The sequence below is a fragment of the Planctomycetia bacterium genome, assembly GCA_021413845.1.
Classification (GTDB): Bacteria; Planctomycetota; Planctomycetia; order Pirellulales; family PNKZ01; genus PNKZ01.
On sequence record JAIOPP010000084.1, the window covers coordinates 115,343 to 207,385 of the forward strand.

Here is a 92,043-nt window from a genome sequence, read left to right on the forward strand (position 1 = left end):
AAAAGCGAAGCCGAGGCCCGAGCGCGGGACTTGTTGCAGCGCGTGGGCCTCGGAGAGCGATGCGATCATTACCCTTCGCAACTGTCGGGCGGGCAGAAGCAGCGCGTGGCGATCGCCCGCGCCTTGGCGATGGAGCCGAAGGTCCTGCTCTGCGATGAAATCACGAGCGCGCTCGATCCGGAATTGAAACATGAAGTGCTCGACGTGCTTGAGGACCTCCGCCGCGACGGCCTAACGCTCATCATGGTGACGCACGAAATCGGGTTCGCACGCCGCGCGGCCGATCGCGTGGCGGTCTTGGCGGGGGGCAAAGTCGTCGAAGAGGGGCCGCCGTCGCAAGTGATCGACAACCCGACGACGGAACGAACCCAGCAGTTCTTCACGAACGTGCTCGGCTAGCTCGCGAGCAGCTTTCGGAGCCCGTTATACGGCGCTCGGTTCAATGTCGAACATCCGGCGAACGAGCGCCTCATCGGGCGGGGGCGTCAGTAGACTCACCGTGATGCCCGCGACCGCGGAAACGGCGATTCCCCACACGACCGGTTCGAGCCCTAATAGGAAGTATGGGCGGAAAGCCGTCGCCTGGGCGATGCCGGGATCGCTCCAGCCGCCGAGTCCGTAACCGATCCAACCGGTCGCGTAGAGCGCGAGCAACGTGAGCGCACCGGAGGCCATCGCCGCGATGACCCCTTGTTTGGTCGCGCGCCGCCAGTAGCAAGCCATTACGAGCGGAACGAGGAAGCCGCCCGTTTGTCCCGAGGTGCAAAACACGACTAGCGATTGTAAGAACCGCGGAGGATAAATGTTCGCCACGAGCGCTACGGCGCCGATGAAGATCATGGCGCCATGCGTCATGAAGCGAATCTGCTTTTCGGAGGCGTGTGGATTGAAGACTCGCTGATAAATGTCGTGCACGATTCCCGACGCGATCACGACGAGATAGCAACTCACGGTTGCCATCACCGCTCCGAACGGGGCGGCAAGAATCAGGCCGGAGATGAACGAGCCGCCGGTGAATTGCTTGGTCAACATGATCGACATTCGCGGAATGACTTCATCCGGCTGATCGAGATGGGGAATCAACGATCGAGCGCAAATGCAGACGACGATCAGCGGCAAATAGATGAACAGATTATAAACGGCCAACACGACGATCGAGCGCCGCAAAGTCGCCGTGCTCTTGGCGGCCATCACGCGCACGACGCTTGCCGGCGAAGAGATGCCGCCCCAAATCCAAACGAAGAAATAGGAACAGGCCAACCCTAAGGGGAGAAAATCGCGGCCATAGCCCGGGCCCGTTACGAAGCCGACGTCGGTATTTGCGACGGCGTCGTGCGTTGCTTTTTCCAATCCTCCGGCGGCATTGAGCGAGAGGCAAAGCAGAATGGTCACGCCGATCGCCATCAGCACGCTTTGAAACATGTCGGTCCAAACGCTTGCCAGAAAGCCGCCGAAGAGCGTATAGCCGACGACGACGATCGTGAAGATCGTGAGGCCGATATAGTATTGCCTGTCGAGGTCGATCGTATCTTCAGCGAGAACCATCACGGCGTTCTCGGGCCAAGCGAGCTTCATCACGATCGCGCCGGCTTTGAATTGCGCCATGAGCATAAAGCTCAAGAAGAAGAGCAGCACGATGCTCGACGTTAGCCCCAGCGCAGGGCTATCGAACCGGCCGCGAAAAAGGTCGGGCACCGTCACGGCGTTGGTCCGTCGCGACAGATGCGAAAGCCGTTTGCCGACCACCGCGAAACCGGTGAGCGGCACGAGCATGTAGCTGCCGATCCAAAGCGCGACGATGAATCCGAAAGTGTAGATGAGCGACGGAACGCCCATAAAAGTGCCGCCGCTTTGCACCGTGGCCGTGAGTGCCATCGCCCACACGCCGAGCCCTCGATTGCCGAGGAAGAATCCTTTCAAGAACGAACCGCGGCTGACGGCCCTTTGCGCGACGACGCCGATCCAGCCGCTGATGCCGATGATCGTGACGAGTGCGAACAACACGCCGTATTGCGAAAGATTTTCGAGCAAGGAGCCCATTAGTTAAGCTCCTCTTCGGCGTCGACATCGAGATCGTCGGCCAGTTTGCCGTCGCGCATGAAGACGAACGCAAATAGCGCCGACACGACGACGCACGTCAGCCACGGCACGACGATTCCCCAAAAAACCCAATCGGGCCACCCGAAGTAAAACTTCATTCCGGCGAGCGACTTATCCAGCGGGCGATTGTAGCCGTAGCGATAGCAATAGCTCACGCTGTAGACGAGTGCCGTACACCAAATGAGCAACGTCCAGATCGCCTCGCGGCGTGAACTGGTCACTACGGGATCTTCGTTCGGGTGCTTCATCGTGGCGAGGGCCGGTGGTTCTGGTGCTCAAGGGCAACGCGGCCGTGCCGCTTCGAAGGAAGCGAGCAACGGCGAGCCCCGCCACGATAAACCTGCGGCTCGGCCGATGCAAGCGCGAGTCGAGAGATAAGTTCGGCACGAGGCATGTTAGGAATAATCGTTCGAGTCTACGCGATAAGATCGTGCTGCATGTCGGGCGAAGGCAAACTCGGCGAATCGTTTCCGAGGTCGTAGAAACCGACGGTGCTCCGCGGCTATTCTAAAGAGACGACGAGTGTCATCAAAAACGGCGCATATTGCGTTATCGATCAAAAGGCCCGATATGTCTGCTCCGCAAGGAACCGTAGCCGATCGACTGACGAAAACGAAGCAAGGCTTGCTCGATCTGACTTTACGCAATCGTCTGCTCAATACGCCGCGGAAAGCGAAAGGGCGCAATATCGAGATCGTCGGCGAACGGGCCGAAGATCTGTTCCGACTGCTCGTTACCGAGAAGAAGAGCTTTGCTTTCGCTTCTCGTCTCGGCGCGAAAGACGACGAGGAGCCGAAGAAGGGAAAGAAATCTTTTCGCGATGCGCCGCAAGTCGATTTCGAATCGAAGAACGCCGCCGGCGAAGCGTCGACGGCCGCGGAAGCCGAGGCGGCAGCGTCCGACGACGATGCCGAGCTGCGGCTCTACCAACCGGACGAAACGGAAGCCGAAGCGACGAAGCGCCACACCGACAATCGACTTCAAACGGGTCTCTCGTCCGAAGCGTTGCAGAAGCGCTTGCTCGGTCTGTTCTACGATGCCCGCACGTACGAAGAGGAGCAGGGAGTCAACATTCTGTATTTGGCGCTGGGCTTCTTGAAATGGTACGAGCCTGAGAAGGCCGATCAAGCACGTTACGCGCCGCTGTTGTTGATCCCGGTCGAACTGAGTCGCTCGGATGTCGGCTCGAATTTTCGCTTAAGCTGGCGCGAGGAAGAAACGGCTACGAATCTTTCGTTGCAAGCGAAGCTCTTCGCCGACTTCGGCTTGAAGTTCCCCGAGGTGATCGAGTCCGACGAATTCTCGCCGACGGCCTACTTCGATGAAGTGCGCCGCGCGATCGAGGGGAAGGCCGGTTGGGAAGTTTTGCCCGACGACATGCTTGTCTGGTTCTTTTCGTTCACGAAGTTTCTGATGTACCGCGACCTCGATCCGGCAACTTGGCCCGAGGCTGCGTCGATCGAGAAGCATGCGCTGATCTCTTCGTTGCTCGGCAACGGTTTCCGGCCGCAGCCGCCGTTCTGTTCCGAGACCGATCGATTGGATACTCTGCTGACGCCGCTCGATCAGACGCACGTCGTCGATGCCGACAGCTCGCAAGCGATGGCGACGGAAGAAACGAGGCGCGGGCAGAACCTTGTCATCCAAGGCCCTCCCGGCACGGGAAAGTCGCAGACGATCGCGAACATCATCGCGACGGCCGTAAAAGCAGGCAAAAAGGTCTTGTTCGTCGCCGAGAAGATGGCGGCTTTGAGTGTCGTCAAACGGCGGTTCGATAACATCGGCCTCGGCGACATCTGCTTGGAACTCCATAGCGCCAAGGCCAATAAGCGGCTCGTTCTTCAAGAGCTCGAACGCACGCTCGCACTCGGAGCCCCTAAGCAAGAGTACACCGAACAACAAGCGACCTCGCTGGCGAAGCTGAAAGATCGGCTGAACGCCCACGTCGCCGATTTGCATGCGCCGCTCATGCCCGCGGGCCTGTCTCCGTTTAAGATCCTCGGCGACGTTTGTCGGTTGCAAGCCTCCGGTATTCAAACGACCGACTTCGCACTGGTCGAGCCATTGAAATGGACGCCGGATGCCGTTGCTGAAAAAGTGAATTTGCTCCGCAATACCGCGACGCATATTACCGACATCGGTGTTCCTGCGCAGCACCCCTGGCGCGGCGTGATGCTCGAGGCTTGGCTGCCGATGAACGCACCGCGATTGCAGCAGCGCTTGCCGCCGCTGGTCGAACGACTCGGCGCTTTGATCGCTACGAGCGATACGCTAGCCGTTGAACTGCATCAACCGCAGGGCGCGCGCTCGATGTCCGAAACCGCAGGGCTGGTTCGAATGGTCGATGCGTTGGCGAAAGCGCCGGCGATGGATCGTGCGGCGATTGCCGACGCGGTGTGGGACAAGAATCGTGAGTTGATCACGGCTTTAGTGGAAGCTGGCTTTACGCTCGGTGATACCCGCGCGAAGCTCGAGCAAGTGTTAAGGCCCGAGGCGTGGACGCGCGACATGACCGAGGTGCGCGATGTGATCGTCAAGTACGGTCGCATTTGGTATCGCTGGTTTTTCGGCGTTTATCGGGCCGCGATCGCGTCGTTTCAAGCCATTCTGATCGGCCCGCTGCCGAAACACTTCGACGACCGCGTCGCCATTCTCGATGCCTTGGCACGTCGACAAGCGGCGCAAAAAAAACTCGGCACCGAACAGCAAACGGCCGAAGTCGGGCGCTCGGCTTTCGGGAGTTTGTGGACCGGTGAGAAATCCGATTGGGGAGCGTTGCGAGCCATCGAGCAATGGGAAGCGGAGTGCCGTACGGCAGGAATCTCCGCTCCGCTACGGGCCGCGATGTCGGGCCTGCAACCCACGCCGAAGGGGCGGGAGGCCGCAAACGTCGTCGCCGCCGATGCGCAGAAGTTGCTCGCCGATGTACGCGATGTCTTTCAGGAGTTGAAGCTCGATGTGCCCAGCGGCTTCGAGCGCGCAACGCTTGAGGAAGTGCCCCTCACCGCATTGCGAGATCGGCTCAGGGCGTGGCAAGGAGAGTTCGAGTCGCTGACGAAATGGATCGCTTACCGGCATGGTCGCGCCGCTCTAGAAAAAGAAGGGCTCGGCAACTTACCGAGCATGTTGGAGGGGGGCACGATCGCACCGGCGGCGGCAGTCGATCAGTTTACGATGGGTTATTTCGAGAGTCTGATTCGCGCCTCATTCGCGGCTCGGCCAAGCCTTGCGCAGTTCGATGGGAAGTCGTATGCTCAAGTTCGCGAGCTTTTCCAAGCCGCCGACCGGCAGCGGATCGATCTTACCCGGCTCGAAGTCGCCGCGGCCCATCATCGTTCAATTCCGACCGGAACTTCGGAGCTCGGCGAACTTGGAATCGTGCAGCATGAAATCAAGAAGCGCAAGAATCATAAGCCGATACGCCGGTTGATCAAAGAAGCCGGCCGCGCGATCCAAGCGATCAAGCCGGTGTTCATGATGAGCCCGATGTCGGTCGCGCAATATCTCGATCCGACCAGCACGACTTTCGATCTGCTTGTGTTCGATGAGGCGAGCCAGGTTCGGCCGGAAGATGCGCTCGGAGCGATTGCGCGTGCCGGGCAAGTCGTCGTGGTCGGCGATGATAAACAATTGCCGCCGACTCGATTTTTCGACGTGTTGGAAGGGAGCGATACCGAAAGCGAAGAAGGTGTCGATGATTTCAACGTCGGAGATCTCGATAGCGTGTTGGCGCTTTGCAAATCGCAACAGATGGCCGAACGGATGTTGCGCTGGCATTATCGAAGCCGTCATCAATCGCTGATCGCCGTCTCGAACCATGAATTCTACGACGACAAGCTGTTCATTTTTCCTAGCCCCCTACGCGCCGCCGGCGAAGGGTTGAAGTTCAATCTCGTTAAGGAGGGCCGCTTCGATCGTGGCGCTACGGCGACGAATCGAATCGAAGCGCATGTCGTGGCGGAAGCGGTGATGAAACACGCCCGCACGCAGCCGCAAGTCTCGCTTGGGGTCGGGGCGTTTTCCGTCAGCCAACGCGATGCCATTCTCGACGAGCTCGAAGTTCTCCGTCGCGACTCGAAGGACACGGAAGAATTCTTTGCGACCGGTGGGCCGGAGCCGTTCTTCGTGAAGAATTTGGAGAACATTCAAGGAGACGAACGAGAAACGATTTTCATTTCCGTCGGCTATGCGCGCGATAAGTCCGGCTCGCTGGCGATGAACTTCGGCCCGCTCTCGAACAAGGGAGGGGAACGACGCTTAAACGTGCTGATCAGCCGTGCCCGAGCCAGTTGCGAAGTGTTCTCCTCGATCACGGCCGACGATATCGATCTCGGGCGAGCTACGGCGGTTGGCGCGAAAGCGTTTAAGACGTTTCTCCAATACGCGCAAACCGGTTTACTCGACGCCGGCGCGACGACCGCCTCGCGTTTCGCAACCGAGTTCGAGCGGCAAGTGGCCGAGGCATTGCACAAGGCCGGCTATCAAGTCGAAGCACAGGTCGGAGTGGCGGGCTTCTTCGTCGATCTGGCAGTCGTCGATCCGGAACTGCCCGACGGTTACGTGCTCGGTATCGAGTGCGATGGTCTGCAATACGATGCGGCGCGCTCCTCACGCGATCGAGATCGACTGCGACAGCAGGTGCTGGAAGATCGTGGTTGGAAGATTCATCGGATCTGGAGCATCGATTGGTTTAACCGCCCGAAAGAGCAACTCGCCAAGCTCACGACGGCGATCGATGCTGCGAAGGCCGCGGCGCTACTCGCGGCGAAGTCGAAAGCCGAGGCTTTGAAAGCGGAAGCGGAAAAAGCGAGGCTCGTAAAACCGCAACCGGCGACGGTGGCGAACGTCGCACCGGCGGAGAATAAGCCGGTTGCCCCGACGAAAACCGTGGTGCCCGTCATTGCGCGTGAAGAGCGACAAGAGGCCGCAGAGCCGAGCGTTCCTTATGAAGAAGCGATCTTCAAAATCAGCGGCAAGCAATCGATTCCCGACATGCCGCTATCGACATTGATGGAGTTCGCGGTGCGTGTCGTGCGCGTCGAAGGGCCGATTCACGAAGAGGAAATCGAGCGCCGGTTGGTGTCGCTCAGCGGTGCGTCGCGCACCGGAACGCGTATCGCTCAGGCCGTGGCGGCGGCTTTGGCCGAGGCTGTGAAAGCGAGGGCGGTCGTTGTCGATGGTGGTTTCTATCGGCCGGCCGAGCAGACGATCGTGCCGATTCGCAATCGCGAGGATGTGACATCGAGCGGCTTGAAGAAGCCCGAGATGTTGCCGCCGGCCGAGATCGAGCGGGCCGTAAAAGTATTGATCGCGGGTCATCTCGGCGTCGTGGACGACGAGTGCATCGTCGCGGTTGCCCGAATGCTTGGTTTCAAGACGACGACACCCGCCCTGAAAGAGGTCATCGCCGGCAGCTTAGAACGATTGGTTACATCCGGTAACGTCGTCCGGAAGAACGACACACTTCATCTCGCACCGTGAGCCTGGGAAACTATCGATATGATGGACGCTTGGAAATTAAAAACGAAATCGATCGTCGGCCCTCTCGATGGGCCGCATCTGCTGATTACCGGCGGCGTGCATGGAGATGAGTTCGAGCCGATGGCGGCGATACGCCGACTGCTCGAAACGATCGATCCGGCACAGGTTCGCGGACGAATTACGTTGGTGCCGGTCGTCAATGAGCCGGCTTTCTTACGTGGCGAACGAACGGCCGAAGACGAACTCGATCTCGCGCGCACCTGTCCCGGTCGCGATGATGGCTCGACGACCGAGCGTATCGCGGCAGCGCTGAGTCGCTTGATTCGCGAAGCCGATTTCTATATCGACCTGCATACCGCCGGCACCGTGTTTCAAATGCTTCCGTTGGCCGGCTACGTTTTGCATGAAGATCCGAACATCCTCGCTCAGCAGCGTGTGATGGCTCGGGCTTTCGGCCTGCCCGTGGTTTGGGGAACGAACGGTCGACTGCAAGGTCGTTCGCTTTCGATCGCGCGCGATGCCGGGGTGCCTGCGATTTATGTCGAAAACGGCGGAGGCGGGATGTGCGATGCGCGTCGTGTCTCCGAGATGGTTGAAGGTTGTCGCAACGTCGCTCGGGCCTTCGGCATCTTAGACGATGGTTCGCTCCAAGAGTCGACGCCGGCGGCACCGGAGCCGTGTCGATATTTCATCGAAGACGATCGGGACCAGAGCGGGCATTTGCAAGTGCAGAGCCAAGCACCGGTCGCAGGATATTTCGCGCCGCGCGTCGCACTTGGCGACGTAATCGAACGAGGTCAAATCATCGGCACGATTACCGATCCGCTCGGCGAACAGGCCGTCGATATCGCAGCATACGACTCCGGCACGGTTCTCTTGTTGCGGACGTTTCCTACGGTGCGCGCAGGGGATCCGCTGATGGTCGTGTTGCCGATCTCGGAACCGGGCACGGCGACGTTCGCGCGCGAGGCTTAGAGCCCGAAGCAGAGCAAAGCTTCGCGCGTTCGGACGAAGAGTCGGCCGTCGGCGATGGCCGGCGTGGCGACGATCGAGCCGTCGACCGTGTTCTTTGCCAGCACTTCCAGTTCGGGCGTGTCGTTGAGCACGACGATGGTGCCGTTTTCCCCGGCGACGTATATCTTTCCGTCGCCGTAAACCGGCGATGCGAAGTAGTCGCCGCCGTTCTCGATGCGCTTCGGCCCCCACAGGAGCTTGCCTGCGTCCGTTTCGAAGCAAGTGGCGATGCCGCCGCATTTCACTAAGAGCATCCTCCCGGCGACGACCATCGGCGACACGATGTGGTCGGTGTGCTTCGTCGAATGACGCCATAAGACGTGCGTTTTGGTTACGTCTCCTTCGCCTCCGCCGCGCACCGCCAGCACGTATTCATCGGCCGGATTCGCGGAGTCGAAGCTTGCGCCGGCGGAGTTGCCCGGCGGCAGAAACGCTTTGTCGAGCTCTTCTCCTTCCAGTGCGCCGTCGCCGTTGAGGTCGCCGCGGGCAAACGTTTTCTTGAAAAACGCTTCAGGCACTTTCTTCTTGCCGACGAAGGCCTGCAACTCTTCTCGCGTCACTTTGCCGTCGCGATTGTTCGTCTGCCATTGATCGATCGACGCGATCCATTGCCTGGCGACACCGCTGCTTTGGAGGGAGATGTAGACGATCCCATCGCGACTCACCGGCGTGGTCTTGATATTCCGCAACAGCGAACGGGCGAACCACTTGCGGCGGCCGGTGGCGAGATCGTAACCGAGCAGCATGCCGGTCCCTGCTACGACGAGCTCATCACCTTGCGGCGTGGTGTTGATGATCGGGTGCGAATAGCCGGCGCACATATCATCGCGATCGTCTTTCCAGCGGAGCTTTCCGGTCGCTTTGTCGAAAGCATAAATAGCCGGCGAAAGATCGTCGTCTTGGCAGAAGATCAGGAGATCGTCATGCAAGATGGGAGACATGCCCGGCCCCCACTTGAAGACATAGTACGGTTCGGGCAACTCGGCTTTCCAACGATCGGCGCCGGTCGCGGCATCGACGCATTGCATACCGAGCGTCGCGAAGTAGAAGTAGACGCGCTCGGCATCGGCAGCCGGAGTGGTCGACGCTTGGCTGTTCGTCATGTGGACGTCGGGCAACTCACCGGTCGGCCAAGTCCGTTGCCAGAGCTTCGCGCCTGATTTGCCGTCGAATGCCGTCAGGGCGACTTCGTTCGGCCCGGTCATCGAAGAGATGAACACGCGCCCCGCTGCGATCGTCGGAGAGCCGACGCCATCGCCGAGCGGCGCAGTCCATTTGAGGTTCTCCGTCGCCGAGAATGTCGCCGGCAAGGGAAGTTTCGACGTCGAAATTCCCGAGCAGTTCGGGCCGCGGAATTGCGGCCAATCTTCCGCCACGGCCGGCATTGTCGAAAGCTTAGGCGCAAATAATACAAGAGCGACGATAACAATGCGTCTAAGCCTGTCCGCGATAGTGCGAACCATATTTCATTTTCCTTCGTAAATCGGAACGCTATCGGAAGATGCAGCAATAAGCTTGCCTTGTTGGAGAGCTCCAGTCAAACATTCTCACCAAGCGTCCGTTTTCTATTTTCTATTTGTTTAACCAATTCGTATTGGATATCGCTGTGCGTTAGGATGACGCGCATAAACGACATATCGCGAATCTTTAATGGAGATGAGCATGATGGGCATGCGGAGGGATGGCAATCCAAGCACCGGGCTCTTGAAGGCAATGTTGCGCATCATTCATCAACGCGGACCGTCAAGACCTTTCCGATCCAACGAAATTACTAAAATTCTCTTAGATCAGGAGTTCTGGAGAGACACCACAGCGTCAACTCCAGCACGTACCGTAAATAGTTACTGCTCGACAAACTCAGACTATTTCGACAATATCGGCAGGGACGTATATCGACTACGAGAGTCCCTTTGGAAGAAGACGTTAGCAGAGTTAACAATTTGTAGGCCTAGCAACGCAATAGATTCCTCCTTTATTCGTTAGTGAATCCGAATGCGATAGGTTGGAGATGGCCCCTTAGAAAACGCCGACCATGCGCAGCCCGGCAACGGCGGCGAAGGTGAGCAGCAAGCTATCGAACAAGCGCTGCGGGATGTAATGCACGAGCTTTCGGCCGACAAGCAGGCCCGCCACGACGGCCGGCGCAAGAGTCAGATTCAGCGATAGAGTGTCGGGGCGAATGAGCCCGAGCCCGGTGCTGAAGGGAATTTTCAGCACGTTGATGATGAGAAAGAACCAAGCGCTGGTGCCGACGAACTCGTACTTGGGCAAGCTCACGGCGACCAGGTAGATCGCCACGATCGGGCCCGCCGCGTTCGCCAACATCGTCGTCATGCCGGCCGTGAAGCCGAGCGTCCAGGCGAAAGCACGGGCATGCGGGATCTCGGAAAACCAAGCGGGCTTCCACATCCGGGCTGCTTGCAGCACGGCCAAGAGCAAGATGATCGCGCCGATGAGGGGCTTGAACGTGGTGTCGTCGAGCCGGCCCATCATCCACCAGCCGACGACGACGCCGACCACGGCCGGCGGCAGGATTCGGCGTATGTAGTCCCAGCGCGCATGCCGACGAAACACCGACACGGCGGTGACATCGCCGACGATCAGAAGCGGGAGCAGGATCCCGGTTGATTCTCGCGCTCCGAACAAACCGGAAAAGATCACGATGTGGAACAGGCCGAAGCCCGCGAAGCCGCTCTTCGAGATACCGATTCCGGAAGCGGCGACGAAGGCCAACGTCCATTGCCACGCGGTCAGGTCAGGCATTGCGTTCGGCCGATCACGAAGTTTGGAAAATGAAGTTGCGACCGGTGAGCCGCCGACGCGGTAGTCTACCGGATGTCGATACTCGGCGTGGCCGTGACGTTCAAGTGCCGTACGAATGCGGCGACATTCGCCAACCGCCGACCGGCACGACCGGGAAGCTCTGTCGGAAGCGGGACGACTCCTTCGGCGGCGAGTTGTTCTTCGAGCGTGACGAACCGGCGCTGCGGATCCAGATCGACCGATTTTAGGACCAGCGTGCGGCAGAAGTCGGCATCGGTCTGGGTTAGCAAACGAGCGGTGCCGGGGTTGTAGACGGCGAGGATTTCGTCGTCGTCGATGAACGAACGCCAAGCTTCGCGAAATTCGGAAATCGTCAAGGCTTCGGCGAAGTCGGTCTCGCTGAGTTCGAGATGTTCGAGAAACGTGTTTGAGAAGGGAGCGGCCGGTCGGAGCGTGGCTTGAAAGCGTTCGCCGGTGCTCAACCGCTCGGCGACCCAATAGACCGGTGCTCTCGCACGGCTTTCGCTTCCACGACCTCCGATCGAGGATTCTCCGTAGGCGACGACGACGTTCCGCAAGTCGCCGAGTAGCGCCGAGGGAATATTCTTCGGAGTGATCCGATGACGTCGGATGTGTCGCCGGCCGTACTCCGCTTTGGGATGCGCCAATTGGCGCTCGACCATCGCATCGAATGCTCCGATGAGCCGATCGAGGTCCGGCGTGTCGGGCTCCAACGCCAATAGTGCGGCGACGGTCGCTTCGACCGTGGAAAGGGAAATCGCGTCCGGTTCGCGGCGAATTCTGTAGCGCCCAGGCATCGTCGGCGCAAGCCGAAAGCGAGGCAACGTGCCGAGGATCGGAATGTCGCGCATCATCGTTTTCGCATGATGCCAGGTACCGTCGAGAATGAGGAGTTGCTGCGGGCGTCGGTCGACCGGCAAATCGTCGAGGAGCGCGGCATCGCGACCGGGATAAAGAATTGCGGAGTTTGGCTGGAGAGCAAGCCGCGCTGCGATGCGATCGGTTTGATCTACGAGGAGCGTGGAATTCCGTAAGGCTCGGCTGACGATGCGGGCCGTATTAAACGGATGAAATCGCTCGCGCACATGCTGCAAGATCACGATCTCAGTCCGGTTTGCGATGCTGGGAATCGCGGCGCAAAAGCAATCGCCTCGGGGACGAAAACAGCCGTAGCAACGGTCGCGCGAGATAGTCATGGTGCGACAAGAATACCCGATGCACGGGATTCGTCGCAGCCTCAAGTCGCAGGAACGCGCCTGTCGGGCTTACGCCGACTTCCGCTTGCCGAGCGGCTTCGGCTTCGATTTCGGCTTTGCCTGCGGAGCGACCAAATGAAGTTGCTTCGGATCGACGATCCAGCCGAGGCACTTCTCCGTGCCGCAACGGCAGGGGACGGCGTCTTTCGCTGCCCAGCCATAGGAGATCGTCAATTCTTCGCCCAGCTTGATGCGTCGCAACGCACCGACGAACATCCGGAGATGCTTGCCGCGCTTCCGCTCGTCGGTGAAGAACTCGGCATTGGGGCGGCAAGAATGGTTTAAGAACCGAAATGGCGCGGCGGGATCGAGCGTAAAGGTGTCGTCCAAACCGATCGCGTATTCGTCTCCCTCGCCAGCCAATACCTGACCGCGGACTTCGCCGATGATGTCGCCTCGTTTGAATTCGTGTTCGGCAAAAACGCCTGATCCGACAAACGAAGCGGCGACGGAAACCTTAGCTTTCATCATGAATCCGAATGGTTGCTTCTTGCAAAATACTTCGAGTTAGCGGGTAGCCGAAGGCTTCGTCGCTAAGTCTGCGAGGGGAGAATCTTATGTGTTCTCGCCTTAGTTTCAAGATGTTCGGCAGACTTACTGAAAATTGGAGCAGGCTGCGATCCCTTCAACGTCCGTGCGAAGCCGATGAATCGAACGGATCGGAAATTATCGTGATCTCTCAGTTGATTCCTTCGGAAAATAGGGTGCGAGAGCGAGGTCGGCCGACTAGATTATATGGAATTCTCTCGCCCAGCCGCGACGTATTCACGGCTGGCCGAGCCCCGCTAGACGTTTGCTTCCCGCCTTCTTCGCTCCGTTCGTTCTACTGTTTGTCCCTCCTGCACTCGTTGAGTTTGCTCGTCGAGTTTCCCCTTCGGGGCTTTTCCGGTACTCGTCATGTTTTCGACGGAGTTGAACCCGAACTACTTTGCCGCGCCGCTCGCAGCGGTCGTGTTGCTAATGGCGGTTTGGGCCGAGCGAATCCATAGTCAGCGTTCTCGGGCCGTCGGCTGGCTGGCATTCGGGCCCAGTGGCGCACCGCGGCGTTGGACGCGAGCCGTACCGCTATTGCGCGTCGTTGCGGCGACTGCCTTGGCTTGGGGATTCACCGTGCTCGCTATCTCTCCGACCGAAGGACTCGACACGACCGGCAATACGACCGAAGAAATCAAGCCCGAAGACTTACAGCGGGTTATCCTCTTGCTCGACGTATCGCCCAGCATGGCGATCAGCGACTCCGGCCCGAACCGCGATCTGCAACGACGCGCGCGGGTGCTGCAAGTGATCGAAGGAATCTTCCCCCGCATCTCACTCGGGCGAACGCGGTTCAGCATCATCGCGTTCTTCTCTTCGGCCCGACCGGTGGTCGTCGATGCCTTCGATACGTCCGTGATTCGGAACGTGCTCGACAATTTGCCGCTCGTTTGGGCCTTCGAGCCCGGCAAGACGGACGTCATCGCAGGGATTCAAGCCGCGGCCGATATGGCTCGCGATTGGACTCCCAAAAGTACGACTCTGATTCTTTGCACGGACGGTGACACAGTCGATTTTAGTCAGATTCCGAGGCTGCCTCGATCGGTTCATCAAGTGCAGATCTACGCCGTCGGCGATCCGATTATCGGCACGATCATCGACGGCCACGACTCGCGGCAGCAAGTAGGTATTCTTCGCCGATTAGCGTCGGAAATGGGTGGCGCTTACTACGATGTGAACAATCGCCATGTGCCGACATCGGCGCTCGCGCAACTGGCGATCACGCCGCCGCAGCCCGCACGGCGCGGATTGACTTGGAAAGATTTGGCTTTGGTGGCGGTTGCCGTTGGAGCGGCGTTGTTCACACTCATTCCGCTCTTATTGGAATACTTCGGTAGTAGTTGGAACGCCGAACGCGAGCTCCCGGTTTCGCGACGCCGCGAGGACGACGACGATGAGCCGGTAGTGCCGACGATACCGATGCGTGAGCCGGAGGTGGTCGCATGAAATACGCTAAGCAAATCAAGAAGTGGTTGGTGTTGTTGTGGTTGCTCGTTCCGGTCGCGTTGTTGAGTTATCACTTCGGCCCCGGCCGACAGGCTCTTGCCTGGCAAGATGCGGCGAAGCTTCGCGCTAAGGCCGGCGCCGCGGAAACCGCAGGGCATTGGGAACAAGCGGTCGCGGCGTATGGCGAAGCGCTCAGTGCGGTGCCGTCGTCGAACGACGATGCCTCGGCCGTGGCGATGTCGCGCGATCAACTACGGCTTTCCCAAATTCGGGCCGCCTTTCAACTCGGCAAACTCGCCGACACGATCGCCGACTTGGAGCAGTTCGTGAAGCAGACGGAAGCGACGCATGGGCCGGCGTCGCCGGTTACGCTCGACGCTCGCGACCTGCTCGGTCGGGTTCACTATCAAGCGATGGCCGCGCTTCGGCTCGAATCGGCCGAGAAGCAAGTTTGGATGAAACACTGGGAACTATCGCGGCAGAACTTTCGTTTCCTCGCGGAGCATAGCCCGGCGAGTCGCAACGGCTTGGATCGGAAGAATCTCGAGGTGGTGATCAAGTCGGCGAACTTGCCGCAACCGCCGACTCCGAGCGGCGGCGGAGGAGGGGGAGGCGCCGCACTCGCTTTCGTTCGGCCGACTCCGCCGACCACCGGCAGTGGTGTGGCACCGCCAGACAATCGTCCCCGCGCTCCGACGCTCAACTCCAGCGAGTTGACGCCCCCTGAGTTCGAATTAGGTAATTAAAGTTCGTCACGCATTCGTTCGAGATCATGAGATGTTGATTTCCATGTTGAGACTTCGCTTACGCACGATCGCCTGCTTCGGCTTGGTTCTAGCTGCAACGAACGCGCTGCCGGTTGTGGCCCACGCTGCCGACAAAACGGCCGAAGAAAAACAAGCTGAAGCGAAGCAGCTTGAAGCGAAACAGGCCGAACTTAAGCAATTGGAACTCAAGCAAGCGGAAGCGAAGAAAGCCGAAGAGAAGGCTGCCGCTGACGCCAAGAAAGCGGCGGACGCACAAAAGGCCGCCGAGGCTGCAAAAGCGATCGAGGCCGCGAAGCGAAAAGCCGAGGAAGCCAAGCTTGCCGAAGAACGCAAGAAGGCCGAAGAGGCTCGCCTGGCACGCGAAGCGCAACTTAAAGCGGAAGCCGATGCTCGCGCCGTGCGCGAAGCGGCGATGAAAGCCGAGGCCGATGCCAGAGCCGCCGCGCGGCTCGTTATCGACCGCGCCGAAGCGCTTCTTCGAGTCAAAATCTCGCGCACTCCCGATGATGTCTTCCGCGCCGTCACCCGTTGGAACGCCGGTGCCGAGAAGAACGCAAACGAAGAGGAGCGGTTTCTGCTTTATATCCAGGCCGGCGAGTGGGAAAAGTTGCGGGCCTTGATCGCTCCGTTTCCTCCGGAGATGGCCAGCCGGATCTACGTGAAATTGCTCAACGATCTAGTCTGGGGCAATCCGAAGCCGCTGATTCTGCCGACCGATGCACTAGGTGTAGCCGATGCGGCTCCCGCACCGTTGGACGACAAAGAAACGGTGCAAATCGGCCGGTTGTTGAGTTATTCGATCGGTAAGACCGAGACGAAAACGGAACTCATGGCCGCGCTCAGAAAAGGGACGGTTCGGCTCGGCGGAAACGATCCGAAGCTGCGCAGCGCGACGGCACGCGCCTTAGCGGCTGCCGAATTCTGGACCGAAGCGAAGGAGTTCGGCCTCAAGGGGAGCGACATTCCCAGCGTGGTCGCCGACGTCAAGGCAGACACTCCCGCCAAGGTGGCCGATGAAGCGTGGGACCGGCTCGTCGTCGTGTTGCACGATCCGGCAAGAACCGCCGACGAACGAGATGAAGCGCTTACCGGCTTGCACCAAGCGATGGTTCAACTGACGCCGCAAGCCGTCGACGCGAAGCTCGGGGCTCTCTTGCGCGACGGTGCGCATCCGGAGCTCGTCTGGGAAGTCGTCGGACTCATCGGGCGAACGACGGCTCGCGGGCAAGACAATTTCGATTTCGACGTCCGCAGTACCAATCTCGAATTGCAAGAAGCCGCGCTGCGATTGATCGCCGGGAGCAAGCCGCTCGCTGCACCCCCTGCTCGCACCTTCGCCAATCTTTTCGCGCGCAACTGGCTCGCCGAAGCGCAAGCCACGCTCGTGACCTACCCCAACTGGAAGAACGCGCCGCCCGACTACCGCAGTAAGCACCAGCATGTGTCGATCGAGGACGTCTTGCACTCGGCTCCTAACGCGGCTTGGCTCGCTGTGTTGGAGCCACAGTTGTCGAGCGCGGCGAAGTTGACCGTCGCGCGTCTGACGTTGATGTCGGACAACATCGATCGTCTGCTGCCGCAATTGACCGAGTTTGCCGGGCGCGACAAGACGGCTGCCGTTGAGTTGGCAAACGCCTATCTAACGCGTTGGGCTCAGTTGCACGATCCCAACTTCACGCCCGAGGCGCTGCGACAATACCGGCTCGAAGGGCAAGCGATCGTGCTAAGCCGGGCCGAGCAAGAGCAGAGCTTACGGCAATTGGGCGCGATGTTGACCAAGCTCGATGCCGGAACGCGCGCGCAGCTCGACGAAGCGCTCTTGGTCACGGCGTTCGACGTCTGCCATAGCAAGGCCGAGCCTTACACGCGCGACCAAATCATCGAAGTGTTCGGGCCGTTGGAGCAGATACCGCCGACGTTGTTGTCGTCGCTGCTCGACAAAATGCGACAAAAGCTGGCCTTGAACTGGCGCGACCTTTCGGTGCAGCGCGATGCCGCGACCAAACGAGATAGCGGCGACGTTTTTCAACTAGTAAACGACGGCTACGGCGAAGCCGAAAAGATCACGAGCGCTTGGCTCAAGACCCACGCCGACGATTGGCAAGTGAATTGCGTCGCCGGATCGTTTCTTTCCGATTGGGCCGAGTTCGCCTACTTCCAAGCGGTCGCATCCGGCGACGATGCCGATCGCTTCGCCGTCTATTTGAAGCGGAGCGGCGAAGCGCTCGACCGATTCCGCGTCGGCGCGAAATCGTATGCCGCGGCGGTGTCGAAGTTGCCACGCGATGAGTTTTCATTGGTCCCGTATAAGGCGTGGTTCTATGGCCTGCTCGGCATCTCGCACGACGCTGGGATCAATCTGCGCAAGGGTGTGACGCGCGAGGGATTGCAAGAGATCGCGAAGGCGATGCAAAGCTTGCCCAACGGTGCGGGAGCCGTTCACCTCGGCCTCTTTTCGACGATGGTCGCCGACAACGTGAAAGCGAACGTGATCGCCCCGGAAATGAAGTTTCGCTACCTATCGAGCGCGGTCGAAATTACAGGCCGCAAAGGGACCGTTTATCCGGCTCAAGAGAAAGTGCAGTATTACGAATCGTTGTTGAAGGAAATTCGTTTGCGCTCCCGGCTCGACGGCTCGGACAAGATTCATCGTGCCGGCGAGTTCGGCGTCTTCGTGACGTTGGTGCATTCAGCGGACTTGGCGCGCGAAAGCGGCGGCTTCGGTAAATACCTCCAGAACGAAACACGACGCGTCGTCTCGGGCCGAACGATTACCGAGCAACCTTTTTATCGCGACCGGTTCGAGGAGGCGTTGCGCAACGCGCTCGGTGGTTTCTTTGAGATCAAGAAAATCGTGTTCGCCGATCCGAACGCCGGCGCTCGACCCGCGGTAGCCGACGAAGCAGGCGTTGCCGCCGCGCCCGACAAGGCCGTCGCGACGACATCGAAATGGCAAGAAACACCGCTGGCCTATTTGCATTTGGTCGCCAAGGATGCGACGGTCGATCGCGTACCGCCGCTTGAAATCGAACTCGACTTCTTCGACCGCGACGGGAAGGTCGTCATCCCGGTGCCGTCGAATCCGTTGTTGATCGAAGTCTCCGACGCCGCCCCGGCTCGTCGCGCGGCCGCGAAGGTTGCCATCAGCGAGACCGTCGACGCACGGGAACTCGTCGAGCATAAGCGGCTGAAGATGGATGTCGTCGCCTCGGCTCACGGCTTAGTGCCGGATCTGGAAGACTTGATCGATCTCCCAGGCCTCGGCCTGAAGGTATTGAACGTCGACACGCGCGAAGGCTTGAATGTCAGCGAGTTCCATAGCGGCGACGATGGTTTGTACGCAACTTCAGAACGAAACTGGACCATCGAGCTAGACCCAACGCCGCTCTTGCGCGGAGCCGGTAAGCCCGTCTCGTTCGAGTTTCCTAAAGCCAAGAGCAATGAGTTCGCCGTCGTCTATCGGACCTATAAAGACATGGATCCGGTCGACGCGGCCGCTCAACTCACGCTCGTCGAAGGGGAAGAAGCCAAGGCGATCGCCAGGTCGAACTACCTGGCGTGGACGATCGGCGGCATCGTAGCTCTCCTGATCGCCGGCTTGGTTGCGCTGAAGATGTTGCGAAAGAAGCCGGTCGGCGTCGTCGCCGGGCCGCCGGCGTTTGTCATGCCGCGTGAAGCGACGCCGTTTGCCGTTGTCACGCTGCTGCACCGAATTCAAACGAGCCCGGAAGCGCGACTGACCGAGCCGCAACGCTCCGACTTGCGGCGCGAGATCAAGGCGCTGGAGAAGTCCTCCTTCGCGACGGATGCCGGTTCGCGTTCGGCGCCCGATTTGAAATCGCTCGCCGATCGCTGGATTCGCACGGCCTCGCCTACGTAACGCTAAGAAAGTCGGCCGACCGCGGCTTCTTGAAAATATCGAACGGACGCTAAGAACAACGAACGCTAAGAACTCTGCAAGACAACGAGAAAGTGTCCATGAGCATCGCTGAATCGAACCCCCTCGCCTCTTCTCCCAGCGCGTCGTCGCATGCCGCTTCGGCACAGATTCTAGAGATCCGCAAGCGAGTAGCCGACGTCGTCGTCGGGCAAGACGTCGTCGTCGAACGGATTCTCATCGCGCTGCTCACCGGAGGGCATTTGCTGCTCGAAGGAGTGCCGGGGCTCGCCAAGACGTTGCTGGTCAACACCGTCTCGCGAACGATCGGCATGGGCTTCGGTCGTGTGCAATTTACGATCGACATGCTCCCGTCCGACGTCATCGGTTCGGAAATCCTCGATCAATCGACGCACCAGTTCCGCATCCACAAGGGTCCGGTCTTTACGAACCTGTTGCTCGCCGACGAAATCAATCGCGCGGCTCCCAAAGTGCAAGGCTGCTTGCTCGAAGCGATGCAGGAGCGGAAGGTGACGCTCGGCAACAACACGTTCGCACTCCCTGCCCCGTTCCTCGTCATCGCCACGCAGAACCCGATCGAACAATCCGGCACGTTCGAGTTGCCCGAGGCTCAGCTCGATAGGTTTATGCTCTGTCATCGGTTGAAATATCCCACGGCTGAGCAAGAGAAAGACGTCTATCGTCGTCAGCTAAACATGGGCCTGAAGCGACAAGAAGGGGGCGGGGCCGTACCGAAGTCGGCGTTCGATATGATCGAAGATCGGCCGGTTTGCGGAATCTCCGAGCTCGTCGACATGATGGAGCATGTCCAGACGATCCACGTCAGCGATACGTTCACCGAGCATGTCGTGCGCACCGTGCGCCGCACGCGCGAGCACTCGGCGCTCGCGGTCGGTTGCAGCCCGCGAGCCGGGCTCGCCTTAGTTCAAGCGGCGCGAGCCCGGGCCTTTCTACACGATCGCGATTACGTCGTTCCGGAAGATATGTTTGCGCTGGCCGAAGACGTGATCCTGCACCGCATTCGATTGACCTATGAAAGCGTTGCTCGCGGCATCCACGCTCGCGACGTGCTCGAAGAGATCATGCGCGAGTTGTAAGCCCGCAACCATCGTTAACTCCATGCCCTACCAACTTCCCGTCGCGACGAATCCGCGGCGACAATTCGAATTCGAGATCAAGCTGCTCGCCGACAGCTTGAATTTCGGCGGCGATCCGTCGCGGTTTCTCGGCTCCGGGCTGGAGTATGCGCAGTCGCGGCCGTACGAACCCGGCGATCCGGTAAAGCTCATCGATTGGCGCGTCACCGCGCGAACCGGCAAGCCGTTCGTCAAGGAATACGAAGCCACGCGGCAAGTGCCGATCCATCTCGTCGTCGATACTTCGTCGTCGATGTGCGTCGGCTCGCTCGAACGCAACAAATACTATTGGGCCGTGCGGCTGGCGGCGGGCATCGGTTTGGCGGGGCTGGAAAGAATGAGTCCCGTCGGCGTGATGGCCGGCGGCGAGCGCGCCTTGCGAGTCACGCCGACGTTGTCGTCGCAAACCATTATGCAATGGGCCGAAGGGCTCCGACTCTACGACTTCCGCGAACGAACCTTGTTGTCGTCGAAGCTTCGTACTCTGGCGGCTTCGTTGAAGCAGCGTTCGATCGTCTTCGTCTTGAGCGACTTACATGACCCCGATGCTTTGAACGCGCTGGAGTTGTTGGCGACGAAGCATGAGTTGATCGTGCTTTGGCTGCAAGACCCGGCCGAAGCCAAGCTGCCGCGCGGCGGCATCTTTCGGGCACGCGAAGCGGAGACGGGAGAAAAAGCGGTGCTGCACGGCCGGTCGCCGTTGAAGACGGCCGATCGAATTCGCGAGTCGCTCGTGCAGAGTGCGATCGAGTTTCTGCATCTTCCGATCGACGAGCCGATCTTGCCGCGCGTCCGGTACTTTTTGAAGCATCGCAAGTCGCTAGGGCACGATTGATCGGACTTACGATGACGAACCCTCTGCCTCCAACAACGAGCAACCGAACGATCGCGATCGCCGCTGCGCTCGCGCCGCTCGTGATCGCCGCGCTGGTCGCGTTCTTCGTCTTCCGAAGTCGTGCGCACGACGTCACGGTCGGCGTCGAAGGTCGGCGGGTCGTCGAGATCGCCGGGCCACGTCTCGCCGCGCTGCCGTTTACGCCGGGCGATGCGTTGGCCGTGCGAATCGCCGATGCGGAGCCGACCGCCGGAGGCTTTCGCTACGACCTGCGATACATGGCGTTCGGCCCCGGGCAGCACGATCTCGCACCCTCGTTGAAGCGCCCCGACAGCACTTCGCCGGAGCCGCGCAGCGAGTTCGCAATCTCCGTCGCGGCGTTGATTCCGGAAGATTATTCGGGCGAGCTCTATGCGACTCCGACATCTCCGATCGATCTGCATTCGCGTTACAAGCTTTACATGGGCTTGGCGTGGGGCGCATGGGCCTTGCTGCTTCTTCCGCTGGCTTGGTTCGGTCATAAGAAACGTCGTCGCGCGGTGCGCGTGCGTCCGCCGCCGAGCATCGTCGATCGCTTGCGGCTTTTGCTCGCTCAGGCAACTCGCGAGAACCTCACCGTCGAGCAAAAGGCGGATCTCGAAGCATTGTTGCTGGCGTTTTGGTCGAATCGCTTGAAGCTTTCGGAAGAATCGGTGAGCGCGACGGTCGAACGACTTCGGCTTCATCCTCAGGCCGGGGCGCAATGGAACCGCGTCGAACGCTGGATCCATAGTCCCGCGGCTAGGGCGAACGGATCCGCTGCGACGACGCAGGGAAACATCGCGAAGCAACTATTAAGCGATTTCGAAAAGTTGAACTGAGCCCATGATTTTCGCACGCCCCGGATTATTGCCGCTGCTTTGCCTGCCGATCCTGTTCGGCTTTTGGCAATGGTGGCGGCGCGGCCGGCCGGTAGTGCTGCCGTTCGATTTCGGCGAGTTGCGCCGCGGCCGTTGGTTGGATCTTCTCGTTCGCACCTTAGGTCTGGTTCCGGCGGGGATCTTGGCCGTGGCCCTGTTCTTGCTGGCCGAGCCGCTCATCGAAGGGCCGCCGACGTATCCAGCGCAGGTGGCGAATATTCAGATCGCGCTCGACACGTCGGGCAGCATGCGCGACCCGCTCGGCGACAAAGCGAAGAAAGACGGCATGCGGTACACGAAATACGACGCCGCGATGGAAGCGATCACCGAGTTTACGACGTTTCGCAAGGGAGACGCCTTCGGGTTCACGATCTTCACCTCGGGCGTGATGCATTGGGTGCCGCTGACGACGGACCTTTCGGCGATCCGGCTCGCGACGCCGTTCGTCGGTCCGGGCACGTTTCCGCTCAAGTGGTGGGACGGGACGAAAGTCGGCAACGCGTTGAAGGAATGCACGAAGGTGCTCGAAGAGCGGCACGACGGCGACCGGATGCTGATCGTGCTCACCGACGGCGAAAGCCCCGACTTGCAGAACGGCCAAGCGGCGGTGATCGCCCGTGAGTTGAAGGCGAAGAACATCGTGGTCTACATCATTTCGATTCGCAACGGCGTCCCGCCGGAAGAACTGCGTACCGTGGCGCAAATCACCGGCGGCGAAATCTTCGAGTCGGGCGACATGCCCGCGCTGCGCGGAGTGTTTCAGCGGATCGATAGCCTGCAACGGGCGAAGCTCGTCACCGCTCAGACGACTTGGCTCGAGTTCTTTTCGCCGTTCGCTTGGGTCGGCCTGGCGTTGTTGGGGTTGAATCAAATCGCGGCGTTCGGCCTCCGCTTCACTCCTTGGTAGACCGCGGAGCGAGCGAGATTACCGCTTGCGAAATAGATCCGACGACACCAAGAGCTCGATCAGCGTACGCAGTCGGTAGCCGTCTTTCTTGCCGGCTTGGGCAATGGCCTTGATCTGCGCGGCGTCGTCGATCGTCATCACCCGACGCAAGGCGAACGTCGCGAGTTGCTCGACGAACGACTCGGCGAAACGGTCGAGATCTTCGATCAATAGTTGTTTGAATTCGTCCGGACCCTGGAAGGCTCGTCCATCGGGCAGCGTGCCGCTTGCGTTTACGACGGGATTGTCTCCCTGGCCGGTCGTCGCGGTTTCTTCGGTGCGCCAGCGTCCGAGGGCATCGAAGTTGTCGAAGGCGAAACCGAGCGGATCGATCTTACGGTGGCACGAGGCGCAGACCGCGTGCGTGGCATGCGCTTCGAGTTGCATTCGGATCGTCGCTTTCGGATGATCGCTCGGAGTCGGCGCCAGGGGCTCGACGTTCGGCGGCGGCGGAGGGGGCGTCTTGCCGAAGATCGCTTCCGAGACCCACACGCCCCGATGCACCGGCCGGTGCCGCGTGCCGTCGGACGTGAGCATCAGCACCGAGGCCTGCGTGAGCAAGCCGCCTAGATGATCTTCCGGCCGCAGCATTATTCGTTGCAATCCGGTTTCCGCCGGCGGAGGCAAGCGATAATGCAACGCCAAGCGTGGGTTCATCATCGTCCAGTCGGACGCGAGAAACTCGCGCAGCGGAAGATTTTTTGCGAAGACTTCGCCGAAGAAGCCGGTGGTTTCGAGCACCATGCTCCGCTCAAGCCATTTGTCGTAGTCGGGATACATTTCGGCGTCGGGAGGAAACATGCCGACTCGATGCAATTGCAGCCATTGTCTGGGAAACGATTCGGTGAACCGGCTGATTTTCGGATCGGCCAGCATTCGCTTCGTCTGAGCGCGCAAAACGTCGGGAGCGTGCAACGTGCCGGCGCGCGCCGCGGAGAAAAGTTCTTCGTCCGGCATCGAGCTCCAGAGAAAATACGATAACCGTGACGCAAGCTCCCAATCGTTTACCTCGTTGCGATTTCCGGTCGGCGAGCCTTCTTCGAGATAATAGAAGTTTTTCGAAGTCAACACGCCGACCAGCGCCGCGAGATATGCCGAACGGAGGTTTTCGCCGGCGGAGACTTCCCCTTGAAAGATCTTCATGTAACGCTCGAGATCGGCCTCGCTTACCGGACGTCGCCAGGCCCGCTCGGCAAAGCGCTTCAAGCTCGAGCGGGTTTCGACGAGGTTTTTTTCATCGACGGGATACGCTCCCTCCCGTTTTGCTTGGTCGGCGGCGCTTGTGATCGGGCCCTCGAACTCGATCCAATCGACGATCAACATCGGGAAGATCGGCCGGCCTTCCTCGTCGAATAGTTTGTAGCCGGTCGGCTTGGCGACGCGGGGTTCCTTCGTGCCGACGAATGTCGCCGGAGTGTTGCTGAGCGTGTGGCCGTCGGACAGCATCCCGGGCGATTCGTTCATCAAGTTGAAATTCCCCTCAGGCAGGAAGGCTTCGATCTCGACGACGGTCGGCTTGTCTTCCGGAGCCGAGACGTCACGGCCGACGATCGAGCGTTTCAGCCCTTGATGCCAGAGCGCCAGATGCGGAAGTCGGCCCTTGAACGACGGCAGCGCGCTGAGTTGAACTCGGATCCGATACAAACCGGGAGCCGAAGCGGTGACTGCTTGCCGGCCATGCCCCGGCCAGAAAAGCCAGCGCTTGCCGGCCTCGGCTTCCTGTCGTCCCTTTTTCGCCGCCGCCGGCTGCGCGGGGAAGGCCCGTTGCACGATGATTTCCGCGGCCCGAAAGTATCGATCGACGTGCGAGGGCGAAAGGGACAGCATCGAGCCGATCCGCTCGAACCCATGCCAGCGGGGCTCTTCAATAAATGCTCCCGGCAATGTGACATCGAAGTAAACGCCGAGTAGATCGTAGATCGTGTTGCCGTATTCTTCGCGGCTCAGTCGATAATGCGCAACCGGCCCGCGCCGCGCCATGCGCGCGGCTTCTCCGGCTTTGATCGCCGACGAGATCCAATCGACCGCCTGCCCTAGCTCCGAAGGCTTCGGTTGCTGTTCTTTCTTCGGGGGCATCTCGCCGGTGTTCATGCGAAACACGACTTCGTCCCAGCGCTGGGCAACCGCTTGATCGGCGAAGTCGCGCGCGAGCGTATCGAGCCGGAAGTTGCCCTCCTGCTTTTTCGCGTCGTGACAGCGTAGGCAATACGTCGCCAAAAACGGTTGCACGGACTTCTCGAACGACTGCTGCTCGGGTGGCGCAAGGGTCTCGGCAGCCCGCGCGCTCGAGCCGACGAACACGATCAGCAGCGTCGTAACTAGTCGAAGCATGGTGTGTCTCACTTCACGCCGCCGGCTTTTGCGCCCGGCAGCGTCATGCGGACGCTGTAGAGCGAGGTGCGGGCCGTGATGAAGAGCGTGCGGAAATCATCGCCGCCGAAGCAGACATTGGCCGGCACTTCCGGAACGTCGATCTCTTCGAGTTGCTTGCCGTCGGCATCGAAGATATGCACCTTGCCGGCGTGCGTGGTGTAGAGATTCCCTTTCACGTCGAGGGTCATCCCGTCGCTTCCTCCGTCGATGTGGAATAGCTTTTTTCCGAGCTTGCCGTCTTTGCTCACTTCGTAGCAATAGACGCGGCCCGGAAGTTTTCGGATCTCGGGATCGGGGTGTCGCGCGTGGCCGCCGGTGTCGGCGACGTAGAGGCGACTTTCATCCGGCGAGAAGTTGATGCCGTTGGGCATGGCGAGATCTTTGATCACGGCTTCGATCGCGCCTGTCGTCGGATCGAGCTTAAACACCCAGTGGCCGGGAAGCTCGGCCGGTCCGGTCAGCCCCCACGGCGGATCGGTGAACCAGAGCGTGCCGTCGGAACGGACCGCGACATCGTTGGGTGAGTTCAATCGCTTGCCGTCGAACTTATCGACCAAGACTTTAATGCTGCCGTCGGTCTCCGTCCGTACGAGGTTGCGGGCCGCATGCTGACACGAAATGAGTCGACCTTGCAGATCGAGGATGTTGCCGTTCGATTGTTCGCTCTGCCTGAAAACGGAGAGCCCATCGGCTTCGCTCCATTGCATCAGCTTGCTGTTGGGAATGTCGGAGAAGATCAGCTTCTTCTCTGCCGGAATCCAGACGGGACCTTCCGTGAACTTCATGCCGTCGGCGAGCTTTTTCACTTTCTCCCCGGGCGCGACCAACGTCGTGGTCTTGTCTTCGGCAACCACGGTGGTCGCAAGGCACGTTAGCGCAATTACAGTCAAAACATATTTCGGCATCGTCGTTCCTTTGTTTTCAGATCTCTTGCCGGTTGTCTTTCGATTGGCGGATTACGGGCGCACCAGAGTCGATGAGCGTTGCTGATCTTCCAGCGACTTCATTCGTTCTTCCGGAGGGACCGTGACGAAAATCCATTTGTCGCTCTTCACGCGAACGCATCGCCCCGGCCGATAGCCGTCGAGCAGTTCCGTGAACTTTAGGCGAACCTGAATGCCGCTGCTACCCAGCGGCGGGTTCTCGGTCTCTTTCCACTCCAGCACTTGGCCGATCTTCTTGTCGGCACGATGAAACCAAGTGCGCAGCGTCTTCTCGGCCGTGGCGACGCCGAACCCTTTGTTTTGCGTCGTCTTGAGGTCTTCGTACGGCGGCGCTGTTGCAGTTCCGTAGCGAATCGTGCGCTTTCGTCGTCGAGCCAAATATCGGCGACGGTAAATTCCTTATCGCGCGAGCCGGGCGACCAAGTGAGGTTCAGTTGAACGGGCCGGCCGACGACGATGTCGGCGAGATCGACGAGCTTGCGTTGTTTCCAAACTCGGGTCGCGTCGTTGATGTCGAAGATGTACGGAGTATTGATTCCATCTTTGGCCGATTTACCGACAGGCTCGACGTCGATCTTTCCCTTCTCGATGTCCAGTTTCGCCACCTTCCAGCCTTGCCCGCGACGTTGGTAGAAACTGAAGTCGTCTTCCAGCGTCACGGCATGGTTGTGTTTCACCTCATATAGTTTCTGGTCCGGCGGAAGGGGAGGGATCGTGGCTTCTTCTCCGGTCGGAGGCAAATAAAAGTAGCCGTGGACATGTGTGCCGATCGCTAGATCGCGCAGCTCGGCAGGAGCGCCGTGAAACCAAATCATGCCGTAGGGAAGCATGGCGAAGTAGTGGAGCGGGCCGTCTTGGTAACGCTGCCCACCGTCGCCGTCGAGCCGCATGCCCGCCCGACGATTGACGGGATCGATCAGCACTAGCTCACCTGCGAGGTATGTGCCGGAGCCGTGCGGCGGGAACTCATGGGCCTTCAGAACAAGATCGTCTGCCGACGCCGGACGCGCCGTGACGCAGAGCGCTCCGAATAGCAGAGCCGTGAAATATCGAAGCGAATTGCGGATCATGGAAGCAAGACTCGGGTGACATGAAACCCATGTGCCGTGCGGCAAGTGCGCGGGGCGTTCGACAAGCCCACGGCTCGCGCAGCGCGGGTGGATTCGGAGCGAGGCATTTAGGCCGTGATTTCCGAGATCGTGCCGTTGCTGTCGGCGAACTTTTCCGTGCGGACATCCATCTTCTGCGCCATCGTCAGCAGCACATTGCTGAGATGGGCCTTGCTGTTGACCGGGTTGAAGTAAATACCGGCGTGCTTGTCGTAGCCTTTGAAGTCGCGAACGAGATTGTAGTCGACATGCGTGCCGTGCTTCAGGCCGAGTTTGCCGCCGCCGGCGAGCACGATCGGCAAGCTCGCGTTGCCGTGGCTATGGCCGTAGGCCATGCCGCTGCCGTAGAGGGCCATCGTGGAGTCGAGCAGTGGGCCGTCGGCGTCCTTCACTTCGCTGAGCCGGTCGAGGAAGTAGCTGAACTGCTTGACGTTGAACGCATCGCTGTCCAAAAGGTCTTGCAGCAGTTTCGGGTTGCCGTTGTGGTGCGATAGCGAATGGCGATCTTGTTTCACGCCGATTTCGGGCACCGAAGGGCCGCTCCCTTCGTTCCCGGTGCTGAACGTGGCGACGCGCGTGAGATCGGTTTGAAACGCGAGCACGATGATGTCGTACATCGTGCGTAGATACTCGCCGAGGCGTTCCAGCGAGACGTTTTGATTCAAGCGGGCTTGTACGTCGGCCGCGATCTTCGGGCGAGGCGTATCGAGCCAAGTGTCGGCGCGTTCCGTGCGGACTTCGACTTCACGTACCGATGTCAGGTATTGCTCGAGCCGCCCCCGGTCGTCTTGGCCGAGCTTACCGCCGAGCGTGCGGGCTTCGTCGAGAACGGCATCCAGGATGCTTCCGCGGCGTTGCAGGCCGCGCCGTTGTTTGGCGATACCCCCCTGCGGCTCTTCGAACAACTCGCGAAATACGACGCTCGGGTTGCCTTGCGCCGGCAATTGAATGCCGTCGGTGCTATACGCCAACGAATGACCTTGGTTGCTTAACTCCAGCGACGAGTAGCGCGTTTGCGGCGCGGTGACCTGCGCCATCAGCTGATCGACCGAAATCGTGTTTCGCTCCGACTGCCCGATCTTTCCGCCTGTAAGCCAGATGGTGCAGCAATTGTGATGGTTGCCGAGGCCATGCGGATGGTGAAGGCCGGAGATCGGCGTGATGTTCTGCCGGTGCTTCTCGAGCGACTCCAACGGCTTCGACAGCTTATAGCCGGCGCCGGAAGTGGTCATCTGATATTCGATCGTGTTCACGCCGTTGGGCAAGTAGATGAACACGCTTCGCTTAGCGCGCGTCTTCGTCTCGGCAGCGCGAAGCGGACGCATGCAGTCGAGCAGCGGCAAGGCCATCGCAACGCCGAGGCCGCGCAGCATGTGGCGACGATTGAGTAGCCAATTCTGCGACAGGAAGTGAGCCATCTATGATTTCCTAGGTGGGGCAGGCTTCGTGGTCGATTCAAGACTCGATTTTGAAAAACGCGCGAACCGCCGGCTCGCGCGAATGGGTAGTTCATGATACCCGATACCGCGCGCCGAACCCAAGCGATCTCCTCGTCGACCCAAACATCGGCGACTTGGAATTGGCCGTTCTTCCAGTCGAGTGCCTCAGTGGGGTTCAACTGCACGAATTGCTCCGGCGCGAGATTTTTCAACTGGCCGATCCGTCGTCCTTTCCAAATTCGAGTGCTCGGATCGAACTCTGAGCGTCTGATCTCCTTGAAGCCCGTCGACAGTCGTCGGACCGGTCGCGTTTACTTTCAGCTTTCCTTTTTCGATATCGACGGCAATGATTTTCCAGGCTCGTTCGTGACACGAAGAAAAAGCCATTCCGCCATCCTATTTGCTCATCGTACGGTTGGGGCGAGGGTTCCGCCGGCGATGCCGGCGATTTTGGATTCATTTTTCGCACTGGCGACGTATGTCGGGCGTTAAATGCAAGAGCTTCGGCTTTGGCGTCTGCAACATCCGCGATACGGAACTGGCGTTGACCCCCATCGCGGCGGCGTCCTAAAATCCCCGCCGCGCCCCGGTTCGGCAACGACCAACCCAGATCGTTTCCGGCGTCGGCTTTCTTCAGCAACGGACGCTCGGCGAGCGAGTAGTCGGCGGCGGCATGTTCCTAAACGCGTCGCAGGTGCTAGGTATCGGAGCCGATTTTGATTGAGTTCTTCAATGCTCGCGTGGTCGATGCTCCGCTCAGCGAAGAAATCCAAGCGGCGGTCGCGCGCGTCTTGGCCCGCGGCTGGTATGTCTTAGGGCCGGAAGTCGAGCAGTTCGAGGCCGATTTCGCTCGCTATCACGGTGTCGCGCATGCCATCGGCGTCGCCAACGGCACCGATGCCATTGAGTTGGCGCTGCGCGCCGCCGGCATCGGTCCGGGCGATGAAGTGATCACGGTCTCGCATACCGCGGTTCCGACCGTGTGTGCCGTTGAACGCGCCGGCGCGACGCCGGTTTTGGTCGACGTCGACCCGGTGACTTATACCATGTCTCCCGATGCGGCACGCGCCGCCATCACGCCGCGTACGAAGGCGTTGTTGCCGGTCCATCTATACGGTCATCCCGCCGAGCTTTCCGAGCTCACCGCGCTGGCGACGCAACATGGATTGCTGCTCGTCGAAGACTGCGCCCAAGCTCATGGAGCGCGCTACGACGGGCGCCGCGTCGGCACATTCGGCGCAATGGGGGCCTTCAGCTTCTATCCTACGAAAAACTTAGGCGGTTACGGCGACGGCGGAGCCATCATTACCGACGACGACGCATTGGCCGCTCGTCTACGACGCCTGCGCAACTACGGCCAGCGCGACCGCTACCATTCCATCGAGCGGGGCGTAAATAGTCGCCTCGATGATCTGCAAGCCGCGATCTTGGGGGTGAAACTGCAAAGCCTCGATGAGTGGAACGAGCGCCGTCGCCGACTCGCTGAGCGCTACGACGAACGACTCGAAGGGGTCGATTGTCCGCAGCTACGCGCCGGGCAACTTTCGATCGAGCACGTTTATCATCTGTATGTCGTGCGCAGTCGCACGCGTGATGCTCTACGAACCCGCTTGGAAACGGTCGGCGTGAAGACGCAGGTTCATTACCCGATTCCCATCCACCTGCAGCAGGCCTATCACGACCTCGGGTATCGGCGCGGTTCGCTACCGACGACCGAACGCTTGGCTGAAGAGATCCTTTCGCTGCCGCTCTACCCAGGCCTGACGACGACGCAAGTCGACTTCATTTGCGACGCGGTTCGACGAAACGTCAGAGGGGCCGCCTAATGCCATCGTTCATCGATCCGACGCATTGGCAAGGCACGAACGTGCTGATCACCGGCGGGCTCGGCTTCATCGGCTCGAGCTTAGCGATTCGCCTCGCGGACCTCGGTGCCCAAGTGACGCTGCTCGACGCAATGATTCCGGAATACGGCGGCAACCTGTTCAATATCGAGCCCGTCGCCGAGCGCGTGCGCGTCAACTACGGTAATATCTGCGATGAGCACGCGATGAGCTGCTTGGTCCGCGATCAGCAGTATGTGTTCCATCTGGCCGGTCAGGTGTCGCATGTCTTGAGCCTCACCAATCCTTATCCCGACATCGAATTCAACATCAAAGGGACGGCGACGGTGATGGAAGCCGTTCGCCGGCACGCGCCCGACGCGAAGGTCATCTTCACCGGCACGCGCGGGCAATACGGCGCCACGACCGATCTCCCCGTTAATGAAACCGCGTCGACGAACCCCCGTGGAATCTACGAGGTCTCTAATCTCACGGCCGAGAAGATCATTCTGGTTTATCAGCAAGCGCATGGGATCAACTCCGTGCTCCTGCGGCTGACCAACACTTACGGCCCGCGTGCTCAAATGCGGCACTCGCACTATGGGGTCGCTAATTGGTTCGTCCGTTTGGTGCTCGACGACGGCACGATCAAGGTCTTCGGCGACGGAAAGATCAAACGCGACTTCCTCTACGTCGACGATTGCGTCGAAGCGATCTTGATGTCGGCCGTCGCGCCGGAAGCGGTCGGCGAAGTGATGAACGTCGGCGTCGATCAGCCGACGAACTTCCTCGAACTCGCCGAGTTGCTCGTCGAGCTTTCCGGCCAAGGGCGCTGGGAGTTCGCACCGTTCTCGCCCGAACGTCGGGCACAAGAACCGGGCGATTTCTATTCGGACATCAGCAAGATTCGCCGTCTGGTCGGCTGGGAACCGCGCTGCTCGCTCACCGACGGCTTGCGAAGCACGCTCGACTACTATCGGCTGCATCGCGATCGGTATTGGCAGCCGGAAAAGGTCGTGACGCCGCTGTTGCGCGTGGCGGCTTGAAGTGGAGTTGCGCCGATCGAGTTTTCCAGCCCGGATATTTTCGAATGAATGCCGTTGAGTCAACCGCGCAGATCGCCGCCGACGCCGTGATCGGCGAACGCGTGGTCTTCGGCCGTCATGTCACCATCTATCCCGGCGTAACCATCGGCGACGATTGCCGAATCTTCGACAATGCCGTGATCGGTCGGCCTCCGATGTCGGCAGGGAATACCACGCGCGCGGTCGATCGCAGCGCGCGGCCGCTCAGCATCGGGCCCGGCTCGATCATTGGTGCCGGAGCCGTGCTGTACACGGGGATCCAAATCGGCCGGCAAGTGCTGATCGGCGATTTGGCGAGCATGCGCGAAGGCTGCCTCGTCGAAGACGAGGCAGTGGTCGGACGCGGTGTGCAGGTGATGTACGACACGACGATTAAGGCCCGCAGCCGAATCATCGACGGCGCGATCCTCACAGGCAACATGCTGATCGAAGAAGACGTCTTCGTCGGGCCCGGAGTGGTGAGCATCAACGATAACGACGTTTATCTCAAGCGCTTCGGCTTGGCTCCTTTCTCCGTCCGTGGTCCGATCTTGCGGCGCTTTTGCTTGGTCGGCGCCGGAGCGAATCTTGCGGCGGGGGTGGAAGTCGGCGAAGGGGCCATCGTGGCTCCGCAAGCGATGGTCACGCGCGATGTTCTGCCGTGGACGATCGTGGCCGGAGTGCCGGCCGCAGTAAAGCGATCGGTGGAAGAACGAGTACGGCGGCAGATCCTCGAGCACTTTGCGATTCTTGCCGTATAGGAGTCCGCTTAAAACCGGAGTACGAATGAGTTTGGTTTCCATCGTGGTTCCGGTGTTCAACAATTCCGGGAGCCTCGCCGATCTACTAAATCGCTTGGCTCAACTCGCCGGCCGCCATCCGACGGACGAGTTCGAGTTCATCCTCGTCGACGACGGTTCCAGCGACGATTCTTATCGCGTGATGGAACGGTTGGCGGCGCGCGAAGAGCGGCTGACGCTCGTCAAGCTCTCGCGCAACTTCGGTTCGAACGCCGCCATCTTGGCCGGGTTGGAACATGCCGCAGGTGATGCCGTCGGCGTGATCGCCGCCGATCTGCAGGATCCGCCGGAGATGATCGATCAGATGCTCGCCAAGTGGCGCGAGGGGCGCAAAGTGGTGCTGGCGGGGCGCGACACGCGCGACGACCCATGGCTTACTTGTTTGATGGCCGACACCTTCTATAAGTTGTTCCGTCGATTCGCTATCGCGACGATGCCTCCGCGCGGCTTCGACTTCTTTCTGATCGATCGCCAAGTGACCGATCTCGTCGTTGCCACTCAAGAGCGCAACGCTTACCTCATGGGCCTGATCCTCTGGCTCGGCTTTCAACCCGAGGTGTTGTACTACCATCGCGCGAAGCGCGAAACACGCTACGGCCAATCCATGTGGACGTTCGCCCGCAAGGTACGCTACTTTGCCGATGCATTCGTAGCTTTCTCTTACGCGCCGATTCGAGCCGCGACTTGCCTCGGCATTCTCTTTTGCGTGCTCGGTGCGATCTACAGCACCTATATCATCGTCGTGCGGATCGGCTGGGGCATGGCTGTCGATGGTTGGGCCTCGACGATGGTGATGCTGCTGATGGGCTTCGGCGGTCAGATGCTCATCACGGGAATCCTCGGAGAGTATCTCTGGCGCAGCCTCGATGAAACTCGCGGCCGTCCGCGCTATATTTGCGAAAGCGTCAAGCAGGGCCAAGCACATCGCAGGCCATTGCGGATCGGTTGAACGATGTCCTCGACCATGCGCGAGGTATCGCACGGGGACGAACTACAAGCTGCTCCATTCGTAAGAAGTGATTCCTATGTGTGCCGACGCTCTCGCTGTCGCCCGCGATCGCACCACATTTCGCTTCGTGCTGGCGACTTGGCTCCTCTCGACGGCCTTTGCCCTTTGGTTCGCCGTAGGTCTAGGCTTCCGAATTCCTTACGCCGACGAATGGCGCTGGGCCGGAGAAGTGACCGGTCAACAGTCGGAGGGGACGGCGTGGTTTCTTAAGTCGGAGAATTCGCATCGTCTGCCGCTACCGAAGTTGATCTACATCGGGCTGACGCAAAGCACCGGCGATTTTCGCTCCACCGCCGTCGCGAGTGTATTACTCTTGTCGGCATCGTCGCTGGTGTTGATCTTCTGTATGCGCCGCCGGCGCGGGTCGACGAGCCCGCTGGATATTCTTTTCCCGTTGCTGGTGTTGCATGGCGGCAATTATCTAAACCTGATGTGGGGCTTGCAGATCTTCTATTGCTTGAGCACGGCTCTCGCGACGCTGTGGCTGGGCTTAGTGATCGCGAGCGGGCCGCGGCTTTCCTTGCGCGCGGCAGTCGCTGCCGGTGCCTTGCTGCTCGCGTTAGGGTTTTGCGGTGGCCCCGGCATTTGCTTGTTGCCGGCGCTGGCGCTATGGCTCGTCTATGCCGGAGTCGAGCGCTGGCGCGATCCCGATTCGCACTCGCGACGTGACGCCGTCGTCATCATCGCGCAGGTCGTTCCGGCCGGCTTGCTCGTCGTCTGGTATTTTAGCGGCTCGGCCGGTGTCGGATTCGAGACGGAGAGCGTTCGCGTTATCGATGCGCTCCGCGGCGCCGCGCAAGCCGTGACGATCTCTTGCGGCCGCATGGGTCGCGAACTTTGGCCTGTCTCCGGTTTCATCGTCTTCGGCGGGCTCGTCGCTGTATCGTGCTTTCTCGTGCGGAGTTGGCTCCGCCGGCCGGAGGTACGGCTCGAGGTCGTCGGGATGGCTTGCTTCCTCCTCGCGATGGTCGCGCAAGCGCTGGCGATCGGCATCGCGCGCGGTGCGCTTAGCCCCGACTATTGCCTCACCGGCCGCTACACCTTGCTGACCGCGCCACTGCTCGCGGCCTGTGCCGTGTGCGCCGGGCTGTATGCAACACGCAGCGTCGGCCTGAGAGCGCAATGGGTAATGACCGTCGTCGTGTTGGCCGTGGCGATCAGCTATGGCTCCAACGGCGTCCATCACGCGCGCGAATTGCTGGTAAAGACCGAGCGCGTCGAGCGACTCGTGCAAGAGGGAGTCTCTCCGCGAGTGATCGGCGACCGTTGCAGCGCCGAGATGCAAGACTGGGCTCGTTCGCTCGAGATGCATCTCACCTGGCTCCAAGCGGCCGGCCTACCGCCGTACGAACGTCATCCGGCCGCTTCTCCGGCCGAGTTCACCGCGGTTCACAAACTCGCCGACGTAGCTTCGGGCAAGATCCAACGAACCGTGGTCGACGGACGGGTTCGGCTCGAAATCCCGCTACGGATTCCGCAGGATCATCGCGTGGCCTTGATCACCGTACGGACGAAGAACAACCTCCGGAGCCGAAAGCGGATCAACGGTTTCGATTGGTCGCTGACATCGCAGGGAGTTGCGCCGGCCGGCAAGTCGTGGTCGCAAAAGTCCGACGTTGGGGACCCACTCTTTGCGACGCTGCAAGTACCGGTGTCGGAAGTCGCAAGTTCCACAAGCGGCATGTCGCTCGTCTTGCAAGCTTCGGAGCCCGGAATCGATTTTCCGGCCGACACCGATCGAAGCGACATGATCGACGCCTATCTCTACTTCAGCCCGGCTCCGATCACTCAGGCTGAAGCGAAGCAGTCGATTACGAAGTAAGCTCCGGCCGGACGTGCAAAACCGCAACGTCGTTCCGCCGCGCGATAGGTGCCTCGTTCGGCCCGTCTCACGGCGATTTCTCGAAGAGCCGTATAAACGCAACTGCCCGCGCGTCAATAAGTTATGACGCGCGGGCAATCGTTCATGCGGAGAGGGAGGGATTCGAACCCTCGGTACACCTTTTGAGCGTACGACGGTTTAGCAAACCGTTGCCTTCGACCACTCAGCCACCTCCCCGATGCTCTTCCAGAAACATCGTCCTTCCCGAAACGTCGCACCGGCTTGCATTTGCTTTTCGGTACGCTTCATCGGAAGTCGACAATTTTAGGACTTCTTTCGTCATTCGCAAGGGTTTTACATCAAAGGTTTTGCGGACGACCACTGCATTTGACGCAACCGTGGGTGAGGGTTTTCCCCGCCTCCTAAGCCCTTTCGTCGTTTTTCCGACTAACTTCTAGGTTCTCGTTAAGGATCGCGTATTATTGCAAGTCTGGGTTTTTGGGCGAACTGCTGCGACTTTTACGAGAAGCTACGGTCTCTAATGCCATGTGCTCGTCGTCTGCTCGGTGTGTCGATCGGCATTTTCGCAGCGCTCATCGTCGGCAACGGCGGCCTCGTCTCAGGAGCCGAGTTGGCCCTTAGGCTTTCGGCTCGCAACTCCGTGGCGATCGAAGATCTTAAGGCGCATGCGTCGGTCTTGGCCGACGACACCTTCGAGGGGCGCGAAGCCGGCAAGCGCGGAAGTCGCGCCGCTGCGGGCTACATCATCGAAAAGCTCAAGGCTTGCGGCCTGAAGGGGGGGGCGGCCGACGGCACCTTCATTCAACCTTTCGATCGCGAGCATCGCAACTTGCTCGCCGTGATGCCAGGGAACGACGCCGCGCTCAGCCACGAAGTCATCATCGTCGGTGCGCATTACGACCACGTCGGCTACGGCAACTCGCGGAACAGCTTCGGCCCGTACGGTTACATACACAATGGCGCCGATGACAACGCCAGCGGGGTCGCGGCCGTGTTGGAAACGGCTCAAGCTCTCACTTCGATCGGCGGCTTGCGGCGCACCGTCGTCTTTGCCTTTTGGGACGCTGAAGAAGCCGGCTTATTCGGCTCGAAACATTGGATCGCGCACCCGACGGTTCCGGTAGAGAACGTCACCTGCTTCCTCAACCTCGATATGATCGGCCGCCTGCGAAAGAACACGATCGAAGTTTACGGTACCCGCACCGCTGCGAATTTGAGAAAGATCATCAGCACCGCGAATGCTTCCGCCGGCATAGCGATGGACTACAAGTGGGAGATCAAAGAAGACAGCGATCATGCGTCGTTCTTCCGCCGCCTCATCCCGACCGTGATGTTCCACACCGGTCGCCACGGCGACTATCACCGCCCCAGCGACGACGTCGAAAAATTGAACTTCGAAGGGATGCAAAGCATTTGCCGGTTGATGGTCGACGTCGTCATCGATCTCGCAGATTCCGATCAGCGCACTTGGTTTCGGATGCAATCGGTCAATGAATCGGTTTCGGATGCCGGACGAGATGCGCTAGAGCGGCCGATCGCCGCGCTCGGACCACGCTTGGGCATTTCTTGGCGGCCCGGGGTCTCGAAAGATGCCGGTGTCTATGTCTCGAGCGTGCGCGCCGCGGGGCCGGCGGGGCGTGCCGGTATGAAACAAGGGGATCGGATCACCGCCTGGGACGACATCGTGCCCGCCTCCGATGGAGAGTTCGAGCGATTGGTCTTGCGGCAATCAGGGCCGGTGAAGCTGACGATCGTTCGTCCCGGTCTTGCGGATCCGATCGTGGCGACGGTCACGCCGCTCGGCGAGCCCGTGCGCATCGGCCTGAGCTGGGCCCAAGACGATGCCGAGCCGGAGAGCGTAGTCGTGAAGCGAGTCGTCGCCGGTTCTCCTGCCGCGGCTGCCGGGCTACTGGATGCCGATCGCATCTACGAAGTCGACGGTGTGCAGTTCCGCTCATCGGCCGAATTCGAAGCGCTGCTCGAAAAAGCAGGCAAGCGGATGACGTTGATCATCGATCGCAAAGGGATCATGCAGACGCTGGTTTGCGAGCTCGATCGTTAGACCGACGAGCAAGAGCCGATTCAACTGATCGGCCTTCGGCGATGGCCGATTCTTGCCGGCCGAGTGTCCTGCACGCTTGGGTCCGGTGCTTTAGGTGCCGTGAATTCGCCTGGAACGTGCGATCGCTCTGGCGAACTGGAGGCGCCCTTCGGTATCCTTAGAGAGCGAACGAAGACGGATCGTCGGCCTGCGCGATTGCGTCGAAAGATTAAACTCTCGCGAGCGGGCAAAAGGTCTTGTCGCGCTTTTGGCTATCGAAACGTCTCCCGCCGCCGATCTATCGAATCTCGCTCTCACGCGCCGGATGCTGGCCTTGGCGTGGATGTATCGTCGCGGCTGCATTCAGATCATTCTGCTGCAGGGGGTGCTCCTCGGGCTGAGCGTCTTAGGGCTCAGCTTCTTAGGCCAAGCGATCGACGTGATCCGCCATGCCGCGGTGCCGGGAAGTCCGGAACCGTCGTACTTCGGTGGTTGGCATCCTCCTACACATTGGACCGCTTGGCATACTTCGCTGGTTGCCGCCGCGGCGGTGCTGGTGGTCGGCTTGGTCCGAGCCTTGCTGAGCTACGTGCTCGCGGTCGTCGTGGCGCGGGTCGTGCAGATGGGAATCGTCGTCGCGCTGCGAACGCAGGTGTACGACAAGCTCCAGCGGCTCGCCTTTCGCTTCTTCGATCGGCATACGACCGGCTCGATCATCAATCGCGTGACCGGCGATGTGCAGTCGGTGCGGCTCTTCGTCGACGGCGTCGTGATTCCGATCATCATGGTGGTCCTGTCGCTAGTCGTGTATTTCGTCTACATGTTTCGCTTGCATGCCGGGCTGACCCTCGCCTGCTTGTCGACGATGCCGCTCACGTGGTGGCTCTCCGTTCGTTTCTCGCAACGGGTCCGGCCTGCCTACGAGCGCAATCGCGATCTCGTCGATCGGATGGTCCTCACGCTTACCGAGAACATCCGGGGCGTGCATGTCGTCAAAGGGTTCGGGCGCGAGCCGGAAGAGATCGCGAAGTTCAATCGCGCGAGCGGGGCCGTGCGCGAACAGCAGCATTGGATCTTCGACCGCATCAGCATCTTCACGCCGACGGTCGAAATGCTTTCCGCGCTTAATCAAGCCGTTCTGCTCGGCTACGGCGGTTGGCTCGTCATCGAAGGCCGCTTGCCGCTCGGCTCCGGGTTGATCGTGTTCTCCGGATTGTTGCAACAGTTCTCTTCGCAAGTCACGCGCGTCGCCGGCATCATTAATAGCGTGCAACAAAGCCTTACCGGTGCGCGACGCGTGTTCGAGATTCTCGACGCGCCGGTCGAGATCCAATCGCCTGCGCGGCCGGTGCGACGAAAGAAACTGGCAGGCGCGATTCGCTTCGAGCACGTTTCGTTCGGATACGACCGAGCGAAGCCGGTACTGCGCAATATCTCTCTGGCGATCGAGCCGGGCGAGTGCATCGCACTCGTCGGCGCCACCGGTTCCGGCAAGACGACGCTTCAGAGTCTGGTGCCGAGATTCTACGACCCGACGTTCGGACGCGTCAAAATCGACGGGATCGACGTGCGCCGCTACGACCTCGACGACCTGCGACGCAACGTCGGCGTCGTCTTTCAAGAAAGCTTCTTGTTCAGCGATACCATCGCCGCGAACATCGCGTTCGGACGGCCCGACGCGACGCGCGAGCAGATCGAAACCGCGGCCAAAATCGCCGCGGCCCACGAGTTCATCGATCGCTATCCGAAGAAATACGACACGCCGCTACGCGAGGCGGGTTCGAATCTTTCCGGCGGACAACGTCAGCGGCTCGCCATCGCCAGGGCGTTGCTCACGGCACCACCGATTTTATTGATGGACGACCCCACCGCTTCGGTCGACGCTCGCACGGAGCATGAGATTCTCGATGCGATGGATCGCGCGATGCAGGGCCGCACGACGATCGTCGTAGCGCATCGATTGAGCATGTTGCGCAGGGCCGATCGCATCGTCGTGCTGGAAGACGGCGCGATCGTAGATATCGGCACTCACGCCGAGTTGCTGCATCGCCCAGGCTCTTATCGCCATGCCGCGCGCATTCAGGCCGATTTCCAAGTCGACGAGCCCGTCGCGGGGAGTTCGTAATGTCGAACTCGACGACGGATCGCGACGAGCGACGATCGAAGACAAGGCTGCTTGCCAAGAACGTGCCGGTGGTCGATCACGGCGACGAACCCCGCGACGAAGCGGTGCGCCCCTTGCAGTGGTCGCTCATCGCGTGGATTGCGAGTTTTACGCAGGCACATGCGCGTAAACGAAATAGGTTGTTGGTGTTCGTCGTCCTGCGCTCGTTGCAGTTGCCGGTCGCCGCTTGGGCGATCGGGCGGATCATCGAAGGGCCGATCTCGCACGGCTCCATACCAGGCCTGATGTACGGTGTCGGGGCGTATTTAGCGCTCGCGGCGTTCACGAACTTCACGCTTCACTTTCGCCAGCGGTTGGCGCTCGAACTCGGCGAAGCGGTCGTGCAAGACTTGCGCAACACGATTTTCGATCATCTCCAACGCCAGCGCATGGCGTTCTTCAACCGCACGAAACTCGGCCGCATCATCAGCCGCACCACATCCGACGTCGAAGCGGTGCGGGCCGGAATTCAAGACGTGTTCTTCGACAGCATCGTCGGCTCGGGACAAATCCTCGGAGCCGCGGCTTTGATGGCGTGGTACGACGTGCCGTTGTTCCTCGTCGTCGTGGGGCTCGCGCCTGTGCTGTGGTGCATCAACCTCGTGTTTCGCAAACGGCTCAGCCAAGTGCATCGCGAAGTGCATGAGAGCTTCAGCCGCATCACGTCGTCGCTGGCGGAATCGGTCAACGGGATCGAAGTCACGCAAAGCTTCGTGCGGCAAGACGTGAACGCCGAACGCTTCGCCGACCTGATCGAAGACCATTCGCAATACAATCTCAAGGCGGCTCGCACGGCGGGTAGTTTCTTGCCGCTGTTGGAATTCAACAACCAAATCTTTCTCGCGCTGTTGCTCGGCTTCGGCGGCTATCGAGTCTTGGATCCTGAAATACGAATGCCGATCGGCGATTTGATTCAGTTCTTCTTTCTCGCGAATATTTTATTCCAACCGATCCAGGCACTCGGCGAACAATACAATTCCGCACTCACGGCGATGGCCGGTGCGGAGCGCATTCGTGAATTGCTGCAAACCCCAACCGATTGGCAAGACCCGCCAGATGTGATCCGCCCGACGGACCTTGCGGGCCGCGTCGAATTCATCGACGTCACCTTCGGATACGATCCGGATGTGCCCGTGCTGCATGGCATTTCGTTTACGGCGGAGCCTTGCCGGACGATCGCGTTGGTCGGACATACCGGGAGTGGCAAGACCTCGATCATCAATTTGGTCGCGAAGTTCTATTTGCCGACGGAAGGCCGGCTGCTGATCGACGGCCTGGATGTCCGCCACCTCGATACCGATGCATTGCATCATCGACTCGGAATCGTGCTCCAGCAGAACTTTTTGTTCTCCGGCACGGTTATGGAAAATATCCGCACCGGCAAGCCGACGGCCGACGATGACGAAGTGCGACGTGCGGTAGCCCAGATGGATTGCACCGATCTGCTCGAATCGCTTCCGGCCGGCTTCGCGACCGAAGTCGGGGAGAACGGCTGCAACTTGTCGTTGGGCCAGCGACAGATCATTTGCTTCGCGCGGGCCATGTTGGCCGATCCGAGAATCCTGATCCTCGACGAAGCGACCAGCTCGATCGATGTGCTGACCGAGGCTCGCATCCAGCATGCGCTCGCGAAGTTGCTGGCCGGTCGAACCGCGTTCGTCGTAGCGCATCGTCTGAGCACGATTCGTAATGCCGATCTGGTGCTCGTGCTCGATCGAGGCCGGATCGCCGAACGAGGGACGCACGACCAACTCGTGCAAGCCGGCGGACTCTATCGTGATCTTTATCACGAATTCATCCGAGCCACGGCTGCGTAAGCTTCGCAACTCCTGACGCGACGGCGCGAGTTGCATCAGCCAACTGTTCCGTGAAAATCTCGATGGGTTTGCGCAATGGGCATGGAATAGGTTCGGATCGAAACCGGAAAGTATGCGCCGCTCGGTTTCAGCCGCTCGCCGACGTTAAATGCTCGGCATACTACGCATTTTAGGTGACGAAGCTCGCAGATTCGTCGAAAACGGCAGCTCCATCGCGAGGCCGCTTTCGAGTATTTGTGCGGCTCCGAACTGCGGCTCCGACGATTAAAGAGAAAAGCCGGCGAAATCTTCGCGCCACGCCTAGAATGAATTCGAGTAACTCGCGGAGGCGTTTCGTAGGAGAGTTTCCCCATGTCCGTCAATGAATTGTGGTTCACGGCGATCGTCGTGGCACTCGCGGCTTGCGTCGTCGGAGTGACGGTATGGCGGCGCCGGCCGACGCGCGCCATGCGCGACGCGCAGAGCTTCGAGCTTTTGCGCCGCAGCTTTCATCGCGAGCGCGAACGGGTCGAAGCGAAATTCGTCGAGCTCGCCTCGGCGAGCGGCAAGCCGCGCGGACTCCGCTGGAAAGACTGCGATTTCGAGGACGGCGTCGCTTATGCACGCGATCGCAAGAGCGGCGAGCTCTGCGCCTTCGTCGCCGTCACGGTTGCTTTCGAGGCGATCGAAGGGGGGGGCATGGAGGAGGTCGAAGCGGTGAGCAATCTCCGCGCTGCCACGGCCGTGTTCCGTCACAAAGAGCACCATTGGTCGACAGACGGGCGAGTGATCTTCAACTTGAAGCCGGTCCAAGCGATCGCTCACTTCCAGGATAGTCTGGTGCTCGTCGGCGAAGAGGCTTAGGCCCGCCTCGTCGACGCTCGTCATCGCGCATTCCGACCGGCCTCCTCGTTTGCGCACGTGTTGCAAACGCTTCGCCATGCGCATTCGGCTGCCGACGAGTTCTTTACGCAACACGATCTCGCGCCCTGGACGGAAGCCTTGGGGAGTTGCTTTCACCGTGCCTCGATCGATGCAGGCACACACAAGCGGCGTCGCAGGCATGTCGGATCGACCGCCTGTAACGACACGACCGTCTTTAACGGACGATCTCGACGTTCATCGATTGCCGAGAAGTCCGATCGGTCGGGTTCGATTGCGACGATCGTAACGGTGGCGCCGGCCAAGTAGCGGGCCGCAGAATCGTCGGCGATGTCTTAAACCGCATGCGCGGTGCGATGCTCCTTCATCGTTAAAGAGAGCACGCGCGGTAACGTTTGCAGAGCTTACCTGCGCGATACCTCCGGTATCGCTTGAACAACCGCATCATTGCTCGCAGTGCTTGAGATTTTCCAAGCTTCTCGTCGATGAGCATCTTGCCCACGACGCCTAAGCGTCAAGCCCTTATTAACCCGTTCCATTCCTGTTTCTTGTGTGGGAGTTCGAGTACCATGCGTTCCATCGTTAGTGCCTTTGTTGCCGTCTGTTTGTTGGCTATCGGCGCGTCGACGTCGGAAGCCGGGCTGTGCAAGAAGTCGTGCTGTCCGAAGCCGACCTGCTGCAAGCCGAAGTGCTGCCCGAAGCCGAAGTGCTGCCCGAAAGTGAAATGCTGCAAGCCTAAGTGCTGCAAACCGAAGTGCTGCCCGAAGCCGAAGTGCTGCAAGCCAAAGTGCTGCAAGCCGAAGTGCTCGTTGTTCTCGAAGTCGTGCTGCAAGAAGAGCTGCTGCAAGAAGCCGACCTGCTGCCCAGCCCCGGCTCCTTGCTGTGCCAAGAAGTCGTGCTGCAAGGCTTCGAAGTGCTGCGCTAAGAAGTGCTGCAAGCCGAAGTGCAAGAAGAGCCGTTGCTGCAAGAAGTCTTGCAAGAAGAGCTGCTGCTCGGCTCCTAGCTGTGCCGCTCCGACCTGTGCCGAACCAGCTTGCGGCGTAGCTGCTCCCGTTGCTCCGGCTGTGAAGCCTGCCGCTCCGGCCGTGAAGCCGGCTGCTCCGAGCGTTGCTCCTTCGGACGTCAAGCCTGCCGCCCCGAAGCCGATGACGCCACCGGCCCCGAAGGCCGACAAAGCCGCGAAGATCTAACTCGCTGATTCCTAGCGAATCACGAACGCACTCAAAGCAACAGGCCGGGCCGAGGTTAACCACACCTCGGTCCGGCTCTGTTTTTTGGTGTTTGAATCAAGAGCGAACCGGAGACCTTACGAAATAGTAAGCATGCAGTCGAAGTTCGATTGCCGCTTCGCACCTTGATCGACCTGCACTTGAAATGACTTCTTTGCTTCCCGCTTATTGCACTTCGTTGTTGAATCGTTGTTCCGACTTCGGTTGGGAATCGTGGTTACGAGTTCAGACGACGCGCAGCGCCCCGAGTCCGCATCGCGATGCGCATCGCTACGGTTACCTTGCGTTCCACACCTACTTTTCCATCTTCGACCATCTGGCTCTGACCGCAAACGATACGGTCGTCGATCTCGGTTGCGGCAAGGGGCGTGTCGTCTGCGTAGCGGCGCAATATCGGATTCGTGAGGCGATCGGAGTCGAGATCGACTCCATGCTCGCCGCGCAAGCCGTGTCGAACGCCGAGCGCATGCGCCGACGCCGTTCGCCGCTAAGGATCGTGTGCGAATCGGCGACGGCGTTCGATTATTCGACGACGACCGTGATCGTGATGTTTCATCCTTTCGGCAGCGACACCATGAACGAGGTTCTCGATCGGCTGCACGATTCGCTCGCTCGAAATCCGCGGGTGGTGCGCATCGTTTATGCGAATCCCGAGTATTGCTCGGTACTCACCGCGCGCAGTTGGCTCAAGCTCGAAGCCGGCTGGAGCCCGACCGCGTGGGGGCGTGTGAAGTTTCCGATCCATTTCTATCGCACCATCGTCACATAGTTGCCGCCGGCCGGTATTTCGCCTACATTCGGCGTAAGGACGGCTGTGCGGAAATCGATCTCGCGACCGTCGTCCATTTGCCCTCGTAGCTCAGTTGTATAGAGCACGGATTTCCTAAATCCGGGGTCGCCGGTTAGAGTCCGGCCGGGGGTATTTTCCGAGCGAAATAAGTAGCAAGAAGTGGGACCTTCGTCGCCGTCGAGAGCCGTTGCTACTCGACCGTAGCAACGGCCGTGGCCCGATCGACGACGAGGACCAAGTCGGCCAGCCGGGGCCGTTCTTGAACGCCGCCGCTGCAGCCTGCGATGAGCTCGTCGAACGTGACGCAGAGTCTGATTCGTAGCGCAACGGCATCGGCGGAAGCTTCGACGATTCTCAAGCCGGCATTGGTCGGCCAGCCGCCGTCGGCGACGAACCGCTCCAGCGGCAAGCGACTGGTCGGCAATTCAGCTCGCAACGTGGTTTCCAGATCGTCGTGCCCGAAGGCGCGGAGCGTATTCGGTAGCTTTTGTTTTAGCAGTGATTGCGAATCTATGAACGTCGTTCCAACCGATCTGCCGGGTGTAGTCATCATCGAGCCGAAAGTGTTCGGCGATGTGCGGGGGTTTTTCATCGAGACATGGCAGCGCGAGCGATACGCGAGCCATGGAATCGGACCCGACTTCGTGCAAGATAATCTTTCACGATCGAGTCGCGGCGTGCTGCGCGGGCTGCACTACCAGTGGCCGAATCCTCAAGGCAAGCTCGTCTCCGTTCTTGAAGGAGAAGTGATCGATGTGGCGGTGGATGTGCGGCTCGGTTCGCCGAACTTCGGCCGCTGGACGTCCGTCAGAATCTCCGCCGAGAACAAGCGACAACTGTTCGTTCCGCCGGGCTTCGCCCACGGTTTTGCCGTGACCTCGGAGACGGCGCTCTTTGCGTACAAATGCACGGACTATTACTATCCGCAGTTCGACCACGGCATCCGCTACGACGATCCCGCGATCGGCGTCGCGTGGGAGACGGAGAATCCGACACTTTCGGCGAAAGACGGCAAGATGCCGTTGCTCGCCGAGATACCGCAAGAATCCTTGCCACGTTACGTGCCCGCTTAAGCTGGCGCCTATTACGCAACTCGTCGCAGTCGGACGCAACTGCGCGCGAGATTATAGAGATCGCCGCAGCGCCGACGAAGATACTCTTGCGAGCCGACGTATTGGCGAACTTCATCCGGCACGCCGAACTTGCGGAAGAACCCGAACGGCTTCCCCGATTCTGCCAACAGATCGGCGATCGCGGAGCCGAGTCCGCCGACGAGGCTGTGTTCTTCCACCGAAACGATGCCGCCGGTTTGCTTTGCCGCCGCGAGCACCGCTTCGTGATCGAGCGGTTTCACCGTATGCATGCTCAATACGCGAACCGACAAACCATCGGCTTCCAATCGGGCCGCGGTACGAACGGTTTCCGCGAGCATCGCGCCGGTGCTGATCAGCGTAAGATCGGATCCGTCGCGCAACATCAGCGCGCGACCGAGCCTGAACTTCGGCTGCGAAGCATGCACGCTCGGCTCTTTAGCTTTGCCGAGCCGCAAATAACAAGGCCCGGCCGCTTGCGCCACGGCTTCCGTTGCGCCGCGCGTTTCTTCAGGGTCGCCGGGTGCGACGACCGTCATGCCCGGCAGGCAGCGCATCACGGCGAGGTCTTCGATGCCGTGGTGCGTGTAGCCTTGCGGCCCGTAAGAGAAGCCGCCGCCGACGGAAACGATCTTCACGTTGGCTTCGTGGTAGCAGATATCGACTCGGATTTGCTCCAGGCAGCGAAACGTCGGGAAGTTGGCGATGGAAAAAATGAACGGCACTTTGCCGCAGCGCGCTAAGCCCGCGGCGATGCCGGCCATGTTTTGTTCGGCGACGCCGACGTTGAGATAGCGCCGCGGGAAGCGATCGCGAAAAGTTTCGAGCACGGAGTAGCCGAGGTCGGCGGTCAGTAACCAAATCCGTTCGTCGCGGGCCGCAACTTCACAGAGCGTTTCGATAAACGAGGTTCTCATGTGGCGACACCGAGTTCGTGGTAGGCGGTCGCAAGTTGAGCATCGTCCGGAGATTTATAATGCCACGCCAACTTGTCTTCCATGAAACTAACGCCCTTCCCTTTGACGGTATGAGCGATGACCACGGTCGGGCGTCCGGCGACGAGCGGCACCTGATCGAACGCGGCCAGCAGCGCTTCGGGATCGTGACCATCGACTTCCAAAACGCTCCAACCGAAAGCTCGCCATTTATCCGCGAGCGGATCGAGCGGCAAGACCTCGTCGACGGTGCCGAAACTTTGGATCTTGTTGTAATCGACGATCGCGACGAGGTTGTCGAGCTTGTGATGCGGCGCGAAAAGGATCGCCTCCCAACTCGAGCCTTCATCAAGCTCGCCGTCGCTCAGAAGCGCATACACGCGATACGGACGAGCATCGCTTTTGCCGGCCAAGGCCATGCCGGTCGCGGTAGAAAGTCCATGGCCGAGCGAGCCCGACGACATTTCGACGCCCGGTACGCCGTGATGCGTGATATGGCCGGCAAGGTGCGAGCCGTCGCGACAAAACGTATCGAGCCACGCGAGAGGGAAAAATCCTCGTTCCGCTAAGACCGCATAGATCGCCGCTGCGCCGTGCCCTTTGCTCAGCACGAACCGATCGCGATCGTCCCATTCCGGCCGTCGAGGGTTGACGCGTAAGACGCTTCCGTACAGCACGGCCAGAATGTCCGTCATCGAAAAGCAGCTGCCGATGTGCGAGGCTTTCGTGGCATGCACCATGCGCAGCGTATGCAAGCGGATTCGTCGGGCGAGTTCGCGGATAAAATCAAGATCGCGGGTCATGGAAACATTCTCGGTAAGAATCTCAAGCGGCGTAGAAACTCGACGCGACCTCGGTGCGCAAGGCCGCCAAGGCGAGCTGAATGCGCTGCGCTGCCGGAGTGCGTCCCGGCACATCGACGATGCCGAGCCGGCGGCGAAGCACGGTTTTCGCCAGCGCAATGCGAAGGAAATAGATCTGCAAACGGCGCAGGTCGGTCGCGTCGAGCGGCACGTATTCGCGATAGCCGGCGAGGAGCCAAGCATGCCGGTGCTCGGGATGAAACGTGGCGCAAAAGGCGAGGTCGAAGAGCGGATCGCCGAACAAGCAATCTTCCCAATCGATCAACTGCGTGATCCGTCGACCATCGGTAAAGATGTTGTGATTGCCGAGGTCGCCGTGGAGTAAGACCAAGGGGACGGCGGAAGGAAGGGCATCGGGCGAAGCGAACACCGCTTCGATGCGGCGAACCTCGTTCGAGTCGATCGCACCGAGGTCGCGGCAGATCGCAAGATGGGTATCGAGTTGCGTGAGTACATAGTCCGGCCAAGCATCGTGTGCTCCGCGCATCGTCGGCGATGGGTCGGAGTTTCCCGGTTCGACCGTTATCAGCCCGGCACCTCTTCCGCGCACGACATGAATCTGTGCGAGTTGCCGGCCGAGGTCGATCAAGAGAGGTTGCATCAGCGAGTCGTCGTGATCGAATTCGCGAAGCGAGGCACCGGGCGCTTCCGAAAGCAACTCATAGGAAAAAGGAACGAGTCGCTGCGAGGTATCGACGCAGTAGACCTCGAGGCCGGACAGGCCGGCCCGTCGTAATCGGTCGTGAGCCCAGGCGTCGATGAGCAGCGATTGGTTTCCGTAATCGTCGCAGTGCGGTTCGGTGAGCCCCGCAATCGCGATCCTGGCGATAATGCGTCGCCCGTCGTCGAACGCGATCCGAAACAGTCGATGAAAGGTTCCTTGTTCGGCGAGCGGTTGGATGTCGAATTGCGCTGCTTCGGCATGGGAACTCGAAAGCCCATCGCGCACGACCAATGCGAGACCTTCGCGATAAGCGGCCGTTTGCTCGGCGGTATCGGGCCTGCGGAACGAGCGCAGTCTTTCGTCCGAGAGTCGTAGATCGGCCTTCGGATAAAACATCGCCCGTCGCGCGCGACGGTCATGATCGATGTTCTCCGCCATGGCCCGACTCCGAATTCGCGATGAAAATGCGGCTTGTGGAAAAATCTAAGCGGCTTTGGAAGTCGAGTTCGTCGTCGAGTCGGCGACCCAAAAGTTTTCGTAGCCGAGCTGACGCTGCATGACGATCGACAACGACTTGATCTCCGCTTTTTGCGCGTCGGTCAGCAGGTTTGCGGTCGCGAGATTCGTGGCGGGAGTCGGAACGCGGATCGTGCCCCAAGGGTACACCTCCTTCAACTCCGTGCCGTTCCACGATGGATAGAGGCACGCTTCCGACCAAGACAATCCCAGCCGCGCGCAGAGTTTGCTCATCGCAACTTTTGGGTCGGCGACGAGATCTTCATAGCGCAGGATATGAAAATTCCGCGGGAAGCGCTCGGCATAGGTGAGCGCTAAGTGTTGGCAATAGTTCCAGGTCCAAGTGTAGCGCTCGATTCCGAGCGGAAACGGACGCTTACTCGTATCGGCGAATCCGGAATAAGGATTGCGAACGACATGAATGACGTGGGCGTTCGGGAAGTCGGCGAAGATCTTTTCCGAGTCGAGACACAAGACCGGGCTGTAGCCGAGATAGGCCTGTTCTTTACCGGTTCGCCGGACGTTCGTCCAAGCATCGAAGGTCGAGCGGAAGAACGCTTCCACGGCGTTCGCTCGAGTCCTGGGCTTGCCGTTCATGAAATCCAGATAGCTGCGCTTCCGATCCGCTTCGTTGATCTGCATGTCGGCATGCCGGAATTTGCTACGGTCCGGCGTCCGGAGCATGACCTTCATCTCTTCGTCGAAGAAGAGCTCGTAGTCGTGCGCGGCATTGCCCGACATCGGAAACTCCGGCCAACGATACTTGAAGGGGACGTAGCTGCTGAGGTAATCGGAAACGAGGCTGGTTCCCAATTGCGATTCGAACGGATACGCGAACAACTCCGGATGGCCGTCGAGCATGCGATGCGTGGTGTTTCCGCCGTTTTCATACATCGCGGAAATCATGATCAACTTAAATTCAGCGGCCATCGCGAAGCGTCCTTACGTGGTCATAGGAAACGGAGATATCGGCGCGGCGGTCTGCCTGTCGTCGTGCGTGCGGAGCGTCGAGGTTAGGCGACGGCGCGAAGTCGGGCGGTGTCCCAAGAGTTCCAAGGGGCTTTGCCGTTCGACCAAAGATCGTTCAAGTATTTGTAATCGCGGCTGCTGTCCATCGGGTGCCAGAAGCCGGAGTGTTCGAAAGCGCCGAGTTGCCCGTCGCGCGCTAGTCGCCGCAACGGGGCTTGTTCTAGAACTAGCGAGGAGTCGTCGACGAGCCTCGACAAAAACTGCCGCTGAAAGACGAAGAATCCACCGCTGATCAACCCTTTGGAAAGGGGCGGCTTCTCGGAAAAGTTTTGGACGATTCCCCCTTCGATATCGAGTTCGCCGAATCGGCCGGGAGGCTGCACGGCGGTAACGGTGCCGAGCTTTCCATGCGCGTCATGAAATTCGACGAGCTTACGGAGATCGACGTCGGCGACGCCATCGCCGTAAGTCAGACAAAAGCGATTGCCGTGTAAATACTTCTCGACTCGTTTCAAGCGGCAGCCGGTCATCGCCTCGGCGCCGGTTTCGGCCAGGGTGACTTTCCAGTCTTCGTCGGCCGCGGCGTTGTTATGAATCTCGATCGGCCCGGAGTCGCCGAGGTCGAGCGTGAAGTCGTTTTGCGCTAGGTGATAATCGAGAAAGAATTGCTTGATGATCCAACTCTTGTAGCCCAGGCACAGCACGAAATCCTTGAAACCGTATTGCGCATACGACTTCATGATGTGCCAGAGAATCGGCCGGCCGCCGATCGGGATCATCGGCTTGGGAATGTCTTCGGCGACGTCGCGAATGCGCGTCCCTTGACCTCCGCAGAGAATAACAACTTGCATGCCGCCTCCCTTCGCAAACTTTCCGATCCGTTCGGAAGAGGAGGTTATATCAGGCGGCCGATCTCGTCTCCAATAACGAAATAGAACCGCCGGCATTGCTCGCATCGCTTGCGTGCGGCGTCTTGTTGCGTTCGAAGTTCAACCTGCCGCGCTCGATCACCAGCGGCCTGCGGCGCACTTGAAAATGGATGGCGCTGATGTATTCCCCCATGACGCCTAAGAAGAACAGGATCACGCCGGAGAAAAAGAAAATCGCCGTAATGATCGTGGCGATGCCTGGAGAAGCCAGCGTGCGACCGAAGATCAGATGCGCGACGACGGTGAACGCCGCGTAAACGAAGCTCAAGAGCGACAATGTCGTTCCTAAGAACAGGCAAGCGCGCATCGGCAAGTTCGTGAACGAGATCAAGCCGTTCAAGCCTTGATCGACGAGATGATAAAGCCGGTTCTTCGAGAAGCCCTTGGCCCGTGCTTTCCAGGTATAAGGAACTCCCACGGCGCGAAAGCCGCAAGAAGCGATCATGCCGCGAATATAGGGATAGTAGTCATCGAACTGACGCAGCGTGTCGACGACGACTCGATCTACGAGTTGAAACTCGCCGACGTCGTTGGGGATATCGATGCTCGCGAACCGGCTGACCAAGCGATAGTACAATCGACGCGTATTACGCATCAGCCAACTCTCTTGCCGATTCGCGCGAATGCCGTAGACGATCTCGTTCCCTTGTTCCCAACTGCGCACGAAGTCGACGATTACCTCGGGCGGGTCTTGAAGATCGGCGGCGAGCAACACGACGACGGCATCGCCTGAAGTGCTGAGCAGTCCGTTGAACGTCGAACGAAACGGCCCGAAGTTGCGAGCGTTGAAGATGACGCGCACGTTCGGATCTTCTTGCGCCAACCGACGCAAGACGGCGACGCTCGCGTCGGTCGAGCGATTGTCGCAAAAGAGATGCTCGTAGTCGTATTCCGGCAATTGCTCGGCGAAGACGTTGCGCACCGCATCGCGGCAATCGACGAGGTTCGCTTCCTCGTTGTAGCAGGGAGTCACGATGCTGATCTTTTTACGCACGATCTTATCCATGAAACTCTCATTCGGCTCGTAGCGATGTTCTTTTAAGCGGCTCTTGCGGCCCGATGGAGCGAAGGATCGGTCATCGATCGGTTCTGCAAGCTGCGGCACCAAGCCACGGTCCGACTTAATCCCTCGACGAGCGAAACGCGTGGTTGCCAGCCCGTCGCCGCTCGCAATCGCGTGATGTTCGCTTCCAATCGCATGACTTGATCGGGTCGGTACGGCACTTCGCCGAAGCCGATCTCCGCGTTGGGATCGATGGCGTCGCGCACTTGCTCGATGATTTCGCGAATCGTGGCCGTAGTGCCCGAACCGACGTTGAAAATGCCTTGTGCAGCGGGAGCGGCTAATATCGCGACGATCGCCGCTGCGACATCCTCGACGTAGACGTAGTCCCAGCGTTGTTCGCCGGCCGTCGTCGTCGGGCGTTCGCCGCGCAGCAGTTTCAACGCGATGTACGGTATCAGCCACGAGGGATCGTCGTGCGGTCCGTAAGCTGAGAACAGTCGAAGCCAAGCGTAGCGCATGCCGAGCGTTGCGCACAGCGCTTGCGTCTGTCGGCAGGTCGTCAGTTTGGCGGCGCCATAGAGTGTGGTCGGGTGAGTCGGCGTCGTTTCGTCGATCCGGTCGGCGCACGGTCCATATTCCGCTTGCGAGCCGAGGCCGATCCAGTGCTTCGCTCCGGCTCCGTGTGTGAGTCTCACTAGGTCCAGCGCGCGAGAAATGTTGGTCTGCTGCTCGGCTTGATTACGGGCCGAGTTCAACACCCCGTCCCAAGCGAGATGCACGACGGCATCCGGACGAAACCGTTCCAGCTTCGGGCCCAGGTTCGAGGGCCGATCGAGATCGCTCGTAACGACGCGAACTTGCGAGAGCAAATCGCGAATGCGGCTCACGTCGGAATCCGGTCGAACGAGAATCGCGACCTCATGATCGCTCGATGCCGTGAGGCAGCGCAGCGTATGCGAGCCGATGAAGCCCGTCGCACCGGTAAGAAAAATCCGCATTCCGTGCTTCCTTGCACCAGCGAAAGATGAATCTGCTTTCGTAACCTAAGCGGCATGCATGCCGACGGCACGCGATACGCCGGATTGTTTCGTGAGCGTATCCGTCGTCGTGGCTTGTTCGTAGTCGGCGATTTCATCGGCACAAAGCTCGTCGGTCGCGCCGGCTTCGGAGTAGAAGCGTCGGTACCAACGAGCCGTGCGTTCGACCGCTTCGCGAATTTGCCACCGCGGCTTCCAACCGAGCCGGCATACCGCCTTATCGATGCACAATCGCAGCACCGAAGTCTCATGCGGTTGATTCGGCTCTCCGGCATCGTGCCATTTTCCGCAGCCCCACGCCGCGAAGAAGGCATCGGCGAGCTTTCCGACCGGCCATTCATCTCCCGGCAGCGGCCCGAAGTTCCACGGTTCGCACCATCGGGCACTCGGCTTGTTCATCATTATCGTCGCCAGCGTGAGGTACCCGCTCAACGGCTCGAGCACATGCTGCCAAGGGCGAATCGCCTGCGGATTGCGCAAGCGTGCCGGTTCCCCTACAACCGTGCAGCGGACCAATTCCGTAAGCACGCGGTCGGGTGCCCAATCGCCCCCGCCGATGACATTGCCGGCCCGAGCGCTGGCGAGAGAGATGCCATGTTGCGCGAGTTGCTGAGGAGGAAAGAACGACTGTCGATAGGAGCCGACGACGAGCTCGGCAGCTCCCTTGCTGGCGCTATACGGATCGAAGCCGCCGAGCGGATCGGATTCTCGATAGCCCCACGTCTGTTCGCGATTCTCGTAGCATTTGTCGGTCGTGACGACGACCACGGCGCAGGGGCGCGCGAGCGTGCGCAGACTTTCCAGCAAGTTGACCGTTCCCATCACGTTCACGTCCATCGTTTCGCGCGGCGCCGCATAGCTGGTGCGAACCAGCGGTTGCGCCGCGAGATGGAACACGACGTCGGGCTTCGCGGCTCGCAGCGCACCGTGAAGCGTCTCCCGATCACGGATGTCGGCTTCGTAGTGCGAGGCGAGCGTTTCGACGACACGACTCACCGTAAAGTTGTTCGGAGCCGATTCTCCCGTAGTCGAATCGCCACGAGGAGGCGCGAGCGCGTAGCCCGTGACGTTCGCGCCGAGGCGGGCCAGCCACAACGAAAGCCATGAGCCCTTGAAGCCCGTATGGCCGGTAACGAAGACCGATTTTCCGGCGAGTGCGGCGCTGAACTCCGAAGTCATATTCCGGCCCATGCGACGCAGTGATTCGAGAGACCAAGGAGGCGTTTTCATAACGGGAGCCGCTCGAAACGCCGGCAGTGTCTGCTAGCAGCCGCAATTCACGAAGCCATGTTCGCCGTTAGCGGCAAGTACGATATCGCTTGCGTTCTCCATGGTCAACGACGACTTCGCCATGAGCGCGAATGGGGAGCCGATTTAAGCTGTCGTCGAAGACCGTAGTTGAGGTATGGTTGGGGCGACACGAACGAGCGTTTCGGAAGCCACTCTTCGTTGTTTGCCGCAACATTCTCTCAGCGCATCGGGTTTGCGAGTTGATCAACCACATAACCTCGGCATTCACGCCTCGTCGCTTGCTGCATCTGCTATCAGCCGCTTCGCTGTGCTATTGGCTGGTGCTGACGGTCGCAATGCACGTCCCGCTGAAGAAAGTGTCGCCGAGGCTGCAAGAGACTATTCCGTCGGATAAGACGATTCATTTCGTCCTCTATGCAGGTCTCGCTCTGCTCGCGATCGCGACGATCGAGCAACGAGCGTGGGTCGACCCTGCGCGACGACCGGTCACCAGACTGGCCCGTTACGGCGCAGCGTTCTTATTCTGCACCGTCAACGGACTCCTCGATGAGGTGACGCAGCCTCTGACGAATCGTGCTTGCGATCTCAACGACTTCATTGCGGATTGCATCGGAGCGGCGCTGGCGCTCGTCGGCTTCTATCTCTTGAGCCGAATCGTCGCATTCTTTTGGGATCGCCGAACGCGCGTCGCATGATCGATGCGCAGGACCTTCGGTTAGTATTGCAGCGCGAGCGCCCAAGCTTGGAAGTCGCGATCGATTTGCTGCCAACGCTCGTCGCCGAATAGCTCGCGAACGGTCTGGAGGCCCCGTGGATCTTTTTCGTGAGCGGTGCGGAAGCGGCGATAAAATTCCTGCAACAGTTTCCGCTCTTGCAAGTACAAGCAGAAGTAGCGCGCTTGCGCGTAGTTGAGGCCGACGAGGGGTCCGCGAAAGTCGTCGGAGCGGATGAGGTGTTCGAGCGACCCGAGTCGTTGTTTGCGAATCGCCTCTTGTAGGCCGGGGAGTCGCCAATTCGGCAGGCCTTCGATCCCTTGGTCGTTCGGCAGAAATTGCGATTGTTCGTAGAGCGACGCGAGACCTTCGTTGAACCAGTCGGGCACTTTCGGAAAATCGAAATCAAGCAGCGCATGCGTCAGCTCATGCACGAGCGTTCCGCCGCCGGTGCCGACATTCATCACCAGCGTCCGGCGATCGGCCTTGTAGTAGCCGTACACGCTGATCCCTTCTTCGTTGAAGAGTTGCTTCGCATAGTGGTTGTAGCTCTTCTCGTTAATGAAGAGCAGCACCGTGATCGGAGCGTTGGGAGTCTTTTGAAAGTAGTAGGTCGTGAGCGCTCGTGCCGCTGCGGCGATTGTCTTGTCGTGCCATTCGATCAATTCTTTTTCCGGCATATCGCCGGCGATCAGATACGGCGCACGCACTACGACGGCGCACTCCTTCCCGAGCTTCGTGCGAAGTTGCTCGGCGGCTTGCAGGCAATCCGCCTCAAGATTACGAACTTCGCCGCCTGCCGTTGTTCCGTTGCCTGCTGTGCCGCTTGCCGCGGCGGTCGGGCGTCGGATGTTCGTGTCCTGCGCGTGCAGCACATGGTTGCCGGTGATCGGCCCGCTCGCTTCGCGCTTCAGCCAATGCGAGATCGCGAACGACGTCGCGATGATCGGCAACGGCCCAAGCACGAAGATGGAGATCCGCCGGCGATCCACGCTCGAGGCCTTTCGCTTTCGTGATCAAGAATCGAACGACGCGCAGTTATGGAACGGACGCGCAGCTGTGCGACGACTTTCGATTCTAACCGAGCCGGCGCACGAAAGAAGAATCGGCCGTCGAATCGGCGGGTTTGTCTCGTGGCCGAGGTCGAGAACTAACGATTACGCCGTACTTAACGAGTACTTAACGAGCGACGATGCCGGCTTCGACACCGCTTAGCTGCCGAAAAACTGCTTCGCCATCTTGGCCGTTTCGGCATACGCCCCCCAGCCGCCGGCAACGGCGAGCCCGGCCACGGAGAGCCACAGAAAAAAGTCCCAGACCTTCCCAGGCGCGATGCGTGGGTCGCATTTCTTATAGCGAAAGTAAAGTCCGGCGACACCGAGCATCGGCAACAATACCGCTTGCGCCAACCCGGCGATGATGACCAGCGCGACCGGGTCCTTCGAGATCACATAGACGATCAGATTGGTAAACGGAAACGCCGCGCTGAGGATTTTGATCCAGCGCCGCTTCGTCGCTTCCGAAGTGCCGGTGATGCGAAACACGCCGAGCGCATCGGCCGCTACGCGGGCGTTGCCGGCCGTGGCGACGAACAGCGTCGAGTAGAGCACCGCGAACGCGCCGAGCAGGAAGACATATTCGCCCCAAGGATCGAACACGTCTTTGTACATCAACGAGAGCGTGTGAATCATGCCCGACCCTTTGGGCGACAATCCTTTCTTGAACAAGACGGCGGCACCGAGCACGTAGAACGCGACCGTGGCGAACGTATAGATCAGCATCGAGCACCAAGCGTCGTAGCGCATCACGCGCATCCAACCTCGCGCCCGCTCGGCCCATTCCGGGCTCCGATCGCGCACGCCCGTATAGCGAGCGTAACCTCGCTCGATGCACCAATAAGGATACGCAATCAGCTCGGAAGCCCCGACGCCGATGATGCCGAACGTCGCCAAAGCCACGGCCAGCGGGTCGACGCCGGTCACGGAGTTCTTCGCGGGGAGATAGAACGAAAGCCCATGCTTAATGTTGTTCCAGCCGATGTCGGCGTCGGAAAAGCTCGGCAACGCGAAGACGTTGAATATCGTTACCGCGGTGAAGCCCGCGACCAGGATCGTCGACACGTTTTGGATGAGCGAGTAGCGCCCGTTGACGAGCAGAATCGAGGTCACGATCGTGATGATGACGCTGTAGGTCACATCGTCGTAAGTTTGCAACGGCACATCGGGATGCTTCAGGTGCTCGAGGAAATCTCCGGTGATTGGGAACGTCATCGCCAGCGCTTGCCCGACCCCACCGAGAATGCCGCCGAGTTGGCCGATCGCGCTGGTGAGGAACATGAGGAACCAGGCCCACACCAACCAGCTGACGTGCAAGCGCGGACCGGGGATTTGGTCGAGCGCCTCGATCGTCGGCACTCCTTCGGCCAAGGCATACCGACCGAATTCGATCTGAATGAATACCTTGATGACGCAGCCGATCAAGATCAGCCACAAGAGCGTATAGCCGGCCTCGGCACCGGTCTTCGTCGTGCCGATCAATTCGCCGGAGCCGACGATCGACGCCGCGATGATCAGGCCCGGCCCTAAGCGGCGCAGGATCCCGAAAAGAGTCGTCGGCGGAGCGACGGTGCCGGTCGTGGGAGTGCGCGCGGATTCATCGGAGGCGGAGGAAGTCATTGCAGGGGAACCATGCGATTGCTTGCGAAGACATTACTGCCGGTAATGCTCGCACGATTACAACCGCATCCCGCCTCGCTGTAAAGCGAAAATCAAGCTTTCCTTCGGGGCGTTCGTCAGTCGGCTCCCCGCGCGCTTCACAGCGCGACCGGTTTCGCGAAACGATTCACCCACCGGCGACTAGCGATTGCGCCGGGCCGAGTTCACGGTCTTGGACGCGTTGCGGGAGAAACTGGTCGGCTTGTTCGTCGGTTGCGGCTCGGCGACCGGTTGGGGAACCGCCGGAGCCTGCGGGCTTTCCATGATCGTCTCGCCGGGCACGACCTGCTCGCCCGAGGTCGTGTAGCCCGAGAAAACCGAGCCTCGGCGTTCCTTGCCGCACAATTCGGAATTGCTTTCGCCCGGATTCGTCGGGCTGCAATAGTCGTACGAAGGGCAGCACATCGTGCAACCGCTCGACAAAATCGTGGCCGCAACGACGACAAGCGAACCGAGTCGGGTCTTCATGGAAAATCCTTTTCCTGTACCGCATGAGCGAGCGGATTCGGTCGGGCTCTCGAGCGGCGTCAAACCGCTCTGGGACCGATAATCCCGTAGGAGTATGATCGGCGGAAAAGTCGGCATAACCCGCACCTTTCTCCCAACCTTCAATAAGATTTCCGATTCATGGCGGCCGAATCTTTAACGCCGACCGAGCTCCGAACCGCAGTCGCGGCATTGCCGGCGGCTCGAACTTCGCCCGGAATTTCGCGAGCGTTCGCCGTCGCATGGAATTCCGTACGCGCAATCGGTGCCACGCCGCTGTTTTGCCTGCTGCTCGCTACGTTCGTGGTGCGGATCGGCGGCATCGATCGTCCGATCGTCAGCACGTTTGCCACCAAGAGCGCCGTGTATGCGATGGTCGCGCGTAATTGGGCACTCGGGCGCGCTCCTGTGTGGCGGCCGACGATCGATTGCGTCGCCGACGGCGAGCGGGCCTGGCATCTCATGGAATGGCCGGCGCCGGCTTATGCGGCCGGCCTCGGTTGGAGCCTCTTCGGCGGCTCGCTCGACGCTTGGGGGCGCGGCATCTCGATCGTCGCTTCGCTGTTCGCCGTGTTCTTCGTCTACCGTTTGAGCGAGCGCTGGTTCGGCGCTCGTGCGGCACAAGCGGCGGGCTTCGTGCTCGCGTTCTCGCCCGTGAGCATTATCTACGGCCAAAGCCTGCTGCTCGAAGCCTCGCTCGCGGCGTTGCTCTTGGCGACGCTTGACTGCTTCGATACTTGGCTCGCGACTCGAAAAGTCGTTTATCTTGCAGCCTCGGCCCTCGCTTGCGGCCTCGCAGTCCTCACCAAGATCTATCTGCTGCTCGCGGTCGTGCCGCTCGTTGCGATGCTTGTGGTGTCGAGTCGATCGTCGCGCACAAAACTTGCGCCACGAATGTTGCTTGCAGCGCTCGTCTTCGGTGTCGCGCTGCTGTTGCCTGCCGCTTGGTACTACTACGTCTTCACCGTTTCGCCGACTTCCGGCCCGGCAGCGGAATACCATCCCCTGAGCCGAGCGACGATTCATGGCTTTCCGCATCCCTTGCTATTCACCCCGTCTTACTACGCGCGACTGGGCATCGATCTCTTCACGGTCGTGCTGACGCCGCTGGGTGTATTGCTCGCCGGGGTCGGAATCATCGACGGACGTTTCCGCCGCCACTTGCCGTTGCTCGCCACGTTCTGCTGTCTTCCGATCCTCTTTCCGTTGAAGTTTCTGGTTGCGAACTATTATTACGTGGTGCTTCTGCCGGCCCTGGCGTTCGCCGTCGGGCTCGGTTGGCAGCGTTGGAACGAGCGATATGTTCCGAGCTTGCGAACGAAGCAATTCCTAGTGGCTTGCACGCTCTTGATAGCGCTCCGCTATGCGATCGGTCCCGCCTTTCGCACTCCGACGGAAGATCGCGGAGTCGTGGCCGCCGCCGAGGTCGTACGAAGTGCGACGCACGCCGAAGAACGAATCGTCACGATGCACGGTTCGACGCTGGATCTGCTTTACTATTGCGATCGGCCGGGCTGGGCTCTCGACGTCGCCGATCCCCAACTCTCCAAGAAACTAACGACTGCCCGGCATGAAGGGGCTCGCAAGCTCATCGTCGTCGGCATGGACTCGGTCGCGCGCCAGCCTGCGACTAGCGAACTTCTAGCGTCTCTCGTGCTCGAGCAGTCGGGCGACGACTGGCGACTCTACTCGCTGGTTGCTCCGGCGCCGTCTCCCGCGCCGTAGCCGGTTGTTTCGCACGCCGCAACGTGAGCAGCATCGGGATGCCGACCGCGCCTGGAACGAGATAGCGGAGTGCGGTCAACATGCCGACGATCGCCATCGTCGGAGCCGTAGCGACGTCGGCAAAGAGCCAAACGAGAGCGGCGTCGCGCGTGCCGATGCCGCAGAACGCCGCCGGTGCCAATCCTGCGAACAGTGCGATCGGCGCTCGTTGCAACGTCGTGGCAAGCGAAACATCGACGCCGCAAGCGACCACGAAGAAATGAATCTGCGCGAGATGCATGATCCACAGAAGAGCCGTCGCTCCGATCCATGCCGCGTAGTCGAACGAACGAGCTTGAAATCGGTTTACGACTGCGAGCAAACAGCCGCAGCCAATCGCTAAGCAAGCCCCTTGACCGAACGAGAGTCCTAAGAAGCCGATGCCGATCGCCGTGAGCAACATGCCGACATCGCCGAGTTTTTCCAAAAGCGCACGAATCGTGGCCTGCTTGCGCAGCGTCGGTTCGTTCGGCACCATCGCCGCTTTGGAAAAATCGCCGAGCTTGGCCGGAACGACGAGATTGAGGGCCGAAGCCGCGAGGGTTTGTCGCAACGATTCCGAATAAGCGACGTACGCCAATGGACGCAACAACCGCTGCCAGCGCCAAGCGGAAACGAGCGTCTGCGGTACGAACAGCAGTAGGCCGCAGATCAGCAACGACAAATCGATCGAGGCCGCGACGACGACGGCCTCGCGCCACGCCACGGCTCGGTAGAGCATGCCGCACAGAATCGTCGTTCCCACGATCTTCAACGCAAACATCGCCGGACGACGCCAAGCGAAAAGTCGTGCGCGAAGCGATCGGGGGTCGGCGGCGACAGCGGACGGCATGACGTTTCCTTCGGAGAACTTAAAACTCGCGCACGATCACGATACGCCGAGCCGTGTTCCATTCGGCGGCGCGGGAAGTGTAGTCTTGCCACGGTTGACGCAACGACTGCTGATAGGTTTCCGCCGCGGCCGTATAGGCGGCTTGCAAGTCGGAGGCGAACGCAAGACGACGCACTCGGATTTTCGGATCCGTGAGTTCGAGCGTGTCGGTCACTCGGAGACGGGACGCAGCGTGAGCAACGTCGGCGTCGAGAAACTCCAAGCCGCGGGTCATGCGCACGGGAGCCGAAACGCCGCCGGAAATCACGCGGCGTTGTAAGAACTGCCGAATCGCCGTTCGCCCCCAACGGCCGATCGTCCCCATCACCGTATGCAACGCGGCTTGTTTCAGCGGAGTGGCGCGCTCGAAGCGTACGAAGTTCAACATGCGCATCGCCGTGATCGTCCGAATCGCTTCGGAATCGGCGGCGGTGACGATGTCCGTGGCCGTCGAGAGGTCGTGGGTTTGCGAAACGGCGACGCGACCGTCGTCGAATTCGACGATCAGCCCGGCATCGACGGTAGCTCGTTTGTCTCGGAAATGTTGAAAGACCCCACCTCGCGCCGTCGAGACAACCGTGTGGCTCGTGCTATCGCGCAGTACGAAGAGTCCGGCTTCGTGAAAAATTTTCTGCCTGCGATTCGATTCTTCGTGTCGTTCGCGCGGCGCCTGTCGGTGGGGAGCTTGCTCCGCATACGCCTCGAATAGATTGGCGATACGGTGAACATACATCCGGTCGTCGTCGAAGTGCGCCGCGGTCTCTTGGGCCAGCGATCGCAAATAGCCGTGAACCAAGGTTGCGGCATGCTGATGGTCGCCGGCGAGAATCTCCATGCCGTGTGGATAGAAATGCCGTGTCCCTCGGCTCCCGTAGCAGCCTGCGTAACTGTCGTCGGGATGCAGAAACCAACGGCAAAACGAGACGGCTCGCCGCAGCGGCTCTTCCAGCCATTCGAAGCCCGGCTCGCGGAAGAACTTGGCTAAGCAATCGATCGTCACGGTTTGGTAGCCCGGGTCGGCCCCCTCGTATTCGGGAAACCAACCCTCGGGCGATTGCCAAGCGACGACACGTTCGAGCCGTGAGATCGCCGCTCGTGCGAGGTCGGGTCGTTGCGTCAGTTGGGACGTGCGCCAAAGTGCGAGTGCCGAGAGAGCATGATGATTCGTGAGTCGGCCCGACTCGTCGTGTTCGGCGATCCATGCGGCGCGGCGCGCGAAGAACTTCAGCAAGTCGCGATCATCGAGCTCGAGCAGTCGATACGTTTCGGTGGCCGCTTGCAGCGAGAACACCGCGGCACCGAGAGCCCGTTCTTGCGGATAATAATCGTCGCACGATCCATCGGCATGCGCGCTTTTCGCAGAGAATCGCAGGATCGCGATCGCCGCTTCGGCGAGCCTTGCTTCGCCATACCAAGTGTTGCCGGGTAGTCGTTGTGTGTAGGCAAGGGCCAACGGCAAGGCTGCTTCTTGATACATCTCGGACGGAAAGGCCGCCGTGCGATAATGCCAATACTGCCGATCGCAACAGCCATAGCTCGGCCCGAACGCGTTGCGATCTACCGAGGCGAGTATTCGCGGAATCGCGGGGAGTGCGGCGCTGAGATAGTGTCGGCGAAGACCGTCGTTCTTTAGCGCCGGAAAGTCGCGAGATTCCGCGATCACGATTCCCAAATCGGTAGCCATGGTCCACAGCCTCTCGCGTTGCGGGCGTTACCGCCGATGATGGGCCACGATGATTTCGGCGAGCAGCCCGAACATGCCGGTGAAGAATCCCGCGGTCAACAAGACGATGTCCGATTCTTGCATCGAGCCGGTTGCGTAGAAGCTGTAAATGCTTTTGGCGATCCCCAGGCCGAGCACCATCGCAGCGGCAGGGAGGAAGACGCGCAACGGTCGGAAATACGACACGATACGAACGACGGTATTCAGGTACGCCAGCGTATCCTTCAAAGGATGGAACTTACTTTTGCCGATTCGCGGGCGATATTCCGTCGGCACGTATTTCACGGTGTGGTCGTTCGTGAGAAACGCGAGCGTCATCGTCGTTACGCAGCTAAAACCATCGGGCACGGCCCAGAGCCACGGCAACATCGCTTCGCGCTTGAACGCTTTCAAGCCGGTGTTGAGATCCGGGATATTACGGCCGGTGAGGTAGCAGGCGAGCTTGCGAATGAACCACTTGGCAGGCATGCGCAACCAGGGCCAAGTTCCTTGCTCCGAAGTGCGCGCTCCGTTGACTTGGTCGTATTCCGGAAAGTATTTCAACAGATCGCGAATCGCATGCGCGGGATAGCTCCCATCGGCATCGAGCATCACGACGACATCGCCGCGCGCCTCGCGCACACCGATCTTGCGAGCAGCCCCGGCACCCCGATTCTCCGGCCTGCGAATCACGCGCACCGGGCAGCGAATGCAACCGGCGGCGAAACGCTCGGCGTAAGCCGCAGTGCGATCGGTCGAGGCATCGTCGACGACGAGAATCTCGAACTTGAGCGGCTCGTCTTCGAGCGCGACGACGATCTCGGCCAGCACGTGCTCGATGGCCCGCTCTTCGTTGAAAGCCGGGAGCAAGACGGTGACATCGTAGGCTTGCCGCGCGGTCTGTTCGACCGGCTCGGCTATTAACGCTCGGCGCGCAAGAATCCCTTCCATGACGGCTACCTTCATCCATGAAGCGGAAGCATCCGCAACTTTGATAACCGATGCCGGCGTCGTCACCAAGACCACTTACGACGCATTAAACGGCGTAGCTTCCGGTGCGATAGCGATGCCGGTTCTTTTCGATCCATTCGATCGATTCCCGGAGGCCGGTATCGAGATCGACCGCAGGAGTCCAGTCGATCAGCCTGCGTGCTTTGTCGGCGGAGCACAGGAGTTGTAAGACTTCGCTTTTTTCCGGTCGGCGGCGATCGTCGTTCGTCGTCACGTGCAGGTTCTTGCCGAGAATCCGACCGACCCGTTCGACGACTTCGCCGATGGTCACGCCGGTTCCGGTGCCGAGATTGACGACCTCGCCAAGAGCTTCATCCGAGGCTACGGCGGCGGCGATGAAGCCGCGCGCCGTGTCGCGTACGAATAGGAAGTCGCGAATCGGCGTAATGCTTCCCAGCCGGAGTTCGTCGCCGGCGAGGGCTTGCGTGATGATCGTCGGAATCACGGCCCGAGCGCTCTGGCGCGGCCCGAACGTATTGAAGGGGCGAACCGTGACGACCGGAGTCTGAAAGGAAGCGAAGTAGCTATATGCTAGCTGATCCGCCCCGACCTTCGTCGCCGCATACGGGCTCTGGGCATGAATCGGATGTAGTTCATCGATCGGCGTGTATTGAGCCGTGCCGTAGACTTCGCTCGTCGAAGTATGCAGCAGACGCCCGATGCCGGCATCGCGGCAGGCTTCCAAAATGTTGAGCGTTCCGACGACGTTGACGTCGACGTAGCTTTGCGGAGCTTGGTAGCTGTAGGGGATTCCGATCAGAGCCGCGAGATGAAATACCGTGGTGCAGCCTTTCACGGCATGGCACATCGCGGTCCGATCCCGAACGTCGGAGAAGAGCACCTCGACGTCGAGGAGAACCTCGGCGTCGACGGTCGCGAGGCTCCCTAAATCGCTTCGCCCATTGTAATGGACGACGGCGCGAACGGACGCCCCTGAGCGCACGAGGGCCTCGACGAGATGACTGCCGATGAATCCGCCGGCACCGGTGACGAGAACTTTCGTGCCCGCTAGTGATTTCGCGATCGTCGAACTCATGCCCGGCTCCGGTGGTCGAATAGATCGCGCGATTCTACGCGTTTTTCGCAATCGACCGCAAGGCGATCATCCGACCCGAGGTGAGCGTCGCATTAGCGCGTCGTCGTGCGCGGATCTTGCAGCGCGGTCATCACCGCCGGCCGGCGTTCCGATGTCGTGGGGACATCGAGGCGCGTCATTCCCAGCTGCGCGGCAGCATCGCTCAGCGTGCGACAGGCGGCAACCGAAAGAGGTGGGTTCGAGACGACGACGATATCGGGCCGGACGTGAACGACCTCGCGTTCGATCATCGCCGAATCTCGATTGAACGGCACGCGTACGCAAGTCGAATGCGCGTAGTAGGCGATTAGGTCCAATTGTTCGTCGGCACCGTAAATGACCCGATTTTCACCGCAGCGTTCGCGAATCCAGGCTCCGAGTTCCGCTTTGTCTTGGCGTCCGCGATAGCTCGTCGTGAAGGCATCGCAGCAACCGTAGATCAACATGGCCGAGCCTAACAGCGGCGGCGCAAGCCGGCGCCAGGTGGGAGTCGTGGCAGTGGTTGCTAAGTATGAAAGCCAAGTGCCGAATTCCAACAAGCCGAGTGCGGCTGTTCCGGAAGAGATAATGGCGACCGTGAGGATGTAACGCGAACTTCCCAACGCGGCATACCAAGTGTGAACCCAGATGGCTCCCATGGTCATCGCCGCCAAGACGACCGCAGGGAGCCGATCGGACTGGAGCGTGCGCCGGAATTGCGTTACCAGCCCGATCAGCAAGAGGATTGCGAAGGGGGGCGTGAGTCCGCGAAAGATTACTTGGGATGTTTTCTCGATCGTCGCCGGCGAGAGCGGACTCGGCCGAACGCCGAAGTAGTCTAAGTGGTGAGCAACGACGTTCGGATTTTCGCAGCCGATGAAATTCTTAATGAGGGCCGCAACCCGGTCGATCGGCGCGGAGTAAAGAATTTGCGACAGAGGGAAGTTTTGAAACCACGCGAGTTGAATGGCGATCAACATGCATGGAGCCGCCGCAATCGCGACGGCCAATCCGATTAACAGGCGACTCCGATTGCTTTGCAGTGCGCGATATCGGGCAGCCGTCCAAAGAAATAGCGCAACATAGAGGAAGAGCCCTTCGAACCGAGTCAGGACCGCGGCCGGGAACACGATCGCCGTGCAAAAGAAAAAAGAAAGTCTAACTTCCGTGATCGCTCTCCACGACACGTAGAGTCCTAGCGTGAAGAGAAACCAGAACGTCTGCTCTCGAATCAATTCCGGCGCCCATTCGATAAGCTTCGGATGGGCGGCGTACAACAGACAAGCAAAGACGGCGATTCGGTCGTTGAATTGCCGGCGTATCCAGCCGAATAACGGCAGCACGACGAGGACGGAGCAAACGACTCCCCACGTCTTGCCGGCGATGTCCCAACTCAAGCCGGATCGATGCAGCAGAGCCAAAATCACCGGATATATATTGAGGCGGTGCCCGGAATTCAGATGAATCCCTTCTCTCTCGATCGATTCCGCGGCGGCAATATAAGTAGTTCCATCGCAGCAGAGCGTCGGGATCAGAAGCGACATGATGAGTCGTGGAACGAGTGCGGCAAGGATCAACGCGGCGAGAACCGCATACGCCGATGGAAGGCGATCCAGAACCGGCCGGGGATCTGCAATACGGTTCGGAAAGTCCGCGATGCTGCTCTTAAGGAACTCCATAACCCGACCGACCCGCGACTGAACGCCGGCGTTAAGCGGTGGGTTTTTCATGGAGACGACTCCGAGAAGCATTGCAGCGATTAAGCCGCCGAGCGAACGTTGTTTGCGGAAATGAGATGAGGCAGAGACCACTCGTTCAATAACTGTTGCGGCAATTCGACGTCGCGGCGATTCGTTGCAGCGGCAGGTTGGAAAAACTCACCCGCGCTTCGAGGTCGGGATCGCCATTTCCATAGCCAGCGAGCATAGGATTGAAGGTGTTTGCGGCCATCGGGCGAGAAGATGCGTTTGCTGGATCGTTGTTCGGCGTGAAAACAGTAGGTTCCACCGTAGTGAACCACCTGGTATCCCTCGTTATTGAAACGCCCACACCAATCGACATCCTCGTAATACTTCTTGAATCCGGCGTCGAGCGGGCCGACTCTATTTACAGCTTCCGAGCGAGCGAAGAAAAGACAACCGGTGAACCAATCGCAAGCGAACGTCGCGTACGGGTCTCGATCTCGATACTGGGAGTCGTCGACGTCCTGATGGAACAGTTTGATGTCTTCGAACCGACGGCCTATCGAACCGCGAAGCGAAGGGTATCGCCGGGGGCCGAAGGCATAAGAATTGTCGTAACGGTAGATCCGGCAGGTGCTCAGGCCGCACTCGGGGTTGGCATCCATGAAGCGCACCAGCTTGGTGAGGCACGCTTCACGCGGATCGAAGAACATATCGGTGTTTAGAAGCAGTGCGTATTTCGCGATTGAGCGCTCGAGAATGCGATTGAGATTTTCCGCGTAGCCGAGCCGGCGTTCGTTGCGGATAACGACGGATTTCGGAAACTCCTTAGTCCACGGCTCGGTGCCCCGTTCCGATGCGTTGTCGACCAGCAGCAGGCGCATTCTCAACCCGGGCCCGGAAGCGGCCAGCGATCGCACGATCGGGAGCATCCAGGCGTCTTCGTAGGTGTAGATAAGACCGATGTCTAAATCGTAATCCGTCGCCATTTTCGACATAATTCCACGACGCTGCGCAAGTCTGCCGCAAAGCGTCGGGACTGTAGTTCAATCGGCGGGGCAACGTCAAGGCAAGTGAGCGCCGGTTTGGAGAAATATACTTGGTGAATCCGCCGATATTCGTCTTGATCATGATGCACATTGCTTTTCGTATCCGGGCAGAGCCGGCATCGCCGGCTCTGCCCGGATACGCATGCGGTGAATCCGCATTACTGTTCTTGACGCTATCAGAATGCCTTTTTATAGTCCGTCGCCGAGCAATTTTGCGACCAGCGATAATTGCTTCGCTATCGAGTTTCTAGCATCTCTACCGTAGCGGCGCCGACGCCGATGGGGATCGTTGAAATGGCGGTCTTTTCGGCCGTTTAGCTGTTTTTAGCCCGGAAGCCGCTTGTAATACACTGATTCCCGAAGCGTCGGTTTCGGATGCCGTACGGGTGCCGTAACGAACTTGCCTTGTAGACGCCTCGTGTCGACTCGATCTCAGGATGTGTGAGTATGATCGCCGCTCTGTATAACCATTCGATAGAGTTGCACGACAAGAGGTTAGTTCTCTGGCAGTTGGTACGACAGCAACTTATTTTGCGATACCGACGAACCGCCCTGGGCTATTTATGGACGTTGTTGAATCCGTTGCTGATGATGACGGTCTCATCGATCGTATTCGCAAACCTGTTTCAAGCCGACTTGAAGACATTTGTGATCTATCTATTCGCCGGGATGATTCCTTGGAACTGCTTTAATTCCATCGTCGTGCAGTCGGGCTCCAGTTTCATTTCCAACGAGTCGCTGATTAAGAAAATATACCTTCCTAAGGTAATATTCCCTTTAAGCACGGCATTGGGATTGTTAATAGACAGTGCCTTGTCTTTCATTGCGCTTTTTATCATCGCCCTAGCGGTCGGAGCGCAGATGTCTTGGGCACTTCTTTTTTTGCCGATCGCCTATGCGATGCTTTTCTTTTTTTCGCTCGGCTTCGCTTTGGTCGCCTCGATTCTGGTTGTTTTCTTTCGAGATATGCAGCATGTGATCGTCGTCGTCATGCAGGCTTGGTTTTATCTCACTCCGATTATGTATAAGCGTGAGGCCTTGATGGGAAAGGCGGCATGGTTAATGACGATCAATCCACTCGTTCCTTTCATCACGATGTTCCGTGATCCCATTTGCTCAGGAACCTGTCCTGAGTTGACGGTGGTCACTCAAGCTTTTTTCTTGGCATGTGCTTCGATGACGTTGGGATTGGCGTTGTTTTTAAATCAAGAGAAAAAGGTCGTTTTTAGACTCTAAAACTCATGTCGCATATTTCCATCGAAAACGTGTCTGTTAAGTTTCGTTCTTACAGCAATTGCAATCAGTCTCTGAAAGAGTACTTCGCCGGTCTGTTGCATCCTCGAAAGCTGCAAATATCGCAAGAGTTCTGGGCGCTGCGCGACGTGTCGTTGCAGATCACCGCCGGCGATAGAGTGGGAATCGTCGGTCACAACGGTGCCGGTAAAAGCACGTTTCTAAAGGCGCTTTGTCGTATTTACGAGCCATCTCAGGGCCAAGTCCATGTCGATGGAAGGTTGGCCCCGTTATTGGAAATCGGTGCGGGATTTCATCCGGATTTCACAGGCCGCGAGAACATCTACCTCAATGGGGCGATTCTCGGTTATACACAAAATCAATTGCGAAGAATCGAGCCCGAAGTCATTGAGTTTGCGGAGCTGGAAGATTTCATCGATATGCCGGTGAAATATTACTCGACGGGCATGCATTTAAGATTGGCCTTTTCGCTCGCAACGGCGGTCGAGCCGGATATTCTCATACTCGACGAGATGTTCGCCGGCGGCGATATGTCGTTCGTTCAACGCGCTACGGATCGAATGAAGCAGATGATCGCTCGCGCTAATATCATGATTTTCGTCTCTCATGATCCTAGTTTACTTTCGACGCTGTGTAATCGAGTTATTTGGCTCGATCATGGCAAGGTAAAGCAAGATGGCCCAGCCAAACAGGTCCTGTCGGACTTTGTGGGGGCGAATGCACGTGCGGCATAGTCGCAGCGTTTCGGCGGCTTCGCTCGAATCGAATTCTTTGACGGTCGGGCAGTAAGGTCGTTGTTAAGCCGGACTTTCGATCGATGCCGATCGTCTTTTTACAAGCGGTACACTTCCGTAGTTGGATTTAGGACAAATGTCGTGACGAATGCGGTCGCCACTGACGACATCGGCGACAACCGAATTGTCGTCGTCCTCGTAAACTACTTCTCGGAGGGGTACCTCCGCGATTGCTTGTCCGCCCTAGCCGTTCAGACATTACCTGCCGATCGAACGATCGTGGTCGACAACGGTAGCGATTCCTCGCGACTCGACGATACTCTACGGGATTATCCGGAAGTCGAGTTGTTGCGCATGCCCGGCAACGTAGGTTTCGCGGTCGCCAACAATCGGGCGGTTGCAATGGCGCGCGACTGCCGCTGGGCGGTGTTGCTCAACGTCGATGCGTTCCCGGATCCCGATTGGCTGGCGACGCTGATGAAGTCGGCCTTGGAGCATCCGGATCTCGCTTTTTTCGGCAGTAAATTAGTCGACGCACGTTCGACGCATCTGCTCGACGGCACCGGCGACGTTTATCACAGCAGCGGCTGTGCATGGCGTCGGGACCACGGCGAGTCGACGATTCAGGAACAACGCACCACGACCGGAACGATCGCTCCCTGTGCAGCGGCCGCGATGTATCGACGCGATTGCTGGGAAGCGGTCGGTGGCTTCGATGAAAAATATTTTTGCTATTTGGAAGATGTCGATTTAGCCTTGCGGCTTCATCTCGCCGGTTACAAATATGCGCATGTGCCCGAGGCGGTCGTGCGCCATGTGGGGTCTGCGATCACCGGCCGTCGGAGTGAGTTCTCCGTGTACCACGGCCATCGCAACTTAGTCTGGACGTATATCAAAAACATGCCCGGTTGGCTGTTTTGGAAATACCTCCCGCAGCATCTGCTGCTCAATGCAGTGAGCCTGATTTGGCTAACGTATTGCGGTCGTGGGCGAACCGTGTTGCGTGCGAAGATGCATGCGCTACGCGGCTTGCCGAAGCTCTGGCGGCAACGGAAAGCGATTCAGCGCTCGCGACGAATTTCAACTCGTGAGTTCGATGCATTGCTAGCACACGGCGTGCAAAAACTTTTCAGCCGACTCTAGTTGCCGATGCCGGTTGTCGTGAGAGCGATTACATTGATCGAAGAATTTTGCATCTTCGGATGCCGCATTTTTCGGAATCGTAGATGTCGTTGCGAGTATTAGTCACAGGCGCGGCAGGTTGCATCGGCCGCAGTTTGTGCCGCGCGCTGCTGAAGCAAGGGCATCAAGTCGGCGCAGTCGTCAGGTCGTCTGCTTCGGTCGATCGACTTCCCGTGGGAGTGCGGCTGAGTTGGGTCGGCGAGATCGCGCCTGAGACGACCTGGCCCGGCGAGTTATTCGCTCAAGCGGATGTCGTCGTTCATTTAGCGGCGAAAGTGCATTGTCGTCATTCCCGAAACGCATCGTCGGAATTTCAGCGAGCGAATTCGGAAGCCTCCGAGACATTGGCACGCGCGATGGCAGCCGCTCCGAAGTCGCCGCGTCTCGTCTACTGTAGTTCGGCGCATGCCGTCTGCAATTTTTCCGATCAGGTCGTCGACGAATCCAGTCCGTGCCGGCCGCAAACGTATTACGGCAAGAGTAAATTCGACGCGGAGCAACGTCTCCGCCGTGTCTCCGAAGATACGGGTCTCAAGGTCGTGATCCTCAGGCCCGCGCCGGTCTATGGTCCGGAACTCCCCGGCGACCTCATGCGGCTTTTGAAATTCGCGTCGCGAGGTTGGCCGCTGCCGCTCGGGGGTATCGAGAATCGACGCAGTCTCGTTTACATCGAGAACGTCGTCGACGCCTTGATCGCCGCATCGTCGCATCCGGCGGCCGTGGGAGAAACGTTCTTCGTCAGCGACGGCACGGACGTCTCGCTCGCCTCGCTGCTGCGCATGTTCGCCGCGGCCCTGGGGCGGAGTCCTCGCTTGATCTCCGTAGCGCCGCAGCGACTCCGCAGCATCTTGGGGCTCTTAGGAAAAGCAGCTGCGGCCGATCGCATGCTCGGCTCGCTGGCAATCGATAGTCGTCGCATCGGCCGCACTCTTGCTTGGCAACCGCCTTACGATTTAACCTCCGGACTTTCCGCAACCGCTCAATGGATGAAGCGAATCGCATGAAGCGCATCTTCGATCTTATATTCGGGCTCGCTGTTTTGCTCGTCGTGCTGGTGCCGATGGCGCTCGTCGCTATTTTAGTCCGGCTGACCTCGCGCGGGCCGATCTTGTATTGGTCCGACCGCGTCGGCCGAAGCAATCGACTTTTCAGCATGCCGAAGTTTCGCACGATGCGTATCGATACGCCGCAGGTGGCCGCGCATCTGCTTACCGATCCGAAGCAATGGCTGACTCCCGTCGGCGCATTTCTCCGCGGCACCAGCTTAGACGAGCTGCCGCAGATCTGGAGTATTCTCCGTGGCGACATGAGTTTCGTCGGCCCGCGACCGGCCTTGTTCAACCAACACGATCTCGTCGCCGAACGGACTCGCTATGGAGTCCACACGCTTGTTCCGGGTCTCACAGGCTGGGCTCAAATCAACGGCCGCGACGAACTGACCATCGTCGATAAGACGGCCTACGATACCTGGTATGCGCAGCATCGATCGTTCTCGTTAGATCTTCGCATCATTCTCAAAACGACGCTCAAGGCAATCCATTTGCCGGACCGCCGAGAGGCGTGATCTAACGCGACGACGTGCTAGCTTGGCCTCTAATAGCGTTGTTGTCGCACGCAGACTCGCGCGCGAGTCGGTCTCATGATAAATACCTCCGTAGCGTGGTCTGATCGGCATGATCAGCAATTGACACGCTTGGAACAGCTGTCTAGAGTTCCGTCGCTTAAAACTCCGTCAGGACGACGGCTCGTCGCAAACGACGATGCAATTTCAAGAAATTGCGGCGTTGCAATGGATATGCACAACAAAAAGTTTCTTCCGATCGCCGTGCGCGGCGTCGTCACCTTAGGACTCGCGCTGGTTCTAGCGGCGATTCATTATGGGGTGTACTTTCTGCGCTTCGAGGGGGAGCCGCCGGCTCCGTTCTTGGTCGGGCTGCAAGAGTCGCTCCTGCTTGTCGTCGCGCTGAAGACCACGGCGCTCGTGTGGTTCGGTTTGCATCGAGGTTGGGGCCGCTTCGTCACGTTTCACGATCTGATCGCGCTGGCCGAAGCGACCACGCTCGGTTCGCTCTTAATCGTGCTGGCCGATCATCTCTGGCTAACCGATCGCGCGATTCCGCGAGGAATCATCATCCTCGATTGGGGAACATCGGTCATCGTGCTCTGCGGTTTGCGTAGCGTCGGTCGGTCGATGCGCGATCGCTATCGGTTGCTGTTCGCGCGCGGATCGGTCGCGAAACGAGTGTTGATCGTCGGCGCCAACCATACCGGCGAGAACCTATTGCGCTCGATCCATTTCAACGGCCGCATCGCATTCCAAGTCGTCGGCTTCATCGATCACGACGACCATCGGGTCGGTGAGCTTTTAGCAGGTGTGCCGATCGTCGGCGCGATCGAGCGCGCATGCCAACTCGCACGCAGCTATTCGGCGGAAGAAATCTTGATCACGGCCGGGGAAGTCTCCGGTCAAACGGTGCGGCGCGTCGTCGACGATTGCCGGCTGCAAGGGATTCGCGTTAAGATGTTGCCGAGTTACGAGCAATTGATCAACGGGCAAGTCGCCGTGAAGGTGCGCGACGTCGCCATCGACGATCTGCTGCATCGCGACCCCGTCAGCCTCGACACCGCACAAATCCATCAATGGCTCGAAGGCCGGACGCTGATGGTTACCGGTAGTGCCGGAAGCATCGGGAGCGAAGTCTGTCGACAGTTGTTGCAGTTCGCGCCGGCGAAGATCGTCTTGGTCGATCGTTCGGAGAACGGTCAGTTTCATGTCGAGCGACAGATTCGCGAGCTCGCTCCGCATGTTCCGGTGGAAGTACGCATCGCCGATATCGCCGACACGGTTCGCATGGAGCAATTGTTTCACGAACTTCGACCGGAGATTTTATTCCATGCGGCGGCCTATAAGCATGTGCCGTTGATGGAGCAAAATCCCGGCGAAGGGGTGAAGAACAACGTCGTGGCGACCCGTCGCCTCGCCGACCTCGCCGATGAATTCGGTCTGCAAGCCTTCGTGCTCATCTCGACCGATAAGGCCGTGAACCCGACGAGCGTCATGGGTGCTTGCAAGCGGACGGCCGAACTCTACGTGCAATCGTTGGCCGAGCGCTCGAGTTGTCGATTCGTCACGGTGCGGTTCGGCAACGTGCTCGATAGCGCGGGGAGCGTCGTACCGATATTTCGCGAGCAAATCGCGCGCGGCGGTCCGGTAACGATCACCGACGAACGGATGCAGCGCTACTTCATGACGATTCCCGAGGCTGCACAGCTGGTCATCCAGGCCGGGGCGATGGGCCAAGGGGGCGAGATCTTCGTGCTGGAAATGGGCGAGCCGGTTCGGATCGTCGACCTCGCGCACGATATGATTCGGCTTTCGGGGCTCAACGTCGGGCAGGATATCGAAATCCAAGTGACCGGCCTTCGACCCGGCGAGAAGCTGTTCGAGGAATTGCACATCCACGGTGAGACGCATCAGCCGACGCGCCATCCGAAGATCCGAGTGGCAAAGTGCGCCACGACGATGAGTGCCGCGGAACTCGCAGACGAGCTTGATCATTTGCAGAGCCTCGTCGACGCTCCGGCCGATTTGATTCTCGGGCAGCTCCAAAAGCTGGTCGTCCAATATCGACCGGAGATCGTTGTTTCGTCGGGCCCGCGACTCTTTCATCCTGAGAAGGAAGAAACCGACCGCGACGGAACTCGGCATCGGGCCGCTTAAGTTGTCGCCGGCTACTTCGCGCCCCAAACGCGCGAGTTCCAGAGCGGCGCTTCGGCTCGAATCATCTCTTGAAACTCCGGCGGGAGATCGACCAAGTCGGTGAGTCGGCGCAGCTCGAGTACTTCATGCCCCCGACCGACGGGGCAGCGCAGAGCCCATTGGATCGCAACCTCTTTCGAGGGAACATCGATCACGTAGAAGCCGCCGACGAGCTCCTTCGTCTCCGTAAACGGCCCATCGACGAGCACTCGTTCGCCGTCGACGACCGAAACCTGCACGGCCGGATCCGCCGGATTCAAACCTTCGGAAGCGACTAACACGCCGGCCTTCGTCATCTCTTCATTGTAGCGCATGTAGGCCTTGATGAGATTCTCGTCGAACGCTTCATGCGCGGGATCGCAAGAGCCGAGTTCGTGGCCGGAAGAGGGCTGAGGAAGCGGGCGCGGAATCATGATGAAGCGCATCTGCGTGGTGTCTCCTAAGCGATCTGTTGCGGAAGGCGTTCCGTGGCGAGTGTTGCCGGCGAGTCTTTACCTATCAGACGAACGGCTCGGCGGCAAATCGACAAGCCGAACGAAAAAATATGAAAAAGATCGAAATCGTGCTATGTGTCTGCGCTTGGGCTTAGCTCTTGAAGTGAGCAAGGCGAGCGGTTTTCATGCGGCCCGCATGGCCTCGAGCTCGGTTCGCGCTTACACTGAAGAGACGGCTCCCGTCTCCTCACCGCTTGTTCTGCCGCTGCGTTTATCGCCCGTTCATCGCCTATGTCTGCCGACACCACTCCGCGCTCCCCCTTAGGATCTTCCTCGCGCACACCGTCGGGCCTGCGCGATCAGGTCATGTCGCTGAGGTTGGGGCAAAAGGCACGCGCGCAACAAGGGATCGCTTGGGCTCGTTGGTTGGCCGCCGCCTTGATCGTCGCCGGATTGGTCGCCATCGTTTGGATTCAATACTCACCGACGTTCTCGAAGGATGTCGCTCAAAGCGGCGCAGCAGCGAAGACCGGCGCCGATGCAACTTCGTCTTCCGGTGCGACGACCTCGACTCGCGACTCTTCGGCGCAACGGAATCCGCCCGCCCCGAACACTCCGAACGCCTCTGCAAACTCGTCGGCGAACTCATCGGCAAACCAGCCGCCAGCTTCGCAGTCGCCGGCCGATGCGAAGGGGAAGATCGTCTTGGAGTCGAAAGGTTATCTTGTGCCGGCGCATCAGATCTTGGTGAGCCCGAAGGTGCAAGGGATGGTCGTGAAGCTCGATATCGAAGAAGGACGTCGGGTAAAGAAAGGAGACTTGCTCGCGCAGATCGAGAGCATCGAGTTCGAGCGCGACCATGATCGGGCCGTCGCTCTGCATGAGTTGGCGAAAGCGCGGCTTTTGGAAATGGAAAACGGCAGCCGGCCCGAGGAGATTTCGCAAGCCGAAGCCGAGCTAGGACAGGCCCAGGAAGAACTCCTCGACTTCGAGCGGACTTGGAAACGGAACGCCGAGCTTTGGAAAAGCCGATCCGTGACGGAGCAAGAACTTCAAAAGTCGGAGAGCCAATATCTCTCGACGAAGCGCCGCATAGAGCGTTTGAGCTACGCTTTGCAATTGATGCGCAAGGGCCCGCGCGAAGAGCGGATCGTCGCGGCGCGTGCGGAAGCGAAGCAGTATGAGGCCGACGCGTTGAAGTCTGCCTGGAAGCTGAGTAACTGCAAAATTCTCGCACCGATCTCCGGCATCATCCTGAAGAAGAACGCCGAAGAGGGAAACATCGTCAACACGATGGCGATGAACGGTTCGTTCAGCCTTTGCGAGATGGCCGACCTCTCCGATCTCGAAGTCGACCTCGCGATCCAAGAGCGCGACGTCTCGCGGATCTTCGTCGGTCAGCATGCCCGCATTCGCTCGGAAGCATATCCCGAGCGAGTCTACGAGGGCTATGTTTCTCGCTTGATGCCGATCGCCGATCGAGCCAAGGGGGCGATTCCGGTGCGGGTCAAAGTGCGAGTGCCGACGAACGAAGAAGGGGTCTACCTGAAACCGGAGATGGGAGCGATCGTTTCCTTCTACGATTACACAGACCCCGGCAAGCCGGCCACGGCGACACTTCCTTAGTCCCCTTTGGGGGCGACCGAAGTCCGATTCCCAGGCCGGTTCGCGAGCGTATTCGCTTTCTAGAACCGCAGGGGAACTATTCCGTCTTCCAATGCCCCTCTTTTCCGCAGTTTTGAGCCTGATTCGGCGTTGCCCTTTGCCGAGTCCGGATCGCTGCCGTCTTCCTTATATCTAGAGCAGCCGAAATGTCTTGCCGGCTTTCCTATCAGTGGTTCGATTTAGGTTGACTTACGGCACAAGCCGAAGATATAAATAGGGTTGGATGACAAGGCCGCGCGGCACTCCTTATGCGCGGTCTCCTGCCTCGACAAAACAACCCGCCTCCCACGAACGAATACCTGCCTTGCCGTTGCTAAGGTGCGCCGGCGAACTTCGGAAGATTTACAGATCCGAAATCGCGCGTCGAACCGTTTGCAATCCGCTGCTTTCTTCCCACCGAGATACGAAAGAGCCTTCATGAGCCGCCGATTTTCTCGCTTAGGTTGCGAAGATGCCCGTAGCACGCTGACTCCCTCGCGCCGCAGCTTCTTGCAAATGGGAATGATGGGCCTCGGCGGATTGTCGCTGGCCGATGTCTTGCGCTCCGAAGCGAGTGCCGCGACCAATGCTTCGGCTTCCGGCCCGAAGGTGATCAATAAGCCGAGCAACGTGAAGTCGGTCATCATCTTGTGGATGCGCGGCGGGCCGAGCCACATCGATATGTGGGATCCTAAGCCGGATGCTCCGGTCGAGTTCCGCGGCGAGTTCAACACGATCGGCACCAATGTGCCGGGCATCAACCTGACCGATATGCTGCCGAATTCGGCCAAGATCATGGACAAATGGTCGATCGTGCGGAGCTTGCATCACGCCGATGCGGGCCACTCGACCGGCGACCAAATGTGCTTCACCGGTTATGCCGCCGGACCGAGCGCCGACCAAAACTATCACCCCAGCTGCGGCTCGATCGTCGTCGAGCAACTGCAGAAGCGCGACACTTCGCTGCCGGCTTACGTGATGATTCCGAAGATGGTGCCCGGCACCAACTCGGCTTATCTCGGCGTGGCTTGCAAGCCGTTCGAGACGATCGCCGACCCGGCGGTGGAGGGCGAGTTCAAGGTTCCGAACTTCGCACCTACCGAGGGCCTGACGGTCGAACGTCTCGGCGATCGCCGCTCGCTCTTGGCGCACTTCGACAGCTTCAAACGCGAACTCGACAACAGCGGCCACATGGTCGCGATGGATCGCTTCCAAGATCGAGCCTTGGAGATTCTGACCTCGACGAAGGCCCAAAAGGCGTTCGATCTCGATAGCGAACCGGCTGCCGTCCGTGAGCGTTACGGCTTCATGCCGGCATTCGATCCGGGTGCCGCCGACCGCTGCGGCGCTCCGGCTTGGAGCCAGCGCATGTTGTTGGCTCGCCGCCTCGTCGAAGCCGGAGTCCGGCTCGTGACGGTCGACCTCCGCTGGTGGGACACGCACGTCAAAGGCTTCGAGTCCCTCCGCCAAGGCTTCTTGCCGCGCTGGGACAAGGCCTATCCCGCCCTCATCCACGATCTCGAAGAACGGGGCCTGTTGGAAACGACGTTGGTCGTCGCCTGGGGCGAGTTCGGCCGTACGCCGCGCGTGAACGCCAACGCCGGCCGCGACCACTACCCGAACGTGTTCAGTGCGGCCTTGGCCGGTGGTGCGATCAAGGGAGGTCGGGTACTCGGCTCGTCTGATGCGAAGGGTGCCTTCCCGAAAGACAATCCGAAGAGCCCGCAAGACGTGCTGGCGACGATCTATCAGCACCTCGGCGTCGATATGGATAAGCACTACCTGAACAGCTCAGGACGTCCGATCAAGACGCTCCCGTTCGGCGACCCGCTCAAAGAGCTGATGAGCTAAGCGCTGCTCAGCGTGGAATGCAGCAGTTCGCGAAGCTCTCGCTCCCTGCGGTCGAGTTCGGCCGTGAGCTTGGGTTCGTGCTCCGCCGCGGCAAACACGGTTGCCAGCGGCTCGTCGCGGCCTACGCTACTGCCAGCCGCCGGAATATCGGCCACGTCGGGCCAAGCCTCGGCCCGGGTTGTAGCGGCGTCGTTGCGGCGCTTAAGTAACTCACGCGTAAAGCGTTCGGGCACATTCGCGACGTCGACATCCGAATAGACGATCCGCTTCCCATGCGTCGTCGGTCCTTCCGGATAGAGCGCGAATCGATCTTTCAGTCCCGCTGCCGGCATCGTTTCTCGGCAGGCGGCGATATGGAGCCCGATGAGTGATTCGCCGCGCGCGCGCTCGATCAGCTCGACGCTTGCCGTGTAGCGCGGGTTGATTTCTAACAGCCAGGGAACCCGCATTTCGTCGATCAAAAAATCGATGGAAAAAAATCCGAATAATTCGAATTCCTTGGTCGCTAGTCTTCCTATGTCTCCTAGTTTGTCGTCAAGAGAAGTCGTCACGAGCGACTCGAACGGCAGCGGCCCGACCGATCCGCCGTAGCGAAACGGTTGCACTTCGCGCGCACCGGGGCTCAACGACTGAAGCGAGAGACCTAATAGATACGTCTCATGATGTGTCGCGAGATAGACGGCACCGAACGGCATCCCTTCGATGCGCCGTTGCAGGTAACGGTCGTCGTCGAAGAGATCGCCTTCCGAGCTAAGCGATTGCTCATGGGAGAACGGTACGACTCCGAGCCCTCCCGACGATCGACGACGCTTCACCAGCCAGCGCTCGTCGCGCTGAATCGGAGTGCGAGCGGAGTCGTCGCCGGCCTCGCGGGTCGTCCCCATGAACCGCCGCGCGAACTCGGCCCGACTGAAGATCGACTCCGGAAACGAGACGCCATGCCGGCACGTCGTCTCTCGAACCGTCTCTTGAAGCCGGCGTGGGTCGCGAACCCGCCGCAAGACCTTGCCGGGGCTGCCGAGCAGTCGGCGCTCGGCGGCCAACTCGTCGACGACCTCGGGATGGTTCTCGAGTCCGCCGACGTAGAGCCAGTCGCATGCCGGCATCGTACGTGCGAGCGCGACGACGTCGCGCGGGAAGTTCCGGCTCCGGCGAACCTCGGCGACCTCGGCTAAGTCGGCATCGGCGAACAAGTCGATCGCGTACGGTCGGTATCCGCCACGCAACGCCGACTCGGCCGCGGCTCGCGCCGAGGCTCCGACGATCAGCAGCGGCTCCCCGGCGGCAGACGTCATAAAAACCCTATAAAGCCCGAGATTGCGGCATTTTTCGCTCGCTGCCGGCAGAGCCGACCGCCGTAGAGTTCACTCCTCCGACGAGCATGCTCCGGAGGCGTCCGGGCATGAAAAAAGCCGTCGCAAGGGCGGGACCTTGCGACGGCTCGGATTCTAACAAGTCATGCCGGTCGGTGAACTAGGCCACCGAGCCGGCCGACGACTAGCGGAGGAACTGGAGGCACCAGTAGACCCGACCGCTCGGCGAGGTGTAGGCAGCCGCACCGACGCGGTTCCAACCCCCGAGGATGTTGGCCCGATGGCCCGACGAGTTCATCCACACGTTCAAGACTTCGGTGCAGGTCCGTTGACCCATGGCGATGTTCTCGCCGACCGGCTTCGTGGTGTGTTGCATCCGGTGCGATGCGGCCATCCAGTTGGCATGCTGGCGGGCCGACTCGACCAAGCTCGGATCGATCACCAGCGGCTTCATCCCGCGGCGAACGCGTTCGTTGTTCGTCATCTCCAAAACGGTCGATTCCGTCGACGTCAACTCAAAGACGTCCTTTTCGACCGGCGTCGCGGCGGGCGCTTCCTTGGCAGGCTCTTCGGCCCGCGCGCTTCCGAATCCGACGAGTACCGCCGCAAGGCACGTCAACATTAGCTGCTTCAACATCTCCACCTCCATTTGCAGACACTAGAAACTTCGCTCGTCAGGCCGACCTGGGTGTCGCGATTCTCGACGAGCGTGTCGGTCGTACCGTCGACCCACGGGTCCTAGGTTGACGGTCGGCGCTTGACTCCGCAAGGGTCCAGGAAGGGGGGGAAGACTTTGACGCGCCTCTCGGGACGGGTTCTTGCAATCCCATTCGGATTTGTTATTGTTTGGGTCGCAATCCAGCGCACCCAGACCTTTCGAGCATGCGGGAGACGGACGAGATATGTCGATGTACATCGGAGAAGCTTTGGCCGGAGACGGCAATGAAATCGCCCATATCGATCTCTTGATCGGCGACAAGCAAGGCCCTGTAGGCAACGCTTTCGCAAACGCTTTGGCACGCCAAAGCGAAGGGCATTCGAACCTGTTGGCCGTGTTGACTCCGAACGTCGCCGTGAAGCCGGCGACCGTGATGATCACGAAGGTCACGATCAAGGGTGCGAAGCAAGCCGTGCAGATGTTCGGCCCTGCGCAAGCCGCGGTCGCGAAGGCCGTCGCCGACTCGGTCGCCGAAGAAATCATCCCGAAGAACAAGGCCGAAGACCTTGTCATCGTTTGCGGCGTGTTCATCCACTGGCAAGCCGCCGACGACAAGAAGATCTACGACTACAACTACGCCGCCACGAAGCAAGCGATCGCCAGCGCCATGCAAGGCAAGCCGACCGCCGACGAAATGATCGCCCAGAAGGATAAGGTCAAGCACCCCTTCCAAGGCTTCTAAGCCAAGGCCGGTCGTCGCCAGAGAATCTCAATGCCAAGTCCGTCGGCCTGCCCGACGGACTTGGCATTTTTCATAGCCGCATTTCGCCGTATTATCCTCGCTTCTCGTCTGAGCCGACCACTGACCACCGACCCCTGACCACTGCTTGCTCCCATGTCCAAACCGAAAATCCTCGTCCAACTCGATACCGATTCGCAGGCCAGCGTCTTCGATTCGGTCGTCGCCGTCGATGCCGGGATCGATCACTTGTTTCGCCATTGCGGCATCGCGGCGGACAACGTGCGCGATCGGGTTCACGGCGCGATCTTTACGCGCGGAGTCGACGACCTGAAGTCGACCGCGCTCTTCATCGGCGGCTCCGATGTTTCGCTCGGCGAAGCAGTGCTGAAGGCGGTGAAGAAGTCGTTCTTCGGGCCGATGCGAGTCTCGGTGATGCTCGATTCCTCGGGTGCCAACACCACCGCCGCCGCGGCCGTCCTCGCGGCTCGCAAACATCTCGACCTTGCGCAGACGACCTCCTTAGTGCTCGGCGGCACCGGACCGGTTGGGCGGCGCGTCGCGCGGTTGCTCGCGCGCGAAGGAGCCGTGGTGCGCGTCGCCTCGCGCGACCTCGCTCGGGCCGAGGCGGTTTGCCGCGACGTCGCGGCGATCGTCCCGGGCGCGAAGCTCACGCCGCATGCCGTCGGCAATGGTGCTCAAGCCGCCACGGCTCTGGAAGGCTGCAGCCTCGTGGTTGCGGCCGGAGCGGCAGGGGTCGAACTGCTTGCCGGCGAGGCTCGCACGAACACGCCGGGCCTCCGGGTCGCGATCGATCTGAACGCGGTTCCGCCGGCAGGAATCGGCGGCATCGAACCGTTCGACAAGGCCAAGGAGCGCGATGGCGTCGTGTGCTACGGGCCGCTCGGAGTCGGCGGCACGAAGATGAAGATCCACAAAGCGGCGATCGCGAAACTCTTCGAGCGCAACGACCTCGTCTACGACGCCGACGAACTCTACGATCTCGGCAAGTCGCTCGCTTAAGCTTGTGCGTCGCACGCGCAACGGATCATTCCGCCAGCGGCGCTCGGATAAAGAGATAAGCCACGGACGACATCGCGACCATGCAGCTTGCGACGACGACGAGCATGATCGTCTTCCGCAGCCGCACTTTTCGTAAGCGTTGCTGCACTTCCTCGAATTCATCTTCGCCGGCGGCTTCGGTGCTAGACGGGATGTAGGTTGTGCCGAAGCCCGGCATCGCGCTGAGGTCCGCTCCCTTCGAGCCCGGCGGCGGCAACGGCGGAAGCGGAGACGAAGCAGGCGTGAGCGGTGGATGCTTCGGCGGCGATTTCGACGATGGCGACTTCGATGACGGCGATTTCGCCGGCGGTAAGTCGAGAGCCACCGACGATCGCTCTCGCTTCGACTTCGACGAACGCTTTTTGCTGCGCTGCTTATCGACTTGCGGCGGAGGCAAGATTTCGATTTCCGGCAACGGGCTGCGCTGCGGGCCGTGACCGATTTTTCGTTCGCCGCCGATGCGAGGCAAGAACGAGGTCCCTTCCACCGGCGCATCGACCGGCAGCATCGCCCGAGCAGGCAAGTCCGATCCCGATGCCGCAGGCAATGGTGGAAGCGGCGGCAAGGGAGCTGACGGCATCGGCATCGACGACATCGGCGCTGACGGAACCGGTGCCGAAGGCATCCTCGGAAGCGGAGGCTGTGGCGGCGGCGCCGGCGGTAAAGGAACCGGCGGCAGAGGGGCCATCGGCATCGGAGCCGTCTGCATGGCGGGCAGCGGCATCGGCCCTGGCATTTCGGGCGGGAGAATCACGTACGCGAGGCCGCACTTGTCGCAAAGCAGGTTTTGCCCGACTAGCACGGTCGGCACCGTCATGATGCCTGCACACCGCGGACATTTGCTGGGGATCCAACTCACACGCCTGTTCCTCGCCTGCGACCGATCGCGACCACAACTATATTAACCGCCGCTGCGACATGCGAAAATCCGTCTCGTGATGATTCTCTTCGCTCTCGAAGCCGCCGCTTGTCGCTGTCTTCCGAGCGGCCTTGCAGCCGTCGCCGGAATCAGTTTTACGGCTGCGTTCCCGTCGAAGGAGGAATCTCGCGGCCGTGTGGGTCGAGGTCCGACTTCGGCAGGCTCTCCGCGAGTTGTTGTTGCAGCTCAGGGCCGATGAAGTGCTCGATCCGTTCGGCCGGCGCGTGAAGATGGTCGAGCGGAAGTTGGAAGTTCTTGTCGAGATACGCTTCCCACAAGCGATGCGAGCGGACGAGCGACTCCGCTTGTCGGCGCCCTTTGTCGGTGAGGACGACGCTTCCTTCCGGAGTCTTGTCGATCTCTCCGCGCCGCATCAGGCGATGCAGCGCGTAGCGAGCGACGAAGCCGCCGCCGAACGCGCGCACGAGTTCGCGCACCGTCATCGTGCCGCCGTCGCGCGAGCGGCTCGGTTCTTCTTGGCGATACAAGAGCGCGGCCAAGTCTTCTCCGGCGATGCGCGCCGTGAGCGATAGTTGGTGCCGCAACTTGCCGACGATGCCGTAGTGCGGCGCGAAGACGACCGCCGCGGCGAATTGCCCGCCCGCCACGCAGGCCATCATGCCGGCGGCGTTGACGTTCAGCAGTTTCGAAACGAGATAGCCGAAAAACGAGGCCGAGATCGCGAGCGCCGCCGACCACCAGACCATCCGCCCGAGCTTGTCGGTCAGCAGGTGCGCTGTCGCCGGAGGAATGATGAGCATCGCGACCGAGAACAGCGCGCCGACCGCTTCGAACGCCGCGACCGAGACGACCGCGGTCATTCCCATCAGCAGATAATAAATCAACGTCGCATTGATGCCGATCGCGGTCGCGAGCGCCGGATCGAACGAAGTAAGCTTTAGCTCTTTCCAAAACAGCGTGACGAACGCGATCACGGCGACCAATGCCGACAGCATGATCGGCAGCGCCTTCGGAACTTCGATCCCAAAGATCGTCTCGACGTTCAGCGGGATGTATTCGATTTGGCCGTACAGCACGCAGGAAGGATCGAGATCGACTTGCGAAGCGAAGTTGGAAAGCAGTAAGACGCCGACGCTGAACATCGCCGTGAAGACGATTCCCATCCCGGCGTCTTCTGCGACGCCGCCGTAGCGCTGCAGCGTTTGAATGAGGAAGGTTGTGAGGACACCGGTCGCCATCGCACCGAGCAGCATCGGCATCGGCGAGCGTCCGGCGAGGAGAAACGCGAGCACGATTCCCGGCAGCACGGCATGGCTGATCGCATCGCCGAGCAAACTCAATTTGCGCAGCACGAGAAAGCAGCCGAGCACGGCGCAGCCGGTATTGACGATCGCGGCGATACCGATCGTCCACCAATCGAGATAAGCACCTTGGCCGCTGAATTGCAGGAGGTTCAAGACGCTCTCCCTTCCGCTACGAGCGGCAGGCGGCCTTCTGCGACGAGCTTACGCTCCAGCGCACGAATAATGTCCGGCGGGAGATATTCGTCGACGTGTTGCACGTCGAGATCGACGAGCGAGCAGCTTTGGTCGGGATACTCGGTGAGGAAACGTTGCCAGAGGCGATAGCCGCGCACGACCTTCGCGACGTATTCGGCCCCTTGCGAAGTCAGGCTCAGTTCGTAGTCGTGCGTGCTCGGAGTTGCGCGCTCCGAAACCAGTTGTTGCAGTACGGCCGCATGCACGATGCGCTGCATCGTGCCGGTCGACCAACCCAACGAGCGCATCAACTCTGCGCGCGAGCGATGCACGGCGGTCGAGCGTCGGCCTTCCGCCGACTCGTAGATCCGTCGCAGCAAAGTTTGCAGCAACAGTTCATTACGGAACCGGCGATTCGCCGCGGCCCGCGCTAGGAGCCCGCGCCGCGGCGCGCCGAGCATCGAGGTTAGAAAGACGGCGGTGCCGACGAGAATGATGATCGGGCCCGCCGGAAGCAAGCTGAATTGCGCGCTCATCAAAGTTCCCAAGCCGCCGACCGCGCCGCCGATCACGGCCGCGCCGATCAGCAGCGTGCTCAGCCGATCGGTCCAGAAACGCATCGTCGCGCCCGGCAAGATCAGCATCGCCGTGACGAGGATCGCGCCGACCGCCGGCAACGCGATGACGACCGTAATCGCGGCGAGCGCCATCTGCGCATTGTCGAGCAACAGAGCCGGCCAACCCTGGACGCGCGCAAAGCCCGGATCGAACGACGCCAGCTGAAACTCTTTGTAGAGCAGCAAGATCAAGGAGAGCGAGAGAGTCGAAACGCCGACGAACAAGCGGACGTCGTCGGCGAGAAGTCCCGCCGTTTTGCCGAGAATATACGAGTCGAAACCGGCTTTGCTCCCCGCGACCGTTTGGTTTTGAATGTAGCTGATGAGCACGATTCCCGCGCCGAGAAACACGCTCCGCACGACCCCCATGACGGCATCGTCTTTCACGCGGGTCCAACGGCGAAGAAACGTCATCAGCAAGATGCACGCGAGCCCGCTCGCGAGCGCACCGGTCAGCATCGCGGGCAAGCTGCGTTGGCCGAGCCAAAGAAAGGCGAGGCACAGACCCGGCAGAGCGGCATGCGCGAGCACGTCGCCGATCAGCGCCCGGCCACGCAACACGGTGAAGCTGCCGACGAGCCCGGCATTGGCGCCGAGCAAGGTCGTGCCGAGTAAGACGATCAACGTGTTGTAGCTGATGAACGAATTCAAAGGATCTTCAATCGCTTCGTTGTTTCTTGCGCAGCGCTTCGGCAGCCGTGTCGAGCACGTCGAGCCGTCCACCGTAGGTCTTGTGCAGGTTCTCGCTCGTGAAGACTTCGCCCACCGGGCCGGCAGCCGTGAGCCGCATGTTCAACATCGCGACATATTCAAAATACTCGGGCACGGTGCGCAGATCGTGATGCACGACGAGAACCGTTTTGCCTTGTTCCCGCAAGGCGCGCAGCAACGCGAACACGACTCTTTCCGTCGCGGCATCGACGCCCGCCATCGGCTCATCCATGAAGTAAATGTCGGCCTGTTGCGCGAGCGCGCGAGCGAGGAACGTGCGCTGCTGTTGACCGCCGGAGAGTTGACCGATCTGACGATGCGCCAAATCGGCCATGCCGACCTGCGCCAGGCATTCGCGCGACCAAGCGACATCGGCGGCCCGCGGCCGACGAAACCAGCCGAGCTTGCCGTAGGTTCCCATCAGCACGACATCAAGCACGCTCACGGGAAAATCCCAGTCGACGCTTTCGCGTTGCGGCACGTAGCCGATGCGGCGACGTTGAGCGTGCGCCGAGCCGCCGAAGATCTTGACGTCGCCGCCGGCGAGAGGCACCAAGCCCAAGATCGCTTTGATGAGCGTACTTTTTCCGGCTCCGTTCGGACCGACGATACCGACCAGTTGCGGCTTCGTGAGCGTGAGGTCGACGTCCCACAGCACCGGTCGCTGATGGTACGCGACCGTGACGTCGTGAACGTCGAGGATCGGTGGAGCTTCGGTTGGGAGCGAAGTTTTCATGTCTCGAATATCGTCTGCGTGCGACGGAGTCGCAATGGCAGTGTGCATAAGCCGCGTCTCGAATAGGCGAATCGTACGGTTACTTCAACGCTCCGACGATCACCGCGACGTTGTGGTGAACCATTCCGGCATAAGTTCCCTCGGGCGTGCCCGGCTTCCCCATCGAGTCGGAAAACAATTCTCCGCCGATCCGCACTTCATGCCCTTGGCTTTGGCAGCCTTCCAGCAAGTTGCGCACGTTGCGATCGCTGACGCTGGCCTCGATGAAGACGGCTTTGATCTTGCGCGCGACGATAAAGTCGACCAGCGCGTTGATCTCGCGCAAGCCGGCTTCGGTGTCGGTGCTGACTCCTTGAATCGCCTTAACTTCGACGTCGTAGGCACGGCCGAAATAGTGGAAAGCGTCGTGCGCCGTGATCAAAACGCGGAATTCCTTGGGAATCGCTTCGAGTTGCTTGCGGCATTGCAGGTCGAGCGCCGCAAGCTCCGTGCGATAGGCGGCGGCTTGCGCATCGTAGTCGGCTACGTGCGCAGGATCGAACTCGCCGAGAAACTTGCGCACCGATTCGATCGTCGAACTCCACAGACCGACATCGAACCAAACATGCGGATCGTACGAGTCGCCGCCGAGTGGAATCAGCTTGTCGACGGGAATGGTCGACGTGATCGCTGTGACCGGTCGGCGATTCGCCATGTTTTCGAACACATCCGTCATGCGCCCTTCGAGATGCAGACCGGAGTAGAAAATCGCGTCGGCGCCGGCGAGGCTCGAGATGACGCCGGGCGTCGCTTTGAAAAGATGCGGGTCGATCCCTTCCCCCATCAGTTGCGTAACGTCGACCCAACCGCCGCCGACGCGCCGCACGATGTCGGCGACCATGCCGGTCGTGCAGACGGCGCGAATCGGATGCTTGCCGGCAAACTTCTGCAGAGGGCTGCTGCCGGCGCTGCCGTGATGCGACTCGGCCTGGCTTCCGCAACCGACGAGCACGCTCACCAGCGCACCGGCTCCGGCGGCCAGCACGTCGCGGCGCGATAGGCTATTGGAGAACGAAGCCGCGGTTTTCGCCGCCGCTTCGGCCCCGAGAGCGGGATTACAGCGAGCGGCATTCTTGTAGCGCGGGAAACGCATCATGGAGGTTACTCAAAAACGGGGATCAAGGTCGCAGGAGACTCGTCGTTCGCCACTATTTCCATCTTCGGGCCTAGGAAAGTCGCCGCGTCAGTGATTTTTACATATAGAAAATATATTTTTTGACGAATCAAAATCATAGCTCCTGCCGGTCGCCATTGCTATGACTCTTCGGCGCATTGCCGGCACCTGAGTTGTAGTCGTCTGCTTCGGCGACTCTGAACCTCGTTAGATCTACCGGGCTCTTGATAGCACCGGCGTTGACCCTGACGCCCTTCTTCACGTATCCTCCCCGCCGCTCGAACGTCGCCCGCTCGGCGATGGGGCCCCCTTTTCGTACTGCGTCGATCATCATGTCGTTTTCCTCATCGTTGAGCCGTCGTGCGGTTCTCGCCGGCGGCCAACCGATCAGCACATTCATGTCGCGCGCGTTGGCGCAACCGGAGTTGATTTCGTTGGCAGCCGGCTTCGTCGATCAAGCGACGTTGCCGCTCGCCGCCGTCGACGATGCTTGGCGCTCGCTCGCCGCCGATTCCGTCGAAGGACATGCCGCGTTGCAATACGGAACGACGTCGGGCTACCGTCCGCTGCGCGAAGCGCTGCTGGAAGAGCAACGGACGTCCGACGGCAATCCCGAAGCCGAACGAAGCCTCACGCCGGAACAAGTCATCGTCACGTCGGGCAGCAACCAACTGCTGCATCTCTTGGCCGATACGTTGTTCGATCCGGGCGACATCGTGCTCTGCGCCGCTCCGACTTACTTCGTCTATCTCGGCGTCACGAAGAATCTTCAAGTCCGCGCGATCAGCGTCGCCTGCGACGATCAAGGGCTGATGCCCGACGCGCTCGAAGACCGCCTGCGCGAGATCTCCGCGCGCGGCGAGCTCGATCGCGTGAAAGCGATTTACGTCGTCAGCTATTTCGACAACCCGCGCAGCGTCACGCTTTCGGCCGAACGCCGAGCCGCCGTGGTCGGCATCGCCAAGCGTTGGTCGAAGACGCGGCGCATCTACGTGCTTGAAGACGCGGCCTATCGCAAGTTGCGCTACTCCGGCGACGATGTGCCGAGCTTGCGCGCGTTCGACGACGAAGGGGATACCGTCATCCTGACGCAAACTTTCTCGAAGTCGTTTTCGCCGGGCGTGCGCATCGGCTGGGGAATCGTGCCGCAGGAGTTGATGGGCCCGTTGTGCGATCAGAAGAGCAACATCGATTTCGGCGCGCCGAACTTGAATCAGCACTTGATGTATCGCGTGATCGAAAGCGGAGTTTGCGAGCGACAAGTATCGCTCTTGCGCGAAACTTATCGCCGCAAACGCGACGCGATGCTCGCCGCCTGCAACGAGTATCTGGCCGGGATCGAAGGGGTGCATTGGTTGAATCCGGCCGGTGGTTTGTATGTCTGGCTCACCGTCGCTCCCGAGATCGATGCGGGTTTCCGCGGGAAACTCTTCGATCAGGCGCTCGCCGCCGGCGTGATCTACGTGCCGGGCGAGTATTCGTATGCTCCCGAAGGGGAACCGGTCGCGCACAACACGATGCGGCTGAGCTACGGCGTGCAGTCGCCCGAACGGATCCGCGAAGGGATCCGCTTGCTTGCCGGCGCGATCCGCCAAGTGGGGAGCTAAGGCTCGCTCATGCGCATCATCGACCGTTACTTGCTGATGCAGTTCGTCAGAACGTTTCTGATCTGCTGGATCAGTCTTACGGGCCTGTACGTCGTCGTCGACGGCTTCGGCAATCTCGATGAGTTCATGCGCTTCGCCGAACACAGCGGTCGGCCGCTCTACGGCATCTTGGGCGAATACTATTTCTTTCGCGCCATTTTCTTCTTCGATCGGATCAGCGCGATTCTGGCGATGATCGCCGCGATGTTTACGATCACCTGGATTCAACGCCACAACGAATTGACGGCGCTCATGGCGGCCGGCATTTCGAAGATGCGCGTCGTGCGGCCCGTCATTTGCGCGGCGGCGTTGGTCACGCTGTCGGCGGCCGTGAGCCGGGAGTTCGTCATTCCGAGCATGCGCGAGCGCTTGATGCGCGACCCTAAGGATCTGATCGGCGATATTTCGGCGGAGATGTCGACGCACGTCGATAACGAATCGGACGTCATCTTGACCGGCGCATATACGCAAGCCATCGCCCAAAAGATTCATCGTCCGAAGTTCGTGCTGCCGCCCGGAGCCGATCTTTACGGCAAGCATCTTAAGGCGCGCGATGCTTTTTATCGAGCGGCCGAAAACGGCCGACCGAGCGGCTATCTTTTTCGCGAAGAAGTCGCACCGCCCGAATTGCTCAAGCATCCCGGGTTGAAAGTCGGTGGTGCGGCCATCGTGCTGACGCATCACGATCAGCCGGAGTGGATCGCGGAAAACGAATGCTTCGTCGTCAGCAACGTCGACTTCATGCAGTTGAGCTCCGGTGGAAAGTGGCGGCAATTTATGTCGACGCCAGAGTTGATCGACGGCTTGCACAACCCGAGCCTCGACTACGGAGCCGACGTCCGCGTGATGGTTCACAGCCGGTTCGTACAACCGCTGGTCGACGTGACGTTGCTGTTCCTCGGTTTGCCGCTCGTGCTGCGGCGCGAGACGCGCAACGTTTATACGGCGATCGCGATGTGCGTCGGAATCACGGTCTTGTTCCTGGTCGTCGGCATGGCTTGCCAATATCTCGGGTCGATCGTGCTCATTCGCCCGTCGCTGGCCGCGTGGCTGCCGCTGATGATCTTCATTCCCACGGCGACGGCGATGTACGAACGCATCGACCGCTAGCCACGCCGTATCGGCCCATGCTCGCCGCCGTCGAAAGCTCGCCGGCCGGCGATTTTGCCCTCTTCGCGCTTCCATCGGCGCCGGCCGCTTCGTAAGATTTCGGCACACCGGCAGGCGGAGGGTCGAAGCATGAAGGAAGAACGTAGCGTGATTTCCGAGAAGCCTTGGGTCGATGGTCTGACGATCGGCGAAGCATTCGATCGCACGGCGGCGCGCTGCGCCGATCGCGAAGCGCTCGTCTTCACCTCGCTCGACTATCGTCGGACCTATCGTGAGTTTCAGGCCGACGTCGATGCCGCTGCACGCGGCTTGCTGGCGATCGGCGTCGGTCGCGGCGATCATGTTGCCGTGTGGGCGACGAACGTCCCGCAATGGCTCGTGCTGCAATTCGCTACGGCGAAGATCGGCGCGGTGCTCGTTACGGTGAACCCGGCTTATCGTGCGTTTGAGTTAGAGTATGTCTTGAAGCAGAGCGATGCCAAGGTGCTCTGCTTGGTCGACAAGTTCAAAACCTCCGACTACTTCGCGATGCTCCAAGAGGTTTGTCCCGAGTCGACTAGCGCAGCGTCGAGCGACGGGACTCGCTGCGAAGTGCGGAGCGAGAAGTTTCCCCGTTTGAAAACGATCGTCGCTCTGCGAGGGACTGCGCCTGCCGGTTTCCTCGCGTGGGACGAAATGCTGCGCCTGGGAAGCGCAGGACATTTCGACCTGCGCGCCGCGGCCGAAGGGCTCACTTGCTCGCAGCCGATCAACATTCAATACACAAGCGGCACGACCGGCTTCCCGAAAGCAGCCACGCTCAGCCATCGCAACTTGCTGCTCAACGCTTACTATGTCGGCGGCTGTCAGCGTTTTTCCGAACAAGATCGCGTTTGCATTCCGGTGCCGTTTTACCACTGCTTCGGCTGCGTGCTCGGCACGCTCGGCGCGGTCGTCTACGGTGCGGCAATGATCATTCCGGCCGATTCGTTCAACGCCACGGCCACGCTCGACGCGCTGGAACGCGAACGTCCGACCGCGCTCTACGGAGTGCCGACGATGTTCATCGCGCAGCTGCAATGCCCGACGTTTCCCGCGCGGAAGATCACCTCGCTGCGCACCGGCATCATGTCGGGCGCGCCGTGCCCGATCGAGATCATGCGGCAAGTGATCGACAAGCTCGGGCCGAGCGAGCTGACGATCGCCTACGGTCAGACCGAAGCCTCGCCCGTCATTACGCAAACGCATTGCCACGACCCGATCGAGTTGCGAGTGGAAACCGTTGGAGCTCCGTTGACCGATGTGGAAGTGAAAGTCATCGATCCGGCGACCGGTGCGACGCTCGGCGACGAGCAACAAGGGGAGCTTTGCACGCGCGGGCACCTTGTCATGCTGGGCTACTACAAAGACCCGGCGGCGACTGCGAAGGCGATCGATGCCGATGGCTGGCTGCATACCGGCGACCTCGCGGTTCGTCGGCCCGACGGCTATTACCACATCACGGGCCGGATCAAAGACATGGTGATTCGCGGCGGCGAGAACATCTATCCGCGCGAGATCGAAGAGTATCTGTTCCGCCATCCTTCGATCGAACAAGCGTCCGTCGTCGGCTTGCCCGATGTGAAGTACGGCGAAGAGCTCTGCGCTTGGATCAAGCTCAAGACCGGCACGACGGCGACGGAAGATGAGATCCGCGCGTTCGTGAAGGCCGGGCTCGCCCACTTCAAAATCCCTCGCTACGTTCGATTCGTCGAAGCGTTCCCGCAAACGATCAGCGGCAAGATCCAGAAGTTCAAGATCCGCGAACAGATGATCGAAGAGCTGAAACTGGTCGTGCAGAAGATGGCATGAGCAAAAGTAGCAGGCACGTTCCACGTGCCGTCAGCCACGTGCGTCTTTCGAGCACGACGCACGATCGCGACACGTTCAGCTCCGTTCAATAGCCCCGGATGCATATCCGGGGACACACCGCAACGATCGTTCGCTATCAACTGTGGCGGACGGCACGTGGAACGTGCCTGCTACTCAAACAAAGCACGGCCGCGATCGCGCTTGCTTGCGACATATAAAACATTCGTGCGTCGTCGCCCGAGCGGGCCGGGCCTCTTGTCAAACATTCTCTGCGCAGAGCATTCCGCCCGAACCGGCTTTCTTCGCAAAGAAAGGCTGGCTCGCGCGACGACGCACCGGACGACACCCAAGGGCAGCGAAGCGTTCTCTGCGACGTTGCAACCTCGCAAAGACCGTCGTGCAAGTTTCGACCCTCGGCTTACAGTCGTCGTACGTCTCGCCTGAACGGACGACGACCGAGGATCGCGAGGCATGCGTGTTTGCCGAAGCAAACCCGTACACACCGCAGGCCGGAAGAAGACATCGAACGATTTGCTTTCTCG

75 protein-coding genes and 2 tRNA genes (1 of these 77 running past the window's edge) are annotated in these 92,043 nt (G+C 60.0%); 39 read left to right on the forward strand and 38 right to left on the reverse strand.

Features of this window, described 5'->3' with window-relative positions:
• Window positions 1–399 carry the 3' portion of an amino acid ABC transporter ATP-binding protein gene (locus K8U03_15395; protein ID MCE9606280.1) on the forward strand. Its footprint begins 348 nt before the window's first position, so only the last 399 of its 747 coding nucleotides appear in the window; its start codon lies off the left edge, out of view; its stop codon occupies window positions 397–399.
• A gap of 24 nt (window positions 400–423) precedes the next feature.
• Here the strand turns inward: K8U03_15395 and K8U03_15400 are convergent, their stop codons facing one another.
• Together K8U03_15400 and K8U03_15405 are read right to left on the reverse strand one after the other, a co-directional pair.
• Window positions 424–2,040, reverse strand: a complete 1,617-nt coding sequence (locus K8U03_15400) for a sodium:solute symporter (protein ID MCE9606281.1) — start codon at window positions 2,038–2,040, stop codon at window positions 424–426.
• Window positions 2,040–2,348, reverse strand: coding sequence for a DUF997 family protein (locus K8U03_15405; GenBank protein ID MCE9606282.1), 309 nt, complete (start codon window positions 2,346–2,348; stop codon window positions 2,040–2,042). The genes K8U03_15400 and K8U03_15405 overlap by 1 nt, the downstream gene beginning before the upstream one ends.
• 322 nt (window positions 2,349–2,670) lie before the next feature.
• On the opposite strand from K8U03_15405, the gene K8U03_15410 reads away from it, so the two are divergent.
• On the forward strand, window positions 2,671–7,581 hold the full coding sequence (locus K8U03_15410; protein ID MCE9606283.1) for a DUF3320 domain-containing protein: 4,911 nt from the start codon (window positions 2,671–2,673) through the stop codon (window positions 7,579–7,581).
• Between the two features lie 18 nt (window positions 7,582–7,599).
• Window positions 7,600–8,556, forward strand: a complete 957-nt coding sequence (locus K8U03_15415; GenBank protein ID MCE9606284.1) for a succinylglutamate desuccinylase/aspartoacylase family protein — start codon at window positions 7,600–7,602, stop codon at window positions 8,554–8,556.
• On the opposite strand, the gene K8U03_15420 is transcribed toward K8U03_15415, so the two are convergent.
• The 4 genes from K8U03_15420 to K8U03_15435 form a co-directional block, all read right to left on the reverse strand.
• Window positions 8,553–10,058 carry a PQQ-binding-like beta-propeller repeat protein gene (locus K8U03_15420; GenBank protein MCE9606285.1) on the reverse strand — a complete coding sequence of 502 codons (1,506 nt, stop codon included), beginning with the start codon at window positions 10,056–10,058 and terminating at the stop codon, window positions 8,553–8,555. The genes K8U03_15415 and K8U03_15420 overlap by 4 nt on opposite strands.
• A gap of 553 nt (window positions 10,059–10,611) precedes the next feature.
• Window positions 10,612–11,358, reverse strand: a complete 747-nt coding sequence (locus K8U03_15425; GenBank protein ID MCE9606286.1) for a sulfite exporter TauE/SafE family protein — start codon at window positions 11,356–11,358, stop codon at window positions 10,612–10,614.
• A 65-nt stretch (window positions 11,359–11,423) separates the two neighbouring features.
• On the reverse strand, window positions 11,424–12,575 hold the full coding sequence (locus K8U03_15430; protein ID MCE9606287.1) for a DTW domain-containing protein: 1,152 nt from the start codon (window positions 12,573–12,575) through the stop codon (window positions 11,424–11,426).
• A 69-nt stretch (window positions 12,576–12,644) separates the two neighbouring features.
• Entirely contained in the window at window positions 12,645–13,106 is a 462-nt protein-coding gene (locus K8U03_15435; GenBank protein MCE9606288.1) for an SET domain-containing protein, read from the reverse strand.
• Window positions 13,107–13,532: 426 nt separating this feature from the next.
• Here K8U03_15435 and K8U03_15440 point away from each other — a divergent pair, with 426 nt between their 5' ends.
• The 7 genes from K8U03_15440 (at window position 13,533) to K8U03_15470 (ending at window position 23,057) form a co-directional block, all read left to right on the forward strand.
• Entirely contained in the window at window positions 13,533–14,615 is a 1,083-nt protein-coding gene (locus K8U03_15440; GenBank protein ID MCE9606289.1) for a VWA domain-containing protein, read from the forward strand.
• Window positions 14,612–15,361, forward strand: a complete 750-nt coding sequence (locus tag K8U03_15445) for a hypothetical protein (protein ID MCE9606290.1) — start codon at window positions 14,612–14,614, stop codon at window positions 15,359–15,361. Before K8U03_15440 ends, K8U03_15445 begins: the two co-directional genes overlap by 4 nt.
• Window positions 15,362–15,404: 43 nt before the next feature.
• Window positions 15,405–19,262, forward strand: a complete 3,858-nt coding sequence (locus K8U03_15450; protein MCE9606291.1) for a hypothetical protein — start codon at window positions 15,405–15,407, stop codon at window positions 19,260–19,262.
• Window positions 19,263–19,360: 98 nt separating this feature from the next.
• Window positions 19,361–20,377: an AAA family ATPase gene (locus K8U03_15455; protein ID MCE9606292.1), complete on the forward strand. Its 1,017-nt coding sequence runs from the start codon at window positions 19,361–19,363 to the stop codon at window positions 20,375–20,377.
• Between the two features lie 22 nt (window positions 20,378–20,399).
• On the forward strand, window positions 20,400–21,251 hold the full coding sequence (locus K8U03_15460; protein MCE9606293.1) for a DUF58 domain-containing protein: 852 nt from the start codon (window positions 20,400–20,402) through the stop codon (window positions 21,249–21,251).
• Between the two features lie 11 nt (window positions 21,252–21,262).
• Window positions 21,263–22,111 (forward strand): hypothetical protein, encoded by an 849-nt coding sequence (locus K8U03_15465; protein ID MCE9606294.1) that lies wholly within the window; start codon window positions 21,263–21,265, stop codon window positions 22,109–22,111.
• Window positions 22,112–22,115: 4 nt separating this feature from the next.
• Entirely contained in the window at window positions 22,116–23,057 is a 942-nt protein-coding gene (locus K8U03_15470; protein MCE9606295.1) for a VWA domain-containing protein, read from the forward strand.
• A gap of 18 nt (window positions 23,058–23,075) precedes the next feature.
• On the opposite strand, the gene K8U03_15475 is transcribed toward K8U03_15470, so the two are convergent.
• From K8U03_15475 to K8U03_15490, 4 genes are all read right to left on the reverse strand, one after another.
• Window positions 23,076–25,427, reverse strand: a complete 2,352-nt coding sequence (locus K8U03_15475; protein MCE9606296.1) for a DUF1592 domain-containing protein — start codon at window positions 25,425–25,427, stop codon at window positions 23,076–23,078.
• A gap of 8 nt (window positions 25,428–25,435) precedes the next feature.
• Window positions 25,436–26,374, reverse strand: coding sequence for an SMP-30/gluconolactonase/LRE family protein (locus K8U03_15480; GenBank protein ID MCE9606297.1), 939 nt, complete (start codon window positions 26,372–26,374; stop codon window positions 25,436–25,438).
• A gap of 197 nt (window positions 26,375–26,571) precedes the next feature.
• A complete protein-coding gene (locus K8U03_15485) occupies window positions 26,572–27,483 on the reverse strand; it encodes a hypothetical protein (protein MCE9606298.1) in 912 nt (303 codons plus the stop codon).
• Window positions 27,484–27,590: 107 nt separating this feature from the next.
• Complete coding sequence (locus tag K8U03_15490; GenBank protein MCE9606299.1) at window positions 27,591–28,940, reverse strand: DUF1552 domain-containing protein; 1,350 nt, start codon at window positions 28,938–28,940, stop codon at window positions 27,591–27,593.
• Between the two features lie 737 nt (window positions 28,941–29,677).
• Here K8U03_15490 and K8U03_15495 point away from each other — a divergent pair.
• The 5 genes from K8U03_15495 to K8U03_15515 all read left to right on the forward strand — a co-directional run bounded on the left by K8U03_15495 (window position 29,678) and on the right by K8U03_15515 (window position 35,479).
• Complete coding sequence (locus tag K8U03_15495) at window positions 29,678–30,787, forward strand: DegT/DnrJ/EryC1/StrS family aminotransferase (protein ID MCE9606300.1); 1,110 nt, start codon at window positions 29,678–29,680, stop codon at window positions 30,785–30,787.
• On the forward strand, window positions 30,787–31,830 hold the full coding sequence (locus K8U03_15500; GenBank protein ID MCE9606301.1) for a GDP-mannose 4,6-dehydratase: 1,044 nt from the start codon (window positions 30,787–30,789) through the stop codon (window positions 31,828–31,830). The genes K8U03_15495 and K8U03_15500 overlap by 1 nt, the downstream gene beginning before the upstream one ends.
• Window positions 31,831–31,874: 44 nt before the next feature.
• Entirely contained in the window at window positions 31,875–32,609 is a 735-nt protein-coding gene (locus K8U03_15505; GenBank protein ID MCE9606302.1) for an N-acetyltransferase, read from the forward strand.
• Between the two features lie 25 nt (window positions 32,610–32,634).
• Window positions 32,635–33,597, forward strand: a complete 963-nt coding sequence (locus K8U03_15510; protein ID MCE9606303.1) for a glycosyltransferase family 2 protein — start codon at window positions 32,635–32,637, stop codon at window positions 33,595–33,597.
• 76 nt (window positions 33,598–33,673) lie between these two features.
• Window positions 33,674–35,479 (forward strand): hypothetical protein, encoded by a 1,806-nt coding sequence (locus K8U03_15515; protein MCE9606304.1) that lies wholly within the window; start codon window positions 33,674–33,676, stop codon window positions 35,477–35,479.
• 147 nt (window positions 35,480–35,626) lie between these two features.
• Here the strand turns inward: K8U03_15515 and K8U03_15520 are convergent.
• Window positions 35,627–35,716: transfer RNA gene (locus K8U03_15520), tRNA-Ser, on the reverse strand.
• A gap of 304 nt (window positions 35,717–36,020) precedes the next feature.
• Here K8U03_15520 and K8U03_15525 point away from each other — a divergent pair.
• The 7 genes from K8U03_15525 to K8U03_15555 all read left to right on the forward strand — a co-directional run bounded on the left by K8U03_15525 (window position 36,021) and on the right by K8U03_15555 (window position 44,534).
• Window positions 36,021–37,562: a M20/M25/M40 family metallo-hydrolase gene (locus K8U03_15525; GenBank protein MCE9606305.1), complete on the forward strand. Its 1,542-nt coding sequence runs from the start codon at window positions 36,021–36,023 to the stop codon at window positions 37,560–37,562.
• 304 nt (window positions 37,563–37,866) lie between these two features.
• Entirely contained in the window at window positions 37,867–39,666 is a 1,800-nt protein-coding gene (locus K8U03_15530) for an ABC transporter ATP-binding protein/permease (GenBank protein MCE9606306.1), read from the forward strand.
• Window positions 39,666–41,522 (forward strand): ABC transporter ATP-binding protein/permease, encoded by a 1,857-nt coding sequence (locus tag K8U03_15535; protein MCE9606307.1) that lies wholly within the window; start codon window positions 39,666–39,668, stop codon window positions 41,520–41,522. Before K8U03_15530 ends, K8U03_15535 begins: the two co-directional genes overlap by 1 nt.
• A 351-nt stretch (window positions 41,523–41,873) precedes the next feature.
• Window positions 41,874–42,365: a hypothetical protein gene (locus K8U03_15540; protein ID MCE9606308.1), complete on the forward strand. Its 492-nt coding sequence runs from the start codon at window positions 41,874–41,876 to the stop codon at window positions 42,363–42,365.
• A gap of 757 nt (window positions 42,366–43,122) precedes the next feature.
• A complete protein-coding gene (locus K8U03_15545) occupies window positions 43,123–43,308 on the forward strand; it encodes a hypothetical protein (GenBank protein MCE9606309.1) in 186 nt (61 codons plus the stop codon).
• A 449-nt stretch (window positions 43,309–43,757) separates the two neighbouring features.
• Window positions 43,758–44,381, forward strand: coding sequence for a class I SAM-dependent methyltransferase (locus K8U03_15550; GenBank protein ID MCE9606310.1), 624 nt, complete (start codon window positions 43,758–43,760; stop codon window positions 44,379–44,381).
• Between the two features lie 79 nt (window positions 44,382–44,460).
• Window positions 44,461–44,534: transfer RNA gene (locus K8U03_15555), tRNA-Arg, on the forward strand.
• Between the two features lie 58 nt (window positions 44,535–44,592).
• Here the strand turns inward: K8U03_15555 and K8U03_15560 are convergent.
• A complete protein-coding gene (locus K8U03_15560; protein ID MCE9606311.1) occupies window positions 44,593–44,838 on the reverse strand; it encodes a hypothetical protein in 246 nt (81 codons plus the stop codon).
• A 76-nt stretch (window positions 44,839–44,914) separates the two neighbouring features.
• On the opposite strand from K8U03_15560, the gene rfbC reads away from it, so the two are divergent.
• Window positions 44,915–45,475 (forward strand): dTDP-4-dehydrorhamnose 3,5-epimerase, encoded by a 561-nt coding sequence (rfbC, locus tag K8U03_15565; protein ID MCE9606312.1) that lies wholly within the window; start codon window positions 44,915–44,917, stop codon window positions 45,473–45,475.
• 11 nt (window positions 45,476–45,486) lie between these two features.
• Here rfbC and K8U03_15570 read toward each other — a convergent pair whose 3' ends face one another.
• From K8U03_15570 to rfbG, 8 genes are all read right to left on the reverse strand, one after another.
• The gene (locus K8U03_15570) at window positions 45,487–46,410 is read right to left on the reverse strand and encodes a transketolase (GenBank protein ID MCE9606313.1); all 924 of its coding nucleotides are present in this window, start codon (window positions 46,408–46,410) and stop codon (window positions 45,487–45,489) included.
• Entirely contained in the window at window positions 46,407–47,231 is an 825-nt protein-coding gene (locus K8U03_15575; GenBank protein MCE9606314.1) for a transketolase, read from the reverse strand. Before K8U03_15575 ends, K8U03_15570 begins: the two co-directional genes overlap by 4 nt.
• A 22-nt stretch (window positions 47,232–47,253) precedes the next feature.
• Window positions 47,254–48,393 (reverse strand): aminoglycoside phosphotransferase family protein, encoded by a 1,140-nt coding sequence (locus K8U03_15580; GenBank protein ID MCE9606315.1) that lies wholly within the window; start codon window positions 48,391–48,393, stop codon window positions 47,254–47,256.
• A 45-nt stretch (window positions 48,394–48,438) separates the two neighbouring features.
• Entirely contained in the window at window positions 48,439–49,401 is a 963-nt protein-coding gene (locus K8U03_15585; GenBank protein MCE9606316.1) for a sulfotransferase, read from the reverse strand.
• A gap of 83 nt (window positions 49,402–49,484) precedes the next feature.
• A complete protein-coding gene (rfbF, locus tag K8U03_15590; GenBank protein ID MCE9606317.1) occupies window positions 49,485–50,291 on the reverse strand; it encodes a glucose-1-phosphate cytidylyltransferase in 807 nt (268 codons plus the stop codon).
• Between the two features lie 49 nt (window positions 50,292–50,340).
• Window positions 50,341–51,375, reverse strand: coding sequence for a glycosyltransferase family 2 protein (locus tag K8U03_15595; protein MCE9606318.1), 1,035 nt, complete (start codon window positions 51,373–51,375; stop codon window positions 50,341–50,343).
• Window positions 51,376–51,407: 32 nt separating this feature from the next.
• Entirely contained in the window at window positions 51,408–52,373 is a 966-nt protein-coding gene (locus K8U03_15600) for an NAD(P)-dependent oxidoreductase (GenBank protein ID MCE9606319.1), read from the reverse strand.
• A 45-nt stretch (window positions 52,374–52,418) separates the two neighbouring features.
• Entirely contained in the window at window positions 52,419–53,591 is a 1,173-nt protein-coding gene (gene rfbG, locus K8U03_15605) for a CDP-glucose 4,6-dehydratase (protein ID MCE9606320.1), read from the reverse strand.
• A 311-nt stretch (window positions 53,592–53,902) separates the two neighbouring features.
• Here rfbG and K8U03_15610 point away from each other — a divergent pair, with 311 nt between their 5' ends.
• Window positions 53,903–54,358, forward strand: coding sequence for a VanZ family protein (locus K8U03_15610; GenBank protein ID MCE9606321.1), 456 nt, complete (start codon window positions 53,903–53,905; stop codon window positions 54,356–54,358).
• A gap of 20 nt (window positions 54,359–54,378) precedes the next feature.
• Here K8U03_15610 and K8U03_15615 read toward each other — a convergent pair whose 3' ends face one another.
• The 3 genes from K8U03_15615 to K8U03_15625 all read right to left on the reverse strand — a co-directional run bounded on the left by K8U03_15615 (window position 54,379) and on the right by K8U03_15625 (window position 57,558).
• A complete protein-coding gene (locus K8U03_15615; protein ID MCE9606322.1) occupies window positions 54,379–55,368 on the reverse strand; it encodes a DUF1570 domain-containing protein in 990 nt (329 codons plus the stop codon).
• Between the two features lie 219 nt (window positions 55,369–55,587).
• Window positions 55,588–57,051, reverse strand: coding sequence for an Nramp family divalent metal transporter (locus K8U03_15620; protein MCE9606323.1), 1,464 nt, complete (start codon window positions 57,049–57,051; stop codon window positions 55,588–55,590).
• A 180-nt stretch (window positions 57,052–57,231) separates the two neighbouring features.
• Window positions 57,232–57,558 carry a hypothetical protein gene (locus K8U03_15625; GenBank protein MCE9606324.1) on the reverse strand — a complete coding sequence of 109 codons (327 nt, stop codon included), beginning with the start codon at window positions 57,556–57,558 and terminating at the stop codon, window positions 57,232–57,234.
• Between the two features lie 159 nt (window positions 57,559–57,717).
• Between K8U03_15625 and K8U03_15630 the strand changes: the two genes are divergently transcribed.
• Window positions 57,718–59,301 (forward strand): glycosyltransferase family 39 protein, encoded by a 1,584-nt coding sequence (locus K8U03_15630; protein MCE9606325.1) that lies wholly within the window; start codon window positions 57,718–57,720, stop codon window positions 59,299–59,301.
• On the opposite strand, the gene K8U03_15635 is transcribed toward K8U03_15630, so the two are convergent.
• The 6 genes from K8U03_15635 to K8U03_15660 form a co-directional block, all read right to left on the reverse strand.
• Window positions 59,207–60,172 (reverse strand): flippase-like domain-containing protein, encoded by a 966-nt coding sequence (locus tag K8U03_15635; GenBank protein MCE9606326.1) that lies wholly within the window; start codon window positions 60,170–60,172, stop codon window positions 59,207–59,209. The genes K8U03_15630 and K8U03_15635 overlap by 95 nt on opposite strands.
• Before the next feature lie 19 nt (window positions 60,173–60,191).
• Window positions 60,192–61,895, reverse strand: a complete 1,704-nt coding sequence (locus tag K8U03_15640) for a hypothetical protein (GenBank protein MCE9606327.1) — start codon at window positions 61,893–61,895, stop codon at window positions 60,192–60,194.
• Window positions 61,896–61,922: 27 nt separating this feature from the next.
• Complete coding sequence (locus K8U03_15645) at window positions 61,923–62,864, reverse strand: glycosyltransferase family 2 protein (GenBank protein MCE9606328.1); 942 nt, start codon at window positions 62,862–62,864, stop codon at window positions 61,923–61,925.
• Window positions 62,865–62,949: 85 nt separating this feature from the next.
• On the reverse strand, window positions 62,950–63,960 hold the full coding sequence (locus tag K8U03_15650; protein MCE9606329.1) for a GDP-mannose 4,6-dehydratase: 1,011 nt from the start codon (window positions 63,958–63,960) through the stop codon (window positions 62,950–62,952).
• A gap of 92 nt (window positions 63,961–64,052) precedes the next feature.
• Window positions 64,053–65,708, reverse strand: a complete 1,656-nt coding sequence (locus K8U03_15655; protein ID MCE9606330.1) for a glycosyltransferase family 39 protein — start codon at window positions 65,706–65,708, stop codon at window positions 64,053–64,055.
• A 29-nt stretch (window positions 65,709–65,737) separates the two neighbouring features.
• On the reverse strand, window positions 65,738–66,649 hold the full coding sequence (locus K8U03_15660; protein ID MCE9606331.1) for a glycosyltransferase family 2 protein: 912 nt from the start codon (window positions 66,647–66,649) through the stop codon (window positions 65,738–65,740).
• 507 nt (window positions 66,650–67,156) lie between these two features.
• Between K8U03_15660 and K8U03_15665 the strand changes: the two genes are divergently transcribed.
• The 6 genes from K8U03_15665 (at window position 67,157) to K8U03_15690 (ending at window position 73,600) form a co-directional block, all read left to right on the forward strand.
• On the forward strand, window positions 67,157–67,945 hold the full coding sequence (locus tag K8U03_15665) for an ABC transporter permease (protein MCE9606332.1): 789 nt from the start codon (window positions 67,157–67,159) through the stop codon (window positions 67,943–67,945).
• Window positions 67,946–67,950: 5 nt separating this feature from the next.
• The gene (locus tag K8U03_15670) at window positions 67,951–68,697 is read left to right on the forward strand and encodes an ABC transporter ATP-binding protein (protein MCE9606333.1); all 747 of its coding nucleotides are present in this window, start codon (window positions 67,951–67,953) and stop codon (window positions 68,695–68,697) included.
• Between the two features lie 168 nt (window positions 68,698–68,865).
• Window positions 68,866–69,840, forward strand: a complete 975-nt coding sequence (locus K8U03_15675; protein MCE9606334.1) for a glycosyltransferase family 2 protein — start codon at window positions 68,866–68,868, stop codon at window positions 69,838–69,840.
• An 83-nt stretch (window positions 69,841–69,923) separates the two neighbouring features.
• Window positions 69,924–70,883 carry an NAD-dependent epimerase/dehydratase family protein gene (locus tag K8U03_15680; GenBank protein ID MCE9606335.1) on the forward strand — a complete coding sequence of 320 codons (960 nt, stop codon included), beginning with the start codon at window positions 69,924–69,926 and terminating at the stop codon, window positions 70,881–70,883.
• Window positions 70,880–71,443, forward strand: a complete 564-nt coding sequence (locus K8U03_15685; protein ID MCE9606336.1) for a sugar transferase — start codon at window positions 70,880–70,882, stop codon at window positions 71,441–71,443. Before K8U03_15680 ends, K8U03_15685 begins: the two co-directional genes overlap by 4 nt.
• Before the next feature lie 225 nt (window positions 71,444–71,668).
• Window positions 71,669–73,600 (forward strand): polysaccharide biosynthesis protein, encoded by a 1,932-nt coding sequence (locus K8U03_15690; GenBank protein ID MCE9606337.1) that lies wholly within the window; start codon window positions 71,669–71,671, stop codon window positions 73,598–73,600.
• Between the two features lie 11 nt (window positions 73,601–73,611).
• On the opposite strand, the gene K8U03_15695 is transcribed toward K8U03_15690, so the two are convergent.
• Window positions 73,612–74,052 carry a YciI family protein gene (locus K8U03_15695; GenBank protein ID MCE9606338.1) on the reverse strand — a complete coding sequence of 147 codons (441 nt, stop codon included), beginning with the start codon at window positions 74,050–74,052 and terminating at the stop codon, window positions 73,612–73,614.
• A gap of 312 nt (window positions 74,053–74,364) precedes the next feature.
• Between K8U03_15695 and K8U03_15700 the strand changes: the two genes are divergently transcribed.
• Together K8U03_15700 and K8U03_15705 are read left to right on the forward strand one after the other, a co-directional pair.
• Window positions 74,365–75,699 carry an efflux RND transporter periplasmic adaptor subunit gene (locus K8U03_15700; protein ID MCE9606339.1) on the forward strand — a complete coding sequence of 445 codons (1,335 nt, stop codon included), beginning with the start codon at window positions 74,365–74,367 and terminating at the stop codon, window positions 75,697–75,699.
• Between the two features lie 456 nt (window positions 75,700–76,155).
• Complete coding sequence (locus tag K8U03_15705; GenBank protein ID MCE9606340.1) at window positions 76,156–77,568, forward strand: DUF1501 domain-containing protein; 1,413 nt, start codon at window positions 76,156–76,158, stop codon at window positions 77,566–77,568.
• Here the strand turns inward: K8U03_15705 and K8U03_15710 are convergent.
• Together K8U03_15710 and K8U03_15715 are read right to left on the reverse strand one after the other, a co-directional pair.
• Window positions 77,565–78,863: an ATP-grasp domain-containing protein gene (locus K8U03_15710; GenBank protein MCE9606341.1), complete on the reverse strand. Its 1,299-nt coding sequence runs from the start codon at window positions 78,861–78,863 to the stop codon at window positions 77,565–77,567. The two genes, K8U03_15705 and K8U03_15710, sit on opposite strands and share 4 nt — an antisense overlap.
• Before the next feature lie 202 nt (window positions 78,864–79,065).
• Window positions 79,066–79,518 (reverse strand): CAP domain-containing protein, encoded by a 453-nt coding sequence (locus K8U03_15715; GenBank protein ID MCE9606342.1) that lies wholly within the window; start codon window positions 79,516–79,518, stop codon window positions 79,066–79,068.
• Between the two features lie 265 nt (window positions 79,519–79,783).
• Between K8U03_15715 and fae the strand changes: the two genes are divergently transcribed.
• Window positions 79,784–80,281, forward strand: a complete 498-nt coding sequence (gene fae / locus K8U03_15720) for a formaldehyde-activating enzyme (protein MCE9606343.1) — start codon at window positions 79,784–79,786, stop codon at window positions 80,279–80,281.
• Window positions 80,282–80,434: 153 nt separating this feature from the next.
• A complete protein-coding gene (locus K8U03_15725; protein MCE9606344.1) occupies window positions 80,435–81,301 on the forward strand; it encodes a bifunctional NADP-dependent methylenetetrahydromethanopterin dehydrogenase/methylenetetrahydrofolate dehydrogenase in 867 nt (288 codons plus the stop codon).
• A 25-nt stretch (window positions 81,302–81,326) separates the two neighbouring features.
• Here K8U03_15725 and K8U03_15730 read toward each other — a convergent pair whose 3' ends face one another.
• Window positions 81,327–81,809: a hypothetical protein gene (locus K8U03_15730; GenBank protein ID MCE9606345.1), complete on the reverse strand. Its 483-nt coding sequence runs from the start codon at window positions 81,807–81,809 to the stop codon at window positions 81,327–81,329.
• Here K8U03_15730 and K8U03_15735 point away from each other — a divergent pair.
• Window positions 81,799–82,245 (forward strand): hypothetical protein, encoded by a 447-nt coding sequence (locus K8U03_15735; protein ID MCE9606346.1) that lies wholly within the window; start codon window positions 81,799–81,801, stop codon window positions 82,243–82,245. The genes K8U03_15730 and K8U03_15735 overlap by 11 nt on opposite strands.
• A gap of 109 nt (window positions 82,246–82,354) precedes the next feature.
• Here K8U03_15735 and K8U03_15740 read toward each other — a convergent pair whose 3' ends face one another.
• The 5 genes from K8U03_15740 to K8U03_15760 form a co-directional block, all read right to left on the reverse strand.
• Entirely contained in the window at window positions 82,355–83,677 is a 1,323-nt protein-coding gene (locus tag K8U03_15740; protein ID MCE9606347.1) for a metal ABC transporter permease, read from the reverse strand.
• Window positions 83,674–84,966 carry a metal ABC transporter permease gene (locus tag K8U03_15745; GenBank protein MCE9606348.1) on the reverse strand — a complete coding sequence of 431 codons (1,293 nt, stop codon included), beginning with the start codon at window positions 84,964–84,966 and terminating at the stop codon, window positions 83,674–83,676. Before K8U03_15745 ends, K8U03_15740 begins: the two co-directional genes overlap by 4 nt.
• A 7-nt stretch (window positions 84,967–84,973) precedes the next feature.
• Window positions 84,974–85,762, reverse strand: coding sequence for a metal ABC transporter ATP-binding protein (locus tag K8U03_15750; protein MCE9606349.1), 789 nt, complete (start codon window positions 85,760–85,762; stop codon window positions 84,974–84,976).
• A 79-nt stretch (window positions 85,763–85,841) separates the two neighbouring features.
• Entirely contained in the window at window positions 85,842–86,894 is a 1,053-nt protein-coding gene (locus tag K8U03_15755; GenBank protein ID MCE9606350.1) for a zinc ABC transporter substrate-binding protein, read from the reverse strand.
• A 136-nt stretch (window positions 86,895–87,030) separates the two neighbouring features.
• On the reverse strand, window positions 87,031–87,315 hold the full coding sequence (locus K8U03_15760) for a hypothetical protein (GenBank protein MCE9606351.1): 285 nt from the start codon (window positions 87,313–87,315) through the stop codon (window positions 87,031–87,033).
• On the opposite strand from K8U03_15760, the gene K8U03_15765 reads away from it, so the two are divergent.
• The 3 genes from K8U03_15765 to K8U03_15775 all read left to right on the forward strand — a co-directional run bounded on the left by K8U03_15765 (window position 87,314) and on the right by K8U03_15775 (window position 91,501).
• Window positions 87,314–88,522, forward strand: a complete 1,209-nt coding sequence (locus K8U03_15765) for a PLP-dependent aminotransferase family protein (GenBank protein MCE9606352.1) — start codon at window positions 87,314–87,316, stop codon at window positions 88,520–88,522. The genes K8U03_15760 and K8U03_15765 overlap by 2 nt on opposite strands.
• A gap of 9 nt (window positions 88,523–88,531) precedes the next feature.
• A complete protein-coding gene (locus K8U03_15770) occupies window positions 88,532–89,671 on the forward strand; it encodes an LptF/LptG family permease (GenBank protein ID MCE9606353.1) in 1,140 nt (379 codons plus the stop codon).
• A gap of 129 nt (window positions 89,672–89,800) precedes the next feature.
• Entirely contained in the window at window positions 89,801–91,501 is a 1,701-nt protein-coding gene (locus K8U03_15775; protein ID MCE9606354.1) for an AMP-binding protein, read from the forward strand.
• The last annotated feature ends 542 nt before the right edge of the window (window positions 91,502–92,043 follow it).

What these genes read in the sequence shown, in the direction of transcription:
- K8U03_15400 (MCE9606281.1), bottom strand. Translation starts at nt 2,040, where the DNA reads ATGGGCTCCTTGCTCGAAAATCTTTCGCAATACGGCGTGTTGTTCGCA.
- K8U03_15405 (MCE9606282.1), bottom strand. Translation starts at nt 2,348, where the DNA reads ATGAAGCACCCGAACGAAGATCCCGTAGTGACCAGTTCACGCCGCGAG.
- K8U03_15410 (MCE9606283.1), top strand. Translation starts at nt 2,671, where the DNA reads ATGTCTGCTCCGCAAGGAACCGTAGCCGATCGACTGACGAAAACGAAG.
- K8U03_15415 (MCE9606284.1), top strand. Translation starts at nt 7,600, where the DNA reads ATGATGGACGCTTGGAAATTAAAAACGAAATCGATCGTCGGCCCTCTC.
- K8U03_15420 (MCE9606285.1), bottom strand. Translation starts at nt 10,058, where the DNA reads ATGGTTCGCACTATCGCGGACAGGCTTAGACGCATTGTTATCGTCGCT.
- K8U03_15425 (MCE9606286.1), bottom strand. Translation starts at nt 11,358, where the DNA reads ATGCCTGACCTGACCGCGTGGCAATGGACGTTGGCCTTCGTCGCCGCT.
- K8U03_15430 (MCE9606287.1), bottom strand. Translation starts at nt 12,575, where the DNA reads ATGACTATCTCGCGCGACCGTTGCTACGGCTGTTTTCGTCCCCGAGGC.
- K8U03_15435 (MCE9606288.1), bottom strand. Translation starts at nt 13,106, where the DNA reads ATGATGAAAGCTAAGGTTTCCGTCGCCGCTTCGTTTGTCGGATCAGGC.
- K8U03_15440 (MCE9606289.1), top strand. Translation starts at nt 13,533, where the DNA reads ATGTTTTCGACGGAGTTGAACCCGAACTACTTTGCCGCGCCGCTCGCA.
- K8U03_15445 (MCE9606290.1), top strand. Translation starts at nt 14,612, where the DNA reads ATGAAATACGCTAAGCAAATCAAGAAGTGGTTGGTGTTGTTGTGGTTG.
- K8U03_15450 (MCE9606291.1), top strand. Translation starts at nt 15,405, where the DNA reads ATGTTGAGACTTCGCTTACGCACGATCGCCTGCTTCGGCTTGGTTCTA.
- K8U03_15455 (MCE9606292.1), top strand. Translation starts at nt 19,361, where the DNA reads ATGAGCATCGCTGAATCGAACCCCCTCGCCTCTTCTCCCAGCGCGTCG.
- K8U03_15460 (MCE9606293.1), top strand. Translation starts at nt 20,400, where the DNA reads ATGCCCTACCAACTTCCCGTCGCGACGAATCCGCGGCGACAATTCGAA.
- K8U03_15465 (MCE9606294.1), top strand. Translation starts at nt 21,263, where the DNA reads ATGACGAACCCTCTGCCTCCAACAACGAGCAACCGAACGATCGCGATC.
- K8U03_15470 (MCE9606295.1), top strand. Translation starts at nt 22,116, where the DNA reads ATGATTTTCGCACGCCCCGGATTATTGCCGCTGCTTTGCCTGCCGATC.
- K8U03_15475 (MCE9606296.1), bottom strand. Translation starts at nt 25,427, where the DNA reads ATGCTTCGACTAGTTACGACGCTGCTGATCGTGTTCGTCGGCTCGAGC.
- K8U03_15480 (MCE9606297.1), bottom strand. Translation starts at nt 26,374, where the DNA reads ATGCCGAAATATGTTTTGACTGTAATTGCGCTAACGTGCCTTGCGACC.
- K8U03_15485 (MCE9606298.1), bottom strand. Translation starts at nt 27,483, where the DNA reads ATGATCCGCAATTCGCTTCGATATTTCACGGCTCTGCTATTCGGAGCG.
- K8U03_15490 (MCE9606299.1), bottom strand. Translation starts at nt 28,940, where the DNA reads ATGGCTCACTTCCTGTCGCAGAATTGGCTACTCAATCGTCGCCACATG.
- K8U03_15500 (MCE9606301.1), top strand. Translation starts at nt 30,787, where the DNA reads ATGCCATCGTTCATCGATCCGACGCATTGGCAAGGCACGAACGTGCTG.
- K8U03_15505 (MCE9606302.1), top strand. Translation starts at nt 31,875, where the DNA reads ATGAATGCCGTTGAGTCAACCGCGCAGATCGCCGCCGACGCCGTGATC.
- K8U03_15510 (MCE9606303.1), top strand. Translation starts at nt 32,635, where the DNA reads ATGAGTTTGGTTTCCATCGTGGTTCCGGTGTTCAACAATTCCGGGAGC.
- K8U03_15515 (MCE9606304.1), top strand. Translation starts at nt 33,674, where the DNA reads ATGTGTGCCGACGCTCTCGCTGTCGCCCGCGATCGCACCACATTTCGC.
- K8U03_15525 (MCE9606305.1), top strand. Translation starts at nt 36,021, where the DNA reads ATGCCATGTGCTCGTCGTCTGCTCGGTGTGTCGATCGGCATTTTCGCA.
- K8U03_15530 (MCE9606306.1), top strand. Translation starts at nt 37,867, where the DNA reads ATGCTGGCCTTGGCGTGGATGTATCGTCGCGGCTGCATTCAGATCATT.
- K8U03_15535 (MCE9606307.1), top strand. Translation starts at nt 39,666, where the DNA reads ATGTCGAACTCGACGACGGATCGCGACGAGCGACGATCGAAGACAAGG.
- K8U03_15540 (MCE9606308.1), top strand. Translation starts at nt 41,874, where the DNA reads ATGTCCGTCAATGAATTGTGGTTCACGGCGATCGTCGTGGCACTCGCG.
- K8U03_15550 (MCE9606310.1), top strand. Translation starts at nt 43,758, where the DNA reads ATGACTTCTTTGCTTCCCGCTTATTGCACTTCGTTGTTGAATCGTTGT.
- rfbC (MCE9606312.1), top strand. Translation starts at nt 44,915, where the DNA reads ATGAACGTCGTTCCAACCGATCTGCCGGGTGTAGTCATCATCGAGCCG.
- K8U03_15570 (MCE9606313.1), bottom strand. Translation starts at nt 46,410, where the DNA reads ATGAGAACCTCGTTTATCGAAACGCTCTGTGAAGTTGCGGCCCGCGAC.
- K8U03_15575 (MCE9606314.1), bottom strand. Translation starts at nt 47,231, where the DNA reads ATGACCCGCGATCTTGATTTTATCCGCGAACTCGCCCGACGAATCCGC.
- K8U03_15580 (MCE9606315.1), bottom strand. Translation starts at nt 48,393, where the DNA reads ATGGCGGAGAACATCGATCATGACCGTCGCGCGCGACGGGCGATGTTT.
- K8U03_15585 (MCE9606316.1), bottom strand. Translation starts at nt 49,401, where the DNA reads ATGGCCGCTGAATTTAAGTTGATCATGATTTCCGCGATGTATGAAAAC.
- rfbF (MCE9606317.1), bottom strand. Translation starts at nt 50,291, where the DNA reads ATGCAAGTTGTTATTCTCTGCGGAGGTCAAGGGACGCGCATTCGCGAC.
- K8U03_15595 (MCE9606318.1), bottom strand. Translation starts at nt 51,375, where the DNA reads ATGGATAAGATCGTGCGTAAAAAGATCAGCATCGTGACTCCCTGCTAC.
- K8U03_15600 (MCE9606319.1), bottom strand. Translation starts at nt 52,373, where the DNA reads ATGCGGATTTTTCTTACCGGTGCGACGGGCTTCATCGGCTCGCATACG.
- rfbG (MCE9606320.1), bottom strand. Translation starts at nt 53,591, where the DNA reads ATGACTTCGGAGTTCAGCGCCGCACTCGCCGGAAAATCGGTCTTCGTT.
- K8U03_15620 (MCE9606323.1), bottom strand. Translation starts at nt 57,051, where the DNA reads ATGACTTCCTCCGCCTCCGATGAATCCGCGCGCACTCCCACGACCGGC.
- K8U03_15625 (MCE9606324.1), bottom strand. Translation starts at nt 57,558, where the DNA reads ATGAAGACCCGACTCGGTTCGCTTGTCGTCGTTGCGGCCACGATTTTG.
- K8U03_15630 (MCE9606325.1), top strand. Translation starts at nt 57,718, where the DNA reads ATGGCGGCCGAATCTTTAACGCCGACCGAGCTCCGAACCGCAGTCGCG.
- K8U03_15635 (MCE9606326.1), bottom strand. Translation starts at nt 60,172, where the DNA reads ATGCCGTCCGCTGTCGCCGCCGACCCCCGATCGCTTCGCGCACGACTT.
- K8U03_15640 (MCE9606327.1), bottom strand. Translation starts at nt 61,895, where the DNA reads ATGGCTACCGATTTGGGAATCGTGATCGCGGAATCTCGCGACTTTCCG.
- K8U03_15645 (MCE9606328.1), bottom strand. Translation starts at nt 62,864, where the DNA reads ATGGAAGGGATTCTTGCGCGCCGAGCGTTAATAGCCGAGCCGGTCGAA.
- K8U03_15650 (MCE9606329.1), bottom strand. Translation starts at nt 63,960, where the DNA reads ATGAGTTCGACGATCGCGAAATCACTAGCGGGCACGAAAGTTCTCGTC.
- K8U03_15655 (MCE9606330.1), bottom strand. Translation starts at nt 65,708, where the DNA reads ATGAAAAACCCACCGCTTAACGCCGGCGTTCAGTCGCGGGTCGGTCGG.
- K8U03_15660 (MCE9606331.1), bottom strand. Translation starts at nt 66,649, where the DNA reads ATGGCGACGGATTACGATTTAGACATCGGTCTTATCTACACCTACGAA.
- K8U03_15665 (MCE9606332.1), top strand. Translation starts at nt 67,157, where the DNA reads ATGATCGCCGCTCTGTATAACCATTCGATAGAGTTGCACGACAAGAGG.
- K8U03_15670 (MCE9606333.1), top strand. Translation starts at nt 67,951, where the DNA reads ATGTCGCATATTTCCATCGAAAACGTGTCTGTTAAGTTTCGTTCTTAC.
- K8U03_15680 (MCE9606335.1), top strand. Translation starts at nt 69,924, where the DNA reads ATGTCGTTGCGAGTATTAGTCACAGGCGCGGCAGGTTGCATCGGCCGC.
- K8U03_15685 (MCE9606336.1), top strand. Translation starts at nt 70,880, where the DNA reads ATGAAGCGCATCTTCGATCTTATATTCGGGCTCGCTGTTTTGCTCGTC.
- K8U03_15690 (MCE9606337.1), top strand. Translation starts at nt 71,669, where the DNA reads ATGGATATGCACAACAAAAAGTTTCTTCCGATCGCCGTGCGCGGCGTC.
- K8U03_15695 (MCE9606338.1), bottom strand. Translation starts at nt 74,052, where the DNA reads ATGATTCCGCGCCCGCTTCCTCAGCCCTCTTCCGGCCACGAACTCGGC.
- K8U03_15700 (MCE9606339.1), top strand. Translation starts at nt 74,365, where the DNA reads ATGTCTGCCGACACCACTCCGCGCTCCCCCTTAGGATCTTCCTCGCGC.
- K8U03_15705 (MCE9606340.1), top strand. Translation starts at nt 76,156, where the DNA reads ATGAGCCGCCGATTTTCTCGCTTAGGTTGCGAAGATGCCCGTAGCACG.
- K8U03_15710 (MCE9606341.1), bottom strand. Translation starts at nt 78,863, where the DNA reads ATGACGTCTGCCGCCGGGGAGCCGCTGCTGATCGTCGGAGCCTCGGCG.
- K8U03_15715 (MCE9606342.1), bottom strand. Translation starts at nt 79,518, where the DNA reads ATGTTGAAGCAGCTAATGTTGACGTGCCTTGCGGCGGTACTCGTCGGA.
- fae (MCE9606343.1), top strand. Translation starts at nt 79,784, where the DNA reads ATGTCGATGTACATCGGAGAAGCTTTGGCCGGAGACGGCAATGAAATC.
- K8U03_15725 (MCE9606344.1), top strand. Translation starts at nt 80,435, where the DNA reads ATGTCCAAACCGAAAATCCTCGTCCAACTCGATACCGATTCGCAGGCC.
- K8U03_15735 (MCE9606346.1), top strand. Translation starts at nt 81,799, where the DNA reads ATGCGAGGCAAGAACGAGGTCCCTTCCACCGGCGCATCGACCGGCAGC.
- K8U03_15750 (MCE9606349.1), bottom strand. Translation starts at nt 85,762, where the DNA reads ATGAAAACTTCGCTCCCAACCGAAGCTCCACCGATCCTCGACGTTCAC.
- K8U03_15755 (MCE9606350.1), bottom strand. Translation starts at nt 86,894, where the DNA reads ATGCGTTTCCCGCGCTACAAGAATGCCGCTCGCTGTAATCCCGCTCTC.
- K8U03_15765 (MCE9606352.1), top strand. Translation starts at nt 87,314, where the DNA reads ATGTCGCGCGCGTTGGCGCAACCGGAGTTGATTTCGTTGGCAGCCGGC.
- K8U03_15760 (MCE9606351.1), bottom strand. Translation starts at nt 87,315, where the DNA reads ATGAATGTGCTGATCGGTTGGCCGCCGGCGAGAACCGCACGACGGCTC.
- K8U03_15770 (MCE9606353.1), top strand. Translation starts at nt 88,532, where the DNA reads ATGCGCATCATCGACCGTTACTTGCTGATGCAGTTCGTCAGAACGTTT.
- K8U03_15775 (MCE9606354.1), top strand. Translation starts at nt 89,801, where the DNA reads ATGAAGGAAGAACGTAGCGTGATTTCCGAGAAGCCTTGGGTCGATGGT.